Source organism: Rhodanobacter sp. Root627, assembly GCF_001427835.1.
GTDB classification, from domain to species: Bacteria; Pseudomonadota; Gammaproteobacteria; order Xanthomonadales; family Rhodanobacteraceae; genus Rhodanobacter; species Rhodanobacter ginsenosidimutans.
Map to the genome: position 1 here is coordinate 1,006,257 of NZ_LMGW01000001.1, position 115,343 is coordinate 1,121,599.

A 115,343-nucleotide genomic window follows, 5' to 3' on the forward strand; every position below is an offset into this window, starting at 1 on the left:
TGGAGATCTACACCGACGCCAGCCGCACCACGGTGCTCGCCACCCTGCACAGTCTGCGCCAGCAAGCCGACAAGCCACCCGAACGCCCCAACCTGTGCCTCGCCGATTACATCGCACCGAAGGAGTTCAACAAGCCCGACTGGATCGGCGGCTTCGCGGTCACCGCGGGCCTGGGTATCGAGGAACACCTCAACCGCTTCCTGGCCGACTACGACGACTATTCCTCGATCATCCTGAAGGCGCTGGCCGACCGCCTGGCCGAAGCATTCGCCGAGCACATGCACGAACGCATGCGCAAGGAATTCTGGGGCTTCGTGCCGGACGAGGCGCTCGACAACGACGCGCTGATCGCCGAGAAATACCGTGGCATCCGCCCGGCCCCCGGCTATCCCGCCTGCCCCGAGCACACCGAGAAGAAAACCCTGTTCGCGCTGCTGGACGCCACCAAAAACGCCGGCATCGAACTCACCGAAGGTTTCTCGATGTACCCCGCCGCCGCGGTCTCGGGCTGGTACTACTCGCACCCCGACAGCCAGTATTTCGTGGTCGGCCGCCTGAGCAAGGAGCAGATCGAGGACTACGCACGCCGCAAAGGCTGGACTCTGGCCGAAGCCGAGCGCTGGCTGGCCTCCAACCTCGACTACGAGCCCGAATAAGCGTGGTTCTGCAGGAGCGCACCCAAGGTGCGCTCCTGCATTGTCTTTACGCGGTCGCGTCTCCGGTAATGCTGTTCTTGCGATTGCGCAGATGCACGTACAGGTTGTACGTGGAAACGAATACCGGGAAGAAATTCGAGAGGATGCCCACCGAATCGTTCTTGCCCACGATGAAATACGCCAGCAGCAGCACGCTGCCCAGCACCGACAGCCACCAGAACGCCAGCGGCATCACCACGCGCTTGTACTTGCGCGTGTAATAGAGCTGCACGAACCATCGGCTGGTGAACATCAGCGTGCCGGTGTAACCCACCAGCTTCCATGGGGTCAGCTGAAAGTGCTGCAGCGCATGGACGATCGACGGGAAATTGGCACTGAAAAAATCCATGGCGACGCACTTCGATTTGTGAGGTCCGCAAGTCTACCAATTCACCCCGTGCTCCCGAGACGTTTCTCCTCGCGCGTCATCAAATAACGTTGACCCACGCCGCAACTGCCCCTAAAATGCAGCGCTCACATTGGGCGGTTAGCTCAGCGGTAGAGCACTGCCTTCACACGGCAGTGGTCAGTGGTTCGATCCCACTACCGCCCACCAAGACAAATAAAAAACCGGCCTTCTGGCCGGTTTTTTATTGCGCACGGTTCAAGCCCGGCATCGAGGCTCGAATCAAAGAGGCCGCGTCACGCCTGTCCTTGCGCAGCAAGCGCCGCCAGGCGATCGAGTTCCGCTTCCACAAAGCCTGCCTCCAGTCGCGCGGGTCGGTTGAACGGGCCGCGCAGGTTGACGCCCATGTAGTCGCGTATCAGGGCGAAGAAATGAGCGATGGGTTCGATGCCGTCGCGCTGGCAGCAGTGCTGGTACCAGCGGGTGCCGGCGGCGACGTGGGCAACTTCCTCGCGCAGGATCACTTCGAGGATGGCAACGGTTCGGGTGTCGCCCAACCGGCGCAGGCGTTCGATCATGGCCGGGGTGACATCCAGCCCGCGTGCTTCGAGCACGCGCGGCACCAGCGCCATGCGGGCGGTGTCGTCGTGAGCGGTTTTCTCGGCCATCTGCCACAGGCCGTCGTGGGCGTCGAAATCGCCGTAGGCATGGCCAAGCTCCTGCAACCGCTCGGCCAGCATCGCGAAATGGCGCGCCTCGTCATGGGCGCAACTGGCCCAGTCGCGGTAATACGCGGCGGGCTTGCCGCGGAAGCGGTAGACCGCGTCCCACGCCAGGTTGATCGCGTTGAACTCGATGTGCGCCACGGCATGCACCAGCGCCGCCCGACCTTCCTCGCTGCCGAGGCCGCGTTGCGGCAGCTGGCGTGCGTTCACCAGCACGGGTTTCGCAGGTCGGCCAGGCGCGGTGATCGGATCAGGCGCAGGCGACGACGTGTCGGGTTGCAGGTCGCCGGCGAGAAACGCTTCCCATGTGGCGTGGGTAAGCCGCAGTTTCTCGGCCGGTTCGGTGGCATCCAGACAGCGTTTGGCCGCGGCGTGAAGATCGGTCATGGCTTTTCCTGTAGGAGCACACCTTGTGCGCGACGCTTTTCGTTGCGTGACGAAGAGCTATCGCGCACAAGGTGCGCTCCTACATGAGGTGATCGCCCAGCGCTAGACGCTGCGCCTGGCGGCCTTGGCATCGTCCGAACGCAACATCTGGATCTGCTCCAGGTAACGCTGGTCCAGGCCGGTGACGTACTCGCCGGAGAAACACGAGGCGTCGAACTGCTGCAGCTCCTCGTTGCCGTCCTGCACGGCCCAGATCAGATCCTTCAGGTCCTGGTAGACCAGCCAGTCGGCGCCCAGGATCTTCTCCACCTCGGCCTCGGTCTTGCCGGCGGCCACCAGCTCGGTCACCGAGGGCATGTCGATGCCGTAGACGTTGGGGTAGCGCACCGGCGGCGCGGCGGAAGCGAAATAGACATTCCTGGCGCCGGCGTCGCGGGCCATCTGGATGATCTGCTTCGACGTGGTGCCACGCACGATCGAGTCGTCGACCAGCAGCACGTTCTTGTTGCGGAATTCCAGGTCGATCGCGTTGAGCTTGCGCCGCACCGATTTCACCCGCTCACCCTGCCCCGGCATGATGAAGGTGCGACCGATGTAGCGATTCTTGACGAAGCCCTCGCGGAACGGAACGCCCAGCACCCCGGCCAGCGCACTGGCGGCGGTGCGCGCGGTGTCGGGAATGGGGATCACTGCATCGATGCCGTGATCGGGGCGCAGGCGCAGGATCTTCGCGCCCAGTTTTTCGCCCATGCGCAGGCGCGCCTTGTACACCGATACGTCCTCGATCATCGAATCGGGCCGCGCCAGGTAGACGTACTCGAAGATGCATGGGGTGTGCAGCGCACCCTCGGCGCAGCGGCGGCTGAAGAGCTCGCCTGCGTCGGTGATGATCACCGCCTCGCCCGGCTCCACGTCGCGGATGCGCTTGAAGCCCAGCACGTCCAGCGCCACCGATTCCGACGCCACCGCGTATTCGCGACCTTCGGCGGTGACGCGTTCGCCCAGCACCAGCGGGCGGATGCCGTGCGGGTCGCGAAACGCCAGCAAGCCGTAGCCCAGCAGCAACGCCACGCAGGCATAGCCGCCGCGGGCGCGCACATGCATGCCGGCCACGGCCTTGAAGATGTGATCCGGCGTCAACGCCATGCGGTCCTGGATCTGCAGCTCGTGCGCCAGCACGTTCAGCAGCACCTCGGAATCGGAGTCGGTGTTGATGTGGCGCCGGTCGCCCTCGAACATCTCGCGGCGCAACTCGTCGGTGTTGACCAGGTTGCCGTTGTGGGCGAACGCAATACCGTAGGGGGAGTTGACGTAGAACGGTTGCGCCTCCGAGGAGCCCTCGGAACCGGCTGTGGGATAGCGGCAATGGCCGATGCCGATGCGGCCGGGCAGCGTCTTCATCGATGCCTCGGTGAACACGTCGCGCACCAGCCCGTTGCCCTTGTGCAGGCGCAGCCGCGAACCGTCCACGGTGGCGATGCCGGCGGCGTCCTGGCCGCGGTGTTGCAACACCGTCAAGCCGTCATAAAGCGCCGATGCCACCTGGGTGGTACCGACAATGCCGATGATTCCGCACATGTTGTTGCCTGCTTCGAAAGTCGTTCAAAAATGAGGGGCGGGAGCGCTGCCTGCAGCCGCGGGATAGGCCTGGTGCGCGGTACTGGCCGGAGCGGGCGTCCGGCCCGATATGGGGGTCAGCAGCGAAGCCGGCAAGCGTGGCAACTGGCTCAGCTGGGCGGGCGCGTGCAGGTTGCGCACCTCCGCCGGCACGCGCTGTTCCAGCCAGCTGGCCACATGCTGAAAATGCGGCAGCAACACCGACTGCTGCCACCACGGATCGCGGGTGAACGCGGTGAATCCGATCAGGAACACCAGCAGGGTCACCAGCAATACACCGCGCACGAACCCGAAGATCATGCCCAGCAGCCGATCGGTGCCGGACAAACCGGTACTCGCCACCAGCCGCGCCACCACGAAGCGCAGCAACGCGCCCAGGATCAACACCGCCACGAAACACAGGCCGTAGCCGGCAATGATCCGTGCCGAGGGCAGCGTGATGATGGTGCCGAAGTGCGACGCCACCGCCGGCCCGAAAACCCAGGCCACCCAGAACGCCGCCGCCCACACCACCAGCGCCAGCACTTCGGCAATCAGGCCACGCCACAGCCCGATCAATACCGACAAGCCGAGCACGCCGATGATCGCGTAGTCGATCCAGTTCATGGATGAATCCGTCCGGCTCGCAGTGGGCGATGCAAGCTCAAGGCACCGACACGATGTTGCCGTCGATGCCCAGCTTGGCCTTGATCTGGTCGTGCACGCGCTGTGCATCCGCACGCTGCGTCTGCGGGCCGGCGCGCACCCGCCACAGCTGCTTGCCGCCGACGTTGACCGAATCGACAAAGCCGTCGAAACCTGCCGCCCGCAACTTGTCGCGCAGCGCGTTGGCGTCGGCCTGGCCGCTCACCGCCGCCAGTTGCACCGCCCAGCCGCCGGCCTTGCTGGCGCTGGCGGTATGTGCGGAGGTGGTCGGGCTGGCGGAGCTGGCTTGCGCGACGCTGTGCTCCAGCGTCGCCGGCACGCCGGAGATGCTATGGGTGATTTTCAGCCGCGCCGCCTCAGCGGCCGTGCGCGTGGCAAACGGGCCGGCGACGACCTTGGTCCGGCGCTGCCCCGCCTGGGTGATCGCATGGCTGCTGACCGGGTAACCCAGGGCACGCACCTTCTGCTGCAAGGCGGCCGCGCCCGAGGCGCTGGCGTAGGCACTGAGGTTGATCATGTAGCTGCCCTGCACGCCGGCGTCGGCCACATGGGGCGCAGGCTCGGCGGGTTTGGGCGCAGGCTTGGGGGCCGGAGCCGGGGCGGGTTCGGGCTTGGCTTCGGGCTTGGCGGGAGCCGCCGGCTTGGTCGCGACGGGCTCGGCGGCAGCGGGTGCCGGCGTTTCATTGCGGGTCGCGGCCTGCATCGGGATCACCGGCTCGGCGGTGGACGTGCCCGTTCCCGTGGTAACCGTGGTGGGCTCGTGCGCCTTGCCGGCGCGGGGGTCGGTCTCCACATCCAGCGGACGGTTGGAGCCGATGTTCACCGTGGCCAGCTGATCGCCGGAGACCGGCGCCTGCGCTTGGGTCGGTGCCGTGCCGCTGGTGGACAGATCCATGGTGCGCGTCTGCAGGTCGCGATCCGGCGCCGGCGGAATCGCCAGGCTCACCGCCGCGTCGCCACTTTCCGCCGGCGGCTTGCCGGAAAACCACATGGGAATGAACAGAACCGCCAAGGCGATCAGGACGGCAGCACCCAGCAGGCGTGTATTCAAGGTTTCGCTCCAAGGCGGCTCGCGGCAGGCAGAACGCGATTATAACCGCCAGCGTCCCTGCTCATGGAACCGTCCCAACCGGCACGGTGCGCGCGACGGCAGATGGTGTGGGCTCCAGCGCCATCTGCGCCAGCACGGCACTGGCCACGAAGAAGGAACCGAAAGCCAGGATGCGATCCCCGGCCTGCGCCGTCCGACGCGCCGCAGCGAGCGCGGCCGGCACGTCGGCGTGGGTGTCGAACGTTGCGCCGGGCTGGGTCTGCCGCAGGATTCCAGCGAGCGCATCCACGGCCAGGCCACGCGGGCTCACCTGCTCCAGCCCGGCCAGATGCCAATGATCGATGCGCGTGCCCAGGGCACCGATGACGCCTGCCACATCCTTGTCGCCCAGCGCGCCGTACACCGCGTGCACGCGTGCGGGCGGTTGTGCGTCCAGCCAGTCCGCCAGCGCACGCGCGGCCTGCGGGTTGTGACCCACGTCCACCAGCACCGGCGGGTCGCCGCCCAGCGGTTGCAGGCGTGCCGATGGCGAGGCGGCGCGCAATCCTGTGCCGATCGCCGTAGGCCAGTCGTGCGTCGACAGCGCCGGCTCCGCCGACCACAGTGCATGCAGGGCCGCAATCGCGGCCGCCGCATTGGCGTATTGCACCGGCGCCGACAGCCACGGATCGGGCAGCTCCATGTCGGCGCCGTCGCGGTGCCGCCAACGCCAGCCACCGTCGGCATGACGCTGCGCGTGGAAATCCACACCGGCCCGCTCGACCCTGGCGCCGCAGGCCGCCAGCGTCTGCAGCAATCCGGCCGGCGGATCCAGCTCACCCACGATCGCCGGCCGCCCGCGGCGCGCGATGCCGGCCTTCTCGCGGCCGATGCTGTCGCGATCGGGGCCCAGCCAGTCCATGTGGTCCAGATCCACCGTGGTGATCACCGCCACGTCGGCGTCGATGATGTTCACCGCGTCCAGTCGCCCGCCCAGGCCGACTTCCAGCACGGCCAGATCCAGCCCCGCACGCGCAAACAGATCCAGCGCGGCCAGCGTGCCGAATTCGAAATAGGTCAGCGGAATGGCCGGATCGGAACCGGCCGTGCGCGCCGCCTCGATGTGTTCGAACGAGGCCACCAGCGCGGCGTCGTCCACCTCGGTGCCGTCGATCCGCACCCGCTCGTTGTAGCGCAGCAGATGCGGCGACGTGAAACTGCCCGTGCGCAGGCCGGCTGCCCGCGCCATCGCCTCCAGCAAGGCCACGGTGGAACCCTTGCCATTGGTGCCGCCCACCGTGATGACACGCCGCGCCACCGCCGGCGCGCCCATCCGCTGCCACACCTGCCGAACCCGATCGAGCCCCAGCTCGATGCTGTGGACGTTGACGTGTTCCTGATAGGCCAGCCATTCGGCGAGGTTGCGGGTCATGCGAAAGCTTCTTGTTGAATGGCGGGTGCGGGGCGCGTGGTGGGAATTGATCGGGATCAGCCCGTCATTCTACTGTTCACGGTGGTCGCCGCGGCGCGGGAAAACGCGCACGGCGGGCGGGGATGGGGGAAAGCAGGCAAAATACGTGGTTTCGGCGCTTGCGACTTTGCTTCTGCCTGGTGCGGGTCGCGACTGAAGTCGCTCCTACAAGGGTCGTGCCGATCCATCAATCACAGCGGTAGACCTTTCGATGAACGCCCACCCCACCCTGCCCCCGCGGGATGACGACGAGTCCGCACTGTTGGCGCAATTGCGCGAAGCCACCGCGCTGCTCGAAGCGCTGGCCGCCGACCGCCAATTGCTGGACCGCCTGCCCGCCGACGAGCGGGCACGGCTGCAGCTGGCCGTGGCCAATGTCTACCACCCCGACCCGGTGGCACGGCGGGTGAAGCTGAAGGCGGCCGAGAAGGCACGCCACGCGGCGAAGGTGCAGACCGAAGACAACGTGCTGAACCAGACCGGCATCCGCGCGCTGCGTCGCAAGCCGGTGTTCACCACGCCCAACGTGTTCGCGCCCGAGGGCTTCATCGCGCACGACGTCGGTCCCGACGCCGACGCGGCGCAGCCGCGCGAATCGGTCGAGCCGAAGCATTGCTACGTGTGCAAGCAGAAATACACGACGCTGCATTTCTTCTACGACCAGATGTGCCCGACCTGCGCCGCGTTCAATTACGCCAAGCGCACCGAGCTTGCCGACCTGCACGGACGCGTGGCCTTGCTCACCGGTGGCCGCGTGAAGATCGGCTACCAGGCCGGCCTGAAGCTGCTGCGCGCCGGCGCCGAGTTGATCGTCACCACGCGTTTCCCGCGCGATTCGGCGGCACGCTACGCGGCGGAGCCCGACTTTGCCGAGTGGGGCCACCGCCTGCAGGTCTACGGCCTGGACCTGCGCCACACGCCCAGCGTGGAAGCGTTCTGCCAGGAGCTGGTGGCGACCCGGCCGCGGCTGGATTTCATCATCAACAACGCCTGCCAGACCGTGCGACGCCCGCCGGATTTCTACGCGCACATGATGGAAGGCGAAACCGCCGCGCTGCACGACATGCCCGAGCACCTGCGCAAGCTGGTCGGTCATTACGAAGGGCTGCGTGGCTCGAACATCCTGCCCCAAAGCACCGGCCGCGACACCGCCGTCCCCGGCCTGACCCGCGCCGCCGAGCTGTCGCAACTGCCGCTGCTGCCCGAGGAACTGCTGGCGCAGAGCCACCTGTTTCCCGAAGGCCGGCTCGATCAGGACCTGCAGCAGATCGACCTGCGCCAGCGCAACTCCTGGCGCTTGCTGATGGCCGAAGTGCCGTCGGTGGAATTGCTGGAAGTGCAATTGGTCAACGCCATCGCACCGTTCATCATCAACGCGCGCCTGAAGCCGCTGATGCTGCGCACGGCCGAGCGCGACAAGCACATCGTCAACGTGTCCGCGATGGAAGGCCAGTTCTACCGCAGCTTCAAAACCACCCGCCACCCGCACACCAACATGGCCAAGGCCGCGCTAAACATGATGACGCGCACCTCAGCCACCGATTACCACAACGACGGCATCCACATGAACTCGGTCGACACCGGTTGGGTGACCGACGAGGATCCGGCCGAGCTGGCCGCAAAGAAGGTGCTGGAAGAACGCTTCCACCCGCCGCTGGACATCGTGGACGGCGCCGCCCGCATCGTCGACCCGATCATCCACGGCATCAATACCGGCGAGCACGTGTGGGGCCAGTTCCTGAAGGACTACCGCCCCACCGATTGGTAAAGTCGAAACACTCCCTTCTCCCGCTTGCGGGAGAAGGTGCCCGAAGGGCGGATGAGGGCGCTCTTGGCGACCCGCTATTCACACCCGCTTGCCTACCCACTGTATGCACTGCGCTTTACGTTCCCCGGAGCGATGCCATGCGCCACGCATTCGCCATAGCCTTCATCGCCCTCGCCCCACTCGCCCTCGCCAGCTGCGGCGAGTCAGCCCGGTTGACCGTGCATCAAGGCATGGGCCCGAACCCGCAACTGCCGCCGCCGCACAAAACCCTGATCCCCACCGTCAACACCGCCAAGGCGATTGGCTGGTCCACCCATGAACACCCCACCGCTGCGCCGGGCCTGACGGTCCACGCCTTTGCCCGCGATCTGGATCATCCCCGCTGGCTGTACACACTGCCCAACGGCGACGTGCTGGTGGCGGAAACCAACGCGCCACCCAGACCCGACGACAGCAAGGGCATCAAGGGCTGGGTTGCCAAGCTGATCATGGCCGGCGCCGGCGCCGGCGTCCCCAGCGCCAACCGCATCACCCTGCTGCGCGACGCCGATGGCGATGGCGTCGCCGAGACGCGCCGCATCTTCCTGCAGCATCTCAACTCCCCGTTCGGCATGGCATTGGTCGGCGATACCTTCTACGTCGCCGACACCGACGCGTTGCTGGCCTTTCCGTACCGCGCCGGTGAAACAAGCATCGCGGCGCCGCGCCGCAAGGTGATCGATCTCCCCGCCGGCACCATCAACCACCACTGGACCAAGAACGTCATCGCCAGCCAGGACGGCCGCAAGCTCTACGTCACCGTGGGTTCCAACAGCAACGTGGGCGAGAACGGCCTGGCCGTGGAAAAGGATCGCGCGCGCATCCTCGAAGTGGACATCGCCAGCGGCAAGGCGCGCGCATTCGCCACCGGCCTGCGCAACCCCAACGGCATGGACTGGCAGCCGCAAAGCGGCGCGCTGTGGACGGCGGTCAACGAACGCGATGAACTGGGCAGCGACCTGGTGCCCGATTACATGACCTCGGTGAAGGACGGCGGTTTCTACGGCTGGCCCTTCAGCTACTACGGCCAGCACGTCGATACGCGGGTGAAGCCGCAGAACCCCGCGCTGGTGGCTTCGGCGCTCGTGCCCGACTACGCGCTGGGCCCGCACACCGCCTCGCTGGGGCTGATGTTCTACCGCGGCCAGTTGCTCGGTGCGCACTATCGCAACGGCGCATTCGTGGGCCAGCACGGCTCGTGGAACCGCCGGCCGCGCAGCGGTTACAAGGTCATTTTCGTGCCGTTCGCCAACGGTGAGCCCGCCGGCCCGGCGCAGGACGTGTTGACGGGGTTTCTCGACAGCGAAGGTCGCGCGCGCGGCCGGCCGGTCGGTGTGGCGATGGACGCGAAAGGTGCGCTGCTGGTGGCCGATGACGTCGGCAACACGGTGTGGCGCGTAACACCGGCTCGAACCGGCGCCGATTGAGCGCCCGTCCCGCCGCGGAGCGCGCCATGAACGACAACAAGCATCGACTCGCCACCGACGCAACCCCGGACGATCACCAGACTGCCGACGAGAAGGACGGCTTCTCCCTTTCCACCGAAGAAAAGCATGACGTGGAGGAAAAGCAGCCGCCCCGCGCCGCCGTGCTGCACGAAACGATCCGGTTGCAGGGCGAGGAGGAACTGGGCCGCAGCATCCCCGCGCTGGGCTGGTCGGCGCTGGCGGCGGGTTTGTCGATGGGCTTTTCCATGCTGGCGCGAGGCCTGCTGCATCGCCATCTCGGCGACGCGCCCGGCGCCTTCCTGATCGAAAGCCTGGGCTATCCGTTCGGCTTTCTGGTGGTGATCCTGGCGCGGCAGCAACTGTTCACCGAGAACACGATGACGGCCGTGCTGCCGCTGATGACCCATCCGGACCTGGCCAAGCTCGCTTCGCTGCTGCGGCTGTGGTCGGTGGTTTTCGTGGGCAACATCATCGGCACCGCCCTGTTTGCCTACGGCATCCTGCACATGCCCGTGTTCGACCATGCCACGCACGAGGCCCTGGTCGGCATCGGCGCCGAGGTGATGGCCAACTCGCCAGGGCAGATGTTCTCCAAGGGCATTCTCGCCGGCTGGCTCATCGCCACCATGGTGTGGCTGGTGCCCGCCGCCGAGCAGGCGCGGATCACCGTCATCGTGCTCACCACCTACCTGATTGCGCTGGGCGGGTTCACCCACATCATCGTGGGCTCGGTGGAGGTGCTGTACCTGGTGTTCAGCGGCGGCGCCGGGTTCGGCGACTATGTCTTCCACTTCGGCCTGCCGACCCTGCTGGGCAATATCGTGGGCGGCAGCTGCATCTTCGCCTTGATCAGCCACGCGCAGGTGCGCGGCGACGAGGCTTGAGCGCTGCGTCATCGCACAGCCTTGAGACGCCATTCAAAACGCGGTGGAAACGCACCCTCTCACCGTTCTCCCTGAGCGTCGGCCGCGCAGCGGCCAGAGTCGAAGGGCACGCCTCGTGAACTTTCCCGCATCACTTCGACTTCGCCGCCCTGCGGGCGGCTACGCTCAGTGTGATCGGAGGAGGAGTTCGCTGCTCCAGGGGCCTTAAAAATCCAGCCCTCTCCGATCGTCACTTCCGCTTGCGCGGCGACGGTGGCGCCGTCGAACCGCGCACCACCAGATCCGCCGACAGCACCCGCTTGCGCGGTGGTACTTCGGGATCGGCCAGCAACTCGATCAGCATCGCCATGGCCTCGCGCCCCAACGCATTCTTGGGTTGGGCCACGGTGGTCAGCGCGGGCGAGGTGTAGCGCGCGAAACGGATGTCGTCGAAACCCACCACCGAAACATCCTCCGGCACGCGCAATCCGTGCGAACTCAACGCGCGCATGGCGCCGATCGCCATCTCGTCGTTGGAGCAGAACACCGCGCTGAACGACTGCCCCTGCGACAGCAGCAGCTCGACGGCGCGTTCGCCCGCCTCGATCGAAAAATCGCCGCTGACCATCAACGCGGGATCGAAGGCGAGCTTCGCCCGCTGCAACGCCAGCCGGTAGCCTTTTTCGCGGTCCACGCAGATCGGGCTCGACGGCGGGCCGGCGATGAAGGCGACCTGGCGATGCCCCAGCATCACCAGATAATCGACGGCGGCGCCCGCGGCGGCGACGTTGTCCACGTAGACGCTGGAAATCTGCTTGTCCTTCACGTACTCGCAGGCGTTGACCACCGGCAGCCGACCCGGCATGGGAATCTTCGGCACGCGATGGGACATGGTGATGATGCCGTCGGCCTGGCGCGCGGCGACCATGTCGGCATACGCCTGCTCGCGCACCAGGCTGCTCTGGGTTTCGCCCAGCAGTACCGAGTAGCCGCTCTCGTGCGCCACCTGCTCGATGCCGCGGATCACCTCGGAGAAAAAGGGATTGGCGATGTCCGGCAGCAACGCCACGATCAGTCGCGTCCGTGCCGTGCGCAGGTTGCGTGCCAGCGCATTGGGCGTGTAGCCCACGCGTTTGACCACCTCCTGGATGCGCAGGCGCGTGGTCTCGTTGACCACCTCGGGCCGCTGCAATGCCCGCGACACCGTCGCCACCGAAACGTTGGCAATGGCGGCGATCTCCTTGATCGTCCTCACCCGCGCGGGCGTCGCGGCCGCGCGCGTTGCGCTGGCGGTGGATCGCTTGCCTCTGGATCCTTCCGAACTCACGGTCTGCCACCTCCTCGTCGACGCTGCGCCGCACGATAGCACCCGCCTGGCCAACCAACGCGCCATGCGGGGCGCTTCCCAACCCGTCCACAGCAATTTTTGTGCAACGCAATGTAATGGATTACATCCAACAGTTGCGCGGGCATTTGCGCATCTGTTACACAGCTTGCCACGTATTCCGACGTTTTTTTGCATATTCGTCTTGCAGCGCCGACTGAGGGAAGCCGGGTAAATCCGTCGTTTCCCGCCATCATGTAATCGAATACATCGCATGCGGCAGCCATGCCGCCGGAGGGGAGATGGCAAGCCAGCCCGTATCGAGCGGCACCCACGCAATGGCAGGCGCAAACGACGCGCCGAACCGCGAGGCATCCGCATGAAGTCCCTCGGCATGGCCCTGGTCGGGCCAGGCTTCATCGCCGCGCATCACATCGATGCCGTGCGCCGGCTGGGCAATGTCGAGGTCGTGGGCCTTGCCGGTTCCAGTCTGGCCTCGGCGCAGAAGCGGGCACGCGAGCTTGGCGTTGGACATGCCTACACGGACTACCACGAGTTGCTGGCCGACCCGGCCGTGCAGGTCGTCCACAACACCACGCCCAATCACCTGCACCGGGAGATCTCGCTGGCGGCCTTGCGCGCCGGCAAGCATGTGATCTCCGACAAGCCGCTGGCCAGCAACCTGCAGGAAAGCCGCGAACTGCACGAGGCCGCGCGCGACGCCGGTGTGGCGCACGTGGTGACGTTCAACTACCGCAGCCACGCGCTGGTGCAACAGGCGCGCGCCATGATCGCCAAGGGCAAATTGGGGGCACCCGTATTCGTGCACGGCTGCTACCTGCAGGACTGGCTGACTGACGACAAGACCTATTCGTGGCGCCTCGATCCCAAGCGCGGCGGCGCCAGTTCCGCGCTGGGCGACATCGGCTCGCACTGGTGCGACCTGGCCGAACACGTCACCGGCGCGCGCATCACCGCGGTGCTGGCCGACCTTTACACGGCGGTGCCGGTGCGCCATGTGGCGGCGGCGCCGACGCGCGCTTTCGCCAAGGCAAAAGCGGCACCGCGGCGCGACGTGAAGATCACCAGCGAGGACACCGCCAGCGTGCTGCTGCGTTTCGACAACGGCGCCCGCGGCTGCGTCACCGTGGGCCAGGTACTGCCCGGCCACAAGAACGATCTCCGACTGGAAGTTAATGGCCGCCTCGCCTCGCTGGCATGGCGCCAGGAAAACCCCAACGAGCTGTGGATCGGCCACCACGACCGCGCCAACGCCGTGCTGTCGCGTGATCCGGCGTTGCTCGACTCGGCCGCACGCGGCTACGCACACCTGCCCGCCGGCCATCCGGAAGCGTGGAGCGACGCCTTCCGCAACCTGATCGCCGATGCCTATGCCTGGATCCGCAAGGGCGGCACGCCACAGACGAAACCGGCCGCGTTGCCGACCTTCGCCGACGGCTACCGCAACGCGCTGGTGATCGATGCCATGCTCAAGAGCCATGCCGCGGGCGGCGCATGGCAAAACGTGGAAGACGACCGCGAACCACCACGCAAAAGGGGAGTACGGAAATGAAGTGGCGCCTTCGCTTGATGATGCTTTTCCAATACGCGATCTGGGGTGCGTGGTACGTCACCGTGGGCACCTGGCTGGGCCAGACGCTGCATTTCAGCGGCACGGAAATCGGCGCCATCGCCGGCACCACGGCGATCGGCGCGATGATCTCGCCGCTGTTCGCCGGCCTGCTGGCGGACCGCTGGTTTGATACCCGCCGCGTGCTGGTCGCCTTGCAGGTGCTGGGTGCCGCGCTGCTGGTGTTCGCGGCGCAGCAGCAGGCATTCGGCGTGCTCTACGCCACGCTGCTGCTCTACAGCCTCTGCTACATGCCGACCCTGGCGCTGACGACCTCGCTGGCGATGCGGCACATCGATGATCCGCGCGAGGAATTCGGCGCCATCCGTGTTTTCGGCTCGATCGGCTGGATCGTGGTCGGCCTGGTCGTCGGCGCCGCCGGCATCGAGGCCACCGCATCGCCGCTGTATTTGGCGGCCGGGCTGTCGCTGGCGATGGCGGGCTATTGCCTCACCCTTCCCGCCACCCCGCCGCTGGCCGGCAACAAGCGTTTCGAGCTGCGCCAGGCGCTGCCGCTGGAAGCCCTGCATCTGCTGCGCGGACGCTCGATGGCAGTGTTCGCCCTCGCCTCGTTCCTGATCTGCATCCCGCTGCAGTTCTATTACGCGTTCACCAACCTGTTCCTCAACGAAGTGGGCGTGGTCAACGCGGCCGGCAAGATGACTGGCGGGCAGATGTCGGAAATCCTCTGCATGCTGCTGATCCCCTGGTTCTTCCGCCGCCTGGGCGTGAAGTACATGCTGGCGGTAGGCATGCTGGCCTGGGTAGTGCGCTACGTGATGTTCGCCTTCGGCACACCGGACGAGCTGATGTGGATGTTGTGGCTGGGCATCATTCTGCACGGCATCTGCTTCGACTTTTTCTTCGTGGTCGGCCAGATCTACATCGACCGCGAGGCGCCGCCGGCCCTGCGCGCTGCCACCCAGGGCCTGATCACCTTCATCACCTATGGCCTGGGCATGTTCGTGGGCTCGTGGTTGTCCGGGCTGGCCGTCGATGCCTACGCCGCGACGGACGCCCAGGGCATCGTCGCGCATCAATGGCGTCCGATCTGGCTGACCGCCGCCGGCTTCGCCGCCGCCGTGCTGGTGCTGTTCGTGCTGCTGTTCAAGGACCGCGAACGCGCCGCGGACCCCGACCTTTCCCACCTCGACCTGGCCACCCGGGAGAAAACCCCATGACGATGACCCGCAGGCAGTTCCTGTCCCGCTCGGCGCTTTGCGGCACCGCTGCATTTCTGGCCACCAGCACCGCCGGCAGGGCATTCGCCGCCGCCGCGCGGGGCAAGCCGATGGGCATCCAGCTCTACATGATCCTCAAGGCCTATCAGGACGATCCGGTCGGCGCGCTGAAAACACTCAAGGAAATCGGCTACACCGAGATCGAGGCCATCATCACCAGCACCGCCGCCAACCTGCGCGGCCAGCTGGACGCCACCGGCCTGCGCTGCCCCAGCCTTCACTTCGACGGCATCGGTTTCGAGCCGGGCCTCGAGGCGGCGCACACGCTGGGCGCGCAGTACATCGTCAGCAGCATGCTGCCGGCGATCATGCAGAAAGAGCTGGCCGCCAAGGGCAAGCATGGCGAGCAGGACTATTCACTCGACGGCGCCAAACGCACCGCGGAATACGCCAATCGCCTGGGCGAGAAAGCCAAGCAGGCGGGCCTGCAGTATGCGTATCACAACCACCACCTGGAATTTTCCGATGTGGGCGGCGGCCAGACGTTCTACGACGTGCTGATGAAGGAAACCCGGCACGACCTGGTGAAGTTCGAACTGGACTGCGGCTGGGTCCACGTCGGCGGCAAGAACCCCGCGGATTACTTCAAGGCCAACCCCGGCCGCATGCCGCTGATGCACGCCAAGGATTTCCTGCCCGGCGCCGGCAACGGGAACTACCCTGGTTCCGAACTGGGCCGCGGCACGCTCGACTACCAGCCGATCATGGCCGCGGCGGATCAAGCCGGGTTGAAGCATTGCTTCGTCGAGCAGGAAGGCCCGTTCTCGCGCATCAGCCAACTCGACGCCGCGCGCATCGACTACGACTACCTGCGTCCGTGGCGCTGAGCGCCCACCTTTCCGTCTGATCGCCTTTTCCCCGGGGGCTCCATGAACAACCACATCTACGACGCCATCGTCATCGGCACCGGCATCAGCGGCGGCTGGGCCGCCAAGGAACTGACCGAGAAAGGACTCAAGACCCTGGTACTGGACCGCGGCCGCATGGTCGAGCACGGCGACTACCCCACGGCGATGAAGGCACCGTGGGAGCTGCCCTACGCCGACGAGCCCACGCAGGAAGACATCCGCCGGCATCCGGTCCACACGCGTCCCTCCTTCTACGGCATCAAGCAATCCACCAAGCACTGGTTCGTCGACGACCTCGACAATCCGTACGAGGAAACCAAGCCGTTCGACTGGTTCCGCGGCTACCAGGTCGGCGGCCGCTCGCTGATGTGGGGCCGGCAGAGCTACCGCTTCAGCCCGATGGATTTCGAGGCCAACGGCAAGGATGGCGTGGGCGTGGACTGGCCCATCCGCTATGACGACCTGGCGCCCTGGTACGACTACGTCGAGGAGTTCATCGGCGTCAGCGGCGACACCGATCACCTGGCGCAACTGCCCGATGGCCAGTACCTGCCGCCGATGGAGCTCAACGCCGTCGAGAAGGACTTCCGCGAGAAGCTGGCCAGCAAGCTGGGGCGCAGGCTGATCATCGGCCGCACCGCCAACCTGTCCGCGCCGCTGAAGCACGACAAGAGCCCGCAACGCGCGCCCTGCCAATACCGCAACCTGTGCATGCGCGGCTGCCCGTACGGCGCCTATTTCAGCAGCAACTCGTCCACCCTGCCCTCCGCCCAGCGCACCGGCAACATGACCATGGTGGCCAACGCCATCGTGCACGAACTGATCTACGACAACGCCAAGGGCAAGGCCACCGGCGTGCGCGTATTGAATGCCGAAACCGGCCAGCAGACCGACTACTTCGCGCGCATCATCTTCGTCTGCGCCTCCACCTTCGGCACCGCGCACCTGCTGCTCAACTCCACCTCCAGCCGCTTCCCCAACGGCTTCGGCAACGACAGCGGCGAGGTGGGCCACAACATCATGGACCATGTGTTCGGCAGCGGCGCTGGCGCCCTGGTGGATGGCCACGAGGACCGCTACTACACCGGCCGTCGCCCCAACGGTTTCTACATCCCGCGCTACCGCAACATCGGCAGCGACAAGCGCGACTACCTGCGCGGCTTCGGTTTCCAGGGAGGCGCCAGCCGCCAGGACTGGACGCGACTGGTCGACCAACCGTTGCTTGGCGACGAGCTGAAGCGCGCGGCCGAGGCGCCGGGCCCGTGGCGCATCGGGATGACCGGCTTCGGCGAGATGCTGCCGTCGCACAGCAACCACGTCACCCTGGATCGCAACCGCAAGGACAAGTACGGCCTGCCCCTGCTCAACTTCGACGCCGCCCACGGCGAGAACGAAGTCCGCATGGAGAAGGACATCATGAACGACGCCGCCGAGATGCTCAGTGCCGCCGGCTACCGCAACGTGGCGACCTACAAGATCAAGGCGAACGTGGGTGCCGGCATCCACGAGATGGGCACCGCGCGCATGGGCCGCGATCCGAAGACCTCGGTGCTCAATGGCTGGAACCAGATGCACGCCTGCAAGAACGTCTTCGTCACCGACGGCTCCTGCATGGCCTCGTCCGCCTGCCAGAACCCGTCGCTGACCTACATGGCGCTGACGGCACGCGCGGCCAACCATGCCGTGGAAGAACTGAAGCGCGGCAACGTCTGAGGAGAAACGCCATGAACCGTCGCGAATGGTTGAAGTGCATGTCCGCGCTGGCGCTCAGCGCGGCAGGCGCACCGTTGCTGGCCGTATTCGATGCGCATGCCGCCGCGCAAAAACCCGCCATCGGCCCCCGTTTTTTCAGCCCGCCGCAAGCGGACGTGGTGGCCGCCGTGGTCGACATCATCATCCCGCGCACCGATACCCCCGGCGCGCTGGACGCGGGCGTGCCGCGTTTCATCGAGCAGATGTTCCGGGACGTGTATTCCAAGGCGGAACAAGCGCGCTACCTGGGCGCACTGGCCGCGTTCGAGCGCGCGGGCGGCACGCCGTTCCTGCAACTCGACGCCGCGCAGCGCAAGGCGCTGGTCACCCGGCTGCATGGCGAGGCGCTCGCCAGCGGCCGCCACATCGACCACAACTCCGCCGCGGCCTTCGTGCTGATGAGCAAGAAGCTGGCGATGCTGGGTTACTTCATGTCCGAACCCGGCTGCACGCAGGTGCTGCAGTACGTGGCCGTCCCCGGCGGCTACCAGGCCGATGTGCCCTTGTCCAAGGCGGGCAATGGCCGCGCCTGGGCTGTCGAAACCGTCTTGAGGCTCTGACCCATGAAAACACTCAAAGGCCCGGGCATTTTCCTGGCGCAATACGCGGGCAACTCCGCACCGTTCGACACCTTGCCCAACATCGCCCGCTGGGCGTCGTCGCTGGGTTTTGTCGGCGTGCAGATCCCCTCCAACGACACCCGCCTGTTCGACCTGGAGCAGGCCGCGGCCAGCAAGACGTATTGCGACGACATCACTGGCATGCTGGCCGAACACGGGCTGGCGGTGACCGAGCTGTCCACGCATCTGCAAGGGCAGCTCGTGGCATCGCACCCGGCCTACGACGCATTGTTCGACGGCTTCGCGCCGCCCGCGCTGCGTGGCAACGTGGTCGAGCGCCAGGCGTGGGCGGTTGAGCAGCTCAAGCTGGCGGCGAAAGCCAGCAAGCACCTCGGCCTCACCGCGCACGCCACCTTCTCCGGCGCGCTGGCCTGGCATCTGTTCTATCCGTGGCCGCAACGTCCGGCCGGGTTGATCGAGCAGGCGTTTGCGGAACTGGGCAAGCGCTGGCGTCCGATCCTCGACGCGTTCGACGACGCCGGGGTGGACGTCTGTTTCGAATTGCACCCGGGCGAGGACCTGCACGACGGCGCCACCTTCGAGCGCTTCCTCGATGCGGTGGACCAGCATCCGCGCGCCAACATCCTCTACGACCCCAGTCACATGGTGCTGCAGCAGCTGGACTATCTCGCCTTCATCGACCTCTATCACGAGCGCATCCGCGCCTTCCACGTGAAGGACGCCGAGTTCCGCCCCAACGGCCGCTCGGGCGTCTATGGTGGCTACCAGAGCTGGATCGACCGCCCCGGCCGTTTCCGCTCGCTGGGCGACGGGCAGATCGACTTCCGCTCGATCTTCAGCAAATTTGCGCAATACGGCTACCCGGGTTGGGCCGTACTGGAATGGGAGTGCTGCATCAAGGACGCCGAGCAAGGCGCGGCCGAAGGCGCGACGTTCATCCGCGAACACATCATCAAGGTCACCGAGCGCGCGTTCGATGACTTCGCCGCAACCGGCGCCGACGCCGCGTTCAATCGCCGCGTGCTGGGGATGGACGCGTCATGACCGCCAGCGGCATCACCCGTCGCGATGCGCTGGCCTGGCTCGGCACCACCATCACCGCGCTGGGCGCCGCGCCATGGCTGGCCGCATCGGCCGACAGCGGGTCGCACCCACCCCGGTCGCAAAAGATGACGCCAGGGCGCCTGAAGCAATCGCTGAGCCGCTGGACCTCGCAGGCGCCGCTGCCGGAATTGTGCCGGCGGCTCAAGGGAATCGGTTTTGCCGGCGTCGATCTGGTCTACGCGGACGAATGGGCGGTGGTCAACGACAGTGGTCTGGCCGTCACCATGGGCTACCCCGCCAAGCGCGACAATTTCCTCACCATGGGTTTCAACAACCCGGCCCATCACGCCGTGCTGCTGAAGGAACTGGAAGCCGCCATCCCGCTGGCCAAGCGCGCAGGCGTGACCAACCTGATCACGATGTTCGGCAACCGCCAACCGGGCATCGATGAAGGCCATGCCATCGACAACTGCGTCGCCGGGCTTTCGAAGATCGCGCCGTATGCGGCCGAGCACGGCGTCACGATCTGCGTGGAACTGCTGAACAGCAAGGTCGACCATCCCGGCTACCAGGGCGACAGCACGCGCTTCGGCGTCGCCGTGATAAAGGGCGTCGATTCACCCCACGTGAAGCTGCTCTACGACATCTACCACATGCAGATCATGGAGGGCGACGTGATCCGCACGATCCGCGACAACATCGCCTGGATCGGCCATTTCCACACCGCCGGCGTACCGGGCCGCCACGAGATCGACGACACCCAGGAGCTCAACTACCACGCCATCGCCAAGGCGATCGCGGATCTGGGCTTCGACGGCTATCTCGCGCATGAGTTCGTGCCGGCAGGGCCCGACCCGTTCGCCGCCTTCGCCGAGGCGGTCAGGGTGTGTACGGTCTGATTTTCCCGTTTCGGAGCTGCCCATGACTTGGCAAACCATGTTGATCTTCACCACGCTGGCTACCGCCGCACCCTCTTTCGCCACTACCGCGGATCACCCACCGACCGACCCCAAAGCCACCGAACAATGGCAGCCGGTGCCGAAGCTGGTGACACCGGGCAAGCACGACGCCGCACCGCCCTCGGATGCGATCGTGCTGTTCGACGGCCGCAACCTCGATCGATGGGAGTCGGTCGACGACCATTCGCCGGCCCGCTGGAAAGTCCACGATGGCGTGCTGACGGTCGACAAGAAGGCCGGCAACATCCAGACCCGGCAGCGGTTCAAGAACTATCAGTTGCACCTGGAATGGCAGGTGCCGGCGGATATCGCCGGCGAAGGCCAGGCGCGCGGCAACAGCGGCCTGTTCCTGGCCTCGACCGGGCCGGGCGACGCGGGCTACGAACTGCAGATCATGGATTCGTGGAAAAACCCCACCTACGTCAATGGCCAGGCCGCCAGCGTCTACAAACAGACGCCGCCGCTAGTGAACGCCATGCGTCCGCCGGGCGCATGGCAAACCTACGACGTCGTCTGGACGGCACCGGTGTTCGCCGCCGACGGCACGCTCACCGCGCCGGCCTACGTCACCGTGCTTCACGACGGCGTGCTGGTGCAAAACCACACCGCGCTGACCGGCGAAACCGTCTACATCGGCAAGCCGGCCTACACGCCGTACACCGACGCGCCGATCAAGCTGCAGGCGCACGGCGACCCCTCGCAGCCCATCAGCTTCCGCAACATCTGGGTGCGTCCGCTGGATTGAGCGGGTATCGCATCGGTCGATGCGTGGCGCCGCCGGCGCGTGCGTAGTGCCGCCCAACGAAAAGCGAACAGCCCCAACGGCCGCAGTGTTTATACTCGGCCGCTTCGCATGCGACAGGAACACACGCACCGTGCAATCGATCATCGACGTGCGCCAGGTGACAAAAACCTACGCCTCGGGCTTCAGCGCGCTCAAGGGCATCGACCTGCAGATCCGCCGCGGCGAGATCTTCGCCCTGCTCGGCCCCAACGGCGCCGGCAAGACCACGCTCATCAGCATCATCTGCGGCATCGTGAATCCCAGCAGCGGCAACGTGCTGGCCGACGGGCACGACGTGGTGCGTGATTTCCGCGCCGCGCGCGAACGCATCGGCCTGGTGCCACAGGAGCTCACCACCGACGCCTTCGAAACCGTGTGGGACACGGTCAGCTTCAGCCGTGCGCTGTTCGGCAAGCGGCCCAATCCGGCGCACATCGAGAAAGTGCTGCGCGATCTCTCGCTGTGGAACAAGAAAGACAGCAAGCTGATGACGCTGTCCGGCGGCATGAAGCGGCGCGTGATGATCGCCAAGGCGCTGTCGCACGAGCCGCCGATCCTGTTTCTGGACGAGCCTACCGCCGGCGTCGATGTGGAGTTGCGCCGCGACATGTGGGCGATGGTGCGCGCGCTGCGCGACACCGGCGTCACCATCATCCTCACCACGCACTACATCGACGAGGCCGAGGAAATGGCCGACCGCATCGGCGTGATCAACAAGGGTGAGCTGATCCTGGTCGAGGGCAAGGCCGAGCTGATGGAGAAGCTGGGCCGCAAGCAGCTGATCCTGCAATTGCAGGCGCCGATGACGGCGATTCCCGCCGCCCTGTCCGATTACCCGCTGACGCTGTCCGAGGATGGCCAGCAACTGGTCTACACCTTCGATGCCCAGGGCGAAAACACCGGCATCGACACGCTGCTGCGCCGCCTCGGCGAAGCGGGCATCGACTTCAAGGACCTGCAGACCCGCCAGAGTTCGCTGGAGGATATTTTCGTGAGCCTGGTGGAGGACCGCGCATGAAGTTCAACTGGCATGGCATGGGCGCGATCTACCGCTTTGAGATGGCCCGCACCCGCCGTACGCTGCTGCAGAGCATCGTCTCGCCGGTGATCTCCACCACGCTGTATTTCGTGGTGTTCGGCGCGGCAATGGGCTCGCACATGGGCGGCATCGACGGCGTCAGCTACGGTGCCTACATCGTGCCCGGCCTGATCATGCTGTCGCTGTTGACGCAGAGCATCTCCAACGCCTCGTTCGGCATCTACTTCCCCAAGTTCACCGGCACCATCTACGAGATCCTCTCCGCGCCGGTGTCGTACCTCGAGATCCTGGGCGGCTACGTGGGTGCCGCCGCCAGCAAGTCGGTGCTGCTGGGCTTGATCATCCTGGCCACCGCGCGGCTGTTCGTGGACTTCGACGTCGCCCATCCGGTCTGGATGGTGGCGTTCCTGATCCTCACCTCGGTGACCTTCAGCCTGTTCGGTTTCATCATCGGCATCTGGGCCGACGGCTTCGAGAAACTGCAGCTGGTGCCACTGCTGATCGTCACCCCGCTGACCTTCCTGGGCGGCAGCTTCTACTCGATCCACATCCTGCCGCCGCTATGGCAGAAGATCAGCCTGTTCAATCCGGTGGTGTACCTGATCAGCGGCTTCCGCTGGGCGTTTTACGGTGTATCGGACGTCAGCGTGGAAATCAGCATGGGCATGACGCTGCTCTTCCTGGCGGCCTGCCTGGCCGGGGTGTGGTGGATCTTCCGCACGGGGTATCGGTTGAAGGCCTGAAACGCGGGACCAGGCACAAGCTGACGCCGGTCTCGACACAAGCGGCAACAACGAAATGCCATCGGGTGTTCAACGCCGGTCCGACGTGTGCGCGGCGACGAAGCTGCGCAGCACGTCGTTGATCCGCGTCTGGTAACCCGCCCCCCCGTCCTTGAAGTAATCAAGCACGTCCCGGTCGATGCGCAGGGTCACCTGCGCCTTTGGCTCGGCGCGCGCGGGACGATGCGCCGCCCAGAACGCAGGCGACAGCGCCGGAATGTCGCTGTAGTCGATGGCCTCATCCGGCATGTCCGCGACGGCTTGCATGCGTTTGCGTTGCGCGGTGGCGAGCGGCTTAGGGTGTTTGGGATCAATTTTGTACTTCATGATAAATCGCTCGCTCGTAAGCGTTGGCCTTGCGGGCCGAAATGATGCGTGTGACCTCGCCGTGGACACCACGCACGGCGTGCACTACCACCAGCAGCACGGGATCCACCCAGCCGATGCTCAGCCAACGCTCCTCTCCGTACTCCTCGCGATCATCGACCATGTCGATGCGGCCCGGATCGAGAAACACGCGTGCAGCCTCTTCAAACGCGATGCCGTGCTTGCGCAGATTCAAAGCCGCTTTGGCATCATCCCACTCGAAGTCCATTCCCTGGGCCCCATCATATGTAACTACCAAATGTAGTTACATATGATGGGGGAGTCAAACCCGGAGCATCGCTTTGTCACCCCGGTAAAAACCCACGCGCCGGCTCGCGATACGACTACGCCTGTCCCTTACCCATTGTCTGCGCCTCGATATCGGCGGCAAACCGCTGCAGCAGATTCACCAGCGTGTCGACATCCGCTTCGCTCCATTCGGCGAAGAGCTTGCGCGCCATGCGTTCGCGCGCCGCATCCAGCGCATCGGTCATCGCCTTTCCCTTCGGGGTAACGGCGGCCGCGCGCACGCGTGCATCGGTTTCGCTCGCCTGGCGTTGCACCAGACCCAGTGTCTCCAATTTGGTGACTTGTCGGCTCACGGTGGTGTAGTCGCGCCCGGCCCGGCCGGCCAGATCGACGACACCAATCGGGCCGAGTCGCTCGATCACCACCAGCAAGGGGAACAGTGCGCGGTCCAGCGCGATGCCGGCATCGCGTACCAGTCGCTCATCGACCTCCGGCCGGTTCAGCACGCTGACCACGCTGATCAACGCCATGTGCAACGCACGCACACGGGAGGATATATGTGCATCTTGCACATTTTTTCTGGAAGCCATACGATCCTCAATTCATGTGCATTTTGCACATATATGGAACCACGATGAACGTGTCGAACACCGATGTACTGATCTGCGGCGCCGGTGCCTCCGGCCTGACCTTGGCCATCGATCTTGCGCGGCGTGGTGTCAGCTTTCGCCTGATCGAGAAAAATAATGCGCCTTTCCACGGCTCGCGCGGCAAGGGCATCCAGCCAAGGACACTGGAAGTCTTCGAGGATCTTGGCATCGTCGACCGCATCCACGCCAGCGGCGGCCCCTACCCGCTGATGCGCACCTACCGCGCGGACGGAAGCCATGACGATATCGCGCTGGGTCAGGAGATCGCGGCCACTCCGGCCGAACCGCACGCCCTGCCGTGGATGCTGCCGCAATTCCTGACCGAACGGATCATGCGCGAGCGCCTGGCGGAGCTCGGGCATCAGGTGGCATTCGGCTTCGAACTGGTGGCGGTGCAACAGGATGCGCAAGGTGTGACTGCCACGCTCGACGGCCCGCGCGGTGCGGAAAGCGTGCGCGCCCGCTATCTCGTCGGCGCCGATGGCGGCCGCAGTTTCGTGCGCCAGGCGCTGGGTATCGGTTTCCCCGGCAAGACCCTGGGCGTGCGCGCCATGGTGGCCGACGTCACCCTGCACGGTCTGGAACGGGATGCCTGGCATCGCTTCAACGACACAGACATGCCGCAGCAGATCGCGATGTGTCCGCTAGCGGGAACCGGGATGTTCCAGATCCAGGCACCAATCCCGCTCGAAGGCGACGTCGACCTTTCCGTCGCCGGCCTCAACACCATGCTGGCGCAACGCACCGGGCGCAGCGACATCCACGTCAGCGAGGTGTCGTGGGCTTCCGCCTTCCACATGAACGCCCGGCTGGCCGACCGCTATCGCGTCGGCCGTGTTTTCCTGGTCGGCGACGCCGCCCACACGCATCCGCCCACCGGTGGCCAGGGCCTGAACACCAGTGTGCAGGATGCGTACAACCTCGGCTGGAAGCTGGGTGCCGTACTGGCCGGCGCGCCGGACGCCCTGCTGGACAGCTACGAGGAAGAACGCCGCCCCATCGCCGAAAGCGTGCTCGGCCTCTCGACCCGACTGCTCGATGCCGCCAAGCGCGGCGACGGCCGACGCGGCCGCGAAGTCCGCCAACTCGACCTCGGCTACCCCACCTCGTCACTGAGCCTGGAGGCGCCGCAAAGATCGCATGGCCCGCAGCCGGGCGACCGTGCGCCCGACGCACCCATCCATCACGCCACCGGCCTGCCCACCCGCATCTTCGACCTGCTGCGGGGACCACACTGGACGCTGCTGGGCCAGGACGTCGACCGCGACAGCATCCCACCGCATCCGCAGCTGCGCATCCACGTGTTCGGCAATCGCGGCGACGTGGTCGACACGCAGGGGCATTTCCGCGACGCGTATGGCGTGGCGTCGAACAGCTGGGTGCTGGTGCGGCCGGACGGGTACATCGGGGCTTTCATCGCGGGTGACGGGATCGATGCGCTGCATGCGTATTTGCAACGCTTTGGCATCGCGTTGGGGAAGATCGCAGACGCCACCCCAGCCTGAATTCCTCCGCGTCACCGCCTGTCCCGGTGGCGCGGCAACTCCCGCCGAAACCGCGAACGACTCAGGCGAGCAGTCCAAGCGAACGCAGCGCATCCTCGGCCGCTTCATGGTCTTGCGCCGACGTGCCGCCAGAGATGCCGATGCCACCCGCAAGCTTGCCATCGAGCATGATCGGCACGCCGCCGCCCACCGCCATCAGCCGCGGATGCTGGCCCAACGGAGCCACCATCGGCTCGCTCATGTAGTGGTTCCATTGATGCGTCGACATGCCGAACGATGCAGCGGTCCATGCCTTGTCCATGGCCACCTCGGCGGTCAGGAACGGCGCCGCGTCCGCACGTTCGAAGGCGCGCAGATGACCGCCCGCATCGGTGATGGCAATAGTGGCCGCGAAGCCGCGCTGGGCGCATGCCGAACGGGCCTGGCCGAGCAATTCATGCGCGGCTTCCAGGCTGAGGATGGGGTTGGTGGTTGCGTTCATGGCGATTCCTGGGGATGAAGAGTCAGCGGGCGGCAACGACAACTTTGCCGATCATGTTGCCGGCCTCGACCAGCGCGTGCGCCTGGATCAGGCCAGCGGCATCGAGACCATCGATACGTCGGGTGAGCGTGTGCACCACGTCGCCGCGATCGACCAGTTCGGCCATGCGGCGCAGCAAGGCGTGCTGTCGGGCGATGGTGCGCGTGGTGAAGATCGGGCGCGTGTACATCAGCTCCCAATGGATCGAGATGGACTTGGTCTTGAACGGGCCGATGTCGAGCGCGACCGGATCGTCGATCAGCGCGAACTTGCCCTCCGCGCGCATCACCGCGGCAATCTGCGGCACGTAGCTCGCGCTTTCATTGAGGCCCACCACGAAATCGACTTCCTTGATGCCCAGCGCCTGCAACTGCGGCGCCCACGGCTCGCGATGGTTGATGACGTGGTGCGCACCGTGCGCCAGTACCCACTCGCGCGTCTGGTCCCGCGAGGCGGTGCCGATGACGGTGACGCCCGTCAACCGACGTGCGAGCTGGGTCAGGATGGAGCCCACGCCGCCGGCCGCACCCGTCACCAGCAACACGCTGTTCTCGGTGGGATCGGCTTCGTGGACGCGCAGGCGGTCGAACAGCAGCTCCCACGCGGTGATGGCGGTCAGCGGCAGCGAAGCCGCTTCGGCGAAATCCAGCGACCGGGGCATCGGCCCCACGATGCGCTCGTCGACCGCCTGCAGTTCGCTGTTGCTGCCCGGCCGCGTGATGTCGCCCGCATACCAGACGCGATCGCCGGGCTTGAAGCGTGTGGCCAGCGGCCCCGTCGCCCGAACGATGCCCGCCGCATCCCAGCCGGGAATGCGGGGCGCGCCTTGCGGTACGTCGCCATGGGCGCGGATCTTGGTGTCCACCGGATTCACCGAGACGGCTTTCACTTCGACCAGAAGGTCGTGATCGCGCAACTCGGGTGTGGCCAGTTCAACGTCCTGCAGGACGTCGGGGTGGTCGATCGGGAGGTTCTGGAAAAAGCCGACAGCTTTCATGGGCGTGCTCTAGGTGATCTGGAGGCGCCATTGTGTCGATGTTCGTTTTTCCGAAAAATAGGTTAATGTCAGTAACACTTATCGCATTTTCAAGAAAATGATCCGACTCGACGACATCCAGATCTTTGTGCAGACGGTCGAGGCGGAGAGCTTTTCCGAGGCCGCCCGCCAGCTCAATATCGCCCCCGGCTTTGCCAGCGCCGCGGTGCAGCGGCTGGAGAAGGCGCTGAATACCCGGCTGTTCGTGCGCTCCACCCGCAGCATGCAGTTGTCGGCGGAGGGCGAACGCTATCTGCCGCATGCGCGCGCCATGCTCGATGCACGGTCGCAAGGCCAGCGTGCACTGGCCAGTGCGCAAGACAGCTTGTCCGGAAGCCTTCGCCTTTCGGTGCCCTCGGATTTCGGCAGGAACCTCCTGCTGGGCTGGCTCGACGAATTCCAGCACCAGCATCCGGCCCTGTCCCTGCACCTGCGGATGAGCGATCGCGCCGCCACCCTGACGCGCGAACCGCTGGATGCAGCCGTGCGCTACGGCGCGTTGTCGGATTCGTCGCTGGTCGCCATTCCGCTCGTCGAAAACAACCGGCGCGCGCTGTGCGCCGCGCCTTCCTACCTGGAGCGCGCAGGCAAGCCCGCGAACGTGGACGACCTCAGGCACCACAACTGCCTGCGCTTCGTGTGGAGCGAGCAACTCCACGAACCCTGGCTGTTCACCCTGCCCGGCGGCAACAAGACCGTGAGCGTCTCGGGCAATCGCATCAGCGACGACGCCGACACCGTGCGCCGCTGGGCGGTGGCCGGCGAGGGCCTGGTCTACAAATCCCGCATCGACCTCATTCCGGATCTGCGCGCCGGCCGCCTGGTCGAAATTTTCCCGCCAGCCCACTGCGAACCGTCACCGCTCAACCTCATCTGCGCCGACCGCTCGCGATTGACGCCGGCGATCACGCAACTGAAAACCTTCCTGCAGGCGCGCTGCGCACGCCTGCTCGACGATTACTGGCAACACGTCGCAGCGAGCGCCGGCACCCAAAAAGGCAAGCCTCGCCGAGCTGCTCCACGTCGCTGACGAACGCCAGCCGTTGCCCGTCATCCCAGTGCCTCGCAACGGCCGAAGGGCCGGTCACGGCGGTATCCAGCGCCGCCACACCACTGCCCACAAGGCACGTCACTCCTGTCTACGCAGGAGCGACGTGCAGAAACCCAGGCCGACGGCAAGCCGCGCAGACTGCGGCAATTGAAACAAGCCACCTTGCCGCTCCCCTGACCAGGGTCAACACATGCGGGCGTGGCAAACGGTAGCTTGCAGCGACTCAATCGGAGCACCCTGCCCATGTCGTTCGATATCGTGATCATCGGCGCCGGCCCCGCCGGACTGTGTTTCGCCCGCTCGCTGGCGGGCAGCGGCTTGCGCATCGCGCTGGTCGAGCGGCAGCCAGAGGCGGCACTGGTCGCACCGGCCGACGACGGCCGTGAAATCGCGATCACCCATCACTCGCAGCGCCTGATGCGCGAGTTGGGCCTGTGGGCACGGCTGCACGACAACGAGATCGGCACCTTGCGCGACGCCATGGTGATCGATGGCGACGACCACGACGGTTTGATGTTCCGCCACGACGAGACCGGAAAATCACAGTTGGGTTGGCTGCTGTCCAATCACGCGATCCGCCGCGCGGCGTATGCCGAAGTGATGGAGCAGCCCGAGTCCGAGCGCATCACCGGCGTGCAGGTAACCGCCGTGCGCACCGCCAGCGACGGCGCCCAGGTCGAGTTGAATACCGGCGACATCCTGCACACCCAACTCGTGGTCGCCGCGGACAGCCGCTTCTCCGAAACCCGCCGCGCCATGGGTATCCCGGCAAGCATGCACGACTTCGGCAAAACCATGCTGGTGCTGCGCATGCAACACGACGTGGCGCACGACCAGGTGGCGTGGGAATGGTTTGGCGTCGGTCAGACCCTCGCCCTGCTGCCGCTGCACGATCCCCACACTTCGTCGGTGGTGTTGACCCTGCCGCCGCAGGAAATGCAGGCCCTGCTGGCACTGGATGACGCAGCGCTGGAAACGGCGATGGCCGCCCGCTTCCAGCAACGCCTGGGCGCCATGCGTATAGCCGGCCCGCGTTGCAGCTACCCACTCGTCGGCGTGTACGCCAAACGCTTCGTGGCCGAACGCTTCGCCCTGATCGGCGACGCCGCCGTCGGCATGCACCCCGTCACCGCCCACGGCTTCAACTTCGGCCTGCTCGGCCAGGCCACCCTGGCACGCGAACTGCGCGCCGCCGTTGCCACCGGGCAACCGATCCACAGCCGCGAGCTCCTGCGCCGCTACGAACGCAAACACCGCCTGGCCACCCACCCGCTGTATCTGGCTACCCAGATGCTGGCTGGTTTGTATACCGACGACCGACGGCCGGCGCAGGTGGTGCGCAAGCTGGCATTGCGGGTGGGTGCGCGGTTGCGGCCGTTCCAGATGGCGGTGATGGCGGGGCTAACAGCGGATGCTGGGACGGGGGTGCGGGCTCCCCGCTTTCAATTCGCGCGTCCGGGGCGGGTGGCTACGGGCGTGGAATAATCATTCCTGAAACTTGTCCCCTGACACGAATGGCGCTGACTTAAGCCCGTCATCCTCGCGAAAGCGAGGATCCAGTGCCATTGGCCGTCCGTAAAAAGCCGAAGTCACTGGATTCCCGCTTTCGCGGGAATGACGAAAGAGTGGGGATTCACGCTTAAGTCAGCCATTCGTCCCTGACACCTTTCTGCGGAGAATGACTCTCCGGCGCGTTTCTCAGTGGCCGCTTTCAGGAACCACCGAACCCGCCGGCGACGCGGCACTGCTCGCGCTGGCGAGCTTCTCGGGACGGGCGTCCCCGGAAGCGTACTGCCCGACCTGCAGGGTGAACTGTGCTTTTTGCCCTGATGCCACCGCCGCAGGATCAACGTACACCTGAATCCTGTAAGTCGTCGCAGCCCCGACGGACTGCGACCACGTCTTGGCCCCGGACGTCGCCGTGTCGACCAGCGGCTTGCCATGAGTCTGGTCATCCACCTTGAAGTGCACCTGGGCGTTGTTCGAGATGAGATTGACCTTGACGGTCATACCCGCGGCGATGGCCACGGTGAAGTTCTGCGACGTGGCGTCGGCCCCCAGTATCCAGCTCTGCACCGCCCATGGCTCGCCGGGTTCAAACGTCACGGCAGTCGCCGGCGCCTGAAAGTCTTCGACACCGTATTGCCCGATTTGCAACGCGTACTTCACGGTCTCACCGGAGGGCACCGCGGCAGGGTCGATATAGACCTGGATCGTATACGTCGTGTCCGCCGGGTTGACCGTTGTCCAGGTGGTCTCGCCAGTCTTCTGCGAATCCAGGACCGCTTTTCTGCGGTTCTGGTCTTTCACCTTGAGCTGCACGTTCGGGCTGCGGGTGAGGAGATTGAGTTTGAACGTCTTGCCCGCCACACCGGCGACCGTGTAATCGACCGACTTGTTGGAGCGGTCAAGACTGCCGATTTCCTGCGCCCACACACTGTTTGGCGCAAAGGTCACGGCAACCGGCGTGTCGGCGGATACAGGCAGCGATACGCAGGCAACCGCCACTCCCAGGCCCGCGCCGAACGCGCCGCGGAGAAAATCGAAACATGACATGTGTGGAACCCTCGCATGGTTTGGAATTCGCCGGGGATGCTTCGATGATTCCATCGCGCTGCATCGTGGCACGCGCATCGACGCGGCGTTCCAGTGCATGGGCGGCGCCTCACCCCTGAGTCGGTGCCGTCCGCGAACGATACGCCTGATTCGCATGGCTCGCGATACTGTCCTCGACAGCTTTTCGGAGGAAGGCGGGGGCACGGCTGCCGCCGTTCGGGATGGTAGTGGTGTCCGGGCTTATGGCGGATGGTGGGACGGGGGTGTTGCTTCCCGCTTTCGATTCGGACGTCTGGACTGGTGATCCAAACCGGGGTCAGAGACGACTTCCAAAGCTCATATGGAAAAGAGCACTCTGAGCTGGCCCGGGTTTGACGGACACCTTTGAACGGGGACAATCCCCTGGGAGGTGTCAGATGGTCAAGCGTCAACGATTCACCGCAGAGTTCAAGCGTGAGGCGGTCAGGTTGCTCGATGCGGGCGAACGGCCGGCATCGGAAGTGGCGATCGATCTGGGTATCCGTCGCGACCTGTGTTCGCGCAAGGTCGTCGGCTGGGCGATGTCCGACCGCAATGATGAGCCGCTCGTTCCCGCCGCCCTGCGCATGGCCATCACCCACCGGCAGCCGCCAGCAGGCCTCATCCGATCAGGTCCGAGAGACCGGGGCTCATCGGGCACGTTTGCAGGCTGAGGGCAAACCCATCTCCGCGCGGAAGGGCCGGCCGCCTAAACTGCGCCAGCTAGTGAGACCAGCACCGTAGCGATGGGCCAGACTTCATCACTGAAAAATCTTCGACAGGTTGGACACTAGTCTGCAATATGCTGGCCACCATAGAGCTTCCCGGAACTCGGGCAGATCAATGGAAGGGCTCATGGAAACCATCTACAACATCTTTCTCTTCTTTGAGAAGGAACAATGCGATGAAGTTGGATATGTCACCCACCAGTTTGAAGGCACGGACCAAGCTGCGGGTGAATTCCTCCGTGAGCGAATGGATGCCGATTTGAAGGTTGCCAAGCGGCTACGCCTGTCAAAGCCCTTCACCCATGGGCGATTGGTGTCCGGGCAACGCCTCGGAACCGCCCATCATCTATTCGACGACATCTTCCAAGTTACCGGTGCGCGTGCAGACCCACTGATGCTTGTGACACAGGTGGTCGATGGTGTTGTTCGCGTGAACTACATGGGTGGGATCGGACCCTTGGACATGAATGATGCAAGCGAAAGATTGGGGGCGTCTGGGGTGATGGTTGATTGGCTAAGTGAATACACTTCAGATGGCGCCATCGACTTGCCTCGGCTTATCCATGATGACTATTTCCTCGCCATCAAAACCACATTCAATGCCAAGTTGTATGTGTCGTCGATGAAGCTTTTACTTTCCTGTATCGACTCATTGGCCTACGTTCAATTCGGGCATTCGAGGGACCAGCCTCCGGTGTTTGTTCGGTGGCTCAATGCACATGCGGAACTTGCGCGCATCGGCATTTCCGGAGAAGAGCTATGGGAGATGCGCAACGGCATTGTTCACATGACGAATATCCATTCCGCCAAGGTCAGATCCGGCAAAGTCAGGCGCATCAGCTTCGGCGTGAACGTGCCAGACGGGGGTCTTTGGTCAGAAGCCGAAAGCATTTTCTATTTCAACTTCTACGGTCTCATTAAGGTCGTGGGGAATGCTATTGGACATTGGCTCACTGCCCACCTCGGAGACGCCGAGTGGTTCGCCATGTTCATTGGACGATACGATGAGACGGTGTCAGACAGTCGCGTGGCGCTCAGTGGAAGGCTGCATCCAACACCAAGGCAAACTACGGCGTGAGCCAGACTATGACTTCAATAACCCCGATCTTGTCTGATCCGGAACGTGAGGTGGTTGTGCTTGCCTCGGTCGTGGGCATCATTGATGACATGGTGAACCACGCTATCTTTTCTTTCCCCGGGCGCGATACGACGCTTCAACCCTTTCCGGAATCATCCACAACGAGAGCCTATTTTGCCTTGCGACTGAGCGACTTCCTTTCCCAAACGGACCGGAACATCGGCATGGCCGAAGTTCCCTATCTGCGCCATCTCACGCAGATCGTTGAAAGCCCCTCGCTCGGTGACTCGACAGGTTTGCGTGCCAGCGTCGAGCAGTTCATTGTTTGGCTCAACGAGAAGAAGACGTTCGCCAAGGTTTGGCTTCCAACGCTGAACATCGAAACGTCGCTGACGCCGAGCCGCCTGTCCTGGTTGAAGGTGGCCGGCAACCTTCAAAAGCATGATGCCCTTCGGTCGGGTGGAACCGCCGATGACATTGTCAAATGGCTTCAAGAACAAGGCCACGCCGTGGACCGCACGGACGTTCTGGGTGCGCTCGACGACTTCCGCGAGTGGTTGACTGAGGATGCGTTGAGCGCCTACATCCCGAAGTTGGGGTTCCTGCTGAATGAGCTGCGCTGGGAGACCTTCGAGTATTTACGCCCTTACTACCGGAGGCACCATGTCACTGAGTGGGACAATGCCCTTCAATTTCATCGTTACCGGTTCACTCCCGACCCAAAGATCACCACACCTTTCGCGTGTGGACAGCGTCATGCGCTGTTGAACTGGGTCAGGAAGCAGCCCATCGTGCCTAGGTTTTCGATCGACCCCGCTTGGCACCGGATAGAAGACGCCTTCGCTTCGAGATAAGCGAAGAAGGCTTGCGGTTACTCCAGGCAGAAGCAGCCATCTTCATACAGACGAATGTCATGACCTTGGCCGACTGTTCATCATGCCGATCAGAGCTTTTTCATGAGCATCCTCAAAATGAGGTCTCAAATTCTGTCCCATGTCTTCGTGCTGCTGGATGACACCGAAACTGGGGTCAGAGACGACTTACAAAAGCTCATATGAAAAAAGAGCACTCTGACCCCTATTTTGAACACCTCATGGAAAAGATGGCACTCTGATGAATTTTGTTAAGAAAAATGCGTGGATGTTATAGCAGCTATCGGGGGCGCGACATGGACGGCCTCCTACACGATAACGCGCCGCCCGCTGCCGACCCTGCGCGCTCGGCAGCAATGCTAGGCTCGCCGGCATGTCGTTCCTCTTGCATCTTGACCAGCCAAACGAGTGGCCTGACGCCTTGAAGGCCACGCTTACCGACATACGCCCCATCATGCGCGCGTGGGAGCTGGACTTACCGGCGAAGAATGCCACCGACTTTGATCAAGCGGTGGATACACTCGGCGACGCGTTGTGCTCGTATTCTGTTCGAGGGTGGCACTGCACGCGCTTGACTGATGACGAGGCGGCAGACGTTGAAGTGAACGGCATGACGCCCTTGAGTGCCGACCTAATCGAGCGCCGTATTGCTGCGCAAGTTCAGCGCGATACGTTGCCGGTCGCTGTGGGCGATGCGTTGCGTTCCGCGCATCAAGGTTCTGCACACAACCGCGCCGGCATGATCTGGTTTTGTTTCTTTCCGCCGCGCGAGGCTGGCGAAGGTGGCATCCATCGCCTGTTGCGCCACTGGGGTGGCGAGGCAGTTTATGGGGCGCACGAGTCGGACGCGGCCATCGCCCCCGCGCTACGGCAGCTTGGCACGCCATGCATCGTTGAGGCTGACGTCCCGGTGGCATGGCTGTCGGGTACATACTCGGCAGCCATGTCCATGGCACGGCGCGATTTAATCCACCACGGCGAGACCATCGCGGAACACGTCCGGTTCGAGGCTCATTCGCTGCGTGCGATCCCCGGCGACTGCATCCGTGCGGTGCATCGGTTTCCCGATCCGCGCTTTATCGCGTTGTCCGGTTGCGATAGATGGCACACGCCGCTGCTGTAGGCGTCGCCTGTGCGCCACGGCGCGCAGTGCCTATAGGGGCGAGCGCCTACATCGTCCACGCTCCGCGCCGATACTCTCGCCCCGGCAGAGCGCTAGACTGACCACGCCCCGCAAGTCCGGACACAAACCGACGGGAGTCAGGCGCAAGCCGACAACGGACGTCAGGCGGAACCGACGACCGGGGCAGCTCTGCGTAGATGTCCTGTCATCACTGGAGGCCGACCGCTTGGGCGTAGGCGTCGGCTGAATCTGTCATCTGACGACACAACGCATCATCACCGACTGCCTTGGCCACCATCGCGCAATTTTGCAAGCTTCGGAAGTAGTAGTTGCGAAGGTCGGCGCGGTGCTCGTCATGACGGTATGTGCCCGCTACTCCTCTTACGCTAAATCCTTCACCTGCCACACTATGCAAATCCATGATGTGTGGAGCAGCGCCATGGACGTAGCCAGAATAAGATTTGTAAACAGACCGTTCCGCTTTGATTGCCGTACTCGGGTCTGGTCCAGAATACTTAGCCACATAGGAGCGGATCTTGTCCCGTCTCGGTTGTGCGCGGTCTTGGCTTGAATCCAACGCATTAGGTGCGTCGAACTCCTCTTTCCAGAACTCCTTTAGCAGGCTCTCATGCCTTTCAGTGAGGTCGTTTTTAACCATCCCAAGGACCAGGAAGAGAATGTCTGAGCCTCCCTCGTCCATTGTTCGCTGAAGTATCCCCTGCTCATGAACGTGGCCGTGTTCCATGAGAATTTGCGCTGCGTTCAAGTTGCTTATGTGGCGCGCGAGCTTGGCAACGAGAGCCTGCTGAATAGTTTGCTCGACGTAGCGCAACACTGGATGGCCGTGAAGCAACACTTTTTGCGGAGGCGGGATCTGGCTTTCTATCCGCCGCAAAGCGACCTCCATGTTGCGTAGAGCAATGCTCTCGTTGGACTGTGCCTCGTTCATTCAATTATCCAGTGCGGACTAGAACACTTTGGATCTGTTCCCGTTGACCAACACCAGTCTATCCGGATCACGCCAGCCAGCACTTACCCCGGCAGCGCTTCTATCTACACCGAGACCATGCATACATGTGCAGGAGCGCCTCGCGCCGGCCGACCCTTACCCGCCTACAACCCCGGAGCGTAGATCGCGAAGGCGCAAGGCTAGCGCCCTGCTCCGTTTCTCGTCCGTAGACGTCCGTTTACAAGTGGAATATCGCAGAGGGACGTAAAGCGGGACGGACGAACTACAGATACAAAAAAGCCCCTATTTTCAGGAGCTTAAATGCGTATCTGGCGGAGAGAGTGGGATTCGAACCCACGGTAGTGTTACCACTACGGCAGTTTTCAAGACTGCTGCCTTAAACCACTCGGCCATCTCTCCATAAACTCGTTGTCCTGCGCAAGGCGCGCGTTGCGCGCCACTACGGCAGTTTTGTTCCGGGCATCCTGCCCTTCACCCCTTCGGGGCCAGCGGCTGCGCCGCTGTCCGCTTCGGCTTCCTGCCTACGCGTCAAGACTGCTGCCTTAAACCACTCGGCCATCTCTCCATAAACTCGTTAGCTGCGGCAAGGCGCGCGTTGCGCGCCACTACGACAGTTTTGTTCCGGGCATCCTGCCCTTCACCCCTTCGGGGCCAGCGGCTGCGCCGCTGTCCGCTTCGGCTTCCTGCCTTCGCGTCAAGACTACTGCCTTAAACCGCTCGGTCATCTCTCCAAACCTGGTTCTTTATCCGCCGCATCAAACAGACCGGCGGATTGCCCTTCGACTTCGCTGCGCTACGCTCAGGGAGAACGGCTAGGGGTGCTTGCGCGGGGTGCAATCCTATCAGGAACGGCTTTGCGGGGGACGGCTGGAATCCTTCTTCGACAGCGCGACAAGGCAGATTGCCAGGATCGTCACCGGGATCAACGCGCCCATCAGCGGCAGCAGCAGGATCGGTTCGCGTACGACCATCGGGACGAGTTGAGTGGCAGCGGCGAAGGTGATGATGGCGAGGCGTCCGCGGCGGCTGTGGCGGGCCAGCCAGAAGCTGGCCAGGACGAGGGGCAGCGCGATCACGGACAGGTCGAGGTCGACGGTGGGCAGGCGCCATACGCTCTCGAAGCTGAGGCGCATGCCGATCACGGTGGCCAGTACCGCCAACAGGAAGAAGCTGGTGTAGAACTCCACCCTGCCCCAGCCTCCGCGTGCCGGCGCCGTGGTCACGCGATGCGGTCCAGCCCGGCCATGTACGGGCGCAGGGCTTCGGGGATGGTGATCGAGCCGTCGGCGTTCTGGTTGTTTTCCATCACGGCGATGAGGGTGCGGCCGATGGCGAGGCCGGAGCCGTTCAGGGTGTGCACGAGTTCGGGCTTGCCGGTTTCGGGATTGCGTACGCGGGCTTGCAGGCGGCGGGCCTGGAAGTCTTCGCAGTTGGAGCAGCTGGAGATTTCGCGGTAGGTCTGCTGGCTGGGCAGCCACACTTCGAGGTCGTAGGTCTTGGTGGCGCCGAAGCCCATGTCGCCGGTGCACAGCAGCAGCTTGCGGTATGGCAGGCCGAGTTTCTGCAGCACGGTTTCGGCGTGGCCGACCAGTTCTTCGAGCTGGGCATAGGAGTCGCTGGCGCGGCTGATCTGCACCATCTCGACTTTCTCGAACTGGTGCTGGCGGATCATGCCGCGGGTGTCGCGGCCGTAGCTGCCCGCTTCGGCGCGGAAGCAAAGCGTGTGCGCGGTCATGCGCAGCGGCAGCGCGTCGGCGTCCTGGATGGTGTCGCGCAGCAGGTTGGTCAGCGGGACTTCGGCGGTGGGGATCAGGTAGCGCCTGGTTTCGTTGACCTCGGTGGCGAACAGGTCGTCCGCGAATTTCGGGAGTTGGCCGGTGCCCTGCATGCTTTCGGCGTTGACGATCACCGGCACGTTGCATTCCAGGTAGCCGTGCTCGGCAGTGTGCAGGTCGAGCATGAACTGGCCCAGCGCACGGTGCAGGTGCGCCAGTTGGCCACGCATGACGGTGAAGCGCGCGCCGGACAATTTGGCGCCGGAATCGCCATCGAGCCAGCCGTGGCGCTCGCCCAGTTCGACGTGATCCTTCACCTCGAAATCGAAGCTGCGTGGCGTGCCCCAGCGACTCACTTCGACGTTGTCTTTCTCGTCGCGCCCTTCCGGCACGGATTCGTGCGGCAGGTTGGGGATGCCCAGCGCGATCTCGGACAGCCTGGCCTGCACGTCGGCCAGCGCCTGCTCGTTGTTCTTGAGCTTGTCGCCGAGGCCGGCGACTTCGGCCATCAAGTCGGTAACGTCCTCGCCCTTGCCCTTGGCCTGGCCGATCGCCTTGGAACGCGCGTTGCGCACGCTTTGCAGCTCCTGCGTCTCCATCGAAAGCTGCTTGCGCTGGCTTTCGAGCTGCTCCACGGCCGCCGTATCCAGCACAAAGCCGCGCGTCGCGAGCCGCTTGGCGGTATCGGCGAGATGCGCTCGCAGCAGCGTCGGGTCCAGCATGGTCGTTCCTTTGGGTGATCAGACCGGCAATTATCGTGGCAGCCGGTGAAGCGGCGCAAACGAGCGGGTCGGTCAATGGGTACGGATCGTCGCGGCGGCGACACGGTGGTTCAGGTAACTTTCCTCTTTGCCGGAACGAAAGACCCCGTGACCCGCACCGGCCGGCCATGCCGGCCTGCCCGACGCTCAACTCACAAAGGACGAGCCCGATGTCGAGACACCCGGTGACTTTTCCACGCGATCACGCACAACCGATGACGGCGGACATGCCATGAACTGGCGCCGTCTTCTCCCCCGGCTGTTGATCGCGTTGCTGATCGTCGCCGCGATCGTCGGCTTTTTCGCGTTCGACCTGTCGCACTACCTCAGCCTGCATGCGCTCAAGGAGCAGCAGCAGCAGTCACTGCAGGCATGGCGTGCCCAGCACCCCCTGTTGCTGGCGGCGGGTTTTCTGGTGGGCTACATCGTGATGGCAGCCGCGTCGCTGCCTGGCGCGGCGCTGGCCACGATTGCCGCCGGCGCGGTGTTCGGACTGGTGGAGGGCACGCTGCTGGCCTCGTTTGCGTCGTCGATCGGCGCAACGCTGGCGTTCCTGGCCAGCCGTTTCCTGTTTCGCGATGCGGTGAAGCGCCGTTTCGGCAAGCGCCTGGCCACCATCGATGAAGGCCTGAAGCGCGATGGCGCGTTCTACCTGTTCACCTTGCGGCTGGTGCCGGCGCTGCCGTTTTTCGTGATCAACCTGCTGATGGGCGTGACCGCGCTGCCGGCGCGCACGTTCTACTGGGTCAGCCAGGTCGGCATGCTGGCCGGCACCGTGGTCTATGTGAATGCGGGCACACAGCTGGCGCAACTGGATTCGGCATCGGGCATTTTTTCGCCGCTGCTGATCGGCTCGTTCGTGCTGCTGGGCATCTTTCCCTGGATTGCGCGCGCGCTGGTGGCGCCGGTGCGGCGGCGCAAGCTTTATGCGCGCTGGAAGAAGCCGCGCCGCTTCGATCGCAACCTGGTGGTGATCGGCGCCGGTGCGGCGGGGCTGGTCAGCGCATACATCGCGGCCACGGTGAAGTCACGCGTGACGCTGGTGGAAAAAGGCGCGATGGGCGGCGACTGCCTCAATGAAGGCTGCGTGCCGTCGAAGGCGCTGATCCACAGCGCACGGCTGGCCGCCCGGGCGCGCGATGCCGTCGCAGCCGGTGTGCAGGTCGGCGAGGTCACCGTCGATTTCGCCGCGGTGATGGCGCGCGTGCAGCGGGTGATCGGCGACGTGGCGCCGCACGATTCGATGGAGCGCTACCGCGAGCTGGGTGTGGACGTGCGCAAGGGTCACGCCACCATCGTGTCGCCGTGGGAGGTGCGCATCGATGGCGAAACCCTCACCACCCGCGCCATCGTCATCGCCGCCGGGGCGGAGCCGCTGGTGCCGGACCTGCCGGGCCTGGCCGACTCCGGCTTTCTCACCTCGAGCACCTTGTGGGCGTTGCGCGAACTGCCGCAACGGCTGGTGGTGATGGGCGGCGGGCCGGTGGGTTGCGAGCTGGCGCAGGCGTTTGCGCGATTGGGTTCCCGCGTGACCCAGGTCGAGTTGGGCGAACGGCTGCTGAGCCGCGAGGACACCGACGTCTCGGCGTTTGTCGAGGCGCGCCTGCGCGAGGATGGCGTCGACGTGCGCACCGGGCACAAGGCGGTGGCGGTGGAATCGGATGCGCAGGGAAAATCCCTGCGCTGCGAGCACAACGGCGAAACCGTCGCCCTGCCCTTCGACGCCTTGCTGGTGGCCGTGGGCCGTCGCCCGCGCGTCGAAGGTTACGGATTGCAGGCGCTGGGCATTCCAACGCCACGCACCATCGACACCGATCAGTACCTACAAACGCTGTATCCCAACATCTACGCCTGCGGTGACGTGGCCGGTCCCTACCAGCTCACCCACGTGGGCGCGCACCAGGCCTGGTACGCCACCCTCAACGCGCTGCTGGGCGGGTTGTGGCGGTTCAAGGCGGATTACTCGGCGATCCCCGCCACTACCTTCGTGGACCCGGAAGTGGCGCGGGTGGGGCTCAACGAACGCGAGGCCACGGAGCAGGACATCCGTTACGAGGTCACCCGCTACGACCTGGCCGACCTCGACCGCGCCATCGCCGAGGACGGCACGCGGGGCTTCGTCAAGGTGCTCACCGTGCCGGGCAAGGATCGCATCCTGGGCGCCACCATCGTCGGCGCGCAGGCTGGCGAGCTGCTGGCCGAGTTCACCCTGGCGATGACCCACGGCCTGGGCCTGGGCAAGATCCTGGGCACCATCCACGCCTATCCGACCTGGGCGGAGGCCAACAAATACGCCGCCGGCGCCTGGCGCAAGGCACACGCACCGCAGGGCGCGCTACGCTGGGCGGAACGTTGGTTTCGGTGGCGGCGACGATGAAAACCCGGTTTCTCCTCTGCATCACGCTGGGCCTTGTCGCCCCGTTGGCCATGGCGAGCGACGGGACGCTGTCGCTGCGTTTTTCCGACAGCGCCACGGGAAGCCAGCTGCCCTCCGGCTGGAAGCATTACGCGATGTCGCGGCACAAGACCAAGGCCGGCGTCATGCTGGTCCGCGACGGCGATGTCACCGTGCTGCACATCGATGCCAACCGCGGCGCAGGGGGTATCGCCCACCCGCTGAAGCTGCCGCCGGATCAGGTGTTGAGCTGGCGCTGGAAGGTGGACCACAGCGTGGCCAAAGCGAACCTCGCGAAGAAGCATGGTGACGATTTCGCGGCGCGCGTCTACGTGTTTTTCGACATGCCCGCCAACGCGCTGACCTTTGGCGAACGAATGAAACTGCGGATGGCGCGCGTGGTCATGGGGCATGCGCTGCCCCGCGCCGCGCTGTGCTACGTGTGGGACAACACGCACCCGGTCGGCACCATCGCGCCGAACGCCTACTATGGCGCCGTGCGCACCATCGTCCTGCAAAGCGGCAATGCCCACGCGGGTCAATGGCAGAGCGAGCATCGCGATGTCGCCGCCGATTTCCGCGCTGCCTTCGGTCGGCCGGCACCAGAAATCACCGGCGTGGCCGTTGCCAGCGACACCGACAACACCAAAGGCCACGTCAACGCGTGGTTCGGCGACCTCACTTTCTCGGCGTCCACCGCCACACCGGAGTCCACCGATGAATGACATCGCCATCGACGTGCGACCGTCCTTCGCGCACACGCTGCGCGTGCATGGCGTGGCCCTGCCGCGCACGCCGCTGGAGATCCTGCAGGTCAACGTGGGCAAGCTGTGCGACCTGGCCTGCCATCACTGCCACGTCGAAGCCGGCCCCAAGCGCACGGAAATCATGCAGGCCGCCACGGTGAACCGCCTGCTGGCCTTGCTGGCCGATGCGCCGACCATCCACACGGTGGACCTGACCGGTGGCGCGCCGGAGATGAATCCGCACTTCCGCCAGCTGGTGCGCGAGTCGCGCGCCATGGGCAAGACGGTGATCGACCGCTGCAACCTCACCATCCTGTTCCGCGAAGGCCAGGAAGATACCGCGCAATTCCTGGCCGACCAGGGCGTCAAGATCGTGGCCTCGCTGCCCTGCTACACCAAGGCCAATGTGGAAAAGCAGCGCGGCCAGCACGTGTTCGATCCGTCCATCCGGGCGCTGCGCATGCTGTCGGAGCTGGGTTACGGGCGCGAGGGTTCGGGCCTGGAAATCGACCTGGTCTACAACCCGCTGGGCGCCAGCCTGCCGCCCGCGCAGGCCTCACTGGAGGCGGACTACAGGCGCGAACTGGCCCAGCATTTCGATATCCACTTCAACCACCTGTTCACCATCACCAACATGCCGATCAAGCGCTTCCTGCACCTGCTGGAGCGCGAGGGCCGCTACGACAGCTACATGCAGACCCTGCTGGATGCGTTCAATCCGCAGGCGGCGCTGGGCGTGATGTGCCGCAACCAGTTGTCGGTGGATTGGCGCGGGCATCTCTACGACTGCGATTTCAACCAGGCGCTGGAGCTGCCGCTGGGCGGTCGCGAACGCACGCTGTGGGACATCGAGGCACTGACCGACATCGAGCATGAGCGGATCGCCTTCGGCAGCCATTGCTACGGCTGCACCGCCGGCGCGGGCAGTTCCTGCGGCGGCGCGCTGACCGTGTAACGGGGACCTGTAGGAGCGACTTCAGTCGCGACGCTCTTCCGACGAACAGCAAAGCTGTCGCGACTGAAGTCGCTCCTACAAGAGAACAAGTCCCCCGTCATTCACCAAACAACCACCCGAACCGCAAACATGACCGAAGACACTCAAACCCAAACCTGCTGCGGCGACGACTCCCGCGTCCGCGACGACGTGCGCGAGTACTACGGCGAGACGCTGAAAAGCAGCACCGACCTGCGCACCACCGCCTGCTGCAGCACCAGCGCCATGCCGCTGCACCTGCGCGAAACCGCCGCCCTGCTGCACCCGGAAATCACCGAACGCTTCTACGGTTGCGGCTCGCCCATCCCGCCCGCGCTGACGGGCGCCACCGTGCTGGACCTGGGCTGCGGCACCGGTCGCGATGTCTATCTGCTGTCGCGCCTGGTTGGCGAGCAAGGCCGCGTGATCGGCGTGGACATGACCGCCGCGCAACTGGCCGTGGCCGAACGCCACCGCGATTACCACGCCAAAGCATTCGGCCACGCGCACAGCAACGTCAGCTTGCTGGCCGGCGATCTGGCCAACCTCGACACGCTGGGCATCGCCGACAACTCGGTCGACGTGGTGGTCTCCAATTGCGTGCTCAACCTGGTGCCCGACAAGGCGCGCGCGTTCGCGCAGATCCTGCGTGTGCTGAAGCCCGGCGGCGAGTTGTACTTCTCCGACGTGTTCGCCGACCGCCGCCTGCCCCCGGAACTGATGCGCGACCCGGTCTTGCTGGGCGAGTGCCTGGCCGGCGCGCTGTATGTGGAGGACTTCCGCCGCCTGCTGGGCACGCTGGGCGTGGCCGACGCGCGCGTATGCGCCCGCAGCCCGATCGAACTGACTGACCCCGCGGTGGAGCAGCGCATCGGCTTTGCCCGTTTCGAATCCATCACCTGGCGCGCGTTCAAGCTGCCGCTGGAGGATCGCTGCGAGGACTATGGCCAGGTCGCCACGTATCTCGGCACGCTGCCGCACCAGCCGCATGCGTTCGACCTCGATGACCACCACCATTTCGAAACCGGCCGCCCGCTAAGCGTCTGCGGCAACACCGCCGACATGCTGGGCGCCAGCCGTTATGCGGGGCATTTCCGCATCGACGGCGACAAGCAGCGGCACTTCGGCTTGTTCGATTGCGCGCCTGACACGCGCGCCGCTGCCGACACGGGTGGCGCCTGCTGCTGATGAACGCGAGCCCCGCCAGCGGTATCGATCAGGACACGGCCGCCGCAGGCCCGCTGCGCCTGTCGGTGATCGTGCCGCTGGCTCCCGGCGAAACGGCATGGCGACCTTTGCTCGATCAACTGGCCGAAGGCATGCCCGACGACAGCGAAGTGATCCTGGTGCATGCCGGCGCGCAAGCGTTGCCGCCACTGCCGTCGTCGACACGATCGACGCTGCGCCAGATCGGCAGCCCACCGGGCCGCGCACGGCAGCAGAACAGCGGCGCCCAGGCCGCGCGCGGACGATGGTTGTGGTTCGTGCACGCCGACTCCCGGCTGCAGCCGGAAACGCTGGCGGCGTTGCAGCGCTTCACGCAGCGCGCGGATGACGCGCTGGGTTTCTTCGACCTGTCTTTCAGCCGCGACGGCCCGCGGCTGGCCGCATTGAACGCCTGTGGCGCCAACCTTCGCTCGCACTGGCTGAAGATGCCGTTCGGCGACCAGGGCCTGTTGTTGCCGGCGCATTGCTTCACCGCGCTGGGCGGCTTCGACGAGCGCGTGAGCTACGGCGAGGATCACCTGCTGGTATGGACCGCGCGGCGCGCCGGCCTGCCCATCGTCGGCGTCGGCGCGGCGCTGCAAACCAGCGCCCGCAAATACGCACGGCATGGCTGGTGGCGAACCACCTCGCGGCATCTTTGGCTGACCCTGATCCAGGCGTGGCCGCAATGGCGCCGCCTGCGGCGGGAACGACGATGACCGCGGCGCTGGCCATCTTCGTCAAAACGCCCGGCCACTCGCCGGTGAAGACCCGCCTTGCGGCGAGCATCGGGCAACAACGCGCCGAACACTTCCACCGTCTGGCCGCTGCGGCCGTCGCCGCCGTGGCCCGCGCCGCGATGCCCGGCGTTCAACCGTGCTGGGCTGTCGCCGAACGCGACGCCCTCAATGACCCCATGTGGAATGCGTTGCCCGCGCTGTGGCAGGGCGAAGGCACGCTCGGCGCGCGGCTGCATCACGTCTGTGCGTCGCTGCAACAGCGTCACGGGCGCGTGCTGCTGATCGGCGCCGATGCGCCGCAGATCCGGGTCGACCTAGTGTCTGCGGCGCTCGAAGCGCTGGACGATCCCGCCACGCCCTTCGTCTTGGCGCCGGCGCACGATGGCGGCTTCTGGCTGTTCGGCACACGCCAGCCGGTACCGGAGGCTGCGTGGCTGGCGCCGCGTTATTCGTGCACCGATACCGCCAGCGCGTTGATCGACGCCTTGTCGAGCGACGGCGCCATCGCGTCGCTGCCGATGCTCAACGATGTCGATGACGGTGGCGATCTGGCGTCGCTCATCGTCGATTTGAAGGCACTGCCCGCGCCGCTGCCCGAACAACGCGAGCTGCTCGACTGGCTGCTGGAGGAATGCGTGGACGACCCGAGAAGCCCCGATAGATTGCTCCCCCTGCACAGCGGGGGGAGCTGCCCGAAGGGCTGAGGGGGGCGCTCTTCGTCATGCGAAAAAAGATCAAGAGCGCCCCCATCCGCCCTTCGGGCACCTTCCCCCGCGTTGCGGGGGAAGGAAGCGGAAAGTGCCGATTTCCACGATGTCTGATTGAACGCCACGCCCAAGAGCCCGTACACCAACCTGGAGCCATCGCATGAATACTCGACCACCCTTCCCCTGGACTCGCCGCATCGCCTCGCTCGGTTTGCTGGCCGGCATCGTCGCGCTGTTGGCGATGTTGGCCGGGCCGCTTTATCGGGCCGGGATGATCGGCCTGGGCGCCGCTTTCTCAAGCGTGTTCTTCGGTTACTGGCTGGGCCTGCTGGCGGCGCTGTTCGGCGTGATCGCGCTGCTGCTGGCGCTGTTCGCCCAGCCGCGGCGCTACCTGGTGCGGGCGCTGATCGCGATCGTGCTGGGCGTGATTGCGTTCGTGCCGCCGATGCTGTTCAAGCACAAGGCCGGCTCGGTGCCGGCGATCCACGACATCACCACCGACACGGCCAACCCGCCGCCGTTCCAGACGCTGCTGGCCGAGCGTGCCGACGCGCCCAACTCGGCCGTCTACGGCGGTGCCGAGGTGGCGGCCAAGCAGCATGCGGCTTATCCGGACATCCAGCCGCTGCAGTTCGACGCGCCGCCGGCGACAGTCTTCAAGGCGGCGCTGGACAACGCCAAGTCGATGGGCTGGGCGATCGCGGCGCAGGTGCCGGATGAGGGCCGCATCGAGGCCACCGCCACCACGTTCTGGTTCGGTTTCAAGGACGACGTGGTGATTCGCCTGCGGCCCGAGGCCGGCGGTACGCGCGTGGATGTGCGCTCCGAATCGCGCGTGGGTGGCAGCGACGTGGGCGCCAACGCGGCGCGTATTCGCGCGTACAGCCGCAAATTGCGCGAGGCGGTGGGCGCCCACTGACGCGCCCGTTTTTTGTAGGAGCGCACCCTGTGCGCGATGCTTCTGCTGAGGGGCGTCGAAAAGCATCGCGACTGAAGTCGCTCCTACGGGTTCACCGGCGGCGGAACGGTTGCAGCATCAGGGCGCCGAAGCGCTGCTCGCGGTTGTCGCGGAACCGGTCCAGCCCCAGCCGCAGGGTTGCCTGCGGCTGGCGTGGGGCGTCGCGGTAGCTGCGGAACAACCAGTCCCACCACGACAGGTTGAAGCCGAAGTTGCTGTCGTGCTCGTCGCGCAGCACCGAGTGGTGGATGCGGTGCATGTCGGGCGTGACCACCACCCAGCGCAGCGCGCGATCCAGCCCAAGCGGCAAGGCCAGGTTCGCGTGGGTGAACATCGCGAAACCGTTGAGCAGGATCTCGAACGCCAGCACGGCCGCGGGTGCGGCGCCCAGCGCCAGCACCGCGGCAATCTTCAGGCCCATCGAAAACAGGATTTCCAGCGGGTGGAAACGCATGGCGGAGCTGGCATCCAGCGTGAGGTCGCTGTGGTGCAGGCGATGCAACCGCCACAGCCAGCCCACCCGATGCATCAGCCGATGCTGGGCGTAGATCAGCAAGTCCAGCGCCATCAAAGTCACCACGATGGCCAGCCACGATGGCAGCGTCCACAGGTGCAACAGGCCGACGTGGTGTTGCTGCGCCCATAGCGCGGCATCGATGGCCAGCCACGGCAACAGCAAGCGCAGGCAGAGCGCGCCAACCAGGCCGAAGCCCAGGTTCACCGGCCAGCGATGACGCCGGTCGGGATTACCTTGATGCCGCGGCCAGCGCCATTCGGCCAGCACCAGCAACACCAGCAGCAACACGAAGATGGCAGCGCGCCAGGCCACGGCGTTCATCGGCGCATGCCGGCCGCGGTCACGAACCCTGCGCGTCGCGGCGACGCTTGCGCAGGTCGAGCAGCTTCTCGCGCAATTGCAGTTCCAGGCCGCGCTCGACCGGCTCGTAGAACACGGTGCCGACCAGCGCGTCGGGCAGGCATTGCTGATCCAGCGCGATGCCGCCTTCGGCGTCGTGGTCGTACTGGTAGCCCTTGCCGTAGCCCATGCCTTTCATCAGCTTGGTGGGCGCGTTGCGCAGGTGCATCGGCACTTCCAGCGTGCCGCCTTCGCGCACCGCGGCGCGGGCCTTGTTGTAGGCCATGTAGGCGGCATTGCTCTTGGGCGCGATGGCCAGCCAGATCGCCAGCTGGGCCAGGCCCAGTTCGCCTTCGGGGCTACCCAGGCGTTCGTAGGTGTCCCATGCATCCAGCGCCATGCGCCATGCACGTGGTTCGGCCAGGCCGACATCTTCCACCGCCATGCGGGTCATCCGACGGGCGAGGTACAGCGGATCGACGCCGCCGTCGAGCATGCGACACAACCAGTACACGGCGGCGTCGGGGTCGGACGAGCGCACGGATTTGTGCAGCGCCGAGATCTGGTCGTAGAACTGTTCGCCCTGCTTGTCGAAACGGCGGGTGCGGTCGGCCAGCACCTGGGTCAGCGTGGTTTGATCGATGCGCCCGTCGTCGGCCAGTTCAGCGGCGATTTCCAGCAGGGTCAGCGCGCGGCGCACGTCACCGTCGGCGGCCTGGGCAATGGAATCCAGCGCTTCGTCGCCGACCTGCAACTGCAACGTGCCCAGTCCGCGCTCGCTGTCCGCCAGCGCACGTTTCAGCGCGGCAATGATGTCGTCGCCGGAGACCGGCTCCAGCACGTGCACGCGGCAGCGCGACAGCAGCGCGGAGTTCAGTTCGAACGAGGGGTTTTCGGTGGTGGCGCCGATGAAGATGATCACGCCGCGTTCGATGTGCGGCAGGAACGCATCCTGCTGGGTCTTGTTGAAGCGGTGCACCTCGTCCACGAACAGCACGGTGCGCCGGCCCTGGGCAAAGTTCACCTCGGCTTCGGCCAGCGCCTTGCGCACGTCCGGCAAGCCGGAAAGCACGGCGGAAATCGCGCGAAAATCCGCGTCGGCGTAGCGCGCCACCAACAGCGCAAGCGTGGTCTTGCCGCAGCCAGGCGGGCCCCACAACACCATCGAATGGATCTTGCCCGCCTCCAGCGCGCGGCGCAGCGCCTTGTCCGGCCCCACCAACCGCTGCTGGCCCACGATTTCGTCGAGGCCGCGCGGGCGCATGCGCTCGGCCAGCGGCTTCAGCGCATCGGTTTCGGTGGCGAACAGATCGGCGGACGGGGATGGATGGCGAGGCATGGGCGGATGATAACCCGCGGGTTGTGGGCACCGCGTTCGCTCAGGCGTCAGCCGGGGCCCGGCGGCGATACAGCGTGTAGCCCAGGCCGCACAAACCCGTCAGCGCGGCGGGCACCAGCAGGGTGCGCTCATGCAAGGCGGGGAAAAGCAGCGCGCCCGCGGCACTGCCCAGGGTGAAGGTGACGATCACCAGCACGCACACCCGCACGCGCAAGGTATCCACGGTGAGGCCACGCAGGCGCTGGCCGATGTAGATGCCGAGGTCGGTGAACATGCCCGAGACGTGGGTGGTGCGGAACACCATGCCGCTGTACGTGCTGGCCATGCCGTTCTGCAGACCCGCGCCCATCGCAGCGAGGTAAAGCCCCAGCGAATCGTTCTGATGCAGCAATGGCACGGCGGCGAACAGCAGGATCGATTCCAGCACCAGCGTCACCCCGTAACGGCGCCCCAGCTTCAGCGTGCTCTGCTGCACGATCATGCCGCTGACCACGGCACCGAGCACGAACGCACCGATCGATAACAGCCAATGCCACGCCTCGCCGCTGTCGCCAGTGCCCAGCGCCACGCCGAACAGGCTGGCGGAGCCGGTGAGGTTGGTGATCGACTGGTGGCGAAAACCCATGTAGCCGGCGGCGTTGACGATGCCCGCGATGAAGGCGAGCACGCCGCCGCCGAACCAGGCCCAACGCGGCAGTTGACGCAAGACCGGCATGAGGATGCAGTCAGTCTTTCAGCGGCTGCACGTTGATCACCGGCGCATCGCCGATCACGTCGGCGCCCGGCGGCGGCACGAAGTTGAAGGTCGATGGCGGGATTGCCACGTTGCGCTGCCAGCCGGAAAAGCGGATGTCCGTGGTGGAGCCGAGCTGGTCGCGGAACGTCATGCGCGCCAGGCCGTTCGCATCGAAACCCAGGTCGGCGTAGTCGAATTGCGGGTCTTTCGCGGTGGAGGTGAGCCGCAGCCATTGCAGGCCGTCGCGCTCGCCGCGCTCGGCCACCTTGAAGTTGTTGTCCAGTTGCGACACGTCGGTGAGCACGGTGAGCGGGCTGTGCGCCTCCTCGGCACTCTGGATCCGCACGGTGACCTGGTCCAGCTCCGGGTCGTACATCCACACGCGGCTGCCGTCGGCCACGATGGTCTGCTTGTACGGCGTCAGCGTCTCCCAGCGAAACTGCCGCGGCGACTGCAGCGCCAGCGTACCCGCACTGGTCTTGCTGTCGTGCCCGTTGATGTCGATCAGGGTCTGGCTGAAATGACCGGTCAGCGAATGCAGGTTCTGCGCGAACGCATTCAGTCGCGTGCGTGCCGGCCCGGTGGCGGCCTGGGCCACGCTGCCGAGCGACAGCAACAGGAGGGCGAAGGCAAAGGTGAGGCGTTTCATCGGGATTCCCAAAGCGATGGCGGTGCGGATTGTGGGGCGTATTGGCTTAACCGGAGCGTGTTCTCTGTAGGAGCGACTTCAGTCGCGATGCTTTTTCTCTGAAGCCCCGGAACAAGAGCATCGCGACTGAAGTCGCTCCTACAATTTTCCCGCATCCCGCATTGCCGCGGCTCAATCCCGCGGCGGCGGGGGCGCCAGCACTTCGCGATTGCCGTTGTGCTGGGGCGCGCTGACCACGCCGTCCTGCTCCATCTGTTCGACCAGGCGGGCGGCGCGGTTGTAGCCGATGCGCAGATGGCGCTGCACGCCGGAGATGGAGGCCCGGCGGGTCTGGGTGACGATGGCGACGGCCTTGTCGTACAGCTGCGCCTCGGCATCGCCACCCTCCTCGCCATCCTGCGGGATGCCGGAATCATTGATGAACTTGCCATCGCTGGTGGCCTGTACTTCCTCCAGCACGCCTTCGATGTAGTTGGGCTCGCCCTGGGATTTCAGCCAGTTGACCACGCCGTGCACCTCGTGGTCGTCGACGAAGGCGCCATGCACGCGCTCGGGCGTGGCGGTGCCCGGCGGCAGGTACAGCATGTCGCCGTGACCCAGCAGCGCCTCGGCGCCGGACTGGTCGAGGATCGTGCGCGAGTCGATCTTGCTGGATACCTGGAACGCGATGCGGGTGGGGATGTTGGCCTTGATCAGGCCGGTGATCACGTCCACCGACGGACGCTGGGTGGCCAGGATCAGGTGCACGCCGGCGGCGCGCGCCTTCTGCGCCAGGCGGGCGATCAGCTCCTCCACCTTCTTGCCGACGATCATCATCATGTCGGCGAACTCGTCGATGATCACCACGATGTTCGGCAGCGGCTCCAGCGGCTCGGCGGCCAGGTTGGGCATCTCCGGATTGGGGCGGAACAGCGGATCGAGCAGTGGCTGGCCCGCGTTCTCGGCGTCCTTCACCTTCTTGTTGAAGCCGGCCAGGTTGCGCACGCCCACGGCGGCCATCAGCTTGTAGCGGCGCTCCATCTCGGCTACGCACCAGCGCAGCGCGTTGGCCGCTTCCTTCATGTCGGTGACCACCGGCGCCAGCAGGTGCGGGATGCCCTCGTAGACCGAGAGCTCCAGCATCTTCGGGTCGATCATGATCATGCGCACGTCTTTGGCGCTGGCCTTGTACAGCAGCGAAAGCACCATCGCGTTGACCGCCACCGACTTGCCCGAACCGGTGGTGCCGGCGACCAGCAGGTGCGGCATCTTGGCCAGGTCCACCACGACGGGTTTCCCGCCGATGTCCTTGCCCAGCGCCAGCGCCAGCGGCGATTTCTGCTGGTCGTACTTGTCCGATCGCAGGATTTCGGAGAGATAGACGATCTGCTTGCGGGTGTTGGGGATCTCCAGGCCGATCACGTTCTTGCCGGGGATCACGTCAACCACGCGCACGCTCACCACGGACAGGCCGCGGGCGATGTCCTTGTCCAGGCTGGACACCTGCGAACCGCGCACGCCGGCGGCCGGCTCCAGCTCGAAGCGGGTGATCACCGGGCCGGGGTACACACCCACCACCTTGGCCTCGATGCGGAAATCCTTGAGCTTCAACTCCACCTGGCGCGACAGCACCTCGAGCGTTTCTTCCGAATAGCCCGGGCCCTGCTCCGGCGCCTCGTCCAGCAGCGACAGCGGCGGCAGCTCGCCGGGTGCAGCGGCGCCCACGAAGAGCGGTATCTGCGTTTCCAGCCGGGCGCGCTCGCTTTTGGTCACCGGCGCGGGGGCTGATTCGATCCGCACCGGCTCGCGTTTCGCCTGCTTCACCGCGTCGTCTTTCTTCACCGCCGCACGCTCGGTGCGCGCCAGCCGCGCAGCGCGTTCCTGCGGCGCCTGGCGCAGGCGCTCGCGAACCATCTCGGTCAGCCGCAGCACCGTGTGCCCGGTCCAGTCCATCACCTTGAACCACGACAGCCCGGTGGCCAGCGTCACCGCCACCAGGAACACCGCCAGCAACAGCAGCGGCGCGCCCTTGTAGCCGAAAACGTATTGCAGCCCCTTGCCCACTGCCTCGCCGATCATGCCGCCGGCGCCCTGGGGCGCCATGCCACTGTCGGGGAAATTGAGCCAGCACAGGCCCGGTGCGGTGATGAAGAAGAACACCGAGCCGATCAGCCGCAGCGAAGGCTCCCAGCGGCTGCTGCTGGGTTCCGCCCGGTGGCGCAGCACGTTCACGCCCAGCAGGACCAGCAGCAGCGGGAATGCATACGCCACCATGCCGAACAGGTAGCGCAGCAGGTCGGCCACGTACGCACCCAGCATGCCGCCGAAGTTGCGCGCATGATCGGCGCTGCCCACATGCGACCAGCTCGGGTCCATCGGGTTGTAGCTGAACAGGCACACCAGCAGGTACAGCGCCAGCGGCAGCAACAGCAGCGCGCCGGCTTCGCGCAGGCGCCGTTTCAACTCCTCGCTGAGGCCTTCCCGGGCCGGCTGTCTGGCGTTCGTGCTGCGTGTCGCCATGGACGACCTCTTCCTGTTGACCAACGTCAGAGCATACCTTGCAACGCCGGTTGTACCAGCTTGCCGTCAGGGGCACCGCCGGTGCCGGGATTCGGGGTTTTGCGGGCCATCAAGGCAAATCCTGTCAAGGGAGAAGTGTGGCGGAAAATCACCGCGGCGACGCCGGGCCTGCCGTTCGCCTTGAATCGGCGGCTTCGATTCCCCATTCTTGCCGACTGAACCGCCGCTGTTCGTCGGTCATGCGCAAGCCTTCGCGAAAAGCCGCGACCGCATGCCACGGCCGTCGACAGCTGACGAGGATTATAACGGTGCGCCGCTGGACCGGCGATTTTTCAGGACCCTGCCACGCGTCATCGACGCACTGCGACCGCCGGATCAACGGCTTGCGCGGGCAACCCCGGACAACCGCCCCAGCGCACACCATCCTGCAACCGCTGCAAAACTCCGCGGAGTAACTGGCAAAAATGAACACCGTTCCCAAGCACAGTCGACTGCTGATCCTCGGCTCCGGCCCCGCCGGCTACACCGCGGCGGTCTACGCCGCGCGCGCCAACCTCAAGCCGACCATGATCACCGGCCTGCAGCAGGGCGGCCAGCTGATGACCACCACCGATGTGGACAACTGGCCGGGCGACGTCGAGGGTTTGCAGGGGCCGGCATTGATGCAGCGCATGGCCGAGCACGCCGAGCGCTTCCACACCGAGATGATCTTCGACCACATCCACACGGTGGATCTGAAGCAGCGCCCGTTCCGGCTGCGCGGCGACTCCGGCGACTACACCGCCGACGCGCTGATCATCACCACCGGCGCCACCGCGAAATACCTGGGCATCGCCTCGGAGGAGAAGTTCAAGGGCAAGGGCGTGTCCGCCTGCGCTACCTGCGACGGCTTCTTCTTCCGCGAGCAGGCGGTGGTGGTGATCGGCGGCGGCAATACCGCCGTGGAAGAAGCGCTGTACCTGTCCAACATCGCCAGCAAGGTCTACCTGGTGCATCGCCGCGACAAGCTGCGCGCCGAGAAGATCATGCAGGACAAGCTGTTCGAGAAGGCCGCCGCTGGCAAGATCGAGCTGGTGTGGAACCACAGCGTGGACGAGGTGCTGGGCGACGACTCCGGCGTCACCGGTGTGCGCGTGAAGGACGTCAACTCCGGCGCCACCCGCGACATCGAGGCCACCGGCTTCTTCGTGGCGATCGGCCACACGCCCAACACCGGCATCTTCCAGGGCCAGCTCGACATGCACGACGGCTACATCAGGATCCACAGCGGCCAGCAGGGCATGGCCACGATGACCTCGGTCGAAGGCGTGTTCGCCGCCGGCGACGTGGCCGACCATGTCTACCGCCAGGCGATCACCTCGGCCGGCTTCGGCTGCATGGCCGCGCTGGATGCCGAGCGCTGGCTGGATCAGCAGACGCCGGCAGCGTGAGATGTAGGAGCGCACCCTGCGCGCGACAGCTCTTCGTCACGTAACGAAAAGCATCGCGCACAAGGTGCGCTCCTACAGGCCGAACCATGCTCACCACCCGCTTCCATGACGCCATTGCCGAGCTGCCTGCCGCGGCGTGGGACGCCTTGCGTGGCGACGACAATCCGTTTGTCTCGCATGCGTTCCTGGCTACGCTGGAGCGTTCCGGCTGCATCCGGCCGGACTGGGGCTGGCAGCCGCATCATCTGGGCATCTACGAGCGCGAGCGGCTGATTGCCGCCGCACCGCTGTACTTCAAGGGCAACTCGCACGGCGAGTTCGTGTTCGATTTCGGCTGGGCGCGTGCCTGGCAGCAGGCTGGCGGCGAGTACTACCCGAAACTGCTCAACGGCGTGCCCTACTCGCCGGTGACCGGGCCGCGGCTGCTGGCTGGCGGCGACGGGCAAACGGTCCTGCTGCAGCGGGCGCTGGTGGAGGCGATGCGCGGCGAGGCGGAGGAGCTGGGGCTTTCCTCGGTGCATGCCAATTTTCTGGAGGCCGGCGAAACCGAGGCGTTTGACGAGGACTGGCTGGTACGGTCGGACGTGCAGTTCCATTGGCACAACCACGGCTACCACCATTTCCCGGCGTTCCTGGCCACGCTCAACCACAAGAAGCGCAAGAACATCCTGCGCGAGCGCCAGCAGGTGGCGGCCAGCGGCCTTGCGATCGAATGGCGCAGCGGCGACAGCCTCAGCCTGCTCGAATGGCGCCGCGTGCACGCGTTGTACGAGACCACCTTCGACGCCAAGGGCAACCACGCCGCGCTCACCGCCGCGTTCTTCAGCCACCTGGGCGAACTGGGCCAGACCGCGCAACTGGCGCTGGCGCGCGACGGCGAAACCATCGTGGCGATGGCGCTGTTCATCCAGGGTGGCGGCGTGCTGTACGGGCGCTACTGGGGCGCCATGGCGGATGTGCCCGGACTGCATTTCGAGCTGTGCTATTACCGCGGCATCGACTACGCCATCGCGCAGGGCCTGCAGCGTTTCGAACCCGGCGCGCAGGGCGAGCACAAGCTGGCACGCGGCTTTCTGCCGGTACGCACGCATTCGCGGCATTTCCTGGTCAACCCCGGCTTCCGCGCGGCGGTGGCGGACGCGCTGATCCACGAAGCGGAAGCGGTGGACGGCTATGCGGCCGAACTGCTGGCGCACAGCCCGTATGCGAAGACCCGCGAGGACAACGAAACCGGCTCACCGCGCGACCTGTCGCCGTGATCCGCCTGCCCCTGCTCGATCCGGACGCGCCGGCGTCGTTCCCCGACCCCCGGCAGGCGTTGACGGAACCCAACGGCCTGCTGGCGTTTGGCGGCGACCTTTCGCCGACGCGGCTGCTGGCGGCCTACGGCAAGGGCATCTTTCCCTGGTTCAGCGATGGCGAGCCGATCCTGTGGTGGTCGCCCGATCCGCGTTGCGTACTGCACACGCAGGACCTGCGCATCAACCGCAGCCTGCGTCGGCAGTTGGCGGGCAAGCATTGGCACCTCACGCTCGACCACGCATTCGACGCGGTGGTTCGCGGCTGTGCCGCGCCGCGCCGGGACGCCTCGGGCACCTGGATCGTGCCGGCGATGGTCGATGCCTACAACCGCCTCTATCACCTGGGCCACGCCCACAGCCTCGAAATCTGGGAGGGCACGCAACTGATCGGTGGCATCTACGGCATTGCGCTGGGGCAACTGTTCTGCGGCGAGTCGATGTTCAGCCGCCAGAGCGGCGCATCCAAACTGGCGCTGGTTGCCCTGGCCAAGCTGCTGCACGGCTGGGATTTCCCGCTGATCGACACCCAGGTGGCCAACGCACACACCGTGAGCCTCGGCGCCGTCGAGATACCGCGGGCGCAGTACCTGCAGGACGTGGCCACGTTACGCCGCCGGCCCGGTCAGCCGGGCAATTGGGCGGCATTTACGGATGAGCTGATCCAGCCCTGCAAATAGCGGTAGGGGCGCACCCTGTGCGCGAGGCTCTTCGTCATTTTGGGCAAAAAGCGTCGCGCACAGGGTGCACTCCTACGAGAGCGCGGCGCGTGGCGGCTCGGCGGTTTCGGGTGGCTCGCCCAGCGCCTTGATGTCGTCGTAGTGCTCGATGAACAGCGCGACCAGTCGGGGGTCGAGCTGGCTGCCGGCCACCTTGCGCAGGTAGTCCAGGACGTCGGCTTCGGGCCAGGCGGGCTTGTAGACGCGCGGGGAAATCAGTGCATCCCAGATGTCGACGACGCTGAAGATCCGCGCCGCCAGCGGGATGGCTTCGCCGCGCAGGCCGGCAGGATAACCGGCGCCGTCCCAGCGTTCGTGATGGCTGTAAGGGATGTCGCTTGCACCGCGCAGGAAATCCACCCGCTGCAGCATATCGCCGCCGAACCGCGCGTGCTGGCGCATGACGGCGATCTCCCCTTCGTCGAGCCTGCCCGGCTTGACCAGGATCGCGTCGGGCACCGCCAGCTTGCCGATGTCATGCAGCAAGGCGCCGAATGAGAGGTTGCGCAGCGCATCGCCATGCACCCCCGCCACACGCGCCAGGCCGGTGGCCATGCGCATCACGCGGCCGGAATGATCGCCGGTTTCCTTGTGCCGGATGTCGATCGCCGACACCAACACGCGCAATGCCTGCTCCTGCCCGTTCAGCAGTCGCTGGGTGGCCTGCTGCAGCCGGCGCATGTCGCGGCCGAGCATCCAATACAGCAACGCGCCGGTACCAAGTACGAAGAACCAGCCCTTGATGCTCTGCAGGAATGGCAGATCGGCGCGGTCGCCGGCCACGGCATTCAACGCGTGGTCGGAAAACCAGATCCACAGTGCCGACACGGATACGTAAAGAACGACGGTGCGCAGCTGTGGGCGTTTCGTCACGGATAGTCATCCCATTGAGGAGGTTTCGCTTCAGGGGCCTGTCGGACTTGTGTGGTCGAGGCGAAGAGCTGGCCTTGCAGCCCAGCCCACTCAAGCCCGACTGACTCCCTGGGTCAACACACGAGCTGGCAACGCAGTGTGAAGAAAACCGTACCCGCGCATTGTGACGCATCCATCAGCTCGTGCGGGCGGTGTATTTGCGCTCCACGTAATCGTCCAGGATGCCCACGAATTCGTTGGCGATATTGTCGCCACGCAGGGTCATCGCCTTTTCGCCGTCGATGAAAACCGGCGCGGCCGGCGCCTCGCCGTTGCCCGGCAGCGAGATGCCGATATTGGCGTGCTTGGATTCGCCCGGTCCGTTGACGATGCAGCCCATCACCGCCAGCGTGAGGTTCTCGACGCCGTCGTACTTCACCCGCCACAGCGGCATCTGCTCGCGCACGTGTTCCTGCACGGTCTTGGCCAGCACTTGGAAGAACTCGCTGGTGGTGCGGCCGCAGCCCGGGCAGGCGGTGACCAGCGGCGTGAACGAACGCAGCCCCATCGTCTGCAGCAGCTCCTGCGCCACGATCACCTCGCCGGTGCGGGAGGCGCCAGGTTCGGGCGTCAGCGAAATGCGGATGGTGTCGCCGATGCCTTCCTGCAGCAACACGGCCAGCGCAGCGCTGGAGGCGGTGATGCCCTTGGAACCCATGCCCGCCTCGGTGAGGCCCAGGTGCAAGGCATAATCGCAGCGCGCGGCCAGGTCGCGATACACGGCGATCAGCTCCTGCACGCCGGAGACCTTGCACGACAGGATGATGCGGTCGCGTCCCAGGCCGATCTCCTCGGCCTTGGCGGCCGACTCCAGCGCCGAGCGGATCAGCGCCTCGCGCGCCACCCGCGATGCATCCCACGGTTCGGCGCGCTGCGCGTTCTCGTCCATCAGCGCGGCCAGCATGCTCTGGTCCAGCGAACCCCAGTTGACGCCGATGCGCACCGGCTTGGCGTAACGCAGGGCCATTTCGATGATCGACGCGAACTGGGTGTCGCGCTTGGCCCCGAAACCCACGTTGCCGGGGTTGACGCGGTACTTGGCCAGCGCCTCGGCACAGGCCGGTTCGCGTTCCAGCAACTGGTGGCCGTTGTAGTGGAAGTCGCCCACCAGCGGCACGTCCACGCCCATCATCGCCAGCCGCTCGGCGATCCGCGGCACCGCCGCGGCGGCGGCCGGCGTGTTGACCGTGATGCGTACCAGTTCGGACCCGGCGCGGGCCAGCTCGGCAACCTGCCTGGCGGTGCTGGCGGCGTCCTCGGTGTCGGTATTGGTCATCGACTGCACCACGATCGGCGCATCGCCACCGACGCGGACCTTGCCGACCTGCACGGCAACACTGTGTCGGCGCGGGGCCGGACCTGCCGTGAGAGGCACCTGGGTAACCATTTCGCTCATGCTTCTTGTTCGGGAAAACAGCGCCAAGGATAACCGATCACCGGTACGCCTCCGATGACCCGGCCCGATGGCGCCATGGAGCGAAGGTGGCCGGCGCGCGCCATCGAGCGGCACGGGATATCTTTCACGAAAGCTGCAAGCCGCAGCTGCCAGACTGGGAGCGCACCGGGCAGTTCGGTACGCATTGTCGCAGCGGCTTGATTGGCGTCATGGCATCGCGTCACGCTTTACGCAAAATAGCGCAGTTAACCGTCGGGGATCCGCATGCCGAACACCGAGTATTACAACGACAGAGTGGTGCGTCAGTTCCTGCTGGCTGCCGCCGTGTGGGGGATCATCGGCATGTCGGTGGGCGTATATGCCGCTGCCGAACTGGCCTGGCCCGCGCTGAATTTCGACACCTCGTGGCTGACCTTCAGCCGCATCCGCCCCGACCACACCTTCGGCGTGATCTTCGCGTTCGGCGGCTCGGCGCTGATGGGCACCTGCTACTACGTGGTGCAACGCACCGGCCATGCGCGGCTGGCGTTCACCAAGCTGGCCGGCTTCACCTTCTGGGGTTGGCAACTGGTCTGCGTGCTGGCAATGGTGACGATGCCGCTGGGCATCACCCAGAGCAAGGAGTACGCCGAGCCCGAGTGGTTCATCGACATCCTGATCGCGATCGTGTGGGTGAGCTTCGGCGTGGTGTTCTTCGGCAGCCTGACGCGGCGCCGGATCAAGCACATCTACGTGGCGAACTGGTACTACGGCGCCTTCATCATCGCGGTGGGCCTGCTGCACATCGTCAACAACCTCGCGCTGCCCGCATCGCTGTTCAAGTCGTACCCGGTCTACGCCGGCGTGGTCGATGCGATGGTGCAGTGGTGGTACGGCCACAACGCGGTGGCGTTTTTCCTCACCGCCGGCTTCCTCGGCATGATGTATTACTTCGTGCCGCGGCAGGCGCAACAGCCGCTGTGGAGCTACCGCTTCTCGATCGTCAATTTCTGGGCGTTGATCTCGGTCTACATGTGGGCCGGCGCGCACCACCTGATGTACACCGCCCTGCCCGACTGGGTGCAGTCGGTGGGCATGGCGTTCTCGCTGGTGCTGCTGATGCCCAGCCTGGGCTCGGCCGCGAACGGCCTGCTCACCTTCAACGGCTCGTGGCACAGGCTGAAGATGGACCCGGCGGCCAAGTTCATGGTGCTGTCGCTGGTGTTCTACGCCGCCTCGACCTTCGAAGGCTCGATGATGGCGATCAAGACGGTGAACTCGCTGTCGCACTACACCGACTGGACCATCGCGCACGTGCATTCGGGCTCGCTGGGCTGGGTGGCGATGATCACCATCGGCTCGCTGTACGCGATGGCGCCGCGCGCGCTGGGGCAGGAGAAGATGTATTCGCGCAAGGGCATGGAGTGGCACTTCTGGATCCACACCATGGGCTTGCTGCTGTACGTGGGTTCGATGTGGACGGCCGGCGTCACCGAAGGCCTGATGTGGCGCAAGACACTGCCCGATGGTTCGCTGGCGTATGCGTTCATCGACAGCCTGATCGCGGTCAAGCCGATGTACTGGATCCGCTGGCTGGGTGGCGTGTTCGTGCTCAGCGGCATGGTGATCATGGCCTGGAACCTGTGGCACACCGCAGCCGACGCGCGTGCGCGATTGATCAAGCCGATCCCCGTGCCCATCCCCGAGCCCTACCCGCACCAGGTGCCGGTGCCCCTGCCCGCGGCCAATTGAGGAGCCTGGCTGATGCGTCCGTCCATGATCGCCACTTCGATCGGGTTACCGATTCTGCAAACCCTTCCGGCCCTGCAAGCCCAAAGGCGGCCATCCATCGCCGCACTCTTCAAATAGAGCTCAACCATGGCCTATAAACATTTCGAAGTCATCGAGAAGCACGCCGGCCTGCTCGGCGTCCTGATTGCGATCATGGTGTCCATCGGCGGTCTTGCCGAGATCACGCCCCTGTTCATCCAGGCGCATTCGGTAAAGGCGCCGCCGGGGGTGAAACCCTATGACGCGCTGCGCCTGGCCGGTCGCGACGTGTATGTGCGCGAAGGCTGCTACCTGTGCCACTCGCAGATGATCCGCGCCTTGCGGGCGGAGACGCAGCGCTACGGGCACTTCTCCACCGCGGAGGAGTCGGTCTACGACCGACCGTTCCAGTGGGGCTCCAAGCGCACCGGACCGGATCTGGCCCGCGTGGGCGGCAAGTATTCCGACCATTGGCAGCGCCTGCACCTGGAGGACCCGCGCCAGGTGGAGCCCGAGTCGAACATGCCGGCGTATCCCTGGCTGAATGACAACAAGCTGGACATCGCCGACGTGCAGGCGCGCATGCGCACCCTGCGCCGGCTGGGCGACCCGTACAGCGACGACGACATTGCCAGGGCCAACGAGGCGCTGGCCGGCAAGACCGAGATGGATGCGTTGATCGCCTACCTGCAGGGACTGGGCATCAAGAACGAGCCGGTCGCTGCCGTGCCGGTGCCGGCCGGCCACGGAGACAAGCCATGATGAATCCGATCTGGGGCCATATCACCGGCGTGGTGACCGTGGTGCTGATGCTGATCTTCATCGGCATCTGGGTCTGGGCCTGGCGCAAGCGCCATCGTTCAACGTTCAAGCGGATGTCGGAGATTCCGATGGAAGACAAACCCGAGGGCCCGCTGCCCGACCCGGCCGACATTGCCAAAAAGGACGTCGCCGACAACCAGGGGAGCGACCAGCCGTGACCACTGGATTGTCGTTGTGGGTAATGTTCCTGGTGGTGCTGAACCTGGGCATCACGTTCTTCCTTTTCCTGTGGGCGCCGCGGGCCAAGATCCCCACCCTGCCCGACCAGACCAGCGGCCACGTCTGGGCGCACGGCACCGTGCGCGAAGGCGTGCGCAACCTGCCGTTGTGGTGGCTGCTGTTTTCCGGCGCGATGTTCCTGGCCGGGTTCGCCTACCTGGTGCTGTACCCGGGCTTCGGCAGCCACAAGGGCATCCTCGGCTGGACCTCGCACGGCGAGCTGGCCAGGGATGAAGCCGCCAACGACGCGAAACTGGATGAGCTGCTGGAGCGCTTTCGCCAGTATCCGGTGGAGCAGCTGGCCAATGACCCCGCCGCGCTGCAAATGGGCGGGCGGCTGTTCGTGGACAACTGCGCCGCCTGCCACGGCCGCGGCGGCTACGGCAACGTCAAGGTGGGCGCGCCCAGCCTGATCGACAACGACTGGCTGTACGGCGGTACCGGCGCGGACATCCTGGCCAGCATCCACGATGGCCGCAGCGGCTTGATGCCGCCGTGGGCCAGCCTGGGCGAGGACAACGTCAAGAACCTGGCCCAGTACGTGTTGAGCCTGTCCGACTCGCCGCACGACGCAGCCAAGGCGGCGGCCGGCAAGCCGCTGTTCACCACCTGCGCGGCCTGCCACGGCCCCGACGGCAAGGGCAATCCCGCCTTGGGCGCGCCCAACCTCACCGACCACATCTGGTTGCACGGCGGCACGCTGGAGGACATCGAGCACTCGATCGGCGGTGGCCGCCAGGGCGCCATGCCGGCGTGGAGCACGCGCCTGACCAGTGACCAGATCCGCGTACTGGCCGCTTACGTCTACCACCTCTCGCACCAGGGCGATGCCGCCGCGAGCCAAGGCCATGCCCAGCGCTGACCCGGTGCCGGCACCCGCCAGGGCAGCGTGGTATCGCCAGCCGATCGTGTGGTTGGGAGTGGCGCTGTTCGTGGCTTCGCTGGCCGGTTGCGTGTGGATCATCGTGGTCGCCGCGCACCATCCCGATACGCCGGTGGAACACGCCGGCAGCGGCCTGTTCGGCGTGCCGTCCGCTGCGCACAGCAGCCACGGCCCGCCGCCCGCCAGCCCGCGATGAATGCCTACGCGGCCTGGGCGCACCCGCAACTCGCCGCGCAGGTCATGCGCCCGCGCCGCGATGGCCGCAGCGAAATCGCCCTTCGCGTCGACGGCCTGCATGACGCCCGCCAGATCCTGACCCTGGAGCAGTTGATCCACGCCCTGCCCGGCGTGAAACGCGTGGCCATCGATGCACCGGCCGGACGCGTGCGGGTGGTGTGGGACGCGCGGCGCACGCCGTTGCCGCGCCTGCTCGCCGTTTTCGCCAGTACGCATTGCACCGCGCAGCCGCTGCGCCACGACAGCATCGACGACGCCCGCGCGATCGAGATGCATGCGGCACTGAAGCGCCTGCTGGTCGGCGGCATGTTCGCCATGCAGGTGATGACCTACGCGTTCGTGATGTACATCGGCGCGGTCGATTTCGTGGACTTCACCACCCGCGGGCTGTTCCGCTGGCTGAGCCTGTTGTCCACCATTCCGGTGGTGTTCTATTCGGCGCAACCGTTTTTCGCCGGCGCGCAGGCCGAGCTGCGCCAGCGACGGCTGGGGATCAACCTGCCGGTGGCGCTGGCGGTGGCGCTGGTGTTCCTGGCCAGCTCCGTCAACACGCTGCGCGGCGACGGCGAGATCTATTTCGACTCGGTCAGCATGTTCGTGTTCCTGCTGCTGGGCGGACGCTACCTGGAACTGCGCGCGCGCCATCGCAGCAGCGCGCTGGGCGATGCGGTGATCGATGCCACGCCGTTGCTGGCCGAACGCCGCCGCAGCGATGGCCAACTGGAAACCGTGGCCGCGATCGAGCTGGCCCCCGGCGACCTGGTCCACGTTAGCGAGGGCGGCACGGTGCCCGCCGACGGCGTGCTGGAAGGCCATACGGTGCGCGTCGACGAAGCGCTGCTTTCCGGCGAATCGCGGCCGGTCACCCGGCATGCCGGCGAGCGGCTGGTGGCCGGCAGCGTGGTCCTGACCGGGCCGGCGCAACTGCGGGTGGAATCCAGCGGCTCGCACACGGTCGCCGCGCGGCTGGGTGCATTGGCGGCTCGGGCACGGCAGGCGCGCGCGCCCTCGATGCTGGCCAGCGAACGCGACGCCAGCCGCTTCGTGGCCCGCGTATTGCTGCTGACGGTACTGACCGCACTGGGCTGGTTGCTGGTCGATCCCACGCGCGCGTTCGAAGCCGCGGTAGCGGTGCTGGTGGTGGCCTGCCCCTGCGCTTTCGCGCTGACCTTGCCGGCCACCCTCACCCGCGCGCTGGGCGTACTGGCGCAGCGCGGCGTGCTGGTGACCGACAGCGCGGCGCTGGAGCCACTGGCGCGGGTCGATTTCGCACTGTTCGACAAGACCGGCACGCTGGCCACCCCGCAACTGTCGCTGGCGACGGTGGAACCGTTGCGAGGCGACGATCCCGCCCGCACCCTGCAATGGGCCGCCGCACTGGCGCGCGAAAGCTCGCACCCGCTAGCCCGCGCGCTGGCCGCGGAAGCCGCCGCGCATGGTTCCCCGATACGCGCCGCCGCGGTGCAGGTCGTCGCCGGCGCGGGCATCCGTGGCGAACTGGACGGCCGTGCCCTGCGCCTGGGCCGCGCGGATTTTGCGCTGGAACACAGCGGCGAAAACGCGTCCACGCTGGCTGCGGGCACCCTGGTACTGGCCGATGCGCAGGGCGCCATCGCCGCGTTCCATTTGGACGAACGAGCCCGATCCGACGCCGCGGACACCGTGGAATTTCTTCGCGCCGACAACATCGCCTGCGCCATCGCCAGCGGCGACGTGGCTGAACGCGTGGCCCCGCTAGCCAGCGCGGTGGGTATCGACGACTGGCATGCGCGGCAAACCCCGGCGGACAAGCTCGCCGTGCTGCAGGCCGCGCGGGCACAAGGTCATGTCACCCTGGCCGTGGGCGACGGCACCAACGACGCCCCCCTCCTGGCCGGCGCCGACGTTTCCGCCGCGCTCGACAGCGGCACCGGCCTGGCCCAGGCACATGCTGACCTGCTGCTGCTGGATGGACGTCTGGATGGCTTGGCCAGCGCCCGCGTGATCGCGCGTCAGGTGCGTCACGTGGTCGCCCAGAGCCGGCGCTGGTCGCTGGCCTACAATTTCTGCGCGGTACCGTTCGCCGCGTTCGGGCTGGTGCCGCCGTGGCTGGCCGGCATCGGCATGACCTTGAGCTCGCTGGTGGTCGTGCTCAACGCGCAACGGGTCGGCACGACCACGCCCGCGTGGGGAGCCTCCAAATGAACATCCTGCTGATCCTGATCCCCGTCACCCTGATCGTCATCGGCGTGGCGGTGGCGCTGTTCTTCTGGGCGGTCAACCATCAGCAATTCGACGACCTGGACAGCCCCGCCGTGCTGCCGTTGATGGATGATCCGCCCTCCGAAAAGAGCGAGGGAACGACCTGTGGGAGCGACTTCAGTCGCGATGCTTCTGCTCTGGAGCCCCAAGACAAAGAGCATCGCGACTGAAGTCGCTCCTACAGAGGCCGCCGCAGCGCCGCCAGCAACACCCGCTGCTGCAGCCGATCCTTCCACGTCGCCGGCGCCGCCAGGCCCATCCGCTTCAAGGCCTCGGCTTCGCCCGCCACCGCATCGCCGGGCCGGACCACGGCTTTCAGCAGCCGCCATTTCCCACGCCAGCTGATGGCGCAGCCTTTCAGCCAGTTCAACGCCGGCAGCAGCCGCTGTTCCACGTCGTCGAAATCGCTGCCGAACGGGAACTTCGGCAGCAGGCCCTTGCGCTGCAGCGGTGCCAGCGACTGGCGCAGGCAGTCGGGGCGATTGCGGCGCCAGGCGGCGGGTATCACGAAATCCGGCGCCAGCTTGCCGTGCGCCTTGGCCTCCGCGCACAGCGCGTCGAGGAAGCAGGCGTCGCTGATCGACAGCATCGCCTCCACGCATTCACTGTCGCTCTTGCCACGCAGGTCGGCCACGCCGTATTCGGTGACGTAGATGTCGCGCAGATGCCGGGGGATGGTGGTCTGGCCGTAGTTCCAGCGGATGTTGCTTTCCAGGCCGTTGCGGCCCATGCGGGTGGCGCGCAGCAGCAGCACCGAGCGCCCGTCGGCCAACTCGTGCGCCATCGCCACGAAGTTGTACTGGCCGCCCACGCCGCTGACCACCGCACCTTCCTCCAGCGTGTCGGAAACCGCCGCGCCCAGCAGCGTGGCCATCATGCAGGTGTTGAAGAAGCGTGCGCCGCGCCGCTGCAAGGCGGCCAGCGTCTGGTGGTCGCCGTACAGCTGGTTGACGTGGGACACCGGGCACATGTCGATCGCATCGGGATCGGCCGCCTCGGTCTCGCCGAGCCATGCGTACAGCTCGCGCGAACCCAGGAAGAACGCGCCGCGCAGGTAATGCCCGCCAGGCGTCGCCGGATTCAACCGGCCCGCGACGGAGGCGCGTTCCAGCGCCAGGTTGTCCCAGCTGCGGCGCTTCAGGATGCCGCCGCGCTGCAGATGCATGAAACCGTCCATCACCATCTCGCTGGCACCGTACAGGCCGGTGACCAAAGGCGCCGTACCGCCCAGGTAGCCGGCCAGCGTGCGCGTGTTGCCGCCCGCATCCAGCGACGCCAGCGCGCCGCGCCACGCGCTGTTGGACTGCTGGCGCAGCAGCAGCGCCTTGACCAGCGCATCGGACAACGCGCCGATGCCGATCTGCAGGCAACCGCCATCCTTCACCAGCGCACTGGCGTGCAGGCCCAGCGCATATTCGGCCACGTCCAGCGGCAGGCGCGGCAATGCGAACAGCGGTGGCGAGGTTTCCGGCTGCAGTTCGATGTCGAAGAAACTTTCAGGTACTTCGGCCGCGCCGCTCATGTACGGCAGATCCGGATGCACCACGGCCACGCACAACGGCCGCGCCTTGCCGGCGGCTTGCATCTGGCGCAGGAAATCCAGGGTCAGGTCGGGGTTGCTCGACAAGCTGTAGTGCACGCCGTCGGGGTCCTCGCGCCGCGCCACCAGCTGCACCAGCAGGTTGATCTCCTGCAGCACCAGGTCGCGCGCCACGTGGGTGTAGTTCTGGCTGATGTAGCTGCGCTGCGCGCTGGCCGAATGCAGCAGCGCACCCGACTGCAGGTAGAACTCGTGCACCTCGACATTGGGCGGCAAGGCATCGCGCGCCTGGTCGATCGCGTACTGCGGGTCAATCTGGTCGGCGCCGAAATGCCGCCGCAGGAAAGGTTCGAGGAAACGCGCCTCCAGCCCCGGCTTGGGCCGCGGACGCGTCAGCGACAGCGCCGTGTACAAACGCATCGACCGGGTGGTGTCCGCGGCGGTCAACGCGTACAGCGCGTTGAGCAGTCCATGCGGTTTGCCCAGCCCCAAGGGCGCGGCCACGCGCAAGTCCGGGCCTAGCGCATCGGCGACCTGCTGCGCGCAGGTGGCGGTATCGGCGTAAAGGCGACGGATCGGCATGCCTGCGATCATGCCAGAAGCGCCGCGCGGCGATGGCGCTACGTCAACAAGGCTTCGCTTACACTCGGGCCATGTCATCGCTACCGCTCATCCCCACCACACCGAGCCGATTACTGGCCGAACAGGCGCTGAGCCGCGCCGCCGGTGCGCCGCTGCTCAACGGCAACGCGGTGGAGTTGCTGATCGATGCCGCCGCCCACTACGAGGCCTGGCTGGCGGCGATCCGCGGCGCGCAGAACCGCGTGCTGCTGGAGAATTACATCATCCGCAACGACGACGTGGGCCGCGCTTTCCGCGATGCCTTGGTCGAGCGCGCGCAGGCCGGCGTGCTGGTGAACGTGGTGGTGGACTGGATGGGTTGCCTGGGCCAGTCGCGCAGCCGCTTCTGGGCGCCGTTGCGGGCGGCCGGCGGCGAAGTGCGGGTGTTCAATCCACCGCAACTGGGGCAATCGTTCGGCTGGCTCAGCCGCGACCATCGCAAGGTGCTGGTGGTCGATGGCGTGCAGGGTTTTCTTTCCGGCGTGTGCATCAGCGCGAAGTGGCTGGGTGATCCCGCGCACGATGTGCCGCCGTGGCGCGACACCGGCGTGGCACTGCGCGGGCCGGCTGTGGCCGAAATGGAAGCCGCGTTCGCCCAGAGCTGGGGTGGCATCGGCACGCCGCTGGCACCGTTTGCGCCCTTGCCCGAACCGGACGAGCCCGCCGGCTCGGTCGCCCTGCGGGTGATCGCCACCCAGCCGGCCAGTGCCGGCATGTACCGGCTCGATCAATTGATTGCCTCGATGGCGCGCAAGACCCTGTGGCTTACCGACGCGTATTTCGTGGGCCTGGCGCCTTACGTGCAGGCGCTGGTGGCCGCCTCGCGCGACGGCGTGGATGTGCGCCTGCTGGTGCCGGGCAACAGCGATATCCCCGTGGTGGCCAGCATGTCGCGTTCGGGCTACCGGCCGTTGCTGAAAGCCGGCATCCGCGTGTTCGAGTGGAATGGCTCGATGCTGCACGCCAAGACCGCCGTGGCCGACGGCCAGTGGGCGCGGGTAGGCTCGTCCAACCTCAACATCGCCAGCTGGCTGAGCAACCGCGAGATCGACGTTTCGGTGGAGGATGCCGGCTTTGCCGGCCAGTTGGCCGCGCAGTACGAGCGCGACCTGGAGAACGCCACCGAGATCGTGCTGGCGCCACGTCGCCGCCATCCCGGCAGCGAGCGCGTGCGCAGCAGTCAGGACCGGCCGCGCCGGGTGCGCCATGCCGGCGGCAGTTCCAGCCGCGCCGCGGTGGGCGCATTGCGCATTGCCAACACGGTGGGCGCCGTGCTGAGCAACCGCCGCGTACTGGGCGACACCCCCAGCGGCCCGCTGTTCGCCGGCACCGCCGGGCTGACCTTGCTGGCCGTGGTGTCGCTGCTGTGGCCCGCCTGGGTCGGCTGGCCGCTCGGCCTGCTGGCCGCCTGGTTTGCGCTGAACCTGGGCATCGCCGCCTGGCGCATGTATCGCGGCCGGCGCCGCCCGGCGCCGGGCAAGAGCAGCTGAGGCAGGATGCGGCCTGTTCAAAGCAATCTCTCAGAAAGCTTCGCCAAGCGGATGTTTCTACAGGACTAGGTCTGACGGCGCGTGATAGGCTCGCCGTCCCATGCCCGCCTTCGACGACAGCACCACCCGCCATGTCCTGACGCCCAGTTCGCTCAACCGGCTGGTGCGCGACCTGCTGGGCGATGCGCTGCCGCAGGTGTGGATCGAGGGCGAGCTTTCCAACGTGGCCCGTCCCGCCTCCGGCCATGTGTACTTCACCCTGAAAGACAGCAGCGCCCAGGTGCGCTGTGCGATGTTCAAGATGAAGGCGTCGACGCTGCGCTTCCGCCCGGTCGATGGCCTGCAGGTGATGGTGCGCGCCAAGGTCGGCCTGTACGAGCCGCGCGGCGAATTCCAGCTGGTGGCCGAATACATGGAGCCCTCGGGCGAAGGCGCGCTGCAGCGGGAGTTCGAGCAACTCAAGGCCAGGCTCAACGCTGAAGGCCTGTTCGACCCCTCTCGCAAGCGCCCGTTGCCGCGTTACGCGCGTCGCATCGGCGTGATCACCTCCGCCACCGGCGCGGCGGTGCGCGACGTATTGAGCGTGCTGGCACGGCGCTGGCCATTGGCCCACGTGGAAATTCTGCCGGTACCGGTGCAAGGCCGCGAAGCGCCACCGGCGATCGTGGCGATGCTGCGCAAGGCGTCGGCCTGCGCCCGCTACGACGTGGTGTTGCTGACCCGCGGCGGCGGCTCGCTGGAAGACCTGTGGGCGTTCAACGAGGAGATCGTGGCGCGGGCCATCCATGCCAGCGCGGTTCCGGTCATTTCTGCCGTGGGCCACGAGATCGATTTCAGCATCGCCGATTTCGTGGCCGACCTGCGCGCACCCACGCCCTCGGCCGCGGCCGAATTGCTGGTGCCCGATGCGGTGGCGGTGGGCCGCCACCTGCGTCAATTGCAGCAACGCCTGCTGGCGGTGCAACTGGGCCGGTTGCAGGCGCAATCGCAACGCGTCGATCACCTGCTGGCTCGCCTGCAGGCGCAACGGCCGCAGGCGCGGCTGCAACGCGACCGCGAGCGGCTGGTGCATCTGCAGCGCCGCTTGACCACCGTGCTGCGCGAACAGGATCAGCGCCGCCGCACCCGACTGGAACGCCTGCACGCACGCCTGCTGGCGCGCCACCCACGCAACCAGTTGCCCCTGCTGCAGCGCCGCCTGGCCGAGCAGGACCAGCGCCTGCGCCGCGCCATCACCCAACTGCTGCAGCGGCGCCAGACCCAACTACGCCACGACGGCCGTGCACTGCACGCCGTGAGCCCGCTGGCCACGCTGGAGCGTGGCTACGCCATCATGTTCGACGCCGACGGCAAGGTGCTGCGTTCGGTGCAGGGGGTGGAGCCCGGCAGCACGCTGCGGGCGCGCCTGGTGGATGGCGAACTGGGGCTGCTGGTGAGTGAGTCCCGGCCGGCGAAGCCGCGCGGGTAGACGCACTCAGTCCGGGGTTGCCTGGACCTCGTCCGGTCTGGCCGTGTCCTCGCGCACCAGCATAGTCGGCGCGATGCCGAACATGCGGCGGCAGGTGCGGCTGAGGTGTGCCGAGTCGGCGAAGCCAGCCTGTTGCGCCGCCTCCGTCCACGAACCGCCCGCCATGCCCCGCGCCACCGCCAGTCCCACGCGCGCCCACAACAGGTAGGCGCGAAAGGAAATCCCCGTCTGCGCCACGAATAGATGCCGGAAGCGGCTCGGCGACAGATGCACCATGGTGGCCACCTGGGCCAGCGTGAGTTCCGCATCGGGGTGTTCGCGGATGCGCTCCAGCACCCGTGCGATGCGCGGATCGACGGCCTGCAGTCCCGTCGATCGGCCCGACAGATGCTCGACAATGCACTGCGCCGCCTCCACCAGCGCGGCCTCCGTGCCACGCGTGTCGAACACGGCATGCAATGCTGCCGTGCGGGCCGCCAGCCCCTCGTCGCGCAGCAGGTCCACGTCGTGCTGCCGATGGCGAGCGACCAGTTCGCGGCCGGCCAGCGTCTCCGGCTCGACGAACACCATCGCCACCGTGTGACCGCAGCCATCGAACAGGTGCGCTCGATCCGGCATGACGATGGCGGCTGCCGTCTGATGCCAGGCGTCCGCTCCCACGCCGCGGATGCGGAACGGCTTCGCCAGCGCCAGCGTGATCTGGATGGCGTGGTGGCTGTGCGGCTGCGCCTGGCCCGTGCCGCGTCCGATCCACACACTGCCGCCTTTCCACATCGCCACGCGGCCGACGCCGATGATCGCGCGACGAGGTTCTGCGGCTGGCGGGGATCGGGACATGGCGGATCTTCGCGTCGGGACAGGACGCGCGAAGGTTAGCCTTTAGGTTCAAGCGCCCGATAGGGGCGCTGCCGACAATGGCGCCACGGAGCACACCTCCGTACCCTTTCCAAACCCGACGAGAACACGACCATGAACACCACCGACACTTTCGCCTGCCGCTGCTCCGACTGCGCCGGCGCCACCTGCACCTGCGGCTGCCAGGCCGCATCCGTCAATCCTTCCGGCTGCGGCTGCGGTTGCGGCGCCAGCCAGCCCTGCCATTGCGGCGAGACGGGTGCCTGAGCACTCCACCCTGAAGGGCGGCGCGCACCGCGCGCCGCCCGGGCTTTCCCCATGCCATACGACCTGATCATCTTTGACCTGGACGGCACGCTGGCCGACTCCTTCGCGTTCTTCGCCCGCGTGCACAACCGGCTCGCCGATCGTCACGGCTTCCGCCGCCTCTCACCCGCGGAAATCGAGGCGTTGCGCGGCCATTCGGCACGCGAGGTCATGCGCCACGTGGGCTTGCCGCGCTGGAAGCTGCCGTGGGTCGCCCACAGCTTCGTGCGCATGATGCGCGAGGCGGACATTCCGCTGTTCACCGACGTCGACTGGATGCTGCAACACCTGCAACGGAGCGGCGCCACGCTGGCGCTGGTTTCATCCAACGCCGCCGACAACTGCCGACGGATCCTGGGCGACGCCCACTGGCAGCGGCTGGCCCATGTCGAATGCGGCGCCTCCATGTTCGGCAAGCGCCGCCACATCGCCCGCGTCCTGCGCGCCACCGGCGTCGACCCGTCCCGCGCCATCTACATCGGCGACCAGTCCACCGATGCCGAGGCCGCCCGCCGTGCTGGCGTGGCGTTCGGTGCCGTCGCATGGGGCTATGCCACGCGCGCCTCGCTGGAACGGCTCAAGCCGACGCACCTGTTCGACGCCGTCGAGGATCTGGCCGGGCTGACGGCATAGCGGCTCCCGTCGCGCCGCCGTTGTCCGGCGCTGGCCGCACCGGCGTGTCGGTTGCCACCGGCAAGGCTCACGGCCACTGAACATCGCCACGTCCTATGCTTGCCCGATCACAACCGCGGGCAGGCGCCATGTTGAACAAGAGCTATCCCTACTACCTCGCCAACCAGCCACAGCAACCGAACACCGACCTCGTCGTGCGCGACAAATACAGCGGCAGGATCGCCACCCGCGTGGCGGTGCCGGATGCAAAGGTTGTCGAGAAGGCCATCGCCGCCGCAGTGAAAGCCACCGCGCCGATGCGCAACTTCAAGCCCTGGGCGCGGCAGGCGGTGCTGCGCCATTGCGTGCAGCGCTTCAGCGAGCGCCGCGATGAGCTGGCCGAGGCCTTGTGCATCGAGGCCGGCAAGCCGATTCGCGATTCCGCCGGCGAGGTGACGCGGCTGATCGAGACCTTTCAGATCGCCGCCGAGGAAGCCGTGCGCATCAACGGCGAGACGCTGAACCTGGAACTGGCCAGCCGTCTGGACGGCTATCACGGCTACACCAAACGCGTTCCGCTGGGGCCGGTGTCGTTCATCACGCCATTCAATTTTCCGCTGAACCTGGTGGCGCACAAGGTCGCCCCCGCCATCGCCGCGGGCTGCCCGTTCGTGCTGAAACCGGCGGAGAAAACCCCGATCGGCGCGCTGATCATCGGCGAGATCCTGGCCGAGACGGATCTGCCCAGGGGCGCGTTCTCGATCCTCCCCATCGATGGCGAGCACGCCTCGCCACTGGTCGAGGACGAGCGCTTCAAACTCCTCTCGTTCACCGGCAGCCAGATCGGCTGGAACCTGAAGGCGCGCGCCGGCCGCAAGAAAGTGGTGCTGGAGTTGGGCGGCAACGCCGCCTGCATCGTGGATGCGGACCAGGGCCCGCACCTGAAGCATGTGGTCGAGCGGCTGATCTTCGGCGCGTTCTACCAGTCCGGCCAGAGCTGCATCGGTGTGCAGCGCATCTATGCGCACGACGACATCTACGACGCCCTGAAGAAGCGGCTGGTGGCGGCCACGAAAAAACTGAAAAGCGGCGACCCGAAAAAAGACGACACCTTCCTCGGCCCGATGATCGACGAAGCGGCCGCCAAACGCCTGCACGGCTGGATCGAGGAAGCGCGCGAAGCCGGCGGCAAGCTGCTGTGCGGCGGCAAGCGCGAGGGCAACATGCTGCAGGCCACGCTGATGGAAAACGTGCCGGCCGACGCCAAGGCCAACCGCATGGAAGCGTTCGGCCCGTTCGCCCTGCTGCAGCGCTACAGCACGTTCGACGAGGCCATCGCGATGGTCAACGATTCGGACTACGGCCTGCAGGCTGGCATCTTCACCGACAGCCTGGACCACGCCATGCGCGCCTGGAACGAGCTGGACCAGGGCGGCGTGATCGTCAACGACATCCCCAGCTTCCGCGTGGACAGCATGCCCTACGGCGGCGGCAAGCTGTCCGGCTTCGGCCGCGAAGGTATCCGCTATGCGATCGAGGACATGACCGAGATCCGGCTGATGGTGATGCGCGAACCTGGATAGAGACCCGCGGGACCTGTAGGAGCGACTTCAGTCGCGACGCTCTTGATTCAGGGCTCCAGAGCAGAAGCATCGCGACTGAAGTCGCTCCTACAGTCGCTCCCTGTCACTGCCATTTCGCCGCGCCGCGCATTGCGCCATCATCCCCAGCATCTCCTCGCGGAGCGCTGCCATGACCACGCTTGTGTTCGTCCACGGCTGGAGCGTCACCAACACCTCGACCTACGGGCAACTGCCGCGGCAGTTGCAGCAGCAGGCCGCCGCGGCGGGGATGTCGCTGACGCTGGCGGATATCTGGCTCTCGGAATACGTGAGTTTCGACGACGCGGTGACCATGGCCGACCTGGTGCGCGCATTCGACCACGCGCTGCGCGACCTGCACCTGCTGGACGCAAGCATTGCCTGCATCACCCATTCCACCGGCGGTCCGGTGGTGCGCGAATGGCTGCGTGCGCAGCGCGACAAACCCGGCACCCACAGCACCATCAAGCTGAGCCACCTGGTGATGTTGGCGCCCGCCAACTACGGCTCTGCCCTGGCGCAGCTTGGAAAGGGCACGCTGGGCAAGTTGAAGTCGTGGTGGAACGGGGTGGAACCGGGCCAGCGCATCCTGGACTGGCTGGCACTGGGCAGTGATGCGTCGCTGTCGCTGAATCTGGATTACATCCATGGCGCCGATCCCACCAGCGTGGGCCAGTACCTGTTCGTGCTGACCGGCGACCGTCCCGACCGCGCGTTCTACGATCACCTCAACAGCTACACCGGCGAGGACGGCTCCGACGGCGTGGTGCGCATCGCCGCCGCCAACCTCAACGCGCGCCACGCGGTGCTGGCGTCCGGCGGTAAGGCCGCCACGGTGGACACCCTGGCGCTGAACCTGCAGCGCGGTCCCCGCTGCGCGTTCAAGCTGATCGCCGGTGCGTCGCACTCCGGCGATGCGCACGGGATCATGGCCAGTGCCGCGCCCGCCACCGTGGACGCGATCCTGCGCTGCCTGCAGGTGCGCAGCGCCGCGGCGTACGCTGCGCTGTGCACCGCGTTCGAGCAGGAGAACGACGCACGCGATGCGGACAAGGTGGAGCTGGAACCGGCCGGCCCGTTTGCCCCGCGCGTGCACATCCACGACCCGCGCAGCCTGCTGATCGTGCGCCTGTCCGACGAGGCAGGCGAGCCGCTGCCCGATGCCGGTTTCCTGCTCACCGCGGGCGCGCAGGCCAGCCCCGACCTGATGCCCGACGGCTTCCTGGTCGACCGCCAGGCCAATGCAAAAACCCGCGCGACATCGCTGTATCTCAACTACAGCCTGCTGGCTGGGGATGCTCGCGTGGCCGACCCGCGCAACAGCCGCAAGACCTTGCGCGCCGCGGTGGCCAGCCATCGCCCGTACGGGGCAAGAGTGCAGCCGGCTGATCTCGCCGGGCTGGTGCACCATGCGCTGGCGCAAAGCGCGGCGGCCGACGACCTGTTCAACATGCTGGGCGCGCACCAGACCACGGTGCTGGACGTGGTGCTGCCGCGGCACGTGCATGAGGGCGTGTTCCGCCTGACCCGCGACCTCGCACCACACGACTTCCACAACCCTGTACCCGGCCCGCTCATCAGCTGAGGAGCCTCAGCTGCCGTTGTGGTTTTTGGCCTATGATCGCGCTCGCTCCGCCCGGTCGAGACGTGCCCCGCACGCTGTCCACGGGTGGCCACATCGAACGCGCACATGCAAAAGAAACCCGTCTTCTTCGATCCTACCGGCCGCCGCGCCGGTCGGGTTTCGCTGCTGGTTCTGCTGGCCGGCGTCATCAGTACCTTGTTCGTGGTGGCCTGCGCCGTCAGCCTGTTCGTGAGGCCGACCATGGGCGGCCTGCATATCGGTGAGCATGCCCGCACGCGCCACGCGCTGGCCAACGTCAAGGCCGCCGCGCCGGAACTGCTGAAGCCCGCCGCGAAACTGGCCGCCGAAGTGCGTGCCCGCCAGAAACAGCTGCACGCGCCGCACACCCACGCCAGCAAGGCGCCCGCCACCCATGTGCCGCCGCTTTCGCTGGACAAGCCCGCCGACCGGCCGCTGGCAATCGGCTTCTACGTCAACTGGGACGACAACAGCTATGCCTCGCTGAAGCGCAGTCTGCCGCAACTGGATTGGGTGATCCCGTCGTGGATGAGCCTCAGCGGCAAGGACATGGCGCTGCACACCAGCATCGACGCCAAGGCGATCGACCTGATTCGCCAGCAGAAGCCTTCCACCCCGATCCTGCCGCTGCTGCAGAACGCGGTAGACGCCAACTGGGATGGCCCGGGGCTGGCGCGCATGCTGGCCGACCCGGCGTTGCGGCAGGCGCGCATCGCGCAGATCGTGGCGTTCCTCGCGGCCAACCATTTCCAGGGTGTGGCGGTCGACTTCGAGGAAGTGCCCGATACCGCGCAAGGCGACCTGAAAACCTTCCTCGGCGAACTCAACGACGCGTTCGATCCGCATGGCTGGGGCATCGTGCTGTCGGTGCCGTTCGACGACGCCAACTGGGATTACGCCGGCTACGCCGACATCGTCGACTTCGTGGTGCTGATGGCCTACGACGAACATTGGGCCGGCAAGACCCCGGGCAGCATCGCCGGCCAGCAATGGTTCGAGGACACGCTCGAAAAACGCATGAAGGACCTGGACCCCGACCAGACCATCGTGGCGATCGGCGGTTACGGCTACGACTGGTCGCACGGCAACAATGCCGAGGCGCTGACCTTCCAGGACGCGATGGACCGGGCGTCGGACGCGCAGGCCGACATCAGCTTCGACCCGGACACGCAGAACCCGCACTTCTCTTACGACGAAGATGACGGCACCACCCACCAGGTCTGGTTTCTCGACGGCGTCACCGCGTACAACCAGATCCACGCCGCCGACGAATACAAGCCCTATGGCTATGCCCTGTGGCGCCTCGGCTCGGAAGACCCGTCGGTGTGGTCGGTGCTCGATCGCCGCTACGGCGCACCGGCGCCCGATCAATTGCGCTCGATCGGCGCGGGCGAAGACATCGACATCGAAGGCCAGGGCGAAGTGCTGGAGATCGCCTCGCAGCCATCGCCCGGCGCGCGCAGCATCGAGGTCGACAAGGACGACGGCAGCATCGACGACGAAAGCTACGCCAGCCTGCCCAGCTCGTACGTGATCCAGCGCGCGGGCACGCTGCCGCACAAGATCGCGCTGACCTTCGACGATGGCCCCGACCCGGAATGGACGCCGCAGATCCTCGACATCCTCAAGGCCAAAAACGTGCCGGCCACGTTCTTCATCATCGGCGAGAACGCCGAGATGTCGCCAAAGCTGGTGCAGCGCGAAGTCGCCGAAGGCCACGATGTCGGCAACCACACCTTCACCCACCCCAACCTCGGCGAAAGCCCCGCCCGCATCGTCTCGCTGGAGCTCAACGCCACCCAGCGGCTGTTCGAGGCGCTCACCGGGCACTCGATGCGCCTGTTCCGCGCGCCCTACTTCGGCGACGCCGAACCGACCACCGCCGACGAACTGGTGCCGATCCAGATCGCGCAGAAAATGGGCTACCTCTCGGTGGGCCTGCATGTGGATGCCGAAGACTGGCAGCGCCCCGGCGTCGATGCGATCGTGAAGAACGTGGTCGCCGGCATCGAAACCACCAACGTCGACCGCAAGGGCCAGGTCGTGCTGCTGCACGATGGCGGTGGCGAGCGCTCGCAAACCGTGGCCGCGCTGCCGCGCATCATCGACGGCCTGCGCGCGCAGGGTTACCAGTTCGTCACCGTCTCCGCGCTGGCCGGGCTGACCCAGGCGCAGACCATGCCCGCGATCCAGCCCGGCTCGGTGTCGCAATGGGCCGACCGCATGGTGTTCCTGGGACTGGGCTTTTTCGGCCACTTCATCCGCTGGCTGCTGACCACGGCGATCACGCTCGGCGTGGCGCGGCTGTTGATACTGGGCGGCCTGGCCCTACTCAACCGCCGCCGCGAAAAGCGGCGCAGCGTGCCGGTGCTCGGCGTCGAGCCGCCGTTGGTGTCGGTGCTGATTCCGGCCTACAACGAGGAAAAGGTGATCGCCAGCTCGATCCGGCAGATCCTCCGCAGCCACTACGCCAACCTCGAAGTGATCGTGGTCGACGACGGCTCGATCGACGCCACCTCCACCGTGGTACGCCAGCACTACGCCGACGAGCCGCGCGTGCGCCTGATCACCATCCCCAACGGCGGCAAGGCGCACGCCGTCAACACCGCATTGCGTGAATCCCGCGGCACCGTGGTGGTGGCGCTGGACGCGGACACCCAGTTCGAGCCGGACACCATCCCGCACCTGGTGCGCTGGTTTGCCGACCCGAAGGTCGGGGCCGTGGCCGGCAACGCCAAAGTCGGCAACCGGATCAACCTGATCACCTTGTGGCAGGCGCTGGAGTACATCACCGCGCAGAACCTGGAGCGCCGCGCGCTGGCCGCACTGGGCGCGATCACCGTGGTGCCCGGCGCGGTCGGCGCGTGGCGTCGCGAAGCACTGGAACAACTCGGTGGCTTCCCCGCCGACACCCTGGCCGAGGATCAGGACCTGACCATCGCGGTGCAGAAAGCCGGCTACACCACCTTGTTCGATGCCGACGCCATCGCCTGGACCGAAGCGCCCGACACCGCACGCGGCCTCGCACGCCAACGCTTCCGCTGGTCGTACGGCACGCTGCAATGCCTGTGGAAACACCGCGACGCCACCTTCAACCCGCGCCACGGTTCACTGGGCACGGTGGCGCTGCCGCAGGTGTGGCTGTTCCAGATCCTGTTCTCGGTGGTCTCGCCACTGGTCGACCTGGTGCTGGTCTGGCAGATCGTGGCCACCACACTGGATTACCTGCAACACCGCGGCCAGTTCGACGACACCAACCTGATCCGCATGCTGGTGTTCTACGCCGCCTTCATGGCCGTCGACCTCGCCGCCTCGGCCCTCGCCTTCGCGATGGAGAAGAAGGAAAAATGGAGCCTGCTGTGGTGGCTGGTACTGCAACGTTTCGGCTACCGCCAGCTGATGTATTACGTGGTGGTGCGCTCCGTCTGGACGGCCATCAAGGGCCCGTCGGTGGGCTGGGGCAAGCAGGAGCGCAAGGCCACGGTGAATGCCGGAGCACAAAGCCCCTAGGAGCGCACCCTGTGCGCGATAGCCTTGCGCGAGTGCCGGGTATTGCAGAAACAAAAGCCCAACACACCACGTCCGTGCAGGCTCAACCGCGCACCCGCATCGTCAGCCCCTTCAGGAAATTGCGCAGCAACTGGTCGCCGCACAGCTTGAAGTTCTTGTGGTCGCTCTGGCGGAACAGTGCGCTCAGCTCGGGCTTGGACACCGGCATGCCGGCGCTCTCCAGAATCTGGTGCATGTCCACGTCCTTCAGCTCGAAGGCGACGCGCAGTTTTTTCAGCACTACGTTGTTGGTGACGCGCTTCTCCGGCGGACGCGGCGGCTGGCTTTCGTCGCGGCCGCGGCGTTGTACGACCAGGCCGTCCAGAAACAGCACGAGCACCTGGTTGCTGCATTCCTCGTAGCCGGACTCGCCTTCCTTCTTCAGGTACGCCTGCACCTGCTCCCGCTCCAGCTCCACTGTCGGGTCGGCCAGGTTCACGAGTTGCGCCACTTTCGCGTCGCTGAGATCGAGCATGTAGCGGATGGCGCGCAGTACATCGTTGTTGATCATGGGATCGCCGGGGTTTGCGGGGACGCCATGCTACCGCGACCGGGCTCGGCATGGGCCTGCCGCCGACCGTTCGGCCGCCCAAAAGGATCACCGATGCACTTCATTCCATGTGCACACGAAGCGGCGAATGCACGATGATCGGTGGAATGCCGGCGGCGGTTTCCCCGCCCCCCCCCCTGGAATACTGCTGATGAAACTCGTGCGTTATGGCAATCCCGGTCACGAAAAGCCCGGCATGCTGGATACCGAAGGCCGCCTGCGCGACCTTTCCGCCGCCGTGACGGATATCGATGCCGCCGTATTGAGCCGCCACGGCCTGCGCCAGCTGGCCGCGCTGGATCCCGAGCGGTTGCCGCTGGTCGAGGGTTCACCCCGCTACGGCACGCCGGTGGCGCAAGTGGGCAAGATGATCTGCGTGGGCCTGAACTACGCCGACCATGCGGCCGAAAGCGGTGCCAAGGTGCCCGAGCAGCCGGTGCTTTTCATGAAGGCCACCAGTGCCATCATCGGCCCCAACGACGATGTGATCCTTCCGCGCGGCTCGGTCAAGGCCGACTGGGAAGTGGAGCTGGGCATCGTGATCGGCGACGTGGCGCGCGACGTATCCGTCGACGATGCGCTGAACCACGTGGCTGGCTACACGGTGGTCAACGACCTGTCCGAACGCGAGTTCCAGCTGGAGCATGGCGGCCAGTGGGTGAAGGGCAAGAGCTGCGACACCTTCGGCCCGATCGGCCCCTGGCTGGCCACCGCCGACGAAGTGGCGAACCCGCAGGACCTGGCGCTGTGGCTGGAGGTCAACGGCCACCGCTACCAGGACGCCAGCACGCGCACGATGGTGTTCGGCGTGGCGCACCTGGTGAGCTACATCAGCCGCTACATGACGCTGCTGCCCGGCGACGTGATCAGCTCGGGCACCCCGGCCGGCGTGGGTCTTGGCCTGAAGCCGCCCACCTACCTGCGCGCCGGCGATGTGATCGAGCTGGGCGTGGAAGGCCTGGGGCAACAACGCCAGCAGGTGCTGGCTCATCCCGCCGACCGTTGAAACGCGCCTCCCCGTTCCGTGGCGACGGACACGGGGCTGACGATCACTTCGGCGCCGACGCGTCGTCCACCACGGGTGCGACGTCCAGCGCCGTGCTTTGCGGCGCATTCCAGCCCAACGCGTTGTAGACGTAATAGCGCGCGATACCCACGTACTCGTGCAGCGCCAGGTTCGTCAGCACCAGGTTGCTGGCGCTGGGCCACAGGCTGAAGGTGGCGGCGAGGTAATCGGCGCGGACCGGGGTTGGATGGATGCCGAAATGCGCGAAGTACAGCAAACCGCGCTGCAGGTGGAAGCCCGACGTCACCAGCCATATGCGTTGCGCACCCATCGTCTGCAACAACGGACGGCTGAATTGCGCGTTCTGCCAGGTGTTGCGGCTGCGCGATTCCAGTTTCAGGTCCGCCACCGGCACGCCGAGTCGTTGCAGCACCGCGCCGTAGGTCACCGCCAGCGGCGTACCCAGCAGCGAAGGGTCGCCGCCGGTCACCAGCACGGTGCAGCGCCGCGCCGCGCTGGTGCAATCGCGATACATCGCGGCGGCCTGCACGATGCGGCCATAAGCGGCGAAACCAGGCTCCACCGGTTCGTCCGGAATCGGCACCGCGCCCGAGGTCAACAACACGATGGCATTGTCGGACGCCCATGCCGGTGCCGGTCGCACCACGTACGGCGCCTGCAATCGCTGCAGCAGGAGCATCGGCAATAAACCGCTTCCGGCCAGCAGAAACAGGATCAGCGCCAGCGCGAATACCACGCGGCTGCAGCCACGCCAGCGGACCCAACGCAACACGCAGGCAAGCACCAGCGCAACGGCAAGAGCAGTGAAGATCATGGCGACCAGCAGCAATCCATCAGCGTCCGATTGTAGGGAAGCCGCGCGCGCACGGCGATCCATCGCCCGCCGCCACGACCCATGACGCGAAATGCATGCGCGACAATAGACAGATGAGCGAAGCCCTTCACGCCCTCACCGAGCGCTGCCGCCACAGCGAGGAGATCAGGAAAAGCCGCTTCCTGGCCCAGGCCGCGCCCGTCGCCACGGCGGCGCAGGCACTGAATTTCCTGCGCGAGGCGAGCGATCCGGTCGCCACGCACAACTGCTGGGCCTACCGTATCGGGCAGGAATACCGCTTCAACGATGACGGCGAACCCGGCGGCACCGCGGGCCGGCCGATCCTTCAAGCCATCGAGGGCCAGGGCATCGACAACGTGATGGTCGTGGTCACCCGCTGGTTCGGCGGCACCAAGCTGGGCGCGGGTGGCCTGGTGCGCGCCTACGGTGGCACGGCCGCCGAATGCCTGCGGCTGGCACCACGCCAACCCATCGTGGCGATGGCGCGGCTCGGGCTGCATTGCGACTTCGCCGAGCTGGCCCTGCTGAAAGCGCGCCTGAAGGAACTGCAGGCCGAAGTCGAACAGGAAACCTTCGGCGCGGACGGCGTGACCCTGCAACTGCGCCTGCCGGACAGCCACGTCACCGAAGCGCAGGCCCGCATCAACGACATCACTCGCGGCCGCCGCATGGCGAAGCGCCTTGATTGAGACGGGCACTCCTGCTTTTGCGAATTCCCAATCCCCAATCCCGCCTCAACCAATTGAATCAACGCCCACACGCCCCACTTCAATGACGGCGTGCCCGGCACGCATCGCCTCCAGCCACTGCGAGATTCCATGAGCGACGCCGCCGAAACGCCGAAACCCTCCCGCCGCATCGGCGCGCTGCGCGAACTGTGGCCCTTCATCAAACCGCACAGGGCATTGGCGTTCGGATGGCTGTTGTTCCTGGCGCTGTCATCGGGCGCGTCGCTGGTGTTGCCGATGGCGTTCCGCCACATCATCGACCAGGGTTTCGGCAACTCCAGCCTGGCGGTGATCAACGAAACCTTCCTGGCCATGTTCGGCGTGGCGCTGGTGCTGGCCTTCGCCACCGCCGCGCGCTATTTCTGCATCACCCTGCTCAGCGAGCGCGCACTGGCCTCGCTGCGCGATGCGCTGTACGCCCATGTGATCCGCCTGGACGTGAGCTTCTTCGAGAAAGCCCGCGTGGGCGAACTCACCTCGCGCCTCAGCGCCGACACCGAGGTAGTGCAGGCGCTGGTCGGCTCGGGCGTGTCGGTGGCGCTGCGCAGCGCGGTGATGCTGGTGGGCGCCGCGGTGGCGATGGTGTGGACCGCGCCGTCGCTGGCCGGACTGACCGCGCTGGTGATTCCCGCGGTGATGCTGCCGATCCTGGTATTCGGTCGCCGCGTGCAGAAGCTGTCGCGCGCCAGCCAGGATCGCCTGGCCGACGCCGCCGCCATCGCCAACGAAACGCTGAATGCCTCCACGGCGGTGAAGGCGTACGCGCGCGAGACGATCGAAAGCCACCGCTACTCCAGCGCCATCTTCCGAGCACTGGCCACTGCGCGCCGACGCATCGGCATGCGTGCGCTGCTCACGTTGTCGGTGATCGTGCTGGTGTTCGGTGCCATCACCCTGGTGCTGTGGGCCGGTGCCCGCCACGTGCTGGCCGGCACGCTGGATGCCGGCGTGCTGGGGCAGTTCGTGTTGTACGCAATCTTCGCCGCCGGCTCGGTAGCTGGCCTGTCGGAAGTCTGGGGCGACGTGCTGCGTGCCGCCGGCGCGATGGAGCGCATCGGCGAGCTGCTGGCCGAGCGCCCCAGCGTCACCGCACCCACGCAGCCGCTGGCCCTGCCCAGCCCGATGCGCGGTACGCTGCAGTTCGACGACGTCACGTTCCATTACCCCACCCGACCGAATGCCGCGGCGCTGGAAAATTTCACGCTGGACGTGCAGCCCGGCGAAACCGTGGCCCTGGTCGGTCCCTCGGGCGCCGGCAAGAGCACCGTGTTCGCCATGCTGCTGCGCTTCTACGATCCGCAATCGGGCACGGTGAAGATCGACGGCATCGACCTGCGCGCGCTGGCCCTTCCCGACCTGCGCGGCGCCATTGCGCTGGTGCCGCAGGAAACCGTGATCTTCAGCGGCAGCGCCGCCGACAACATCCGTTTCGGTCGCCAGGATGCCGGCGATACGGAAGTCGTCGAAGCCGCCAGGGCGGCCGAAGCGCATGAGTTCATCAGCGCGCTGGACAATGGCTACGACGCCGAGATGGGCGAGCGCGGCGTACGCCTCTCCGGCGGCCAGCGCCAGCGCGTGGCCATCGCCCGCGCGATCCTGCGCGACGCCCCGTTGCTGTTGCTGGACGAAGCCACCTCGGCGCTGGATGCGCAATCCGAAGCGGCGATCCAGCAGGCACTGGAGCGACTGGAAAAAGGCCGCACCACCCTTGTCATCGCCCATCGCCTGGCCACCGTGCAACGCGCCGATCGCATCGTGGTGATGGACGGCGGCCGCATCGTGGCGCAAGGCACGCACGAAAGCCTGCTGGCCGAAGGCGGTTTGTATGCGGAGCTGGCGCGGCTGCAATTTGTGGCATGAGCCCGCGCAATCTGCCGACCGAAGCGTCACGCGGCGCGGCTGACGCCAGCCATTGATGTTGTCGCCGGGCCCGCCGTCACCGATCTTCCGCCCGGTGATCTTCCGCACGGTGGCAAACCGCCTCGACCTTGTTGCCTTCGGGATCCAGCAGGAACGCGCCGAAGTACGTCTCGTGATAATGCGCACGAAGGCCCGGGGCGCCGCTATCTTCCCCGCCGTGACGGAGACCGGCCTCATGGAAGGCGCGCACCTGCGCGCGTCTGGTCGCCTTGAAGCACCAGTGGCGGCGAGGGTCGGCCGCAGCGTTTTCCGAGGCGTAGACCGCCAGGCAGGTGTGCGAGTCTTCGGCGGCACTGCAGCGGACACCGTACCCCAGCGCATCCTCGCGATCGTAGACCTTGGCGGCGTCCAGGGCACCCATGATGGCGTCGTAGAACGGGCGGCAACGCGCCAGGTCCCTGACCGTGATGGAGACGTGGTCGAGCAAAAACATGGTTGCCCCCGCTTGCGCTGAAGCGGTGCAGTGTGCCACTCCCGCTCCACGCATCGCCAGTCGGCCTTCAGCCCGCCGCAGCCCCGCGGCCGGGAACGCGCAACGCGTTGGTGGAAGCAGCGTCGCGATATCCTCGTGCGCTGACCCATCACCCGCGACCGCCATGTCCATCGTCCTCACCCCGTTCGCCCGCACCCGCCTGTTTCCGCGCGACCGCCGCCCCAGCGCCATCCAGGATTGCAGCGCCGAGGCGTTCGAACGACACCTCAACAGCGAACCGCCACTGAAGGTGCTGGATGGCTACGCGCCGTTCTGCAAGCTGCACGTGCACCGCAACTGGACCAGCACGCGCTGCACCGCCACGCCCATCACCGACGCGAACCGCCATCAGCTCCACTCGGCCTACGAGGCACGCAGCCGCGATGAATTGCCGGTTCTGGTGCGCTGGTTCGAAGGCATCGATCCACCCGTCGCCAACTACCTGCTGCCGATCCTTTACAGCGGCGAACAGCTGGCGAAGGAAGGCGCGCCCATCGACGCCGACTGGGGCGTGGTCGGCTGCCTCTACACCGCCGAGCCGGAAGAGATTCCGATGGTGCCGATCACCATGCTGCGCAATGCGCTCGGCGTGGCCGAGGGCGGTTCCGGCGTACCGCTCGATCGCGAGGCGTATCGACGTGCGGTGGCGTTCTGGGATGCACACGCGAACTGGCGTGGGTGAACGCCCGGACGTGGCGACGGTTTTGGACGTATTTACTGCCCAAACCGTTCGCGTCGGGTATCCAATCGTGGGATACACCACGATTTCGCCATTGAGCTCATGCGTTGAACTATCTGTTCCCGATAACGTCGTAACGCGAAGTATCGATATTGTTTATGATGCGGGAGAGGGGAATTCCATTACAGTCGAAATCGGTGCAACGACCCATGAAGACTTGCACGGCCGCGTGCCGCACGTGTAACGCCAATTCACCCCCTCATCGCGGCTTGACCCCGGCTTTCATCCGCTGATGCATTAGAAAATTGAACTCAGGGTGTTTCAATTTGCATTCGCTAGATGCAGTTCCATGTCCATAGGAATCGGAGGATATACAGTGCTCAAGACCAAAATCGTTCTAGTACTCGCAGCAGTTTCCGTGACAGTTGGATGTTCGCCCAAATATCAGGTCAAGCTTGATTCGAAACCGCAAAGCGCCAGGGTCGTCTGCAATGGGGCCGATCAGGGCTATGCGCCAGTAACGTTGCCTTACAACACCGTCCCACACGAGACCTATGTCGATGCGAGCAACTGCAACGCCGTCTGGTCCAGCGGAGTCAAGGCAACCTACCCTGCAAAGGTGGAGGTCTCCTCCGGAGGCCAGGCCGAGTTCACGCTGGTGAGGCCGGAGGGTCCAGGTTCCGAGAAGGATGAGAAGTTCAATCGGAAAATCCAGGCGATAAAAAGGGAAACCAAACGAACCCCGGGCATGGATCCGAAGCCCATGAAGGAACATCCACGCCCAATGATGTGTTCTTCGGTAGGCGGCCAGGAAACCTGTTTGTAATCCGCCGCAGGTTGAATTTCGGCGGTGGACATATCGTTCACGCGGGGACTGGCTATTCGTTCAGAACGGACGACCAGTCCCCGTTGACGCCAGACTCCCTCCCGAGTCACGTCGTCAGGTTTCAGTGCGCCACCCGCTTTCCCTCCGCATCCACCGATTCCTTGACGGCCGCCACGAAGGCACGCCGCGCCGCGACCAGCGCATCCGATGTCGCGTGCGGCCAGGCACCCACCTGGGCGATCACCAGCTGGCGCGCGGGATCGACGTAGATCATCTGGCCGAAGATGCCGATGGCGGCATAGCTGCCGTCGGTATCCGTCCACCACAGATAACCGTAGCCACGGTCCGGCGCGTCGACGCTGGCCTGGCGTTGCAATGCGCCCTTGAGCCAGGCCAACGCCACCACCGGCTTGCCGTCGACGCGACCGCCGTCGAGCATGAATTGGCCCAGCCGCGCGTAATCGCCCAACGTGGCCGACAGGCCGCTGCCGCCGGTATCGCTGCCATCGCATTCGTCCTTGATCCAGGTGGCGTCCGACGCCATGCCGTACGGCTTCCAGATCGTCTGCGACAGGTAGGCCGCCAGCGAACGGTGCGTGGCCCGCTGCACCAGGATGCCGAGCAGGTCGGTTTCGGCGGTGTTGTAGTTCCAGTGCGTGCCGGCGGGCCATTGCCGTGGCTGCTTGCGCAGGTACGACAGCACATGCGCCTGGCCGTCGACGCAGGCGCCGAGGTACATCTGCGCCACATCCGATTTGGGGTCCGCGTAATCCTCGTCCCACTGCACGCCGGAGGTCATCGTCAGCAACTGCTGCACCGTGACGTCGGCGTAGGCGCTGTCGCGCAGCTCCGGAATATAGGTGCCCAGCGTGTCGTGCAGGCTGTGGATTTCGCCGCGCTGGAGCGCGATGCCCAGCAAGGCGGAGGTGACCGACTTGGCCACCGAGAACGACTCCCACCGCTGCTGCGGCCCGAAGCCCAACGCGTAACGCTCGAGGCGAACGCGTCCGTGCTGCAGCACCATCACGCCGGCAAGATGGTGCTGCTCCATGTAACTCGCCAGCGACGTAGATCCACCGAGCGGCAAAGGCTTGCCTGGTGGCAGTTCGTGGACATGCGTGCCGTGCGGCGCAAGGTCGCTGGGAAACAGCGTGGCCATCTGGCGGAATTGCGCCTCGCGCTGCGCCTGCGGCCAGAACAGCACCTGCTCGCGTTGCTGGCCGATGGTGGGGGTCGCCGGCCCGGCCGCTGCCGATGGCAACGCGACAATCAGGCCAAGGGCGGCGACGAGCAGACGGACACGGATGACACGGTACATGGCGATACGGCCGGAGCGATGGCGGGACCATCATTTTACCGGCCAGCACCACATGGATATGTCCAACATGTTTTGCGCCTATCTTGAAGCGCTGAACAGGGACATCAGGCGGTTGCAGGTTCGCGGGAAGGTTCCGGCTTCACCTCCAGACGACGTTGGCGCCGCGGCCTTCACGCTGCATTGCGCACAAGATGGTTCGATCAAGTCATTGCGGAGCAGCTTTCCAGCACTCCCATGACTTGGGCGACGCCGGCCAGCCGGCACGCCATCTGTAGTGCCAACCCGAGAAAGGAGTTATCGATGATCAAGCGCACGCTTCCCCTACTGATTGGACTGTCGGTTTGCAGTGTGGCCCTGGCGCAGGATCCACCTGTCACTACCCAGTCGCAGACAACCACCACCCAGACCACTACCAGTGCATCCACCTGGAGCACCACGCCGCCCGCCGGCGCGTTGAGCGAGGAGGCCATCAAGACGGCGGTCGCCAATGCGGGCTACAAGGAGGTCAAGGACCTGGAATTCAAGGATGGCGTCTGGCGCAGCGAGGCGCGCGGCGGCAACAAGCAATGGGTGGAGATCGCGGTGGGTCCGGAGACCGGCAGGGTCTACGTCAGCGACGCGCCTTCCAAACTCAACGAGGACGAGGTGAAAGCCAAGCTGGCCGCCGCGGGCTATGAAAAAGTCCACGACGTGGAATACGAACACGGCCTGTGGAGCGCTGACGCCTCCACCCACCACGGCACCGCCGTCGATCTGCTGGTCGATCCGGGTGATGGCAGCATCGTGGCCAAATCGCGCGACTGACATCGCGTCACCCGCAAAAAAGAAAGCCCGGCGCAGCATGGCCGGGCTTTCCTGCATCACGTCGACGGCTACGGTGATTCCGTCGCCGTCACGGTTGTACGCCTCAGCGCAATTGCAGCATCACGATCGACTTGGCCGGCAGCGCGACCTTCAATTGGTCACCCTGCACGCGCGCGCCGTTGAAGGCCGCCGGCTTCACCGCGTTGGGCTGGTCGAAGGTGTTGCGCGAGGTGATCTTCGGCGCAGTGAGGATCTGCCCGTTGACACCCTTCGCCTGCAGGCCTTGCACCTTCACCTGAACCTGCGCGGCGCGAGCCGGGTCGAGGTTGGTCAGCGCCACGTAGACATGGCCGTCCTTCGCCCGCACTGCGGAGCCGTGCACCTCGGGTACCGAAATACCGTCGAGCGTGTACTTCGGCGTGTCGAGCTGCAACGGCAGTTCGGTGGCGTCCTGGTACGGCAGGTACATGGCGAACACGTGGTAGGTGGGCGTCAGCAGCATGCGCGGGCCGTCGGTGAGGATCATCGCCTGCAGCACGTTGATCATCTGCGCGATGTTGGCCATCCGCACGCGATCGGCATGGTGGGTGAAGATGTCCAGCGTCAACGAGGCAACCAGCGCATCACGCAACGTGTTCTGCTGCTGCAGGAAGCCGGGGTTGGTGCCCGGGAGCGGCGCATACCAGGTGCCCCACTCGTCCACCACCAGCGCCACTTTCTTTTCCGGGTCGTACTTGTCCATCACCGCGCTGTGGCGGGTGATCAGGTCATCCATCCGCAGTGCTTCGGACAAGGTCTGGATCCAGCCCTTGTTGTCGAAATCGGTGGACGACTGGCTCGGCGGCCAGCCACCGGCCACCGTGTAGAAATGCATGCTGAGGCCGTCCATCAGCTTGCCGGCCTCGCGCATCATCACCTCGGTCCAGTGATAGTCGTCGCCGTTGGCGCCGGGCGCGATCTTCAACATGGTCTCGCCGGCGGGCACTTTCACGAAGGTCTGGTAGCGCCGGTACAGATCCGCCGCGTACTCCGCGCGCATGTTGCCGCCGCAACCCCACAACTCATTGCCGATACCGAACAGCGGCACTTTCCAGGGCTTTTCGCGGCCGTTGGCGACGCGCTCCTGGGCCAGTGTCGATTTGCCGGTGGCGGTCATGTACTCGGCCCACTGCGCCATTTCCTCAGGCGGCGCGTTGCCCACGTTGCCGGCCACGTAAGCCTCGCTGCCGATAAGCTCCACGAAGTTCATGAACTCGTGCGTGCCGAACGCATTCGACTCGGTCACGCCACCCCAGTTGGTGTTGACGCTGGTCGGGCGCTTGCTCTTGGGGCCCACGCCGTCGCGCCAGTGGTATTCATCCGCGAAACAACCGCCGGGCCAGCGCACGTTGGGTACATGCAGGGCCTTCAGCGCCTTGATCACATCGTTGCGATAGCCGTCCGTATTCGGGATGGACGAATCCGGCCCGACCCACAGGCCGCCATAGATGCCCGTGCCCAGGTGTTCCGCGAACTGACCGAACAGATGGCGCGAGACCACGGCGCCGGGCTTGCCGGCCTCGAGGCTGCCGCTCACGGATACGTCGGCGGCCAGTGCCTGGCCCATCCCCAGTGTCATCAGGACGGACAGCGAAAAAAGGTGCCAGCGTCGTGCAGGTTTTTGTGGCATTGCAGATATCCCCGTTGAGTCGATGCGACGGCGGCACCGGCCAAAAAAAATCGACGATGGAAGGCGTCGCTCCGCCTGTCCATGCCGACCGTTCCCGCTGAGCGTAACCCGCGACGCGGGCAAAGTCGAAGCACCGCGGGAGCACGCACAGATCCGTTGCATCACGTGCGCGGCGGCCCTTCGGGGCCGGTCACCGCCGTCGCGCGCAGGCGTGGGCCGTCGCTCAATCCTGCAGCAGATCCAGATCGCGCACGGCACCCTTGTCGGCGCTGGTCACCAGCTTGGCGTACGCCTTCAGCGCGGCGCTGACCTTGCGCTTGCGCGGCAATGCCGGTCGCCAGCCCTTCGCCGCCTGGGCCGCACGCCGGCGCTCCAGTTCCTCGTCGCTGACCTCGAAACGCACGATGCGGTTGGGGATGTCGATCACGATGGTGTCGCCGGTCTGCACCAGGCCGATGTTGCCGCCCTCGGCCGCTTCGGGCGACACGTGGCCGATCGACAACCCGGCGGTGCCGCCGGAGAAACGGCCATCGGTGATCAGGGCGCAAGCCTTGCCCAGCCCCTTGGATTTCAGGTAGCTGGTCGGGTACAGCATCTCCTGCATGCCCGGTCCGCCGCGCGGGCCTTCATAGCGGATGATGACGACGTCGCCCGCTTTCACCATGCCGCTGAGGATGGCCGCCACCGCCGCATCCTGGCTTTCCAACACCACCGCAGGGCCGCTGAAGGTGAGGATGCTCTTGTCGACGCCGGCGGTTTTCACGATGCAGCCGCGCTCGGCGAGGTTGCCGTAGAGCACCGCCAGGCCGCCATCCTGGCTGTAGGCGAATTCACGCGAACGGATGCAGCCGGCCTCGCGGTCGGTATCCAGCGCGTCGTAGCGGCAGCTCTGCGAAAACGCGGTCTGGGTGCGAATGCCCGCCGGGCCGGCGCGAAAAAACTCCTGCACCGCGGCATCGTTCGTGCGCGCCACATCCCACGTTTCCAGCGCCTCGGCCAGCGACGGGCTGTGCACCGTGGGGACGGATGTATCGATCAGACCCGCGCGATCCATCTCGCCCAGGATCGCCATCACGCCACCGGCGCGATGCACGTCCTCCAGGTGGTAACTGCTCGACGGTGCCACCTTGCACAGGTTGGGCACCTTGCGCGACAGCCGGTCGATATCGCTCATGGTGAAATCGACACCACCCTCCTGCGCCGCCGCCAGCAGGTGCAGCACGGTGTTGGTGGATCCGCCCATCGCGATATCCAGCGACATGGCATTAACGAACGCGGCCTTGCTGGCGATATTGCGCGGCAACGCGCGTTCGTCATCCGTTTCGTAATAGCGGCGGGCCAGCTCCACAATCGTGCGACCGGCCTTGCGGAACAGCTGTTCGCGATCGGCATGCGTGGCCACCAGCGAGCCGTTGCCCGGCAACGACAGGCCCAGCGCCTCGGTGAGGCAGTTCATCGAGTTGGCGGTGAACATGCCCGAGCAGGAACCGCAGGTGGGACAGGCGGAACTCTCGATGGCCAGCACGTCGGCGTCGGACACGCTGTCGTCCGCGGCCGCCACCATCGCGTCGATCAGGTCCAGGGCAACATCCTTGCCGGCCAGCCTGGTCTTGCCCGCTTCCATCGGACCACCGGAGACGAACACCACCGGAATGTTCAGCCGCAGCGCCGCCATCAGCATGCCGGGTGTGATCTTGTCGCAATTGGAAATGCACACCAGCGCGTCGGCGGTATGGCCGTTGCACATGTACTCCACGCTGTCGGCGATGATGTCGCGCGACGGCAGGCTGTAGAGCATGCCATCGTGGCCCATCGCGATGCCGTCATCGACGGCGATGGTGTTGAACTCCTTGCCGACGCCGCCGGCGCGCTCGATCTCCTCGATCACCAGCTGGCCCATGTCCTTCAGGTGCACGTGGCCGGGCACGAACTGGGTGAACGAGTTGGCCACCGCGATGATCGGCTTCTGGAAGTCGCCGTCCTTCATGCCGGTGGCGCGCCAGAGCGCGCGGGCACCGGCCATGTTGCGGCCGGCGGTGCTGGTACGGGAACGATAAGCGGGCATGGATTTCCCCTGATGGCGGTGGCTGCTGGGCGAACGCCCATTCTGCTTGGCGACCTCCATACCGTCCAATACAATACGTTGAGTCCAGCCATACGACATACGAATAGTGGAACTGCGCCAGCTTCGCTACTTTGCCGCCATCGTCGAGGAAGGCGGCTTCTCCCGCGCCGCCGAACGGCTGCATGTATCGCAACCACCGCTGTCGACCCAGATCCGGAATCTGGAGAACGAGCTGGGCGTGCAGCTGCTGGAGCGCAGCAATCGCGGCGTGGTGCTGACCACGGCCGGCGCGGTGTTCTACGACGAAGTGCAGGCAGTGCTGGCGCGGCTGGAACATGCCCGGGTGAAGACGGTGCAGACCGAGCGCGGCGACATCGGCATGCTCTCGATCGGCTTCGTGTCGATCGCCGATTACGGCATCCTGCCGCCGGCGTTGAAAAGCTTCCGCACCCGCTTTCCGATGGTGGAAGTGCAGTTGCACGAGTTGACGACGGATGCACAGATCCGCGAATTGCGCGCGGCGCGGCTCGACCTGGGCATCGCCCTGGCGCCGGTCAACGAGCCGGACCTGGCGTTCAAGGGCGTGATGCGCGAGGAGCTGGTGCTCGCCGCACCCGCCGACGACCCCGCGGCGAAGGGCGACGGGCCGATCAGCCTGCGCAGCCTATCGAAGGCCAGCTTCATCGTACCGCCGCGCGAGGTCGCCTCCGGCCTGTACGACCTCACCATCAGTCATTGCCACGCGTCCGGCTTCGCCCCGCAGATCACCCAGCACGCGCGGCAGATGCAAACCGTGATCGGCTTGGTCTCCAGCGGCATGGGCTTCGCGCTGGTACCTTCGTCGGTGCGCAACCTGCAACGTCCCGGCGTGCGTTACCGGCCGTTGCGCGGCAAACCAGCCTTCATCGAGCTGGGCATCCTGCGTCTGCGCAACGTGGTCAACCCGCTGGCCGAAAACTTCATTGCGGCGCTGCGCTCGGCAGCCGCGGAGCGCGGAGCCCGCAAGCCGACGTAGCGGTTTTGCCGTGCGTGTCCCGTATCAAACGCGTGCTACCAAGCAAGTCCATCCACGCGTCATTGCCAGCCTGCGCAGAAGACGGCACGATCCGTGGTTATTGGTCGACGCAGCACTGGGGGGTTCATGGCGGAAGTCTCCTTCTTGTCGGGTGGCGGCGAGATGGGTGCGTTGATGCGTGCCCATGACTGGTCGCACCATCCGCTGGGCCGGCCGGAGGGCTGGCCGCAGTCGCTGCGTACCAGCCTTCGCTCGATGCTCAATTCGCGCCACCAGATGTGCGTGTTCTGGGGCAGCGAGGCATTCTGGTTCTACAACGACGCCTACCGGGAGACGCTCACGACCGAACGCCATCCTTCGTCGCTGGGCAAACCGGGGCGGCAGGTGTGGCCCGAGATCTGGGACGACATCGGAGCGCAGATCGCCCAGGTCATGCGCGGCGGCAGCGCCACCTGGCACGAAAACCAGCGCCTGGTGATGCAACGCGATGGCCGCGACGAGGACACCTACTGGACCTACAGCTACAGCCCGATCGATGATGAAAACGCCGACAGCGACGTCGGCGGCGTGCTCGTGGTGTGCACGGAAACCACCGAGCAGGTGCTGGTGTCCCGGCGTGCCCTGGAGGAGCGCCAGCGGCTGGCCGAATTGTTCGAACAGACCCCCTCGTTCATCGCCATGCTGCGCGGGCCCAACCATGTCGTCGAATTGGCCAACCCCGGCTACATGCGGCTGATCGGCGGCCGTCCGCTGCTGGGCCGCACGGTGGCCGAAGCCCTGCCCGACGCGGCCAGCCAGGGCTTCGTCGACCTGCTGGACATCGTCTACGTCAGCGGCCAGTCGTACGTGGCCACGGCCATGCCGTTCGCCATGCAACCGGCACCGGGCGCGGCGATCAGCCAGCGCTATCTCGACTTCGTGTATCAGCCGATCAGGGACGATGCCGGCAGGGTCACCGGCATCTTCGTCGAAGGCACCGACGTCACCGAGCGGGCATTGGCGGAGAAGGCACTGCGCGCCAGCGAAATCAGGTTGCGCGCGATCAACCGTGACCTGGAACAACAGGTGGCGCAGCGCATGCATGGCCGTGCGCGCACCTGGCAATTGACCACCGACATCATGGGCGTGCTCAATGCCGAGGGCATTTTCGAGCTTTCCAATCCCGCCTGGCAGCGCGTGCTGGGTTGGCCCGAGGAAACCATCGCCTCCACCCCGTTTTTCGACTTCCTGCATCCGGACGACCTGGAGCGCAACCGGCGCGCGTTCAGCCGCGCCCTGGAACTGGGCGAGCCGGCGCTCAGCTTCGAAAACCGCTATCGCCATGCCGATGGCGGCTACCGCTGGCTGTCGTGGGTAGCCATTCCCGAAGACGACAAGATCTACTGCAGCGCGCGCGACGTCACCGCCGAAAAGCAGGCCGCCGAATCACTGGCGCGCACCGAGGCGGCGTTGCGCCAGGCACAGAAGATGGAAGCCGTGGGCCAGCTCACGGGCGGCATTGCCCACGACTTCAACAATCTGCTGGGCGGCATCATGGGCGCGCTGGAAGTCGCCCAGATGAAACTGGAGCAAGGCAAGATCGAGGATCTGCCACGCCTGCTTGAAATCGGCGACACCGCGGTGCGCCGCGCCGCCTCGCTCACCCAGCGCCTGCTGGCCTTTTCCCGCCAGCAAACGCTGGACCCGCGCCCCACCGACATCAACCGGCTGGTAGCCGGCATGGAAGAGCTGATACGCCGCACCATCGGCCCGCCGGTGCAGCTGGAAGTGGTCGAAGCCGACACCTTGTGGCTGTGCAGGGTGGACCCGCCGCAGTTGGAGAATGCGCTGCTCAACCTGTGCATCAACGCCCGCGACGCGATGCCCGACGGCGGCCACCTCACGATCGAAACCGCCAACCGCACGCTCGATGATCCCGCCGCGGCGGCGGCCTTCGACCTCCAGCCCGGGGAATACGTGTCGTTGCGCGTCACCGACACCGGCAGCGGCATGACGCCCGAAGTGATCGCACGCGTCTTCGACCCCTTCTTCACCACCAAGCCGATCGGCCAGGGCACCGGGCTGGGCCTGTCGATGATCTACGGCTTCGCCCGCCAATCCGGCGGCCAGGTGAGGATTCACTCCAAACCCGGCAAAGGTTCGGCGTTCACCATCTACCTGCCACGCCACCTCGAAGTGCCGCACGAGGCCGAGCCCGGCCAGCCCGGACGCCTGCCGGCAGCCACCCCGCGCCGCGAGACCGTCCTGGTGGTCGAGGACGAACCCTCGATCCGCGAACTGGTCTGCGAACTGTTGACGGAGTCGGGCTTCCGCACGCTGCACGCCGCGGACGGCAGCGCCGGCCTGCGCATCCTCCAGTCGGCGGCCACCATCGACCTGCTGATCACCGACGTCGGCCTTCCCGGCACGCTGAATGGTCGGCAGATGACCGACGCCGCCCGCACCGTTCGCCCCGGGTTGAAAGTCCTGTTCATGACCGGCTATGCCGAACACTCCGTCGTGGGCAATGGCCACCTGGAGCCGGGGATGCATATCCTCACCAAACCGTTCTCGCTGGATGTGCTGCGGCGAAAGATCCACGACATCCTGTCGGCCTGATTCATTGAGCCTGATTCATTGAGCCTGATTCATTGAGCCTGATTCATTGAGCGTGATCCATCGGGCGTGACCCATCGGGCGAGGTTCCCCTGCGGCCGTGGCAAGGATGCCGATGTTTCCGGGGTCTTATAGGATGAAAGGTTCTAGCCGGACTGGAGAACGCCGATGACAACCCGCTGGATACCGACCCTGCTCACCCTCGCCATGCTGCTCATCGGCGGCGGGTATGGGCAAACCGCACAGGCAGCGCCGTTGGCATCATCGTCCGCTGCCACCCAGCACCTGTTGCTGTCGGATGACCTGCTCGACCGCATGATCGCCGTCGCCAGGGAACGCCAGGCCTTCGAGAAGGCCCACCCCGGCAACGGCGAAGACGACAGCGACGATGACGACGACACCGGTGTGCCCACGCTCGCATCGATGGCGAGCCGGATGGACGCCGATCCCGACACCCGCGCGATGCTCGCGCGACATGGCTTCACGGGAAAGAGCTACCTGCTTGCCATGACCACCCTGGCCCATGCCGGCGCGCAGGTACGGATGGCCGGAACCAAGTGGGCCTCGACCATGCCCGGCGCGGCATCCGTCGACCCGCGCAACATCAATTTCTACAAACAGCACGCCGCGGAAATTTCGGCATTGAATGCGCTGAACAATCCCGACTATTCCCCCGAGGAAGACGAGCGCATGGCGCACGACCTGCGCAGCATCGACCCCGAGGATTTCGACGACTGCGTGCTGCTGATTCCGGCCACGCTGCCGCTTACACCCCTGGCGGAACCCGGCAGCATCGCCACCACCCCGGCATCGCGCATCGAACTGGCCCGCGCCACCGGCAAGGTGGCCGAGCACTTTCATTCCGAGCGCCTGAAAAAGGATTTCACCATCATCGCGGATGAAGTACGCCGCCATGCCCATGAGCCCAGGATCGAATCGGCGAGCCTCGCAGCCGCGCTCGAAGACAGCAAGACCTGGGCGGCGGGTCGGTGCAAGGGGAGTGGCTCATAGCGCGTTGCAGCTTCAACCCGCGGCGGGTGACGGTCCATATGGAACGGCGCGTTCCGCGCATCCTCGTCCGACCCGTCGATGACGCCTTCCTCCCAACCTGCCCCGTGGACTCATGCGCACCCTGATCGCCGACAACGTGCGCTTCGCGACCAGCAACATCCGCTGGATCGGTGGCTGCTTTCTGCTGACCCTGTTTTCCTCGTTCGGCCAGACATTTTTCGTGGGGCTGTCCGGCAACGACCTGCGCGAGCAGTTCGATCTTTCCGGTGGCGAGTTCGGCGGCTTGTACATGGCCGCGACCTTGATGAGCGCGATCACCCTGCCCTGGCTCGGCCGCACCCTGGACCTGATGCCGGGATGGAAGGTCGCGCGTTTCACCATCCCGTGTCTGGCCGGCGCCTGCGTGTTGCTGGCGGTGGCTCCGCATCTCGCCGTGGTGGCGCTGGCGCTCTATCTGCTGCGCCTGTTCGGCCAGGGCATGATGACCGAGATCGCCTACACCGAAACCGGCCGCTGGTTCGTGGCCAACCGGGGCCGCGCGATGGCGCTGGTGGTGCTCGGCGTGCAGGTGGGCTCGGCGTTGCTGCCGGTGGCGGTGGTGCTGTTGCGGGACGTGGGTGGCTGGCGGTTGCCATGGATCGCCTCGGCCATCGTGTTGATGCTGGTCGGCTATCCATCGGTGCTCCGGCTGCTCGCCACCGAGCGCGTACCGCATTCGACCGAATACCAGGCGGACGGCGCGCGAATGACACGCGACTGGACGCGCGCCGAAGTGATCCGCGACCCCATCTTCTACCTGCTGCTGAGCGGTGTGCTGGCACCGCCCTTCATCGGCACCACGATCTTCTTTCATCAGGGCTACCTGATTGCGCTGCGTGGTTACGACCCGCTGGTTTTCGCGGCGGCCTTCCCGGTGATGGCGGTGACGACCGTGGTGTTCGGCCTGATATGCGGTCAACTCGTCGACCGGCTCGGCGCGCTGCGGTTGTTGCCGTTCTTCCTGATCCCGCTGGCCATCGCCTCGGCAGCGGTTGGCCTGCTGACGCCGGTCTGGGGCATCTACCTTTTCATGTTTCTGCTCGGCATCAGCAGCGGCTTCACCCAGACGCTGCTGGGGGCGCTGTGGCCGGAGGTCTACGGCGCCGCCAACCTCGGCGGCATCCGCGCGATCATCGTGTCGGCCATGGTGCTGTCCACGGCACTGGGGCCTGGCATCAGCGGCGCCTTCATCGATCTTGGCGTGGCGCTGCCGACGCAGATGCTGTGGATGGCCGGCTGGTGCGTGGTCGCCTCGTTCGGCCTTGCGGCGGCGTCCCGCGCCGTTGTGGCGCGGCAATGAGCTACTGCACCACGCCGACCTCCAGGCTGCGCGCGTCGCTGCGGCCGTGGTCGTCCACCACGCGCAATTGATACGTGCCCGCCTGCACCGGCTGCCACGTCAACGCATGCGCGGGCGTGGCGCGGCCGATATAGGCGTCGTTGACGAACCAGTACAGCGCACGCACGTCGGCGTCGCTGGTGGCCGCGAGCACCACGGCATTGCCCTCGGGACGATCCAGCCGCAGCGCGTAGGACGCACCGCGCAACGGTGAGGTGATCGCCGGCGGATCGCCTTGCGCCTGGCCCGCGTTGGCGCAGGCGGGATTGTGCGGCGGCTTGCGGATCGGAATGCCGGCACGGGCGAACACCGCGGCGAGATCCGAAGGCCAGTACTGGAACACCTCGGTACGAGTCGAGCCAGCCGCATACGGCGGACACGCCGGCAGACCGCTGGCGTTGTCGATCACCACCGGCCTATACACATTGCCCACCTTGATCGGGGAGACGCCGGGGATGAACCAGGTCTCGCCGGTCGCCGGACACCAGCGGCTGGGCAGCATGCCCGTGGCCAGGCACACGCGCACACGCTTCAGGCCGTCGGGCAACGAGCGTGATGGCGGGCGCAGCTGCGGATGGCCGGCCAGCAGTGCGTCGTGGATGCGGAAGAACAATGGCGCGGCCGCATCGATGCCCACGAACGCCGGGTTCGGCGTGCTGTCGAAATTGCCCACCCACACCACCAGCACGTACGGGCCGAAACCGCCCGCCGTCCAGGCGTCGTGGAACGCCCACGAGGTGCCGGTCTTCCAGAACACCGGCGCGGCGGCGGGCCGGCTGCCGAACGTGGTGCCCGGCCGCGGGTTCTGCTCCAGCATGTCGGTGACGATGAAGCTGGCCGCCTCGCTCAGCAGCCGCTTGCCCGGTACCGCTGGCACGTCCTGACGCAGGCGCAACGGTTTCAGCACACCGCGGTTGGCCAGCAGCGCATACATGCGCGCCAGGTCCTGCATGGTCACGTCGCCGCCGCCCAGCACCAACGCCAGGCCGTAGTGCTGCTCGCTGGCCAGGTTCTGCACGCCAGCCTGGCGCAGGAAGCCGTACAGATCCGGATCGCGCAATTGCGCATCGACCCATACCGCAGGAATGTTGCGGCTGTGGATCAGCGCCTGGGTGGCCGTCACCGGCCCAAGGAAACGCCCGTCGAAATTTTCCGGCGTATACGGCCCGAACGAGCTGGGCACGTCGCGCAACACGGTCTGTGGCCCCAGCACACCCTGATCCAGCCCCAGCCCGTAGATGAAGGGTTTCAGGGTGGAACCGGGCGAACGCGATGCCAGCGTGCCGTTGACCTGGCCGTGGATGTCCTTGTTGAAATAATCGACCGAACCCACCAGCGCCTTGACGTCCATGCTGCGGGTGTCGACAAGCATGGCGCTGGCGTTGCGCACGCCCACGCCAGCCATGTGCTTCACGTAATCGCGCACCTGCCGTTCCAGCAATTGCTGCAGGCCGAGGTCGATGGTGCTGCGCACCTGCGACGGCAGCGGCTCGCCCCGCGCGTTCGCGCCGGCAATCAACTGATCGACCGCATGCGGCGCCTCGAACGGCAGTTGCGCGATGGTGTGCAACGCCAGCGGCATGCGGAAGACCGCGCGCCACCTGGCGTCATCCGGATGCTTGCGCAGCCAGCGCTGGAACAGCCGGTTGCGCGCGGCGGCGAGACGCGGCGCCACCACGGTGGCCTCCGGACCGTGGCGCGCGTCGAGCCGGCGCGACGGGTCCTGCGGAATCACCGCCAGCGTCAGCGCCTCGGGCAGGCTCAACCGGTCGGCGGACTTCTCGAAATACACCAGGCTCGCCGCGCCGACGCCCTGGATATTGCCGCCATAAGGCGCGCTGTTGAGATACGCCGCCAGGATGTCCTTCTTCGAATGGAACAGCTCCAGCCGCAGCGCCAGCGCCACCTGATGCAGCTTGCCCAGCGGCGTGCGCGTATCCAGCCGATACAGCAGCCGCGCAAGCTGCATGGTGATGGTGGAACCGCCTTGCGGATGTCCGTGGCGCACGTAGGTAATCCACGCCCCGCGCAGCAGCCCCCACGGGTTGAAGCCCGGATGCCACCAGTACCACTGGTCCTCGTGCATCAAGGTGGCGTCGACCAACTGCGGGGAAATTTCCGCCAGCGGTGTCCACAGCCGGTACTGGTCATCGCTGGCCAGGGTCAGTCGCAGCAGGCGGCCGGCATCGTCATGGATCGCGGTCGATCGCGGCAACGCGTCGCGCAGCGACGGATGCGGCCACAACCGGCAGCCGATCAGGATCGCCGCGATCAGCCCCAGCGCCGCCAGCACGTTCTGCCAGCGGCGCAACCAGCGCCCTGCTCCGGCGCGCGCGGCGTTTGCCCACTCCGTGCGCACGCGCCCTCAGCTCACTTCGGTCGCACCACGGTCAGCACGCCGGCGGCGGGCGCTTCGGCCTGCACGCTGGGCCGGTACATGGCCGAGGCATAGGCCGGCGGAATCCGGAAGCTGCCCGCATTGGTGGCGCGGATGCGGTACACGAATTCGCGCACGTCCGACGATACCGAACCGTAGATCACCACCCGATCCTCGCGCACGTCGGCGTGATCGGCATGCCAGCTGGAGCTGTCCAGGCCCAGCGGCGACGTCCATTGCGCCTGCGCGCTGTCGTCGTCGGCATACTCGCCGTCTTCCGGGGTGTCGGTGGTGGCCGGCGGCGGCGTGCGCAGCACGGGGTCGAAGCCGCCGGGCAGCAGATCCACCACGGCGATGTCGTCCAGCTCCTCGTCGCCGATGGCGCGAACCTTCACGTGCACGTCGATCTCCTGTCCCACGGTGATCTTGTCCAGCGGCCGTCCCTTGTCGTCGGTGTAATCGCGCACGATTTCCAGGCCCTGCTTGATCGCCTTGACCGGCGCCTGTCGGTCGTAGCCGCTCTGGGTCAGCACGCCCCACGCGCTCTGCGCACTGTGATTGACGAAGCGCAGCTTGGCGGTCGCCGCATCCCACGTTTGCGCCTGCAGAAGGTGGCCTTGCGCCTTGCCGATGGACGTCGCCGCGCCATTCGCGCCGACCGCCTCGATGGAAAGCTTGGCGAGGTTGCCCGGCTCCATCCCGGCGTAACTGTCCAGCGCCAGGATCGTCATCGCCGACGACAGCGTGTTGTAGTCGTTCCGTTGCAGCGGCCAGGCGATGTTCTCGAACACCTGCGGCGGCAGCGCCTTGGCCTGCGCCGGGAATTGCCGCGACACGATGTACAGCACGCTGGCATCGCGCACCGCGGGGCTGTAGTACTCGGCGAAGTCGAAGCTGTCGCTGTCCGGCTTGCCGCGTTCCAGCACCTTGATCGGCCCGGCGATCAGCTTGTCGGCCTCATCGTCCTGCTGCAGCAACTTGTACGACGCGGCCAGCCAGGCAGCAGCCAGGTCGCTCCGCCATTGCTTCGCATACAACGCCTCCAGGCGCTGCTGCACGGCGGCAATCTGGTTGGTGGTGACGTTGCCCTGCACGGTCAACAGGTAGATCGCGTAGGCGCGATCGCGCAGTTGCGCCAGCGAGGTGAGGCTGTCGTCCGCCGCCAGTTCGCGCAGGTAGGCATTGCCGTTGTCGAGCACGTTCTGCGGTACCGCCACGCCACGCTCGCGTGCCTCCAGCAGGAAGTTCATGGCGTAGGCAGAGACGAACGGCAGCGAGGTCGGCGTGGCCGACCACAGGCCGAAGCCACCGGCATCGTTCTGGCGCGTTTCCAGCGTGCTGATGAAATCCCCCAGCGCCTTGGCGTTGCTGACCGGCTTGCCCTCGAACGCCGGTTGCAGCGCCTGCACGAACCCGGGTGCCGCGTCCCAGTTGGCCACGATCAGGCGCGGCATGGCCGAGCTGATGATCTGCTCGGTGCAGTAGTTGGGGTAATTGATCAGGTAGCTGGTGAGCCCGCGCGCCAGCACCACCGGCGAGGACGACAGCACCGCGTCGCGTCGCGCATACGGCGCGTACAGCGAACGCAGCGTCGCATCGTCCACCTGGCTGCCCGACTTCACCCGGGTAGTGGAAATCGAGGTGCGATACGGCACATTCGGTCGCACCGACAGGTCGACCGTCTGGCGAGCCGAGTGCGCACCGTGGCTGGCGCTGAAGGCGAGATCGGCCGAGCCCAGCGTGTCGGTGGCCTTGACCCGGAACAACAGCACGCCTTCGCGCATCGAGGCCAGGTCGATGTTCTGCGTAGCCGCGCCGACCACCGCCAGCCCCGCGCCCGTCTTCAGCGTGACCGCCACCGGCACCGCCTGCTTGCCGATGTCGGTGAGGTTGTTGGCCACGCCTACGCTGACTTCCGCCTCGTCGCCCGGCGCCAGCGTGGTCGGCACGTTCGGCGACAACACGAAATCGCCGCGCACGGTGGTCGTGCCCTGCCAGGTGCCGATGCGGTCGGGCGACACCGCCACGGCCATCACCCGCAACGTGCCGTTGAAGTCGTCCGGCACGGCGTAGTGGAAATCCCTGTCGCCATCGACATCGACGATGCCGGACCAGTACGCCACCGGCGCCTTCTTCTTGCGGCTGAACGGATTCAGCTGCCGCCCGATCGCCGCGTCGGCGTCGCCGCCGGTCGCCGCCGAAAGCGACATCAGCTTCTCGAAGTCGGGCAGGATCAGGTCGAGGATCTGCGCGGTGGACACACCCAGCATGCGCTTGCGGAAAAAGTATTCCAGCGGGTCGGCCAACTCGTAGCGCGCCACCTGCAGGATGCCCTCGTTCACCGCAAACAGCACCACCCTGGCCGGCTGGTCCGCATGCAATTTGAACGTGGCGGTGGTGCCGGGCTTGATCAGCGTCGGCACCGCCACGTCCAGCTTGTCCTGATGCGCCTCACGGCTCAGACGGAACGGCGCCACGCCGTAACTGAGCGGACTCATGAAGACGGCGTCGGACGACGGATCGCGCACGAACTGCACGTTGACGTAGCCGTTGCCCTCGAAACCCGCGGGGATGGTGATGTGCTGCACCGAACTGGTGGTGTCGGTGCGGAACCAGGCATGCGCGTAGACCTTGTCGCGCTCCAGCGTGATCAGGCCGCTGCCCACGTAGGGCGCATGGATGGCCACCTCGATGGTGTCGCCCGGCTGGTAGACACGCTTGTCCAGGGTCAGTTGCAGCTCGGCATTGCGCTCCAGCGAGCGCGACAGGTTGGCCGCACCGGCCACCGAGTACTCGACCCGGTTGACCTCCTTGCCGTCATTGGCGCGCAGGATCAGCAGGGCGTAGTTGCCGGGCTTGTCGGTGGGCAAGGTGTAATCCATGCCGCCGGCGGCCATCGTCAGCGGGCGCTTTTCCAGCGGGATTTCCTTCAGGCGCGACTCGTACTTGTAGACGCCCGAATACTGCTTGGTCAGCACCGATACGTATTTGCGCTCGACCAGCTGCGCCGTGAGTCCCGGCAGCGCGATCGACTTCGCCTGCGGGTCAATCGCCACCAGGCGCACGCGGCGCAACGCATCGCGATCGATATAATCGAGGTTGTCCACGCTCTTGTAGCCCACCAGCCAGTCGTCGTTGGAGACCATCGAGCCGGTCGCCGCGGCCACGGCGCGGCCACCGTCCGCCTCGTAGACCTTGGCCAGCAGATGCAGTTGATACGTCGCGTCCTCGTAGCGCGAAAGATCCAGCGCGAACGCGGCATGGCCCTGGGCATCCGTCTGCTGATCCTGCAGGTCTTGCTGGTAGCCCTGCTTGGCGCGGCGGATGTCGTAGAAATGCCAGCCCGACCAGCTCTTGAATGCGGGGAACGCCGGCTGCAGGCTCATCGACACCGCCACGCGCCGGTTGGCGGCGGGCGTGCCGAACAGGTTCTGCGCGTCCACCACACCCTGCAACTGCGCCGGTTTCACCCAGCCTTCCGTGACGGTTTGCGACAGGCTGGCGCGCACCTTCATGCGATCGGGCAGGAACTCCTTCACCTGCACCGTGGTGCTGCCGATCTGCGTATTGGCGCGGCCATCACGCATGATGTAGAGGTTCACCGTCCACGCGCCGGTGGCCGCGGTGTCGGCCGTGGTGTAGCTCAGCTCGCCGAAACCGGAGCGGTCCAGCGCCAGCGGAAACTGTTTCACCGTATTGCCGCGCGGGTCGACGATCTCCGCCTGCAGCGGGATGCCGGCGACGCTGCGCGTCCAGCTGGCCGCGCGCACGATCAGGCCGATGTGCATCATCTCGCCCGGTCGATACAGGCCGCGGTCGGAGAACAGGTGGGCGGACAGGCGGCCCGGATTCGGCGCGTTGTCCGCGCCACCCACGTCGAAGCGCGAGTAATCCAGCTCCCGCCCGCTGGCACCGATCGGCAGGAACGACATGTCCGCGCCCTGGGTGACCAGATACATCACCGGCCGCCGGTCGTGATCGAAGCCCGCCAGGCTGGGGAAACTCGCCATGCCGTCGGCACCGGTCGTGCGCGACAGCAAGGTTTTGCCGTTCACCGCCACCACCGCCACCGTGGCACCCGCCACCGGCTGGCCGCCGTGGATGGATTGCACGAACACATCCTGGCTGCCGTCGTCGGCTTTTTTCACCAGCATGCCCAGGTCGGTAACCACGATCAGGCGGCTGTCGGTGGGCGCGTCGCCCATGCTGCCGGCGCTTTCATCGACGGGGTCGCAGGCCGGAATGCCCGCTGACGCCGGCGCGTTCGCCGACGTACCGGCCGCTGGCGCCAGCAGCTGTTTTGCCGCCGTGCAGCGGCGGGCCGCATCGCGCCCGGCACGCTTCTCGACCGCCGGATCGTAGCCGCCCAAATGCAGCAGGAAGACACCGCGCTTGCCGTCGGCCAGGTACTTGCCCAGATCCACGCCGGTGTAGCTGGCCTTCGCCGGATCATCGTCGGACAAGGCCTGCTTGACCACGTAGCGCTCGACGATCTGATCCTCGCTGAAGCCGTACATCAGCTCAGGATGGCTGTAGTCGCCCTGATTGAGGCTGACCAGATGCTGCAACTGGTCAGGCAGCACGCGGCCCACCACCAGGCGCATGCCCGGCAGGTTACGCGACACCACCGAAAGGCGCTTGCTGCCGCTCATCGACAACAACGAGCCTGTGCCGACGAAACGCAGCAATTGCGGATATTCCGGCACGGTGATCACCCGCGTCACCGGCTGGCCCTGCACATAGCCGCCAAAGGACTTCAGCCCCTTGTCGATCCGCACGTAGATGCGCTGGCCCGGCTGCGCGTGGAAACCAAAACTCTGCAGCGCCTGGTAGTTCTCCTCCGTCGGCGTGGCGGTGAGCGGCAACGCCTGCGATTGCCGCAGCACATCGGCGCCGACTTGCGATACACCCCACGGATACGTGCGGCCATCACCGTTGTCGGAGCTACCCGGCCTGCGGTTCGGCAACACCCACGCATGGACCAGCGGAACGACCTCGTCCGTGCGCACCGCGCCGGTGAAATTCAGCACCAGCACTTGCTGCGGTTCGTTCTTGTCATCGTCGACCAGGGTCGGCCTGACATCATCAACGGTGAGGCTGTAGAGGCCGGGGATGCGCACCCGCGCGTGCAAGGCATCGCGCGTGCCGTCGCCGCCGCGCGAACTGGTGACGCCGTCATCCACGTTCACCAGCAGCAGGCCCGGATCATGCGGCAACGCCAGTTGCTGCGAGTGGATCCACGCGTGCAGCTTGTCCTTGCCGTAGGTGACGCTGAACTTGACCGGCGTGGTGGCCTTGCCGTCCGCGTCGGCGTTCGACAGGCTGACGCGTTTTTCCAGTTGCGCCGGATCCACCGGATAGTTGAAGTCCAGCTTCTGGATCACCTGCTTGGCGCTGGCGTTTTGCGGATCCTGGTAGAACTCGCCCTCGCCCAGGGTGGCGGTGAATGCCTCGGTGCTGAAATCGAAGCGGCTCTCGGCCAGGTGCACCTGCGGCGCCAGCAGTTTGGGCGCGTCCAGGCGCACCGTGTACTTCTGCCCCACCGGCCAATCGGTCGCGGGTGTGAACGTGAGGGTGCGGTCGTCCGTCCACTTCCATTGGCCCTTCACCGCGGGGCTACTGGCGATGCCGTCGGTGACGGCCTTGTCGACTTGCTCGATCGGTGCAGCCGAACCGGAGAACGTCACCACCAGCGGCTGGATGACCGGCGTGTCCTGGGTGTAATCGGTGATGGCCGGTGCCGTCACCTCGAATGTCATCTGCTGCGGACGCGGCCGATGCTGATACCACTGCCAGCCAAACCAGCCAGCCAGCGCCAGCCCGACGAAGGCCAGAGCAACGCCGCCGGAACGGCGCGGATGCCGCCGCACCACGTGCATCCAGCCCGGCGCGCCCCAACTGACATCACCCAGCAGGGGCCGCAGGCCGGCGCCAAGCATGCGGGTCAGCCAGCGCATTACACGCCAGGGCAGCATCAGCAGCCATTTCAGCAAATCCATGGTGTTTCCCCATCATCCAGAAGGCGCCGTCCGGCAGGACGGGCGTGACCACTGGTGGGGATAGTAACCGGCGATTGTGGCCAATGTGGGGACGTGCGCGGCGATCGGCGGGAAGGCGCGAACCGTGGGTGCCAGCACGGCGAGCCACCCGTTTTTTGGGCGGCCGGTTATGCCAAGCCGCCTCAAGACGGGACGCAATGAACGCGCGCCGTTCGCGCTTGTTGGATAATCGCCCGACGCCCCTGCCGCCGAAGAGCACCGAATGAACATCGAAAGTCCCAGCCCCATCGCGTGGCGTTTTTCCGAGCGCGCCGGGCAACTGCAAAGCTCGTTCATTCGCGAAATCCTGAAGATCACGCAGCAGCCGCAGATCATCTCGTTCGCAGGCGGCCTGCCCTCGCCGGCCACGTTTCCGGTGGACGCGATGAAAGCGGCCTTCGACAAAGTGCTGTCCACGGCCGGCAAGACTGCGTTGCAGTACGGCCCGACGGACGGCTACCTGCCGCTGCGCCAGTGGATCGCCGAGATGCTTTCGAAGGACGGCGCCACGATCGTGCCGGAACAGGTGTTGATGGTGTCCGGCTCGCAGCAGGCGCTGGATCTGCTGAGCAAGGTGCTGATCGACGAAGGCAGCCGCGTGCTGGTGGAAACGCCGAGCTACCTGGGTGCCCTGCAGGCGTTCTCCGTGTACCGCCCCGAATTCAAATCGGTACTGACGGACGACCACGGCCTGGTGCCCTCATCGATCCCTGCCGTCGCCGACGGCGCGCGCCTGCTGTACGCGCTGCCCAATTTCCAGAACCCGACCGGCCGCACGCTGTCCACCGCACGTCGTGTCGAGCTGGTGGAAACCTGCGCCGGCCTCGGCCTGCCGCTGATCGAGGATGATCCGTACGGCGCGCTCTCATACAAGGGCAACCCGCTGCCGAAGATGGTGGCGATGAACCCGGCCGGCGTGATCTACATGGGCTCGTTCTCGAAAGTGCTGACGCCCGGTATCCGGCTGGGCTATGTCGTCGCCCCGTTGCCGCTGGTGCGCGTCCTGGAACGGGCCAAGCAGGCGGCCGACCTGCACACGGCGCAACTCACCCAGATGGTGGTGCACGAGGTGGTGAAGGACGGCTTCCTCGATCGCCACATCCCCACCATCCGCGAGCTGTACGGCAACCAGTGCCAGGTGATGCTGGACGCGATGGCCGAACACTTTCCCGCCAGCGCCACCTGGACCAAGCCCGAAGGCGGCATGTTCATCTGGGCCACGCTGCCGCCGCACATCAACGCGATGGAACTGCTGGACGCCGCGATCAAGGAAAACGTGGCGTTCGTGCCCGGCGCCCCGTTCTACGCGAACGCGCCGGAAACCAACACGCTGCGCCTGTCGTTCGTCACTGTGCCGCCAGAACGCATACGCCATGGCATCGCCGTTCTGGGCAAGCTGATCGCCGCACGGATGTAAGAGCGGAAGACCTGCGGCGTGGCTTTCAGCGGCGACTCTTGCTGCCCGCAACCCGCGCCCTGGTCTTGACCTTGGCATCTCCGCCAGCCCCAGTCACCAGCAACGACCCGGCGATGACGCCAAACAGGTGATCGGCGCGCGGTGCCAGCGCCGGCTGGTCGCCCAGCCACGCCAGCGCCGCCACCAGCGCAAACAGGTCGGCGCCGTCGATATCGGTTCGCGCCACACCCGCTGCCTGCGCAAGGGTGAGCAATCTCGCACCGGCTGCCTTCATGCTGACGCACGAGGCATGGAGGGCCGAGTCCTCGTCATCGATGGCAGCGACCATCGATGCCACCACGTCGCGGTAGTCGTTCGCCAGCGTGACCACGTCGCGCAGCCACGTCACCAGTGCGTCGCCCGGCGAAGCTGACGTTTCGCGTTCGATGGCCTTCGTCGTCAGGTCATCGAAGCTTTCGCGCAACAAGGCCTCAAGCAGCGATTCGCGCGTGGGGAAGTGCCGGTAAAGCGTGCCGAGCCCGACGCCGGCCCTTCGCGCCACGTCGCGCAGCGACGCACCGGCGCCCTGCTCGACGACAACGCCGCGCGCAACGGTGAGCAAGTCCTCGTAGTTCTTCCTGGCATCGGCTCGCATGGCTTCCTCTTGAAAACCGGAGCAGTGCTCCGCATAATCGGAACACCGCTCCGTTAAGTATAGAGGATAAGGCAATGTCGACAAACACGATGAAGGCGAAAATGAAGGCCATTCGGCTGCACACATTCGGCGGCCCCGAGGTATTGCACTACGAAGACGCGCCGCTGCCCGGACTGAAGCCTGGCGAAGTGCTCATCCGCGTGCACGCGGTGGGCGTCAATCCACCCGACTGGTATCTGCGCGAGGGATACGCCAGCCTGCCACCGGAATGGCGGCCGCCGATGTCCTTGCCCATCATTCCGGGGACGGATGTGTCAGGCGTGGTCGCCGCGGTTGCCGATGACGTCGCCCATTTCGCCATCGGTGACGAGGTGTATTCGATGGTCCGCTTTCCCGAAGGCCTTGCCGGGGACAGCAAAGCCTACGCCGAGTATGTCGCGGTGCCCGCGGCGGAAGTCGCCCGCAAGCCCGCCGGGATCGATCACGTGCACGCCGCCGGCGCACCGATGTCCCTGCTCACCGCCTGGCAGTTCATGATCGAACTGGGCCACGACGCGCCCAACCCGCTTCAGCCGCACGCGCACCAGCCGGTGCCGCTGGCGGGCAAGACCGTGCTGGTCAACGGTGCCGCCGGCGGCGTGGGTCATTTCGCCGTGCAACTGGCCAGGTGGAAAGGCGCGCGGGTGATCGCCGTGGCGTCCGGCAGGCATGAAGCGTTTGTGCGCGATCTGGGCGCGAACGAATTCATCGATTACACCAAGACGGCGCCCGAGGAGGTGGTTCGCGACGTCGACCTGGTCGTTGACGCCGTGGGTGGACCGGGCGCGGCGCGCTTTCTGCGCACGCTCAAGCGTGGTGGCGCGTTGTTCCCGATCTTTCCGCTGGGCTTCGCCGGTGCGGATGAGGCTGGCAAGTTGGGCGTCACCGTGTCCGCAACGCAAGTCCGCTCAAGCGGCGCCCAACTGGCGGAACTCGGCGAGCTGCTCGACGCCGGGACGGTACGCGTCGCGGTCGACAGCACGTTCGCCCTGGCGGACGCGCGCAAGGCGCACGAGCGGGCGGCCCACGGGCACATTCAGGGCAAGATCGTGCTCACGGTCTGCTGAGGGAGCTCGTCATGACCACCCTCAAAGACGCCATCGAAGACCTTCTCAACAACCGCCAGCTGACGGCCGCTGAAGCGGTCGACCGGCACTTCGGTCCCGGCTTCCGCCAGCGCACGAACGGGACATGGGACGACCGGGCCACGTTCCTCGCCCGCATCAACCATTTCCGGGACGTGGTCGCGCACGCCACGATCACCGTTCTCGACGAACTTGGTGATGCCGACCGCTACGCCGAACGCCATGTCATCGACCTGCTCGAGCGCGACGGCGGGCGAATCCGGCAAGAGGTCTACGTGTTTGCGACGCTGGACCCGGACGGGCGCTTCGCACGCATCGAAGAGACGACGCTGTTGCTCGAACAGCAGCAGGAGATGCCTGGATCGACTTGAAGCGATGGCATGCGGGCGTCGTTGCATCGTCGCCCTGTTCCTCACCATGCCCTTCAGGGCAGCGCACCTCGCCGGCCAATGCGCAATAGACTGCCTGCTCCGACTCCTGCCCTGGTCCCCGTCGCACCCACCTGCATGATCCGGCCCGAAAAGCACAGCACGCCCCAAGTCTCGCGCAGCTCCATGATTGTGGCGGCACTGTCGACGGTGGTGGAGTGGTACGACTTCACGCTGTACCTGTATTTCGCCACGGTGCTGTCGCGGGTGTTTTTCGGGGGTGGCGAGAACTCGCTGCTGGCGACGCTGGGCGGGTTCGCCATTTCCTACGCGATGCGGCCGTTCGGCGCGATGGTGTTCGGCCATATCGGCGACCGTCTCGGGCGGCGACGCACCTTGCTGCTGTCGATGATGTTGATGACGCTGGCGATGCTGGCGACGGCGCTGCTGCCCGACTACGCGGCGATCGGCCCGGCGGCGGGCGTGTTGCTGATCCTGCTGCGTTGCCTCATGGCGTTCTCGGTGGGCGGCGAATACACCGGCGTGGTGGCCTATCTGCTGGAAGGTGCGCGGCCGGATCGCCGCGGCCTGATCACCTCGCTGGCGTCCGCCGCCAGTGAGATCGGGGCGCTGCTGGCGGTGGCGCTGTCCGCACTGACGGTGGCGCTGATGAGCGCTGCCCATCTCGACGCCTGGGGCTGGCGCATTCCGTTCTTCGTGGGCGCGGCGCTGGCCGGCTGCGTGTGGTTTGCACGATCCACCATGCAGGAGTCGCCGGATTTCCTGCGCCAGGTGCGGCAGCACACCGTGCCCGATGCGCCGCTGCGCCACACGCTCGCCCACCACAAACCCGCGCTGCTGCGCACCTTCGCCATCTCGGCGCTGGGCTCGATCACCTATTACGTGGGCATCACCTATGTGCCGGCGTTCCTGACCTCCTCCGGCGTCCTCGCCGAAGGCCGTTCGCTGTGGATGTCGAGCGGCGCCGCCGTGGCGGTCATCCTCGTCACACCATTGGCCGGCGCGCTGTCCGACCGGGTCGGTCGCAAGCCGGTGCTGATCGCGTTCGCCGTCGCCAGCATGCTGTTGCCGCTGGCGATGTTCGGCCTGATGGGCGGCGGCGGTGACTTGGCGATAGCGGGCGGCGCGATCGTGCTGGCCTGCCTTGCCGGCGGCGTCAGTGCCGTGGGCGCGCCGGCCACCGCCGAACAGTTTCCGGGCGAAGGCCGGCTCAGCGGCCTGGCCCTGGGTGTCACCATGGCGACAGCCATCTTCGGCGGCCTGACGCCGTTCCTCGCCGAGCTTCTGGTCCAGCAAACCGGCTGGAACGCGGTGCCCGGCGCCATGATCGCGGCGGTGGCGCTTGTCGTGCTGCCGGCCTTCCTGACCATGCCGGAGACGCGTCCGGGGTGGCATGTAACGAAAACGCACCGGGCAACGAATAGCTTGTTGAGCGACGACCAGGCCGATGGCGGCACGCGCTAGCGCACAACCACCCGCACGAGCCATCACGCATCGGAGCTGCCGCTCGACACAAGCTACCCACGGCCACCAACGCCAGTCTTCCGGAGTTGAACCATGAAACGACGCAGTGTCCTGAAATATCTCGGAGCCGCGGCAACCCTGCCCTGGCTGTCGGCTTGCGCGCGTGCCGTCGCCCCGCCCGCCGGCGCGGATACGGCAACGGTAAAAGCGCTGGACGTGCCTCCGGCTTTCTGGCGTGACAAGGTCAGCCCCGCGGCGTTCAAGGTGTTGTTCGAGGAAGACACCGAGCGTTCCGGCAGCAGCCCGCTGAATGCGGAAAAGCGTGCCGGCACCTTTATCTGCGCGGCATGCTGGTCGCCGTTGTTCGCCAGCGAGCACAAGTTCGAAAGCGGTACCGGCTGGCCCAGCTTCACCCAGGCGCTGCCCGGGCGTACGGCGACCAAGCGCGATTTCGTGCTGCTGATTCCGCGCACCGAATACCACTGCGCCCGCTGCGGCGGTCATCAAGGGCACATCTTCCACGACGGCCCGCCGCCGCTGGGCACGCGCTGGTGCAACAACGGGCTGGCGTTGCGCTTCGTGCCGGAAGGTCAGCCGCTGCCCGCGCTGAGAGGCTGACATGAGCATGCATGCCCTGGCCGCGCTGCGGCATCCTTCATGGCTGCGGGCGTTGGCGAGCCTGCCGATGCTGATCGTACTGGCCGCGTGCGCGCCCTCCGGCGCGGGCGCTACCAGCCCGTCATCCAGAACGGTCGACGCCCCGTCAGCGGCACGGACCTCGGGTGGCACGGCCGTAGCCGTGTTCGCGGGCGGTTGCTTCTGGTGCATGCAGCCGCCCTACGACAAACTCCCCGGGGTGATTTCCACCGAAGCCGGCTACACCGGCGGCCACACATCCCGGCCAACTTACCGGCAGGTATCCGCCGGCGGCACCGGCCATGCCGAGGCGGTGCGGGTGACCTACGACCCGCGCAAGGTCAGCTACCCGAAGCTGCTGGACGTGTTCTGGCACAACATCGATCCGGTGGCGGTGAACCGGCAGTTCTGCGACGTCGGTGACCAGTACCGCAGCGCGATATTCCCGATCGGACCGCAGCAACACAGCGAGGCCGAGGCCAGCCTGCGCGCGATACAGGCCGACCCACGCTTCAAGCGCCCCATCGCCACCCGCATCGAACCGGCCGCAACCTTCTACCCGGCCGAGGAATACCACCAGGCTTATTACCGGAAAAATCCGCTGCGCTACAAGTACTACCGCTACGGCTGCGGCCGGGACCAGCGCCTGCAGCAGATCTGGGGCAATGCCGGTTAGCTGACGCGGGCCACGCACCGCGCATGCGCTTGCCAGGCTTCACAGCCCGGGAACCTTTTGCGCCCCTGCTTCATCCGATCCGTGCCATGGCCCCGCGCAACCGCGCGGGCGCACGTGATCGTGGCGACCGGACTCGTCCGCGAGCCTCTCCCGAAAAGCCAGCCGAGCTTCATGTCGACACCGTTCTTCTCCATCGTCATGCCCACCTGGAACCGCGTCGCATGGCTCGACCGCGCGCTGGCGTCGGTGCTGGCGCAGCAGGAGTCATCGTGGGAGCTGCTGATTGCCGACGACGGCTCGTCCGACGGCACATGGGCGTCGCTGTGCGACTGGACGCGCCGCGACGGCCGCGTGCGCTGCTGGCGACACGCCAACCGTGGGCCGGCGGCAAGCCGCAATGCGCTGCTGCGCCACGCGCGCGGCAAGTGGATCGTGTTCCTGGACAGCGATGACGAACTGCTGCCCGATCACCTTGCCCTGCGCCGCGAGGCCATCGCCGCGCAACCCGATACCGAGCTGTGGTTGTCGCCGATGCGCATCGTCGGCAATCCCTTCGTGCCGAGCTGTATGCATCCCGGCGAGATGATCCATGTCGATCGCTGCATCGGCGTGGGCATGATCACCGTCCGGCGCGAGGCGATCCTGCGCGCCGGCGGCTTTCCCGATACTAGTTACGCCGAAGACGCCGCACTGATGACGCAACTGCGGATCATGGGCACACGAACCGCCTGGCTGACCCATCGCACCTACGTCTACCACCGCGATCACACCGACAGCATCACCGGTCATCACGCGCGGCAGACCCGGCCTTCCTGGCAGCATGTGGTGGCCGAAACCGTCGCGGGCTGAGCGCGCCCCTGGCGCTCGGCCGGACAGCCGCCATCCCGCAGCCAGAATCGATGCACTTGCGGCGGCGGGCAACCACGCCGACACCCCAGTTCGCGATGGCGGAGTGGCCGCAACCATCACGGCACGCGCCCTGCCCGCACGCAAATCGGCCTCGGCTACACTCATCGACTGGCCGAGGATTCTCCCCACATGGCGCCATCCGTTTCCCGCGATCGTCTCCTTCACGGCGCAAGCATGATCACCTTGTCGCTGACATCGCTTGCCGGCGCTGCAGCCACCGCGCTCGCCTGGCTCGGGCCCGTGCACCGGCCGATGGACATGGTGATCCCGCCGCTCACGTGCGTCTTCTTTCTTGTCCTGCTGATCATGCTTGTGCGCTGGCCGCATCGCCTTGGTCTCATCATGCGCGTCGCGTTGGCGGCCGCGCTGGCCGCACTTGTCGCGCCAGCGTGGTTCTACACCTGGCAGGCCACGCAGACGCCGGGACTACGGTTGATCGACATCTATCCGCCGATCGGCTCGCTGCTGCTGGTGCTGATGGTGACGGCAATGATCTACCTGCCGACCCGCGATGGCGTGACGATCGTCGTGGCCGGCTGGCTGCTGGTGGCCTTGCCGGTGCTGGTCTACCTGTTTACCCATCCCCAGGAAATACGCACGCCGCGAGGCGCCGACCTGTTGATGAGCTATGGGCCAGTCTTCGTGCTGCTGCTGGTGCTGCTGCCGGTGCAGCGCAAACTGACCAGAAGGATCCAGCACCTGGTCTCGGAGCAGGCCCACATGGAAGCCATGGTCAACCGGGATCCGCTGACCCGCATCTACAACCGCCGCTTCTGCGAACTGGTACTGCGAGACCTGCTCACCCGGCAGATCCCGGCAGGCGTGATCATGTTCGACATGGATCACTTCAAGGCGATCAACGACACCTACGGCCATCCGGTTGGCGATCGCGTCTTGCAGCAGGTGGCGCAGCGATGTCAGGAGCTGCTGCGCAAGAACGAATGCCTGGCCCGTTGGGGCGGCGAGGAGTTCCTCGTCGTCGTGCCGGATGTCGATGCCACTGCCCTGCACGCACTGGCCGAGCGGTTGCGAAAATCCATCACTGAATTGTCGATCGAACCCGTGTCGCTGGTGAGCGCATCTGTAGGCATCACGCGAGTGCTGGATGGCGACACCACCGACACCATTTTTCAGCGGGTGGACAAGGCGCTCTACCGGGCCAAGAAGCTGGGTGGCAACATGGTGTCATCGTGATCGATGAACGCAGGATGCCGCCACTTTCCCCTCCCGCCTACTTCCCCTCGTGCTGCGCCGCCAGCGCCAGGAACATGAAATTGGTGGCGCCGCCGCCCAGCACGTATTCGCGCTGCTGCCAGAAGTAGGGCCAGATTTTCAGCTCCGGCAGGTCGGGTCGAATCAGGGCCGTGCCGGAGATCACGCCGCCGGGGATGTAGCTCCAGTCGGCGCGGTTGCCGCCGTAGGCCACCGTGGCGGACAGCGCCCCCACACCGGAGGCGAACGACTCGGGGTTGTCGCCCGGATGCACGCCGAGCACGAAGTTGAGCGCCTCCATCTGCAGCGTGTCCGGCGTGAACTGCGGCCACGCCTTGCGGAAGAAATACTGGCTGACGCCGAACTTCTGGATGTCCCAGCCAGCACCCCAAATGTACGGCACATACGGCACGCCGTACGGTGTCTTGGTGGCGTCCGCGGTGAGCTTGGCCTGATAGGTTTTCACCGCCGCACCGACCTCGTCGATGAAGGCCTGGTCGTGGATCAGCGGCATCGCTTCGGCCAGCATGGCGCCGGTCTTGTCGATGTGCGCGACGATCTGCGGCTTCATCGCGATCAGGCGTTGCACGTACGCCGCGTCGGCCGTGGTTTTCGCCAGTTCCGACAGCGCGAATACCTTGGCGCCAAGGTCGTCGGCGCGGTCGATGGCGTGGCGGTAGAGGTCGAGCGCGGCATCGAGCGACTGCTTCGCCATCGCCGGGTTCACCGCCTTCAGCACCCGTGCGGCGGTCGCGAGTTGCGCCGCCGTGGTGAGTTCGCGATCGGGGTTGTCCTCGGTGAATACCCAGCGATCGTCTGGAATGGACGAGGTCGTCGCGGTCTTCTGGCCCGGCTTGAGCGCGGGATCGTAATCGAGCCCGTCCGTCTGGGTGGAGACATCGCCGAGCAGCACGTATTGCTCCAGCGTCGGCTCGATGATGCCGCGATAGGTGCGGCCCAGCACCTTGTAGCCGCCGAGCACACTGAGCAGGCCATGCTCCATCTGCTGGATCGCGTCGTTGACGCCGTCCGGCCGGTGGATGTGGGCCACCTTCTTCGTCTCGTCGATGCTGGTGGCGTCGTAGTCGAGGCCGAACTCCTCCACCATCTTGGCCAGCAGCCATACCGTGCCCATCTGGCTCTCGACGCGCAGGTCGTAATCGCCGGCATCGTGCCAGCCACCCGAGGTCAGGCCCGGCACGCGGTCGCCGGGCTTGTAGCGGGTCAGCGTGTCCGGCCCCTGCGCATAGCCGTCGAAGTGCACGCCGACCTGCGCCATGCGCGCGTCGTCCTGATGATCGAGCCCGTGCCAGGTACGGTAGTTCTCCTTCACCAGCATGTGGCACATCTGCACCGGCAGGAAATATTCGAGCGTGGGCTGCCACACGCCGCGATCGTAGACATCGTCGGCAATGCGGAAAACGTGCGTCTTCTGCCCGCGATAGGACAGCTGGTACATGCCGGGCGTGGTCACCGCGCCGAGATCGGCGGTCAGGTAGTTGTAGCGCAGGAAATGGCCCCACGGCTTGGGCCTGAAGCTGGCCACCTGCTGAGGGCCGCCGGCGGTCATCTTGTAGAGGATCAGCGCATCGGCCTTGTCGTCGCGCTTGTCCTGCTCGATCACCACGGTCTTGGCCTGACCGGGTCGATAGCCGACCTGCGACACCTGCACCACCGGCGCACCGCGCCAGTCCGGATCGACGTTCGGCGTGATGATCCACGACACCGCATTCTTCGTGGCGCCCGGGCGCGTGATCTCACGCACGATGTACCAGCCGTTGTTCTGGTTGCCGCGCCCGTCGAGCAGTTCGAGCCGACCCGTGCGGCTCTCGATCTTCAGCCGTTGCAGCTTGCTTTCCGGCGCCACCACCAGGGTTTTTCCTTCGGCCATCGGGGCGGAAATCAGCTGGCCATGGTCGTCACTGATGGGGCCATCCGCCTGGC

The 115,343-nt window shown here is 66.1% G+C and carries 97 protein-coding genes, 2 tRNA genes and 1 pseudogene (2 of these 100 cut by a window edge); 64 read left to right on the forward strand and 36 right to left on the reverse strand.

The window, feature by feature from the left end; genetic code table 11:
* Positions 1–656: the end of a methionine synthase gene (gene metH, locus ASD68_RS04745; protein WP_056603972.1), read on the forward strand. Its footprint begins 2,035 nt before the window's first position; 656 of the gene's 2,691 nt are visible here — the last part of the coding sequence; its start codon lies beyond the left edge, outside the window; the stop codon is at positions 654–656.
* A 46-nt stretch (positions 657–702) separates the two neighbouring features.
* Here the strand turns inward: metH and ASD68_RS04750 are convergent, their stop codons facing one another.
* Positions 703–1,044 (reverse strand): lipid-A-disaccharide synthase N-terminal domain-containing protein, encoded by a 342-nt coding sequence (locus ASD68_RS04750; protein WP_056603975.1) that lies wholly within the window; start codon positions 1,042–1,044, stop codon positions 703–705.
* A 132-nt stretch (positions 1,045–1,176) separates the two neighbouring features.
* On the opposite strand from ASD68_RS04750, the gene ASD68_RS04755 reads away from it, so the two are divergent.
* Positions 1,177–1,251: transfer RNA gene (locus ASD68_RS04755), tRNA-Val, on the forward strand.
* Positions 1,252–1,337: 86 nt separating this feature from the next.
* Here the strand turns inward: ASD68_RS04755 and ASD68_RS04760 are convergent.
* The 5 genes from ASD68_RS04760 to folC form a co-directional block, all read right to left on the reverse strand.
* Entirely contained in the window at positions 1,338–2,153 is an 816-nt protein-coding gene (locus tag ASD68_RS04760; RefSeq protein ID WP_056079370.1) for a ferritin-like domain-containing protein, read from the reverse strand.
* A gap of 102 nt (positions 2,154–2,255) precedes the next feature.
* Positions 2,256–3,731: an amidophosphoribosyltransferase gene (purF, locus tag ASD68_RS04765; protein ID WP_056603978.1), complete on the reverse strand. Its 1,476-nt coding sequence runs from the start codon at positions 3,729–3,731 to the stop codon at positions 2,256–2,258.
* Positions 3,732–3,755: 24 nt separating this feature from the next.
* Complete coding sequence (locus ASD68_RS04770) at positions 3,756–4,376, reverse strand: CvpA family protein (RefSeq protein ID WP_056603981.1); 621 nt, start codon at positions 4,374–4,376, stop codon at positions 3,756–3,758.
* A gap of 37 nt (positions 4,377–4,413) precedes the next feature.
* Positions 4,414–5,466, reverse strand: a complete 1,053-nt coding sequence (locus tag ASD68_RS04775; RefSeq protein WP_056603983.1) for an SPOR domain-containing protein — start codon at positions 5,464–5,466, stop codon at positions 4,414–4,416.
* Positions 5,467–5,527: 61 nt separating this feature from the next.
* Complete coding sequence (gene folC, locus ASD68_RS04780; protein ID WP_056603986.1) at positions 5,528–6,877, reverse strand: bifunctional tetrahydrofolate synthase/dihydrofolate synthase; 1,350 nt, start codon at positions 6,875–6,877, stop codon at positions 5,528–5,530.
* 250 nt (positions 6,878–7,127) lie between these two features.
* On the opposite strand from folC, the gene ASD68_RS04785 reads away from it, so the two are divergent.
* The 3 genes from ASD68_RS04785 (at position 7,128) to ASD68_RS04795 (ending at position 11,055) form a co-directional block, all read left to right on the forward strand.
* The gene (locus ASD68_RS04785; RefSeq protein WP_056603989.1) at positions 7,128–8,684 is read left to right on the forward strand and encodes an SDR family oxidoreductase; all 1,557 of its coding nucleotides are present in this window, start codon (positions 7,128–7,130) and stop codon (positions 8,682–8,684) included.
* Positions 8,685–8,821: 137 nt separating this feature from the next.
* On the forward strand, positions 8,822–10,150 hold the full coding sequence (locus tag ASD68_RS04790) for a sorbosone dehydrogenase family protein (RefSeq protein ID WP_056603992.1): 1,329 nt from the start codon (positions 8,822–8,824) through the stop codon (positions 10,148–10,150).
* A 26-nt stretch (positions 10,151–10,176) separates the two neighbouring features.
* Positions 10,177–11,055: a formate/nitrite transporter family protein gene (locus ASD68_RS04795; protein ID WP_082545945.1), complete on the forward strand. Its 879-nt coding sequence runs from the start codon at positions 10,177–10,179 to the stop codon at positions 11,053–11,055.
* A 229-nt stretch (positions 11,056–11,284) separates the two neighbouring features.
* On the opposite strand, the gene ASD68_RS04800 is transcribed toward ASD68_RS04795, so the two are convergent.
* Positions 11,285–12,361, reverse strand: a complete 1,077-nt coding sequence (locus ASD68_RS04800; RefSeq protein ID WP_235578634.1) for a LacI family DNA-binding transcriptional regulator — start codon at positions 12,359–12,361, stop codon at positions 11,285–11,287.
* A gap of 376 nt (positions 12,362–12,737) precedes the next feature.
* Between ASD68_RS04800 and ASD68_RS04805 the strand changes: the two genes are divergently transcribed.
* From ASD68_RS04805 to ASD68_RS04850, 10 genes are all read left to right on the forward strand, one after another.
* The gene (locus ASD68_RS04805; protein WP_056603997.1) at positions 12,738–13,931 is read left to right on the forward strand and encodes a Gfo/Idh/MocA family oxidoreductase; all 1,194 of its coding nucleotides are present in this window, start codon (positions 12,738–12,740) and stop codon (positions 13,929–13,931) included.
* Entirely contained in the window at positions 13,928–15,169 is a 1,242-nt protein-coding gene (locus tag ASD68_RS04810; RefSeq protein WP_082545946.1) for a nucleoside permease, read from the forward strand. The genes ASD68_RS04805 and ASD68_RS04810 overlap by 4 nt, the downstream gene beginning before the upstream one ends.
* Positions 15,166–16,056: a sugar phosphate isomerase/epimerase gene (locus ASD68_RS04815; protein ID WP_056604003.1), complete on the forward strand. Its 891-nt coding sequence runs from the start codon at positions 15,166–15,168 to the stop codon at positions 16,054–16,056. Before ASD68_RS04810 ends, ASD68_RS04815 begins: the two co-directional genes overlap by 4 nt.
* A gap of 42 nt (positions 16,057–16,098) precedes the next feature.
* Positions 16,099–17,790 (forward strand): GMC family oxidoreductase, encoded by a 1,692-nt coding sequence (locus ASD68_RS04820; RefSeq protein ID WP_056604006.1) that lies wholly within the window; start codon positions 16,099–16,101, stop codon positions 17,788–17,790.
* 11 nt (positions 17,791–17,801) lie between these two features.
* A complete protein-coding gene (locus ASD68_RS04825) occupies positions 17,802–18,389 on the forward strand; it encodes a gluconate 2-dehydrogenase subunit 3 family protein (protein ID WP_056604009.1) in 588 nt (195 codons plus the stop codon).
* A gap of 3 nt (positions 18,390–18,392) precedes the next feature.
* The gene (locus tag ASD68_RS04830; RefSeq protein WP_056604013.1) at positions 18,393–19,454 is read left to right on the forward strand and encodes a sugar phosphate isomerase/epimerase; all 1,062 of its coding nucleotides are present in this window, start codon (positions 18,393–18,395) and stop codon (positions 19,452–19,454) included.
* Positions 19,451–20,353, forward strand: coding sequence for a TIM barrel protein (locus tag ASD68_RS04835; protein ID WP_056604016.1), 903 nt, complete (start codon positions 19,451–19,453; stop codon positions 20,351–20,353). Before ASD68_RS04830 ends, ASD68_RS04835 begins: the two co-directional genes overlap by 4 nt.
* Before the next feature lie 22 nt (positions 20,354–20,375).
* Positions 20,376–21,158, forward strand: coding sequence for a DUF1080 domain-containing protein (locus ASD68_RS04840; protein ID WP_056604019.1), 783 nt, complete (start codon positions 20,376–20,378; stop codon positions 21,156–21,158).
* 130 nt (positions 21,159–21,288) lie between these two features.
* A complete protein-coding gene (locus ASD68_RS04845; RefSeq protein WP_056079418.1) occupies positions 21,289–22,215 on the forward strand; it encodes an ABC transporter ATP-binding protein in 927 nt (308 codons plus the stop codon).
* Positions 22,212–22,979: an ABC transporter permease gene (locus ASD68_RS04850; RefSeq protein ID WP_056604022.1), complete on the forward strand. Its 768-nt coding sequence runs from the start codon at positions 22,212–22,214 to the stop codon at positions 22,977–22,979. The genes ASD68_RS04845 and ASD68_RS04850 overlap by 4 nt, the downstream gene beginning before the upstream one ends.
* A gap of 69 nt (positions 22,980–23,048) precedes the next feature.
* On the opposite strand, the gene ASD68_RS04855 is transcribed toward ASD68_RS04850, so the two are convergent.
* From ASD68_RS04855 to ASD68_RS04865, 3 genes are all read right to left on the reverse strand, one after another.
* The gene (locus tag ASD68_RS04855; RefSeq protein WP_082520116.1) at positions 23,049–23,345 is read right to left on the reverse strand and encodes a BrnA antitoxin family protein; all 297 of its coding nucleotides are present in this window, start codon (positions 23,343–23,345) and stop codon (positions 23,049–23,051) included.
* Positions 23,329–23,613: a BrnT family toxin gene (locus ASD68_RS04860; protein ID WP_056604025.1), complete on the reverse strand. Its 285-nt coding sequence runs from the start codon at positions 23,611–23,613 to the stop codon at positions 23,329–23,331. The genes ASD68_RS04855 and ASD68_RS04860 overlap by 17 nt, the downstream gene beginning before the upstream one ends.
* A 115-nt stretch (positions 23,614–23,728) precedes the next feature.
* Positions 23,729–24,163, reverse strand: coding sequence for a MarR family winged helix-turn-helix transcriptional regulator (locus ASD68_RS04865; protein ID WP_235578635.1), 435 nt, complete (start codon positions 24,161–24,163; stop codon positions 23,729–23,731).
* 104 nt (positions 24,164–24,267) lie between these two features.
* Between ASD68_RS04865 and ASD68_RS04870 the strand changes: the two genes are divergently transcribed.
* Entirely contained in the window at positions 24,268–25,788 is a 1,521-nt protein-coding gene (locus ASD68_RS04870) for an FAD-dependent oxidoreductase (protein ID WP_156458334.1), read from the forward strand.
* Positions 25,789–25,849: 61 nt separating this feature from the next.
* Here the strand turns inward: ASD68_RS04870 and ASD68_RS04875 are convergent, their stop codons facing one another.
* A complete protein-coding gene (locus ASD68_RS04875; protein WP_235578636.1) occupies positions 25,850–26,311 on the reverse strand; it encodes a heme-binding protein in 462 nt (153 codons plus the stop codon).
* Entirely contained in the window at positions 26,292–27,305 is a 1,014-nt protein-coding gene (locus tag ASD68_RS04880) for a zinc-binding alcohol dehydrogenase family protein (RefSeq protein ID WP_056604038.1), read from the reverse strand. The genes ASD68_RS04875 and ASD68_RS04880 overlap by 20 nt, the downstream gene beginning before the upstream one ends.
* A 97-nt stretch (positions 27,306–27,402) precedes the next feature.
* Here ASD68_RS04880 and ASD68_RS04885 point away from each other — a divergent pair, with 97 nt between their 5' ends.
* Both ASD68_RS04885 and ubiM read left to right on the forward strand, forming a co-directional pair.
* On the forward strand, positions 27,403–28,374 hold the full coding sequence (locus ASD68_RS04885) for a LysR family transcriptional regulator (protein WP_056604041.1): 972 nt from the start codon (positions 27,403–27,405) through the stop codon (positions 28,372–28,374).
* Positions 28,375–28,638: 264 nt separating this feature from the next.
* A complete protein-coding gene (ubiM, locus tag ASD68_RS04890; RefSeq protein ID WP_056604044.1) occupies positions 28,639–29,880 on the forward strand; it encodes a 5-demethoxyubiquinol-8 5-hydroxylase UbiM in 1,242 nt (413 codons plus the stop codon).
* A gap of 213 nt (positions 29,881–30,093) precedes the next feature.
* Here ubiM and ASD68_RS04895 read toward each other — a convergent pair whose 3' ends face one another.
* The gene (locus tag ASD68_RS04895; RefSeq protein WP_056604047.1) at positions 30,094–30,951 is read right to left on the reverse strand and encodes a hypothetical protein; all 858 of its coding nucleotides are present in this window, start codon (positions 30,949–30,951) and stop codon (positions 30,094–30,096) included.
* Positions 30,952–31,478: 527 nt separating this feature from the next.
* Between ASD68_RS04895 and ASD68_RS17235 the strand changes: the two are divergent.
* From ASD68_RS17235 to ASD68_RS04915, 4 genes and pseudogenes are all read left to right on the forward strand, one after another.
* Positions 31,479–31,595 (forward strand): annotated as a pseudogene (locus ASD68_RS17235) (IS3 family transposase); the annotation flags it as partial.
* Between the two features lie 229 nt (positions 31,596–31,824).
* A complete protein-coding gene (locus ASD68_RS04905; RefSeq protein WP_156458335.1) occupies positions 31,825–32,775 on the forward strand; it encodes a hypothetical protein in 951 nt (316 codons plus the stop codon).
* Positions 32,772–33,629 (forward strand): hypothetical protein, encoded by an 858-nt coding sequence (locus ASD68_RS04910; protein ID WP_056604053.1) that lies wholly within the window; start codon positions 32,772–32,774, stop codon positions 33,627–33,629. The genes ASD68_RS04905 and ASD68_RS04910 overlap by 4 nt, the downstream gene beginning before the upstream one ends.
* A 391-nt stretch (positions 33,630–34,020) precedes the next feature.
* Complete coding sequence (locus ASD68_RS04915; RefSeq protein ID WP_056604056.1) at positions 34,021–34,770, forward strand: hypothetical protein; 750 nt, start codon at positions 34,021–34,023, stop codon at positions 34,768–34,770.
* Positions 34,771–34,978: 208 nt separating this feature from the next.
* Here ASD68_RS04915 and ASD68_RS04920 read toward each other — a convergent pair whose 3' ends face one another.
* From ASD68_RS04920 to serS, 4 genes are all read right to left on the reverse strand, one after another.
* Positions 34,979–35,719 (reverse strand): hypothetical protein, encoded by a 741-nt coding sequence (locus ASD68_RS04920; protein ID WP_056604059.1) that lies wholly within the window; start codon positions 35,717–35,719, stop codon positions 34,979–34,981.
* 330 nt (positions 35,720–36,049) lie between these two features.
* Positions 36,050–36,139: transfer RNA gene (locus tag ASD68_RS04925), tRNA-Ser, on the reverse strand.
* A 443-nt stretch (positions 36,140–36,582) separates the two neighbouring features.
* Positions 36,583–36,927, reverse strand: a complete 345-nt coding sequence (locus ASD68_RS04930; RefSeq protein ID WP_200945354.1) for an LrgA — start codon at positions 36,925–36,927, stop codon at positions 36,583–36,585.
* Between the two features lie 32 nt (positions 36,928–36,959).
* On the reverse strand, positions 36,960–38,237 hold the full coding sequence (gene serS / locus ASD68_RS04935; RefSeq protein WP_056604065.1) for a serine--tRNA ligase: 1,278 nt from the start codon (positions 38,235–38,237) through the stop codon (positions 36,960–36,962).
* A gap of 271 nt (positions 38,238–38,508) precedes the next feature.
* On the opposite strand from serS, the gene ASD68_RS04940 reads away from it, so the two are divergent.
* From ASD68_RS04940 to ASD68_RS04970, 7 genes are all read left to right on the forward strand, one after another.
* On the forward strand, positions 38,509–40,653 hold the full coding sequence (locus ASD68_RS04940) for a bifunctional TVP38/TMEM64 family protein/FAD-dependent oxidoreductase (RefSeq protein WP_056604068.1): 2,145 nt from the start codon (positions 38,509–38,511) through the stop codon (positions 40,651–40,653).
* Positions 40,650–41,396, forward strand: a complete 747-nt coding sequence (locus ASD68_RS04945; RefSeq protein WP_056604071.1) for a DUF3047 domain-containing protein — start codon at positions 40,650–40,652, stop codon at positions 41,394–41,396. Before ASD68_RS04940 ends, ASD68_RS04945 begins: the two co-directional genes overlap by 4 nt.
* Entirely contained in the window at positions 41,389–42,372 is a 984-nt protein-coding gene (gene arsS, locus ASD68_RS04950) for an arsenosugar biosynthesis radical SAM (seleno)protein ArsS (RefSeq protein WP_056604074.1), read from the forward strand. Before ASD68_RS04945 ends, arsS begins: the two co-directional genes overlap by 8 nt.
* A 129-nt stretch (positions 42,373–42,501) precedes the next feature.
* Entirely contained in the window at positions 42,502–43,578 is a 1,077-nt protein-coding gene (locus ASD68_RS04955) for a methyltransferase domain-containing protein (protein ID WP_056604077.1), read from the forward strand.
* A complete protein-coding gene (locus ASD68_RS04960) occupies positions 43,578–44,315 on the forward strand; it encodes a glycosyltransferase family 2 protein (protein WP_056604080.1) in 738 nt (245 codons plus the stop codon). The genes ASD68_RS04955 and ASD68_RS04960 overlap by 1 nt, the downstream gene beginning before the upstream one ends.
* A complete protein-coding gene (locus ASD68_RS04965) occupies positions 44,312–45,040 on the forward strand; it encodes a DUF2064 domain-containing protein (protein ID WP_235578637.1) in 729 nt (242 codons plus the stop codon). Before ASD68_RS04960 ends, ASD68_RS04965 begins: the two co-directional genes overlap by 4 nt.
* A gap of 163 nt (positions 45,041–45,203) precedes the next feature.
* The gene (locus ASD68_RS04970; protein ID WP_082545950.1) at positions 45,204–45,962 is read left to right on the forward strand and encodes a DUF1499 domain-containing protein; all 759 of its coding nucleotides are present in this window, start codon (positions 45,204–45,206) and stop codon (positions 45,960–45,962) included.
* 91 nt (positions 45,963–46,053) lie between these two features.
* On the opposite strand, the gene ASD68_RS04975 is transcribed toward ASD68_RS04970, so the two are convergent.
* The 5 genes from ASD68_RS04975 to ASD68_RS04995 all read right to left on the reverse strand — a co-directional run bounded on the left by ASD68_RS04975 (position 46,054) and on the right by ASD68_RS04995 (position 52,080).
* A complete protein-coding gene (locus ASD68_RS04975; RefSeq protein ID WP_056604086.1) occupies positions 46,054–46,839 on the reverse strand; it encodes a sterol desaturase family protein in 786 nt (261 codons plus the stop codon).
* A 19-nt stretch (positions 46,840–46,858) separates the two neighbouring features.
* A complete protein-coding gene (locus tag ASD68_RS04980) occupies positions 46,859–48,196 on the reverse strand; it encodes a replication-associated recombination protein A (protein ID WP_056604089.1) in 1,338 nt (445 codons plus the stop codon).
* A gap of 40 nt (positions 48,197–48,236) precedes the next feature.
* The gene (locus ASD68_RS04985; RefSeq protein WP_056604092.1) at positions 48,237–48,911 is read right to left on the reverse strand and encodes a YoaK family protein; all 675 of its coding nucleotides are present in this window, start codon (positions 48,909–48,911) and stop codon (positions 48,237–48,239) included.
* 10 nt (positions 48,912–48,921) lie between these two features.
* Positions 48,922–49,581, reverse strand: a complete 660-nt coding sequence (gene lolA / locus ASD68_RS04990; protein ID WP_056604095.1) for an outer membrane lipoprotein chaperone LolA — start codon at positions 49,579–49,581, stop codon at positions 48,922–48,924.
* 171 nt (positions 49,582–49,752) lie between these two features.
* Positions 49,753–52,080: a DNA translocase FtsK gene (locus ASD68_RS04995; protein WP_056079523.1), complete on the reverse strand. Its 2,328-nt coding sequence runs from the start codon at positions 52,078–52,080 to the stop codon at positions 49,753–49,755.
* Between the two features lie 464 nt (positions 52,081–52,544).
* Here ASD68_RS04995 and trxB point away from each other — a divergent pair, with 464 nt between their 5' ends.
* From trxB to aat, 3 genes are all read left to right on the forward strand, one after another.
* Complete coding sequence (gene trxB, locus ASD68_RS05000; RefSeq protein ID WP_007079738.1) at positions 52,545–53,510, forward strand: thioredoxin-disulfide reductase; 966 nt, start codon at positions 52,545–52,547, stop codon at positions 53,508–53,510.
* A gap of 86 nt (positions 53,511–53,596) precedes the next feature.
* Positions 53,597–54,769 (forward strand): GNAT family N-acetyltransferase, encoded by a 1,173-nt coding sequence (locus tag ASD68_RS05005; RefSeq protein ID WP_056604098.1) that lies wholly within the window; start codon positions 53,597–53,599, stop codon positions 54,767–54,769.
* Positions 54,766–55,488 (forward strand): leucyl/phenylalanyl-tRNA--protein transferase, encoded by a 723-nt coding sequence (gene aat / locus ASD68_RS05010; protein ID WP_056604101.1) that lies wholly within the window; start codon positions 54,766–54,768, stop codon positions 55,486–55,488. The genes ASD68_RS05005 and aat overlap by 4 nt, the downstream gene beginning before the upstream one ends.
* Positions 55,489–55,560: 72 nt before the next feature.
* Here the strand turns inward: aat and ASD68_RS05015 are convergent, their stop codons facing one another.
* Positions 55,561–56,400, reverse strand: a complete 840-nt coding sequence (locus ASD68_RS05015; protein ID WP_056604104.1) for an HD domain-containing phosphohydrolase — start codon at positions 56,398–56,400, stop codon at positions 55,561–55,563.
* Positions 56,401–56,575: 175 nt separating this feature from the next.
* Complete coding sequence (gene ispG, locus ASD68_RS05020; protein WP_056604107.1) at positions 56,576–57,835, reverse strand: flavodoxin-dependent (E)-4-hydroxy-3-methylbut-2-enyl-diphosphate synthase; 1,260 nt, start codon at positions 57,833–57,835, stop codon at positions 56,576–56,578.
* 264 nt (positions 57,836–58,099) lie between these two features.
* Between ispG and ccoN the strand changes: the two genes are divergently transcribed.
* The 7 genes from ccoN (at position 58,100) to ccoS (ending at position 64,156) form a co-directional block, all read left to right on the forward strand.
* Positions 58,100–59,566, forward strand: coding sequence for a cytochrome-c oxidase, cbb3-type subunit I (gene ccoN / locus ASD68_RS05025; protein WP_056079540.1), 1,467 nt, complete (start codon positions 58,100–58,102; stop codon positions 59,564–59,566).
* A gap of 126 nt (positions 59,567–59,692) precedes the next feature.
* Complete coding sequence (gene ccoO, locus ASD68_RS05030; RefSeq protein WP_056079543.1) at positions 59,693–60,346, forward strand: cytochrome-c oxidase, cbb3-type subunit II; 654 nt, start codon at positions 59,693–59,695, stop codon at positions 60,344–60,346.
* Positions 60,343–60,564, forward strand: a complete 222-nt coding sequence (locus ASD68_RS05035) for a cbb3-type cytochrome c oxidase subunit 3 (protein ID WP_235577522.1) — start codon at positions 60,343–60,345, stop codon at positions 60,562–60,564. Before ccoO ends, ASD68_RS05035 begins: the two co-directional genes overlap by 4 nt.
* On the forward strand, positions 60,561–61,487 hold the full coding sequence (gene ccoP, locus ASD68_RS05040) for a cytochrome-c oxidase, cbb3-type subunit III (RefSeq protein ID WP_056604110.1): 927 nt from the start codon (positions 60,561–60,563) through the stop codon (positions 61,485–61,487). Before ASD68_RS05035 ends, ccoP begins: the two co-directional genes overlap by 4 nt.
* Positions 61,474–61,704: a hypothetical protein gene (locus tag ASD68_RS05045; protein WP_056604113.1), complete on the forward strand. Its 231-nt coding sequence runs from the start codon at positions 61,474–61,476 to the stop codon at positions 61,702–61,704. The genes ccoP and ASD68_RS05045 overlap by 14 nt, the downstream gene beginning before the upstream one ends.
* Complete coding sequence (locus ASD68_RS05050) at positions 61,701–63,929, forward strand: heavy metal translocating P-type ATPase (protein WP_056604116.1); 2,229 nt, start codon at positions 61,701–61,703, stop codon at positions 63,927–63,929. The genes ASD68_RS05045 and ASD68_RS05050 overlap by 4 nt, the downstream gene beginning before the upstream one ends.
* Positions 63,926–64,156, forward strand: a complete 231-nt coding sequence (gene ccoS / locus ASD68_RS17240) for a cbb3-type cytochrome oxidase assembly protein CcoS (protein ID WP_235578638.1) — start codon at positions 63,926–63,928, stop codon at positions 64,154–64,156. Before ASD68_RS05050 ends, ccoS begins: the two co-directional genes overlap by 4 nt.
* Before the next feature lie 8 nt (positions 64,157–64,164).
* Here the strand turns inward: ccoS and ASD68_RS05060 are convergent, their stop codons facing one another.
* Entirely contained in the window at positions 64,165–66,108 is a 1,944-nt protein-coding gene (locus ASD68_RS05060; RefSeq protein WP_235578639.1) for an acetyl-CoA hydrolase/transferase C-terminal domain-containing protein, read from the reverse strand.
* Positions 66,109–66,179: 71 nt separating this feature from the next.
* Here ASD68_RS05060 and ASD68_RS05065 point away from each other — a divergent pair, with 71 nt between their 5' ends.
* Together ASD68_RS05065 and xseA are read left to right on the forward strand one after the other, a co-directional pair.
* Positions 66,180–67,637 (forward strand): phospholipase D-like domain-containing protein, encoded by a 1,458-nt coding sequence (locus ASD68_RS05065; RefSeq protein WP_056079562.1) that lies wholly within the window; start codon positions 66,180–66,182, stop codon positions 67,635–67,637.
* Positions 67,638–67,737: 100 nt separating this feature from the next.
* On the forward strand, positions 67,738–69,105 hold the full coding sequence (xseA, locus tag ASD68_RS05070) for an exodeoxyribonuclease VII large subunit (RefSeq protein ID WP_056604122.1): 1,368 nt from the start codon (positions 67,738–67,740) through the stop codon (positions 69,103–69,105).
* 6 nt (positions 69,106–69,111) lie between these two features.
* On the opposite strand, the gene ASD68_RS05075 is transcribed toward xseA, so the two are convergent.
* On the reverse strand, positions 69,112–69,942 hold the full coding sequence (locus ASD68_RS05075; protein ID WP_082545951.1) for an AraC family transcriptional regulator: 831 nt from the start codon (positions 69,940–69,942) through the stop codon (positions 69,112–69,114).
* 132 nt (positions 69,943–70,074) lie between these two features.
* Here ASD68_RS05075 and ASD68_RS16780 point away from each other — a divergent pair, with 132 nt between their 5' ends.
* The 5 genes from ASD68_RS16780 (at position 70,075) to ASD68_RS05095 (ending at position 77,592) form a co-directional block, all read left to right on the forward strand.
* Positions 70,075–70,227, forward strand: a complete 153-nt coding sequence (locus ASD68_RS16780) for a hypothetical protein (RefSeq protein ID WP_156458336.1) — start codon at positions 70,075–70,077, stop codon at positions 70,225–70,227.
* Between the two features lie 51 nt (positions 70,228–70,278).
* Positions 70,279–70,899 carry an HAD hydrolase-like protein gene (locus ASD68_RS05080; RefSeq protein WP_056604128.1) on the forward strand — a complete coding sequence of 207 codons (621 nt, stop codon included), beginning with the start codon at positions 70,279–70,281 and terminating at the stop codon, positions 70,897–70,899.
* A 128-nt stretch (positions 70,900–71,027) separates the two neighbouring features.
* Positions 71,028–72,461, forward strand: coding sequence for an aldehyde dehydrogenase family protein (locus ASD68_RS05085; RefSeq protein WP_056604131.1), 1,434 nt, complete (start codon positions 71,028–71,030; stop codon positions 72,459–72,461).
* Positions 72,462–72,630: 169 nt separating this feature from the next.
* Positions 72,631–74,064 (forward strand): hypothetical protein, encoded by a 1,434-nt coding sequence (locus tag ASD68_RS05090; protein ID WP_056604134.1) that lies wholly within the window; start codon positions 72,631–72,633, stop codon positions 74,062–74,064.
* Positions 74,065–74,169: 105 nt separating this feature from the next.
* Positions 74,170–77,592, forward strand: a complete 3,423-nt coding sequence (locus tag ASD68_RS05095; RefSeq protein ID WP_056604137.1) for a glycosyltransferase — start codon at positions 74,170–74,172, stop codon at positions 77,590–77,592.
* 82 nt (positions 77,593–77,674) lie between these two features.
* Here the strand turns inward: ASD68_RS05095 and ASD68_RS05100 are convergent, their stop codons facing one another.
* Entirely contained in the window at positions 77,675–78,142 is a 468-nt protein-coding gene (locus ASD68_RS05100; RefSeq protein ID WP_056604140.1) for a DUF1456 family protein, read from the reverse strand.
* Between the two features lie 190 nt (positions 78,143–78,332).
* On the opposite strand from ASD68_RS05100, the gene ASD68_RS05105 reads away from it, so the two are divergent.
* On the forward strand, positions 78,333–79,187 hold the full coding sequence (locus ASD68_RS05105) for a fumarylacetoacetate hydrolase family protein (protein ID WP_056604143.1): 855 nt from the start codon (positions 78,333–78,335) through the stop codon (positions 79,185–79,187).
* 43 nt (positions 79,188–79,230) lie between these two features.
* Here the strand turns inward: ASD68_RS05105 and ASD68_RS05110 are convergent, their stop codons facing one another.
* Entirely contained in the window at positions 79,231–80,022 is a 792-nt protein-coding gene (locus ASD68_RS05110) for a YdcF family protein (RefSeq protein ID WP_056605197.1), read from the reverse strand.
* A 113-nt stretch (positions 80,023–80,135) separates the two neighbouring features.
* On the opposite strand from ASD68_RS05110, the gene ASD68_RS05115 reads away from it, so the two are divergent.
* Both ASD68_RS05115 and ASD68_RS05120 read left to right on the forward strand, forming a co-directional pair.
* Positions 80,136–80,732, forward strand: a complete 597-nt coding sequence (locus ASD68_RS05115) for a YigZ family protein (RefSeq protein WP_082545952.1) — start codon at positions 80,136–80,138, stop codon at positions 80,730–80,732.
* 129 nt (positions 80,733–80,861) lie between these two features.
* Positions 80,862–82,631, forward strand: coding sequence for an ABC transporter transmembrane domain-containing protein (locus tag ASD68_RS05120; RefSeq protein WP_056604150.1), 1,770 nt, complete (start codon positions 80,862–80,864; stop codon positions 82,629–82,631).
* 76 nt (positions 82,632–82,707) lie between these two features.
* Here ASD68_RS05120 and ASD68_RS05125 read toward each other — a convergent pair whose 3' ends face one another.
* Positions 82,708–83,124, reverse strand: coding sequence for a VOC family protein (locus ASD68_RS05125; protein ID WP_056604153.1), 417 nt, complete (start codon positions 83,122–83,124; stop codon positions 82,708–82,710).
* Between the two features lie 163 nt (positions 83,125–83,287).
* Here ASD68_RS05125 and ASD68_RS05130 point away from each other — a divergent pair, with 163 nt between their 5' ends.
* Positions 83,288–83,845, forward strand: coding sequence for a DUF3228 family protein (locus ASD68_RS05130; RefSeq protein WP_056604156.1), 558 nt, complete (start codon positions 83,288–83,290; stop codon positions 83,843–83,845).
* A 373-nt stretch (positions 83,846–84,218) separates the two neighbouring features.
* A complete protein-coding gene (locus tag ASD68_RS16785) occupies positions 84,219–84,668 on the forward strand; it encodes a hypothetical protein (RefSeq protein ID WP_156458337.1) in 450 nt (149 codons plus the stop codon).
* Positions 84,669–84,789: 121 nt separating this feature from the next.
* Here the strand turns inward: ASD68_RS16785 and ASD68_RS05135 are convergent, their stop codons facing one another.
* Positions 84,790–85,986, reverse strand: a complete 1,197-nt coding sequence (locus ASD68_RS05135; protein WP_056604159.1) for a serine hydrolase — start codon at positions 85,984–85,986, stop codon at positions 84,790–84,792.
* Positions 85,987–86,286: 300 nt separating this feature from the next.
* Here ASD68_RS05135 and ASD68_RS05140 point away from each other — a divergent pair, with 300 nt between their 5' ends.
* A complete protein-coding gene (locus tag ASD68_RS05140) occupies positions 86,287–86,790 on the forward strand; it encodes a PepSY domain-containing protein (RefSeq protein ID WP_056604161.1) in 504 nt (167 codons plus the stop codon).
* A 103-nt stretch (positions 86,791–86,893) separates the two neighbouring features.
* On the opposite strand, the gene ASD68_RS05145 is transcribed toward ASD68_RS05140, so the two are convergent.
* Together ASD68_RS05145 and ilvD are read right to left on the reverse strand one after the other, a co-directional pair.
* The gene (locus ASD68_RS05145) at positions 86,894–88,459 is read right to left on the reverse strand and encodes an alpha-L-arabinofuranosidase C-terminal domain-containing protein (RefSeq protein ID WP_056604164.1); all 1,566 of its coding nucleotides are present in this window, start codon (positions 88,457–88,459) and stop codon (positions 86,894–86,896) included.
* 223 nt (positions 88,460–88,682) lie between these two features.
* Positions 88,683–90,524 carry a dihydroxy-acid dehydratase gene (gene ilvD / locus ASD68_RS05150; RefSeq protein WP_056605199.1) on the reverse strand — a complete coding sequence of 614 codons (1,842 nt, stop codon included), beginning with the start codon at positions 90,522–90,524 and terminating at the stop codon, positions 88,683–88,685.
* A 106-nt stretch (positions 90,525–90,630) separates the two neighbouring features.
* On the opposite strand from ilvD, the gene ASD68_RS05155 reads away from it, so the two are divergent.
* The 4 genes from ASD68_RS05155 (at position 90,631) to ASD68_RS05170 (ending at position 96,484) form a co-directional block, all read left to right on the forward strand.
* Complete coding sequence (locus tag ASD68_RS05155; protein ID WP_056604168.1) at positions 90,631–91,539, forward strand: LysR family transcriptional regulator; 909 nt, start codon at positions 90,631–90,633, stop codon at positions 91,537–91,539.
* A gap of 126 nt (positions 91,540–91,665) precedes the next feature.
* Positions 91,666–94,137, forward strand: coding sequence for a hybrid sensor histidine kinase/response regulator (locus tag ASD68_RS05160; RefSeq protein WP_056604171.1), 2,472 nt, complete (start codon positions 91,666–91,668; stop codon positions 94,135–94,137).
* A gap of 312 nt (positions 94,138–94,449) precedes the next feature.
* Positions 94,450–95,145, forward strand: coding sequence for a hypothetical protein (locus ASD68_RS05165; protein WP_156458338.1), 696 nt, complete (start codon positions 94,450–94,452; stop codon positions 95,143–95,145).
* A 112-nt stretch (positions 95,146–95,257) separates the two neighbouring features.
* Positions 95,258–96,484 carry an MFS transporter gene (locus ASD68_RS05170; protein ID WP_056604175.1) on the forward strand — a complete coding sequence of 409 codons (1,227 nt, stop codon included), beginning with the start codon at positions 95,258–95,260 and terminating at the stop codon, positions 96,482–96,484.
* A gap of 1 nt (position 96,485) precedes the next feature.
* Here ASD68_RS05170 and pbpC read toward each other — a convergent pair whose 3' ends face one another.
* Together pbpC and ASD68_RS05180 are read right to left on the reverse strand one after the other, a co-directional pair.
* Positions 96,486–98,882: a penicillin-binding protein 1C gene (pbpC, locus tag ASD68_RS05175; RefSeq protein WP_235578640.1), complete on the reverse strand. Its 2,397-nt coding sequence runs from the start codon at positions 98,880–98,882 to the stop codon at positions 96,486–96,488.
* A gap of 11 nt (positions 98,883–98,893) precedes the next feature.
* The gene (locus ASD68_RS05180; RefSeq protein ID WP_056604181.1) at positions 98,894–104,899 is read right to left on the reverse strand and encodes an MG2 domain-containing protein; all 6,006 of its coding nucleotides are present in this window, start codon (positions 104,897–104,899) and stop codon (positions 98,894–98,896) included.
* Between the two features lie 262 nt (positions 104,900–105,161).
* Here ASD68_RS05180 and ASD68_RS05185 point away from each other — a divergent pair, with 262 nt between their 5' ends.
* The gene (locus tag ASD68_RS05185) at positions 105,162–106,355 is read left to right on the forward strand and encodes a PLP-dependent aminotransferase family protein (protein ID WP_056604184.1); all 1,194 of its coding nucleotides are present in this window, start codon (positions 105,162–105,164) and stop codon (positions 106,353–106,355) included.
* 25 nt (positions 106,356–106,380) lie between these two features.
* Here ASD68_RS05185 and ASD68_RS05190 read toward each other — a convergent pair whose 3' ends face one another.
* Positions 106,381–106,989, reverse strand: a complete 609-nt coding sequence (locus ASD68_RS05190; RefSeq protein WP_056604188.1) for a TetR/AcrR family transcriptional regulator — start codon at positions 106,987–106,989, stop codon at positions 106,381–106,383.
* Positions 106,990–107,063: 74 nt separating this feature from the next.
* Here ASD68_RS05190 and ASD68_RS05195 point away from each other — a divergent pair, with 74 nt between their 5' ends.
* The 7 genes from ASD68_RS05195 (at position 107,064) to ASD68_RS05230 (ending at position 113,381) form a co-directional block, all read left to right on the forward strand.
* Positions 107,064–108,095, forward strand: a complete 1,032-nt coding sequence (locus ASD68_RS05195) for an NADP-dependent oxidoreductase (protein ID WP_056604192.1) — start codon at positions 107,064–107,066, stop codon at positions 108,093–108,095.
* 11 nt (positions 108,096–108,106) lie between these two features.
* A complete protein-coding gene (locus ASD68_RS05200) occupies positions 108,107–108,484 on the forward strand; it encodes a hypothetical protein (protein ID WP_056604195.1) in 378 nt (125 codons plus the stop codon).
* Between the two features lie 183 nt (positions 108,485–108,667).
* Complete coding sequence (locus ASD68_RS05205) at positions 108,668–109,966, forward strand: MFS transporter (protein WP_235578641.1); 1,299 nt, start codon at positions 108,668–108,670, stop codon at positions 109,964–109,966.
* A 93-nt stretch (positions 109,967–110,059) separates the two neighbouring features.
* Positions 110,060–110,584, forward strand: coding sequence for a peptide-methionine (R)-S-oxide reductase MsrB (msrB, locus tag ASD68_RS05210; protein ID WP_056604201.1), 525 nt, complete (start codon positions 110,060–110,062; stop codon positions 110,582–110,584).
* A 1-nt stretch (position 110,585) separates the two neighbouring features.
* Entirely contained in the window at positions 110,586–111,278 is a 693-nt protein-coding gene (msrA, locus tag ASD68_RS05215) for a peptide-methionine (S)-S-oxide reductase MsrA (protein ID WP_056604204.1), read from the forward strand.
* Positions 111,279–111,449: 171 nt separating this feature from the next.
* Entirely contained in the window at positions 111,450–112,127 is a 678-nt protein-coding gene (locus tag ASD68_RS05225) for a glycosyltransferase family A protein (RefSeq protein WP_156458339.1), read from the forward strand.
* Between the two features lie 234 nt (positions 112,128–112,361).
* Positions 112,362–113,381, forward strand: a complete 1,020-nt coding sequence (locus ASD68_RS05230; protein WP_056604210.1) for a GGDEF domain-containing protein — start codon at positions 112,362–112,364, stop codon at positions 113,379–113,381.
* A 37-nt stretch (positions 113,382–113,418) separates the two neighbouring features.
* On the opposite strand, the gene ASD68_RS05235 is transcribed toward ASD68_RS05230, so the two are convergent.
* On the reverse strand, positions 113,419–115,343 hold the 3' portion of the coding sequence (locus tag ASD68_RS05235) for a glycoside hydrolase family 9 protein (RefSeq protein ID WP_056604213.1). 559 nt of this gene lie beyond the right edge of the window; only the last 1,925 of its 2,484 coding nucleotides appear in the window; its start codon lies beyond the right edge, outside the window; it ends in the stop codon at positions 113,419–113,421.

Coding starts and splice junctions, on each gene's coding strand:
- ASD68_RS04915 (WP_056604056.1), top strand. CDS start 34,021: ATGTCGTTCCTCTTGCATCTTGACCAGCCAAACGAGTGGCCTGACGCC.
- ASD68_RS04810 (WP_082545946.1), top strand. CDS start 13,928: ATGAAGTGGCGCCTTCGCTTGATGATGCTTTTCCAATACGCGATCTGG.
- ASD68_RS04985 (WP_056604092.1), bottom strand. CDS start 48,911: ATGCCGGTCTTGCGTCAACTGCCGCGTTGGGCCTGGTTCGGCGGCGGC.
- ASD68_RS04830 (WP_056604013.1), top strand. CDS start 18,393: ATGAAAACACTCAAAGGCCCGGGCATTTTCCTGGCGCAATACGCGGGC.
- ASD68_RS05190 (WP_056604188.1), bottom strand. CDS start 106,989: ATGCGAGCCGATGCCAGGAAGAACTACGAGGACTTGCTCACCGTTGCG.
- ASD68_RS05140 (WP_056604161.1), top strand. CDS start 86,287: ATGATCAAGCGCACGCTTCCCCTACTGATTGGACTGTCGGTTTGCAGT.
- ASD68_RS05165 (WP_156458338.1), top strand. CDS start 94,450: ATGATCGCCGTCGCCAGGGAACGCCAGGCCTTCGAGAAGGCCCACCCC.
- ccoS (WP_235578638.1), top strand. CDS start 63,926: ATGAACATCCTGCTGATCCTGATCCCCGTCACCCTGATCGTCATCGGC.
- ccoO (WP_056079543.1), top strand. CDS start 59,693: ATGGCCTATAAACATTTCGAAGTCATCGAGAAGCACGCCGGCCTGCTC.
- ASD68_RS04850 (WP_056604022.1), top strand. CDS start 22,212: ATGAAGTTCAACTGGCATGGCATGGGCGCGATCTACCGCTTTGAGATG.
- ASD68_RS04880 (WP_056604038.1), bottom strand. CDS start 27,305: ATGAAAGCTGTCGGCTTTTTCCAGAACCTCCCGATCGACCACCCCGAC.
- ubiM (WP_056604044.1), top strand. CDS start 28,639: ATGTCGTTCGATATCGTGATCATCGGCGCCGGCCCCGCCGGACTGTGT.
- ASD68_RS04905 (WP_156458335.1), top strand. CDS start 31,825: ATGGAAACCATCTACAACATCTTTCTCTTCTTTGAGAAGGAACAATGC.
- ASD68_RS04760 (WP_056079370.1), bottom strand. CDS start 2,153: ATGACCGATCTTCACGCCGCGGCCAAACGCTGTCTGGATGCCACCGAA.
- ASD68_RS04960 (WP_056604080.1), top strand. CDS start 43,578: ATGAACGCGAGCCCCGCCAGCGGTATCGATCAGGACACGGCCGCCGCA.
- ASD68_RS05225 (WP_156458339.1), top strand. CDS start 111,450: ATGTCGACACCGTTCTTCTCCATCGTCATGCCCACCTGGAACCGCGTC.
- ASD68_RS04785 (WP_056603989.1), top strand. CDS start 7,128: ATGAACGCCCACCCCACCCTGCCCCCGCGGGATGACGACGAGTCCGCA.
- ASD68_RS05095 (WP_056604137.1), top strand. CDS start 74,170: ATGCAAAAGAAACCCGTCTTCTTCGATCCTACCGGCCGCCGCGCCGGT.
- ASD68_RS05085 (WP_056604131.1), top strand. CDS start 71,028: ATGTTGAACAAGAGCTATCCCTACTACCTCGCCAACCAGCCACAGCAA.
- ilvD (WP_056605199.1), bottom strand. CDS start 90,524: ATGCCCGCTTATCGTTCCCGTACCAGCACCGCCGGCCGCAACATGGCC.
- ASD68_RS04770 (WP_056603981.1), bottom strand. CDS start 4,376: ATGAACTGGATCGACTACGCGATCATCGGCGTGCTCGGCTTGTCGGTA.
- ASD68_RS04975 (WP_056604086.1), bottom strand. CDS start 46,839: ATGAACGCCGTGGCCTGGCGCGCTGCCATCTTCGTGTTGCTGCTGGTG.
- ASD68_RS05130 (WP_056604156.1), top strand. CDS start 83,288: ATGTCCATCGTCCTCACCCCGTTCGCCCGCACCCGCCTGTTTCCGCGC.
- ASD68_RS04995 (WP_056079523.1), bottom strand. CDS start 52,080: ATGGCGACACGCAGCACGAACGCCAGACAGCCGGCCCGGGAAGGCCTC.
- ASD68_RS05200 (WP_056604195.1), top strand. CDS start 108,107: ATGACCACCCTCAAAGACGCCATCGAAGACCTTCTCAACAACCGCCAG.
- ASD68_RS05075 (WP_082545951.1), bottom strand. CDS start 69,942: ATGTCCCGATCCCCGCCAGCCGCAGAACCTCGTCGCGCGATCATCGGC.
- ASD68_RS04965 (WP_235578637.1), top strand. CDS start 44,312: ATGACCGCGGCGCTGGCCATCTTCGTCAAAACGCCCGGCCACTCGCCG.
- msrB (WP_056604201.1), top strand. CDS start 110,060: ATGAAACGACGCAGTGTCCTGAAATATCTCGGAGCCGCGGCAACCCTG.
- ASD68_RS04820 (WP_056604006.1), top strand. CDS start 16,099: ATGAACAACCACATCTACGACGCCATCGTCATCGGCACCGGCATCAGC.
- ASD68_RS05060 (WP_235578639.1), bottom strand. CDS start 66,108: ATGCCGATCCGTCGCCTTTACGCCGATACCGCCACCTGCGCGCAGCAG.
- ASD68_RS04895 (WP_056604047.1), bottom strand. CDS start 30,951: ATGTCATGTTTCGATTTTCTCCGCGGCGCGTTCGGCGCGGGCCTGGGA.
- ASD68_RS05230 (WP_056604210.1), top strand. CDS start 112,362: ATGATCACCTTGTCGCTGACATCGCTTGCCGGCGCTGCAGCCACCGCG.
- serS (WP_056604065.1), bottom strand. CDS start 38,237: ATGCTGGACCCGACGCTGCTGCGAGCGCATCTCGCCGATACCGCCAAG.
- ASD68_RS04885 (WP_056604041.1), top strand. CDS start 27,403: ATGATCCGACTCGACGACATCCAGATCTTTGTGCAGACGGTCGAGGCG.
- ASD68_RS05050 (WP_056604116.1), top strand. CDS start 61,701: ATGAATGCCTACGCGGCCTGGGCGCACCCGCAACTCGCCGCGCAGGTC.
- ispG (WP_056604107.1), bottom strand. CDS start 57,835: ATGAGCGAAATGGTTACCCAGGTGCCTCTCACGGCAGGTCCGGCCCCG.
- ASD68_RS05170 (WP_056604175.1), top strand. CDS start 95,258: ATGCGCACCCTGATCGCCGACAACGTGCGCTTCGCGACCAGCAACATC.
- ASD68_RS04945 (WP_056604071.1), top strand. CDS start 40,650: ATGAAAACCCGGTTTCTCCTCTGCATCACGCTGGGCCTTGTCGCCCCG.
- ASD68_RS04805 (WP_056603997.1), top strand. CDS start 12,738: ATGAAGTCCCTCGGCATGGCCCTGGTCGGGCCAGGCTTCATCGCCGCG.
- ASD68_RS04865 (WP_235578635.1), bottom strand. CDS start 24,163: ATGGCGTTGATCAGCGTGGTCAGCGTGCTGAACCGGCCGGAGGTCGAT.
- ASD68_RS05195 (WP_056604192.1), top strand. CDS start 107,064: ATGTCGACAAACACGATGAAGGCGAAAATGAAGGCCATTCGGCTGCAC.
- ASD68_RS05185 (WP_056604184.1), top strand. CDS start 105,162: ATGAACATCGAAAGTCCCAGCCCCATCGCGTGGCGTTTTTCCGAGCGC.
- ASD68_RS04825 (WP_056604009.1), top strand. CDS start 17,802: ATGAACCGTCGCGAATGGTTGAAGTGCATGTCCGCGCTGGCGCTCAGC.
- arsS (WP_056604074.1), top strand. CDS start 41,389: ATGAATGACATCGCCATCGACGTGCGACCGTCCTTCGCGCACACGCTG.
- ASD68_RS04855 (WP_082520116.1), bottom strand. CDS start 23,345: ATGAAGTACAAAATTGATCCCAAACACCCTAAGCCGCTCGCCACCGCG.
- ASD68_RS05180 (WP_056604181.1), bottom strand. CDS start 104,899: ATGGATTTGCTGAAATGGCTGCTGATGCTGCCCTGGCGTGTAATGCGC.
- ASD68_RS04980 (WP_056604089.1), bottom strand. CDS start 48,196: ATGCCTCGCCATCCATCCCCGTCCGCCGATCTGTTCGCCACCGAAACC.
- ASD68_RS05100 (WP_056604140.1), bottom strand. CDS start 78,142: ATGATCAACAACGATGTACTGCGCGCCATCCGCTACATGCTCGATCTC.
- ASD68_RS04795 (WP_082545945.1), top strand. CDS start 10,177: ATGAACGACAACAAGCATCGACTCGCCACCGACGCAACCCCGGACGAT.
- ASD68_RS04970 (WP_082545950.1), top strand. CDS start 45,204: ATGAATACTCGACCACCCTTCCCCTGGACTCGCCGCATCGCCTCGCTC.
- folC (WP_056603986.1), bottom strand. CDS start 6,877: ATGACCCGCAACCTCGCCGAATGGCTGGCCTATCAGGAACACGTCAAC.
- ASD68_RS04750 (WP_056603975.1), bottom strand. CDS start 1,044: ATGGATTTTTTCAGTGCCAATTTCCCGTCGATCGTCCATGCGCTGCAG.
- ASD68_RS05135 (WP_056604159.1), bottom strand. CDS start 85,986: ATGTACCGTGTCATCCGTGTCCGTCTGCTCGTCGCCGCCCTTGGCCTG.
- ASD68_RS04940 (WP_056604068.1), top strand. CDS start 38,509: ATGAACTGGCGCCGTCTTCTCCCCCGGCTGTTGATCGCGTTGCTGATC.
- ASD68_RS05115 (WP_082545952.1), top strand. CDS start 80,136: ATGAGCGAAGCCCTTCACGCCCTCACCGAGCGCTGCCGCCACAGCGAG.
- ASD68_RS05080 (WP_056604128.1), top strand. CDS start 70,279: ATGCCATACGACCTGATCATCTTTGACCTGGACGGCACGCTGGCCGAC.
- ASD68_RS05120 (WP_056604150.1), top strand. CDS start 80,862: ATGAGCGACGCCGCCGAAACGCCGAAACCCTCCCGCCGCATCGGCGCG.
- ASD68_RS05160 (WP_056604171.1), top strand. CDS start 91,666: ATGGCGGAAGTCTCCTTCTTGTCGGGTGGCGGCGAGATGGGTGCGTTG.
- ASD68_RS04815 (WP_056604003.1), top strand. CDS start 15,166: ATGACGATGACCCGCAGGCAGTTCCTGTCCCGCTCGGCGCTTTGCGGC.
- msrA (WP_056604204.1), top strand. CDS start 110,586: ATGAGCATGCATGCCCTGGCCGCGCTGCGGCATCCTTCATGGCTGCGG.
- ASD68_RS04870 (WP_156458334.1), top strand. CDS start 24,268: ATGAACGTGTCGAACACCGATGTACTGATCTGCGGCGCCGGTGCCTCC.
- ccoN (WP_056079540.1), top strand. CDS start 58,100: ATGCCGAACACCGAGTATTACAACGACAGAGTGGTGCGTCAGTTCCTG.
- ASD68_RS04835 (WP_056604016.1), top strand. CDS start 19,451: ATGACCGCCAGCGGCATCACCCGTCGCGATGCGCTGGCCTGGCTCGGC.
- ASD68_RS05035 (WP_235577522.1), top strand. CDS start 60,343: ATGATGAATCCGATCTGGGGCCATATCACCGGCGTGGTGACCGTGGTG.
- trxB (WP_007079738.1), top strand. CDS start 52,545: ATGAACACCGTTCCCAAGCACAGTCGACTGCTGATCCTCGGCTCCGGC.
- ASD68_RS05065 (WP_056079562.1), top strand. CDS start 66,180: ATGTCATCGCTACCGCTCATCCCCACCACACCGAGCCGATTACTGGCC.
- lolA (WP_056604095.1), bottom strand. CDS start 49,581: ATGAAACGCCTCACCTTTGCCTTCGCCCTCCTGTTGCTGTCGCTCGGC.
- ASD68_RS04790 (WP_056603992.1), top strand. CDS start 8,822: ATGCGCCACGCATTCGCCATAGCCTTCATCGCCCTCGCCCCACTCGCC.
- ASD68_RS04955 (WP_056604077.1), top strand. CDS start 42,502: ATGACCGAAGACACTCAAACCCAAACCTGCTGCGGCGACGACTCCCGC.
- ASD68_RS05145 (WP_056604164.1), bottom strand. CDS start 88,459: ATGCCACAAAAACCTGCACGACGCTGGCACCTTTTTTCGCTGTCCGTC.
- ASD68_RS04920 (WP_056604059.1), bottom strand. CDS start 35,719: ATGAACGAGGCACAGTCCAACGAGAGCATTGCTCTACGCAACATGGAG.
- ASD68_RS16780 (WP_156458336.1), top strand. CDS start 70,075: ATGAACACCACCGACACTTTCGCCTGCCGCTGCTCCGACTGCGCCGGC.
- ASD68_RS04860 (WP_056604025.1), bottom strand. CDS start 23,613: ATGGACTTCGAGTGGGATGATGCCAAAGCGGCTTTGAATCTGCGCAAG.
- ASD68_RS04840 (WP_056604019.1), top strand. CDS start 20,376: ATGACTTGGCAAACCATGTTGATCTTCACCACGCTGGCTACCGCCGCA.
- ASD68_RS05045 (WP_056604113.1), top strand. CDS start 61,474: ATGCCCAGCGCTGACCCGGTGCCGGCACCCGCCAGGGCAGCGTGGTAT.
- ASD68_RS05205 (WP_235578641.1), top strand. CDS start 108,668: ATGATTGTGGCGGCACTGTCGACGGTGGTGGAGTGGTACGACTTCACG.
- xseA (WP_056604122.1), top strand. CDS start 67,738: ATGCCCGCCTTCGACGACAGCACCACCCGCCATGTCCTGACGCCCAGT.
- ASD68_RS05090 (WP_056604134.1), top strand. CDS start 72,631: ATGACCACGCTTGTGTTCGTCCACGGCTGGAGCGTCACCAACACCTCG.
- ASD68_RS05125 (WP_056604153.1), bottom strand. CDS start 83,124: ATGTTTTTGCTCGACCACGTCTCCATCACGGTCAGGGACCTGGCGCGT.
- ASD68_RS05110 (WP_056605197.1), bottom strand. CDS start 80,022: ATGATCTTCACTGCTCTTGCCGTTGCGCTGGTGCTTGCCTGCGTGTTG.
- ASD68_RS05105 (WP_056604143.1), top strand. CDS start 78,333: ATGAAACTCGTGCGTTATGGCAATCCCGGTCACGAAAAGCCCGGCATG.
- ASD68_RS05005 (WP_056604098.1), top strand. CDS start 53,597: ATGCTCACCACCCGCTTCCATGACGCCATTGCCGAGCTGCCTGCCGCG.
- purF (WP_056603978.1), bottom strand. CDS start 3,731: ATGTGCGGAATCATCGGCATTGTCGGTACCACCCAGGTGGCATCGGCG.